The organism is Pseudomonas sp. GW822-FHT03F08 (assembly GCF_058801265.1).
In genome coordinates, this window is the sequence record NZ_JBXANC010000005.1 from 1 (window position 1) to 114770 (window position 114770).

Here is a 114770-nt window from a genome sequence, read left to right on the forward strand (position 1 = left end):
ATGAGTGGGCCGGCGATCAATATCAACTCCGGTGGTGGGCCGGGGAGCGGGACCGGTGCGGCGCCGTTGATGCCGGGCGTGCTGAAACAGGCCGATGCCGATAAGGCGGGTGCTGTGCTGACGCCGGCGCAGATCAACACGCTCAAGCGTAATGCGCCGTTTTGTGAAGAGTGTGAGAAGTGTAAGGCAGGGGCATGCGCGATCTGACTTGCGGGCGCCATACGCGAACAAATCTCATAGCGCTCAGAGGCCGAGTCAATCTGCGCGTTTTGTCATGCTGTTTATCAGGTGTCTTGCTGACTCAACCGCAGACCGCCTCCGCAGCCGAGCGTCGCAGCGCTGTACCCGACGACGTCTCCAGCTACGTAATCAAGAGAAACAACTGTGACTCGCTTCGCGGTGATATTCCCGAGTACGACCCGGCCGACCCTGACAACATCAATCGGTTCGTCAGCAATGCAAACACGTACTGCAAGGGAACAGATCAGCAGCTCAAGCAGTTGAAAGAAAAATACTCGGGAAGCGAAAGCGTTCTGCGCAAACTTTCGGGTTACGAAGAAAACATTGAAGCGGACATGAGTTTTTAGACTCACCCATCAAGGACGGTTGTTGTGGCATCTGAAAAAATCACTCCCCAGGCCTGGCTCTCCGCGCACCCGCTCAAGGCGAACGAACGCCTGTACCTGATCGTCAGCGCCGCCAGCGATGCCGAAGCGCTCAAGGCCTTGTATCAGAGCGAACCGTCCGTCCAGGCCATTCCCGCCTGGGGCGGAACGCCCTACTCCACCTGGCAACCGGTGATGCCTTACGTCGCCGAACTCAAGGCCAACTCGGCTTTCCTGCCCTGGATCACCGAAACCGACGCCCTCGACTGGGGCTGGCTGGCGGTTTCCCGCTCGGAACCCAACGAAGTCTTCGAACACCTGCGCAGCCTGACCCAAGTGAAGATGCCGGACGGGACCGAGGTGTTTTTCCGGTTCTGGGATGGGCGGCATATGTATCCGATTCTTGAAGGGCTAGGTGAGAGCGCTGGGGAGGTGCTGCCGGTGTTTGAGCGTTACCTGATCAATGGACAGAGCCTGGAAGTCGGGCCGAGGGTGGTGCCAAAGGCGAAGGATTGGCCGTGGTGGGAGGTGCCTGAAAAACTCTTGAATACACTTGCCGAAAAAGACCACACCACCGTCGTCGAAAACCTGATGCAGTGGCTATCAGAGGACTGTCCAGAGCTTTACTTCGAATTCCCTGAAGCCAACCTGCGTAGAAAGGTCGAGCGCTTCGTACGCCAAAACCCAAATACAGAAGAAATGGCAGAGCGCCTCGCCGCCCATCTGACAAAGGAAGTCAACGCATGATTAGCAGCCCACTGGGAACCTTGGTCCTTCGGGTACTGGACGCAAAAGCACCTGACGTGAACCTGATCCTCAAGGACTTCAATAATTGCCTGAGTGACTACAAGAATTGGGCGGACGGTTTCTGGACAGGCTGGGCCATGGACGTCGACCAGAAATTCAAGGTCGGCAATGAGGTCAGTGTTACGCAGCGTAGAACCAGGACAGGGGCCGTCGAGACCTTTGCCGTGTGTCCAAAAGATGGCAAGCTTACGCTAATCCATGCATTCGAGACTGCACGCTACGTGCCAATCGGCAATACCCCGGTGCGTATCGAACAGGTCGAAAAAGCAATGATTGGCTACTCCGTGGTGGGAGCCCCAATCAATAAAAAAATCGGTCCAAGCGGGATCGAAACCATCGATAATTGCATCCCGGGAAAACAATATCGCATCACCTTCTTTCCAGACGTTTCGGAAAACGATCTCAAAGCCCTTTATGGCTCTTACAAAGGTGTGATCAGCGACATCGACGGCTGGTTGAAAAGCGAGTGGGCGAGCAAGTTCCAACCGCAATGGAACACCTACTCCGCGGCAGATCGTTTGGGTCGCACGGGAATTCTGCTGCGAGAAGCACTCGATAGTTTCGAGCAAGCATTGCTTAATTTGTGGGATGACTTGAAGGACCTTGTAGGCCTTCTGGCCGATCCGATAGGAAATGCCAAAAAGCTTCGCGACTACTTATCAGACCTTGAACTCGATAAGCTCTACGCGACCTCCCAAGACGCAATTGCCTCCGCCTTGTTGATACTCAACGACGAACCGCTGATGTTCATCTACATCTCGGCAATTGTGGCCTGGGTCGGCATGCTGCCGCCGCAGGTGATCGTCAACGTGATCGCAAGCATCGGTGTAGAGTTCCTGATCAACGTAGTCATTGGTATCTGTCTCACCGGCGGAGCCGGTCTTGCTGTGCGGTTGGGCACCAAGGCCCTAAGTAAAATGAAGCCTGGGGGAGCCCTCAAATACCTTGAGGGTCTGGCTGAGCAACTGATGGTGGCCAGCACCAAGCATAGTCTTCCGGCTCATACACAGCTATCCAAACCTGTGATGCTAAAGGCTAAAGATGCTCCGCTGAACGCGAGCAAGAAGGCCCCCCTCACTATCAGCCCCCTTGATGCTGGCGGTGGCCCTGTGCCTCTGCCCAAGACTGTCGACACCCCCATACTGAAGGAGCCGAACGCCTCGGTGTTTGCCCGGAAGAAAACAGAACCTCAAAGCCTGCTGGTCAAAGAAGAGCCGATCAAGGATGTGCCCAAGCAGTCCGAGAATCCGGCAGGGCAAGCAACACAATGCACGAAGAACACCCGCTGTGAGGGCGACCCCATCTCGATGGTCACTGGCGAGGAGCTGCTGACCCTCACTGACGGTGAACTCGACGGCCTACTGCCCCTGGAATGGACGCGGCTGTATCGCACCAGTGCGGTGGAAATCGACAACCGCCTGGGTTTCGGCTGGAGCCATTCGCTGTCCCATCGGTTGCAAATCAACGATGAAGGGGTGCTGTGGACTGACAGCGAAAACCGCCAGACCCAGTTTCCACTGCCAAACGAACAACGTCCGGTCATTACCAACAGCTTGGCCGAAGCGGCGATTTTCCTAGGCGATTCGCCAGGTGAACTGATCCTGACCCAGACCGGGCAAGGTGCGCGCTTCTATCATTTCCGAACCGGGCGCCTGACCACAATCAGCGACGCCTACGATAACCAACTGCACATCAGCTATGACCTGGTCGATCGTATCCAGCGCATCGACAATGGCGCCGGGCGCAGCCTTTTCCTGCGCTATGACGACCGCCATATCGCAGCAGTGGACTATCAGCAGCGCCGCCCCGAGTACGACGAACGAGGTGAGCGTCAGGAGCCGTGGTTGACGGTACAGACCCTGGTCAGCTACCAGTACAACGAACGCAACCAGCTCATCAGTGCCACCAACGCCGCCGGGGAAGTCGAACACTATCGCTATGACGAGCGGCATGTCATTCAGCAACGTCAACTGGCCGGTGGTGCAAGTTTTTTCTGGGAGTGGGAGCGAGAAGGCAAGGCAGCCCGCTGTATCCGCCAGTGGTCCAACCTTTCGCAAATCGATTCCCGGTATGTGTGGGACGACCAAGGCACAGTCACTGTCATCAACGTCGATGGCAGCGAGCAGGTTTACGTACACGACGAAAATGCTCGACTGGTCAGCCAGACCGCCCCTGACGGCGCAGAAACGCAAAAAGCCTACGATGAAAAAGGCCGGCTGATTGCCGAGAAAGACCCGCTCGGCGCCGTTACCGAATATCAGTACAACGAAGCCGGGCGCTTGGTCGCAATCATCCCTCCCGATGACGAACCGACCACCTACCAGCACCACAACGGTTTCGTACGAGTGGTCCGTCGGGGTAAAGCCAGCTGGAAATACCAGCGCAACCTCCAGGGCGACATCACGCAACAGACCGACCCCGACGGCAACGAAACCCACTACCGCTACGACCGCCAGGGCCGCCTGCTGGAAATTAGCCACGCCGACGGCAGCCGCCACCAACTGGGCTGGAACGGCCTCGGCCAACTTCTGGAAGAGCGCCTGCCCGACGGCGGCCAACGCAAATACCGCTACGATGCCCTGGGCCGGCAGATCACCCGTCAGGACGAAAGTGGCGACATCACCCACTACCAGTGGGACGCCGCCAACCGCCTGGCACAGGTCACCCTGCCCGGCGGCGCGACCCGCGCCTTCAGCTACAACGCCTATGGCAAAGTCACCGCCGAACGCGATGAACTGGGGCGCGTCACTCGCTACGAATACGCCGACAACCTCCACCTGGTCAGCCGCCGCATCAACCCCGACGGCAGCCAGTTACGTTATCGCTACGACAACGCGCGCCTGCTGCTCACCGATATCGAAAACGAGCGCGGCGAGCAGTACCACTTGGACTACTACCCCAACGGCCTGATCCAGCAGGAAACCGGCTTCGACGGGCGCAGCACTGCCTACGCCTACGACCTCAACGGCAATCTGCTGAAGAAAACCGAGTTTGGCGACGACGGCTGCGAACTGGTCACGGAGTACCTGCGCGATGCTGCTGGCCGGCTGCTGGTGAAAGTCCTGGCCGATGGCGAAGAGACCCACTACCGCTACGACGCCTTGGGTCGCTTGGTGAATGTCGACGACGGCCACTGGCCGCTGACCTACGAATACGACCTGCAAGACCGACTGATCACCGAACACCAAGGCTGGGGCACCCTGCGCTACGAGTACGATAAGCTCGGCCAGCTCAGCCACTGCCGCCTGCCCGACGGCAGCAAGCTCGACTATCGCCATGCCCCTGGTGGCCAGCTCAGCAGCGTCGATCTCAACGGCTCGCGCCTGACCAGCCACCAGTTCAATGCCGGTCGCGAACAACAACGCCAGCAGGGCCTGCTGCTCAGCCAGTACCAATACGACGACCAGGGTCGCCTGCAGGCACACAGCGTCAGCCAGCAACAACACGACCAACAGCACAATCTCTACCGCCGTACCTATGCCTACGAGGCCAACGGCAACCTGGCCGGTATCGACGATAGTAGAAAGGGCAACCTGCGCTATTACTACGACCCGCTGGATCGCCTGATCAACGTCCGGGGTACGACACCAGAGAGCTTCGCCCACGACCCCGCCGGCAACCTGCTGGGCCAGGGTGACCAGCCCGCCGCCAACCTGGCCAACGTCAAAGGTAACCGCCTCCTGATGCAGGGCGACCGCCATTACGACTACGATGCCTTCGGCAACCTCAGCCGCGAACGCCGCGGCGCCGGTCAGAAGCTGGTCACTGAATATCAGTACGACTGCCAACACCGGCTGATCGGCGTCAGCCTGCCGGGTGGTAGCACCGCGACCTACAAGTACGACGCTTTTGGGCGCCGCATCAGCAAAACCGTCGATGGGCGTACTACCGAGTTCCTGTGGGAAGGCGAACGACTGATCGTCGAGAGCGGTGAAAATCGCTATCGCACTTACCTCTACGAACCCGGCACCTTCCGCCCCCTGGCCATGCTTGATGGCGAAGGCCCAGCCCAGGCCGCGCCGTTCTATTACCAACTCGACCACCTCGGCACCCCACAGGAACTGACCGCCTACAGTGGCGAGATCATGTGGTCGGCGAAGTATCGGGCGTATGGCAATCTAGCTGCGTTGGACGTTTCCGAAATCGACAACCCACTGCGTTTTCAGGGCCAGTACTTCGATGCGGAAACCGGGCTGCACTACAACCGCCATCGCTACTACAATCCGAACTCTGGACGGTTTTTGACCCCTGACCCGATCAAGCTTGCGGGGGGGTTGAATAACTACCAGTACGTGCCTAACCCTACTGGTTGGGTGGATCCGTTGGGGTTGAATACACAGTGCCTCGAAAGTAAAGACACCCCAATTCAGGGCAAATCAGATGAACCTGAAGCACCAACACTCTCTAGAAATGGAGCGTTTAAACAGGCAAAATCTGATGCCGGCATACCGCGTTCACAACAACCTGACCTTGTATATGATCCTCGGCGAGGCAAAGAGCATCAGTATAAATATGTGGCCATGACGGATAAAACTGGTGAGGCGATATTAGGAAAAGATGGAAAACCTATTATTACGCGAGAATATCAATACACTAGAGCAGACGGATCAAAAGTAGTTATTCAAGACCATAGCGCAGGGCATACCTACAACGATGTTAACGGAGTAGGAGATCAGGCGGCGCACCTAAATCTTCGACCCTTCGAGAATACCAGGAACGGAAAAGTCCCCGGCGCCCAAGAACACTACCCCTTCAAGGAAAAAAAATGAAAACCTGGAATGATCTTGATGGCAATACCTTATTTAATAGAGTATTCACCAAACCTATTAAAATAAGCACGATAAGGCTATTCCAAATAACAATCGACAATAACAGGCCCAACATAACCTTCGAGTTCGACATCCCAGAAACCCCCGATTCCGCACCTGAAAAGTGGATAAAGGCGGGATTCAATACTTGCCGCATTGGCTTAAGCTGCACCGACACCAAAGAACTAATCTTAAAAAACATCCCTACCCAAGAAGATCTCAATATAAAAATAGAGAAATTTGACGAGTATTTTTTAATCCACGCAGAAAACAAACACTCTCTATTAGAGTTCAAAACAAAATACCCATTGCTTTGCGGGCCATCTGTTTACATGAGCGCCATAGAGTAAACAACTTGAGCCACCAAGGGTGATTTCCGAGGAGTTCGATACACAACCAAATGACGACTAAAGGGGACAGATTTATTTTTCGCTAAAGAAAATAAGAAAATAAATCTGTCCCCTTTTCAGTGGAAACCTATCAAAGCGGGAAGATAGTCAAGCCTAACTCAACTCTCTATACAAGTCACAAAGCTCAATTAGCAGCAATTACACGCGCAATGCGAATTTTTAAGAACACGGGAAATAAAGCATTAGCCGAACGCCCTATGAGCATGGGCGGAATAATTGGCGAAGGTTATAAAAAAGGTGGAACAAAATACAAACAGCAAACAAAAGCCGTTACAATCCTTGACACAAACGGCCTACAAAAAATCTCTTACCCGAAGTACGAACAATGAAACCACAACCAACCTTGGATATTTTGCCGTCTCTACTTTTCGCCTTTGACGTGGATAGCGATCAAAATATTGAAGCAGAAGAACAGATAGCAAGTACAGACATAAACAACGAATTAGAGCTCACTAAGCTTTTCGACGCTTTTATAATGCCAGACTTCACAAGCCGAATAGCAAGCGAACAGCAATGGTATATAGACTCACTTACATTCTATCTAGAAAATAACGAAAGCTTCAATCGAATCTTTTCAGACATGACAACATACTTCCCTGCCCTCCCATCCAACAAACGCAACCTTATGAAAACATTACTAAACTGCCTTAAAAAGTACCAAACCATAAATAAATAAAGCAACCAAAGGGGACAGATTTATTTTTCGTTTGAAACGACCAACCAAAGACAAACGAATAGGCAAGTAAAAATGTTCACTACCGACAAACATAAAATCCAAGAACATTGGCTTGAAGAAGCATACCCTCGACAAAATTCAATTACGTTAAACAATGGCTTCTACTGCCTCTTTGATTGTTCAGAAAAAGAAGAAAAACTAACAAAAAAAATATGGATCCCGGCAAATGATTTCTTACTAGACCACACCGACATATGCGAAGGCCTCTCGACTACTTATACAGCAGAAGACTCTAACAACAATTTTTTTACTTGCGGCGAATGCTTAGCATCCGGAGATGACGGTTTCATTGCACTTTCCAAAAAAGACACCGACGAACTAGTTTGGCTGATCGTATTGAGCGGAACCAACCCATTTGAAAAAATCACTTTTCATAACAGCAACATCCATGTTCAATCTTCAAGCGGCACAGTGGCCATAGTACCCATTGATCGTCCAGACAATCTATCCATAGCATGGGCTTAACTCTAAAAACATAATAAAAAGGACAATCAAACTCAAAGGAAAGAATGCTCTTGAACAGTCAAGGGGTCAAAGGGGACCGATTTATTTTTCGTTAAAGAAAATAAGAAAATAAGAAAATAAATCCGTCCCCTTTTCAAGACTTTCCTTCCACACATGCTTCGCACAAGCCACACTTTAATGTTAGAGAATACAACCATGTCACAAAGACTCAAGCAGCGCAGAGTGGTTGGAAACCGGGAAAAGCACTAAATAATAGCGTTCCTGGTGGTCAGCTAGGTGGTGATGTTTTCCATAATGATACAAACGTACTCCCTTCAGCCCCTGGTCGAACTTGGTATGAAGCTGATGTAGGCCTTAACAATACAATGTCTCGTAGCAACCAACCAGGAACAAGACTACTTTATTCAGACGATGGACTTCTTTATATAACTAGCGACCACTACGACACCGTTAGCTCTATTGGAACCTGGAAGTGAGTTTTAAAAATGATAATTGTACTTGATGGCTTAACCATTTCATCAGAACAAGAGTTTCATAAAAAAATAGCCATTGCTTTTGCGGTGACAGATTTTTATGGAAACAACCTCAACGCCTTATGGGACCTACTCAGCACCGACGTGGAACGCCCAGTAGATTTAATATGGAAAAATTCTGAACACTCTCAAAATAACATGGGAGACTCGTACAACAAAATAATTAATATTTTTGAACGCACAAAGCAACAGGATGTGAATTTCGGATGGGAAGAAAAATTTAACTATTATCTAGAGTAACCACTAGAAAGCTAAAAGGCACTATCAAAACTACAAAATAAAGGGGATAGATTTATTTTTTACTGAAGAGAATAAATCTGTCCCCTTTCAGCTCTTCCTTTCAGCTCATGGCGAATCACGAGCCGAGCGACCCACATGGTGATCATCCACATTTGCAGCTTCACCCTGTGAAAGGGGAAGTTATAAGAATCTACTGGCCAAACCAATTTGAAGGACAAAAATGAGCACCCTGAAGACAATCCCTAGAAAAGTTTGGTGGGGCTTGGAGGCAAAATCATATACAGAGATTGCGCAGGAACTACCTTCGCAGAATGACTCACTTAGAAAGTGGATCGCAATCTACGCCGTTTATCATTTAAACTTTGAAAATAGATACCCTGGAGAGCGTTATTACAAGTTTTTAGAGGATGCAAAAAACTCTAAATACGTCATTATGGAATTCACTCTCCCAATCCACCTTCTCGAAACAAGAGACAGTATTGGCGCCAGCGACACAACAATCACAAAGTGCAAAAGCATGGAAACAGAGGAAGAAATAAACTCTTTTCTTTATGAAAACAACATAAACCCCGAGCTATTTACGCCCCCATGGACTTGCGAGTACCCGCTAGATTGAACTCAATAAAAATGGACAAATCTGTCACCTTTTCAAACCAAAGAAGGGGACAGATTTATCATTCGCGGAAGAAAATACCCCCTTCTCACGTTCGAGGGAAAAAATGGCAGCGCAAAAACATATCCCACGAAGTGTATGGTATGGGCTTGACGGGACAGGCTACGACAACATTGCGCAAGAGCTAAAATCCGATGAACCATCATTAAGAAAATGGATTTCAGTGTATGCCATTTACAAGTACTCCTTCACCAACGACCCAAACCAATATTACGATTTCATCCACCAATCAAAAAGCTCCCGATACGCGACTATAATATTTAAAATCCCTACCGAAACACTTGAAACAAGCGACGATATAGATGACCGCGATATTACTATCGAAAAAATAGAAACCATGAACTCAGAGGATGCGATCAACGCTCTACTTGAAAACCTCGATATCAATCCAGAGATTTTCACTACACCATGGCGCTGTGAATATCCGCTATAACCCCCCCCCTTTCACAACCACCAAGCCAACTAAAACACTCAACATGAACTGCCATAAAATCACCCTCCCGAATAACTGGATTGCAGAATTTAACAATACAGGTGAGTTCCATATGGGAGCAGAAGGTTGGGGTCTTCTGCTAACAGGCCCTAATCAAAATCGCATCAATTATTTCAACGACCAAGTTGTACTTGTAAACGATGACGAGGGCGTACACGCAAGATCGTGTATTCGCTTATCCGACAATGGTGTCTACGGTTACCTCACCACTGCCGTGGACAGTAGCTGGGTCATCGACTTTTCACGAGGAATGATTGCTCCGCACCGGATCAGTATCCAGCAGCGCCACGATGGTTATGATGAGACTGTATCAGTTCACGAGCAGCCCGCATTCAAACGGACCAGGCAGTATTTGAGCGTTAGCGGGAAACACATCTACCTGACCTTCCCCTTCACCCGCGACAAAGACTTTCCGACAGTCTGGGAAGAATATTTGTCGATTCGACGACGGCAGATCGACGAACTCTACTTTCGCAACTGAGTTTACCAAACAGGCCTATAACCAAAGGGGACATATAACCAAAGGCGACAGGTTCATTCTTCGTTGAAGAAAATAAATCTGTCTCCTTTTTACTAAAGTCGCAAAACTCACCTTACAAGAGACGAGAAGCTGTACATCCATACGGGCACAGCCAACATCCAAATGCGCCTGTAGATAGGGAACTATTCAAGAAAGAAGTCCCTCAACATTGGAAAGACCGAGCAGCAGAGGCCGCACAATGATCCCAAATGAGCTGATTCAACTAATTGAAAAACAACCCGGCGAGACCTACCGAAAAGACAAAAGCCCTGTTATCGACGCATTAAACACGCTCGGTATAGATTTAAATAGTGAACTTTCAGAGTTTTTCTTAAATTACACAATAACATTTTTCAGAAGTAGCTCTTCAGATGAAAAGCTGTGTGAAATCGCAGACCCCAGCAATGAAATAGAAATCGGCACCAGTTTTATTCATGAGGTATGGGAGCTTCCAGAAAACCTGATTTGCCTTACAAGTATTCAAGGTGAAGGATGCTACATATATGACAAACACAGTGGTGAAGTTTTAGATTTTAGCCTTGCTAACCGAGATGATTTTTTATCAGGTAATTCGCTAATGAAGTGGAGCGGATTTTTCGAGTTTTTGACCTGGTACCTGTCTTAAAAATGAATGGTTGAGTTCAAACTTTTAAAACCCTAATCATTATCAGACAGCATCACTGCACCTCTGCCATTTGCTGCCCTCCGCCAGGTCAGCTATCGGCCAACACCGGAAGGTTTCGCAGTGAGACAAAAAGCGCAAAAATTGCAGAAAGGTGCTGCAAAAAGGTGTAAAAAGGGGACAGATTTATTTTTCGTTGAGGTAAATAAATCTGTCCACTTTTCAGATATAAAAAACCAAGAGATAAAATGGAAGTAACAAAAACAGTCTCAATCTGGACTGCAAAAACTGACTGGGAGCCATCAACGCTCCAGGAAATAATGGTGCCGACATACTCTGAAGATGGAAACTCGCTTGGATGCGAGTTCACAAATACATTTTCACTTGGTTTTATAGATAATGATTTTATCGAAGCTGACACAGTCGATAGCACCAATTCTCTCGAGAGTGCAATTGAAGGCTTTTCTTACGACTCCGATATATCCTCAGACATAAAATCAAAAAATATTCAGCCTACCAATCAAACAATAGATACTCTTATTGCAATATACGACTTCACTTTTCAAGGCAATCCACCAGCCCGCGTAATCCGAGGCAAAGAAATCACTTCCAGAGGCACATTTACATACAAAGAGTAGAGAACCAAAGGGATTAAAGACCATCGAAGGCGAGCAAATCGAACCCAAATCACTTGATCGGTTCACTATCGAGAAAGCAAAAATGATTTTTTCAATTGATATCACAGAGTGTTTTGGCGCGATCGACTCCGACAATGCAGGCGGGATTATAAGCTATATCAGCATCCCCCCCATCGAAAACCCTCGGGAAAAATTTCGCCTTAAGCTATCAAACTTCTTACTTAACTTGATCGACGAGCCCGTCATTGCCTCAATCAACAGGCAGAATTCAACCTTTTTGGAGAACATGACCGAAGACGGCTTCCTTATAATAAGACAGGCCAGTATTTCCTTTGAGTCAATAAAAGGCTACGAAAAACTATTGCGACTATTAAACCAAGATAACGGATATTTAACCCACGAACGCTACGGCCAAAATTTAAATACCGGAGACAAAATTTACGACATCAGCGGAAGACTTTTTTCGACTCCGGAGCTCTTGATTAACTTCGCATTCATTTCACCCAGCACTATAACACTTGAATTTAACTCGTCAGAGTACACATACATAGAGAGCCACCTTGAGCTTCAAAAGGCCTTAGAAAAATTAAATTCAAGAGAGAAACCTACTCAACCACCTCTCACAGGTCTATTCGACCCCACATATAGCAACACTCACACCACTAGCAACTTCGACGTTGGCTATCGCACCTACAATGAACAACCTTCCCTTTCCCGCTACTAATTGAAGCCAATGTGAAATTGAAAACAACATCATTGAATTGATAAAATCACCGTCACCAAAAACCAGGCCCACACAATGACGAGCAACTTCGAAATCGCACTGAACAAAAATGAGTTCCCAGATTACTTCAGGGGCAAAGGAGAGTATTTCACGAGAGATCCAGACTGGGGAACTCAGTTGCATATCAGAAACTGGCAGGACTCGAGTGTATTTCTAAAACCATTGAACAACTCGACAGAAATACTGAAAAATGCATTCAGTTTGTATCTAATCACTGTAGAGCTCACGATAACCGATGCGCATGACCTTCTTGAAAACATTGGCTGCTATTACTATTTGAGAACCGAACAACCCTATCTGTCAAAAAACGGGTTCGATCTTATCCGAGATGCCAACAACGACGAAAAGCGAAGAATCTCGAAAACAATGTCATTTCTCAAAGAAACAGTTGCAACCAACAACATTCCTGAAAATCTCGAGCTCTTCAATCGTCGAGTAAACATGCTCATCAAAAATGGCGGACCAGACAATATAACCAACCTATAACATAGATCTAATATAGAAACATTGATTAAAAAACCAATACTACATACTTTCCTTTCTCAAGGTGTTAGATAAATCATGAAAAAATACCTAGCCCGACTCGGAGCCAAAATAACTTTCGATGATATATCGTACCTTGATCAAGCGATCGAGCCCTCTCTCCTAATAAACAATTTGAAGGAGGATATGTTTCAAGCAACCTTCCCATGCGGCCAGATACTCGATATCGGATGGTATCCAGAATTCAGCACTCGCGGTTCCTTTGTAATCTCTCTAATCCACAATCAAGACTGGCAAAATCCGATTCATTGTGAAAAAGCCAAAAACTGGGTAGAACTGAAAATCGCGTTAGAGAACGTATTAAAAAACCTGGAAAGCTAGAATCGAAAAACACTTCCGACACATGAAGCAAACCAGATGACTAAAGCAACATCACCACTACCCCCCTCAATCATCCCCTCCAACACCTAACCCAAAGGGGACAGATTTATTTTTACAGAAACTCCAGTAAGCTATAACAACGGTGAGCCTACCAACCAGGTAAGTATTAAACTAACAAAATCAGGACAACCTGTAATACACAGCTTCCCGGCTCCTCCAGATCAAGTTAAAAAATACATGAGAAAAACCAAACAATATGAGAACAAAACTTAAATACGAACTCCAACCCCTCCGAGTACCAAGTGGATGGACAATCACAATCAACAATCTTTACGAGGTTGATCTCACCCCAGAAACTGCAGAGTGGTTTAGTAGTTCAGTTTTACTAGGTGGTGCACGACAAACTACGGGACACTGCTTTGACTCCAGAGTTGAACCAGAAGGAGATCCAACGGGGGAGTTTGTAATTGAATTCCTAACGATCAAGTACGACAACAAAGGGAACCCTTTAAAAAATTCTGAGACATTCCTAGGGGGATTCAAAACAAAAAACAAGATGGAATTTATTAAAAAAATCGAAGATTTTATGCTTGAAGCATAACAAACCAATAGAACGTACCCAAAGGATAGAAATTTATTTTTTTGCTGAAGAAAATAAACCTGAGGAGAGATCAATGTTAGAAAAGAATCAAACAATAGAAATCAATGGAGAGGATGCCCTTGAGGTTCTAGCGGAAATTGAATTTATCTTGATTTCGCTGCACAAGATAGGAAGCTACTATTGCGACAAGCCTGTCAACGATTACCAAAAAGCAACTACCGACTTTATTGACAACGAGAACGTGACTCAAAGACTTGCGAAGGTAAGAAAGATCATCACTACAAAATTTGATTCAACCCTCGGAGAGGATGATAGGGACGATATTGAGCGTCATATGGAAGGAATCCAATTTTGGAAGCCTTAGAAAACCAAAGCGGACAGATTTATTTTCCGTTGAAGAAAATAAATCCATCCGCCTTTCACTTTTATCCGTAAAGCAGTAGGACCATCTAGATGAATTATTTGGCAAAAGAAATCACTTCAGCATTCGAAAAAAACCTTCTAAAAATCCGGCAACTAAAAAACGAGGAATTAGAAGAAATAATTTCAATTATCAAAACCTGCTTCTTTGGCTCCAGCACAAAAAACCTTGACCCACTCAATCTAAAATCCGCGACAAAACAACACGACCCAGATTATTGGAAAAAAGTCGATTTTCTATACCCTTATGAGAAGCTAACATTAATCGTCTTAGATAACCAAGTACATGCCTGGACGCTTCAGTCATCATCCGATTTGAGAATCTTACTTTCAGAGACGACTGGCTTTCCATTCTGGATAACTAATACAGCACTTAGCTTCTTAACTTATGTAGACGACCACGACTGCGTACATACAGCAACGCCTTTGCCCCCTCCAGCGATTAAACAATCATGATCTTCAAATCAGAAAACAAAACCATTGACCCAACCTCTGTCACCTACCGCAGCCTTGGCTTCGGTGAGTCTCTCTCCAACAATGCCAAAAAATATACTTTATCAATAAAAACCCAAGAACTCCCCGAGCACTTTCATGAGATAGCAAACGCATTCATTTCTGAATGCATACAAGACGACAAAAAACAAGGCTACGCCGACATCCCCGCATTACGAGATTGCGATTACCCGCCACTTTCAATTCTGATAAAAAGCCACCCGGACGTAGCAACTACTCTCATCAAGGACTACTTATTCTTTGAGCTGTTCTATTTGCTACTCCCATCAAAGGGAAAACTCGAACTGGTAATAAACTCGATTTCCGGGGTTTATTATTTGGACGATACGTTTCACTTATGCGGCGAAACATATCCCTACCGAAACCTGTAATTGCGTTATTTCCGTCACGCTCTGGAAACCCTAAGGCAAGAAACACAACCTACTGCTGCCTTTCAATGACTTGCTCCGCCACCTCATACTTAACCACCACCCGATTCCCATACAACCGCTCCCTCTCCACCAAAGCCCCCACCTGCCCCTTCTCCCTCACCTCCCGCCAAATCTCATTCTCCCGATACACCCGCTCCCCCTCCCGCACAAACCGATGCCCCAACTCAAACACGTGATACCGATACGCCCGTTCCCGATCACACAACAATTCCCCTTCCAGTTGCGTCTCCCCCACCTTCAGCTTCAACTGAAAGCTCCGATCCGTCGGGTTGTGCAGCACCAGGTCGATGTAGTTGTAGAAGATCGCCGCGCCAGAGCCGAACGGCAGGACGCGGCCGTCGTCCGGGAAGGGGTCGAAGCTGTGGTTGGCGCGTTCGATGACGACCAGGGGGGAGTGAATGGCCATCCAGTGGATGAGGTTGCTGAGTTGGCAGATGCCGCCGCCGATGCCGGTGCGGGCCTGACCGAAGGACAGTTCCATGCCTTCGACGTAGCCGCGTTGGCGGGTCGGGCGGCCGACGAGGCGGCAGAAGGAGAAATACTCGCCGGGGGCGATGGTGACGCCGTCGATGGCGGCGACGGCGAGTTTGAGGTTGATGACTTTGTTGTGTTGCAGCGCAAGGTCGGAGTCGCCGAGTTTGCGGATCAGTTTGGAGGTGTGTTTGAGGTAGCGATAAGGCAAGCGCTCGGACGTCGCGGCAGGTCGTGCGTAGCGTTTGCTCGAGCAGTGCCAGGCGATGTGGCGGAACAGTCTTTTTTGCCACACGCGCAGCCAGTAGAGGGCCGGGTGGTAGAGGGAAAGTGGTTTCATCCGTGGCGAACGGCGCGGGCCGTTGTCTTCCTTGATCTGAAAATGGCGGCGCATCTTACCGTGGAAAGTCGCCGTGTGCGCGGCCTGCGCTTGCGTCGCACGTCGTAACAAGTCGACTGACGCCGACCGTTCCAAAATTAAGCTTGAACTAAGGTTGCGTCCCTACCATCCGGGCCACGAAGCAGCGTGGTGCGAGCGTTGCTCACCGCACACAAAGCCATTCATTTCGATGTGAGCCTGGATCATGAGAGAGTTTGATTTCCCCTCGGCACAACAGCCCGCGTTCAGTCTTGTATTGGTCAATTACAAAACCCCGGAAATAACCCGGATGTGCCTGGAGTTTCTCCAGCAATACGTCAAGGATCATCAGATTCCGGTGTGGGTGGTGGACAACGATTCTGCGGACGAAAGTCTGGCTTACTTGCGTTCCCTTGACTGGATCAACTTGATCGAGCGCCCTTCGCCGGGTAAGGAACCCGGACATATTGCTCATGGCAAGGCACTTGATCTGGCACTTGCGAAAGTTGAAACCGATTACCTGTTTCTGCTGCACACCGACACTTTCGTGTTCGACAGCACTGTCTTTTCAATGATGATCAACGAGTGTATGCAATCTTTGGATACAGCAGCAGTCGGTTGTGTCGAACAGCTTGATCGGGGTGTTTTAAGAGACACCTGGCGCTTGTCTTCGCGTTATTTCAAACACTATTTTCGGCGGGCAAAACTGCAGTTGGGCCTGCGCTCCCGGGAGCCAAAACCCTACCGGGAAACCCACCTGAAAAGCTTCTGCACCTTGTGGAATGCACGGTTGATCAAGGCGCACGGGCTGCATTTTTCGATGGACGACCGGGTCCCGGGATACACGCTGCAGGATCGATTAAGCAGCCTCGGCTACGGCATCAAATGTCTTTCGCCGCGTACGATCTTCCGCTACCTGGATCACATCCAGGCAGGCACCGTGGCCGCCGCCGGTGGCTACGCCAAGAACCACCGCCGCACCACCATGTACCAGCAAACACTCAAGCGTATTCAGATGCAGCAAGGCATGCGACCTGCCAAATCCTGAGAACAATAAAAAAGGGCGACTTCACAGTCGCCCTTTTTTTATCTGAATTCTTTAGCCATCTCTCTGGAGGAGGTGTTCGCCCAGTGTAATGGCCTGGCAATCCATGCACCGGTAAAGAGCCCTGACACTGGGCGAACGGGAGGGATTTTAATGGAAGTTGGCGGATATGTCGTGCTAATTGATAATGAATTTTATGTACTAAAACGTTAACGAATATTGATCATCGATATTTCCCGACAAACTTTCAGAATTCTCCCACTCAAACATTTCATATGACTGTTCTCATACAACTATTTGTACAAGAACAGTCAATCTGTAGAGTTAATACTCAGCTTTCATGTGCACTGGTCACTTTTAATACATCGGTGTAAGTGACCACAACGCTCTGTCCGACTTTCAGATCTTTGAGCTTGGCTTGGATTTCAGGCTTTTCGACGTTGAGGGTTTTCGATTGGCCCGAAGGGTTTTCCAGAGTGACCTGCTTTTTCTTCAAATCAATTCTGGTGATTTTCAGTTGCACCTGAATCTGACGGAACGCCTCGCCACCGGGGTTGCTGCTGCCCACGGCGTTGCGCAGCTCACCGGTACGCTCGGTGGAGCCAGGCAGACCTTTATCCACGTCGGTGTCCAGGAAAGCGGCGATCGAATGTGTAACCTGGATGTCGACTTTGTCGCCAACCTTCAGGTTGCCGAGGTTTTTCGCCTTGTCGCTGAGCTGAATGTGCACCTGGCGACCTTCCGCGCCTTCAAGGACAACCTGATGATTGGCCGGGTCGACCGCCAATACTTTGGTGGTGACCTGGTCGGCCTCGACCGCTGCGGACAGTGGAATGTCGGCGGCCAATGCCGTGAGGCTGGTGGCGGACAGGACAGTGGCAAGTGCGATGGCGTGCGTCAGTGCTTGGAGCTTCATAAGCGGTACTTTCCCTGTGATGAATGGCAGCACACCGCGCCGAATCGGTTTCAGCGCAATGCGTGCGAAGGAGCATAGACGCTGATCGACCGTTGCTCCTCGCACAGGGCGAATCAGTACCCGGTCATCTCCAGATAACCCTGCCCGCCCTGACTGCCGCTCAACCGCACCGGCCCCTCCCAGTATGGGATGCGCAGGTTCATCCAGGCGTCCGGGTTGATTGCATCGAGGGTGATCTGCAGATTTTTTTCCGGAATCCCGATCGACCAACGCACCGGCATCGAACGGCCAGCAACCTTCGCGGTGTCCTGCGGGGTCAGTTTGATCTGCTCGGCGTGCAGCGTTTCGGTCTGGCCATCGGCGGCAATCCAGGTGCCGGTCAAGTACGGCGCGCCTTCCTTCTGGCGCATGCGGTAGAGCATGACGTGCGCGCCGTCGTCCAGATGCAGGGAGAACCAGTCCCAACCGGTCTGGTTGGCGGTCAGCGGTTGGCTGCTCCATTCGCGGTCGAGCCAGGCCGGGCCGTTGACGGCGTAGGTGTTGCCGTCGATTTGCAGGGTGCCGCTGGCCTGGAAAAACGGCTGGCTGTAGTAATACGACGCCTGGCCCTGTTCGGATTTCTGACTGAAGCCGTGATCGCCTTGCAGCACCAGCGGGCGGCTGGAGGTCAGGTGCAGTTGGTAGCTGAAGTTTTTGTCCTTTGCGCTGAGCTGCATGTCGCCCAACGGATCGCTCGCCTGACTGACGAAACGCCAGTCATCGATCCACGCCTCGAACGGCGCCGCACGCACCCCGGCCTGCCCGACGCCGCCACGGGCGTAACGTTCGGCGGCGTGGTGGACGCTGGCCGACGTCACCGCCGCATGGCCAAGCCAGATCGTTTGGTTGGCCCAGCCCGGTTGTTCCGGCGAGGCGTTCAATGCGCTACGAAACAACGTCCACTGCACGCCGAAATCATTGCCCTGGGCATCCTTGAGATTGGCCGTCACATACCACCACTCGATGCGAAAACCGTCATGGGCGCCGTGATCCGCCGGAAAGCTGAACACCCGCCCCGGCACCACCGGTGTGAAGGCCTGCGCCTGGGCGCCCATCCCGGCGAAGCCTTTCTGCTCCGGTGCCGGGTTGTCGCAACCACTGAGCAACAACGCCAGAAACACCACGACGAAGCTAATCCTCATGGGCAAACGTCCTCAACAAGTCCGCCGGTTGCGTGCGGTACAGCGAATACATCGGCCACGCCGAGGCCAGCAACGTCGCCAGCAAGGCCAGCCCGGTCAGTTGCAACAACTGCCACGGAAACACCCGCAACGGCAGACGCCAGCCAAAGGCCTGGACGTTGATCACCGCATCCAGACACCACGCCAACCCGATGCCCAACGGCAATGCCAGCACCAGCGTCAGCACCGCGAGCAACCAGGTCTGACCGAGATTGAGCAGCATCAATTGCCGTCGCGTCACCCCCAGGGCCCACAGCGGCGCCAGTTGGCCGAGGCGGCTCTGGCTCTGGGTCAGCAGGCTGATGAACAGCGCCACCCCGGCGACGGCGAGCGTCAGGCTGTTGAGCGCGGCCGTCGCGGCGAAGGTTCGCTCAAAAACCTGCACCGACCAGCCCTTGAGCCGCGCCTGATCGACGATGCGGCTGTCGTCGAGCTGGAAACGCGCCTGCAAGGCGCTCAGCAGTGCGGGCATTTTCGACGGATCGATACGCAGGTTGAAACGGTTTGGCGTCAGTTGCGGCCAACTGCGCAACAGGTGATTGCTGTTGACCAGCACATGCCCCTTGGGATTGCCGTAGTCGGCGTAGATCCCGACGATGCGCGGCGACCACGGCAGGCCCGGCGTGGGAATCGTCAGGTGATCGCCCGGCCGAACCTTGAGCCGGCGGGCGAGTTGTTCGCTGAGCATCACCGCATCGTCCGTGGCCAGCGCCGCCCACGGATCGTCGCCCCGGGCTTCGAGCAGCGGCCAGTGCTGGCGGTAGTGCGGATGATCAATGATGCCGAACACCTCCGTCGGCCAGCCTTGCAGCGTCACCGAAACCTGCCAGTTGGGCAGGACCGCCGCGACGCTCGGTTGCTGTTTCAGCCAGCTGTAGAGTTCGCGCGCCTGTGCCGGATTGTTCGGGTTCAGATAGAGCTCGGCAGTGAGGCGTTGTTCGAGCCAGTCGTTGAAGGTCTGGCGGAAACCGGCGGTCATGCTGCCGGCGCCGATGTTTGCCGCCATCGCCAACAGCAACGCCATCAGCGCCAGACTCAGCGCCGGCAATTGCTGTCGGCAATCGGCGAGAAACCACTGCCCCAGCACCGAACGACTGCGCACGAGCAAGCCGTTCAACAGCGCACTGAGCACCACCGGCAACGCCAGCGCCGCGCCGAGCAGCAACCCCGCCATCAACACAAAACCACTGGCCAGACTGTTGCCCAACAGCAGCGCGATCGACGCAATCGCGGCAAACACCCCGGCGACCCAGCCCTGCCGGCGCAACCAGCGCGCATGCTGTTCATGCCAGGCTTGCGGATCGGCCACCGCCAGCAACGGCAGACGCGCGGCCCGCAGCAGACTGTTGGCCCCGGCCAGCAACGCGCCGAGCAGGCTCAAGCCGATACCGCTGAACCACCACCACGAACTCAGGCGCAACTGCCCCGCCACTTCCGCGCCGTACAACCCGCGCAGGCTGGCGGCGACATCCGGCAACAGCACGCTCGCCAGCCAGTAACCGCTGACGACGCCGAACAGGCCGCCGATCAACGCCAGTGCACCGAGTTCGACGATCAGGCAAGCGATCAGCATCCGCGCGCTGACACCGCAGGCGCGCAACGTGCGCAACAGCCCACGGCGCTGTTCCAGTGCGAGGCCGATGGCGGCATGGACGATGAACAGGCCAACGACAAACGAGAGAAATCCCAGGGCATCGAGGTTGAGGTGAAAGCTTTCGGTCAGCCGCGCCAGATTGTTTTCTTCACCGCTGCTCTTGAGCTGCAACTGGCCTTTGAACGCCGCCGGCATGTCGGCGTGAAAGTCCTTCGGCAACAGCAGCCGCGACAATTGATCGGGTTGTTCAAGCACACGCTGAGCGACGCCAATGTCTACCAACAGCACACCGGGAGCCATGTCCGTTTGCGCCCGCAACGGCGGCAACGTCTGGCCGGTTTCGGTTTGCGCTGTTGCACCCTCGACCAGGTTCAACGCCTGCAAGGTCTCGGGAGAAATCCAGGTGCTGCCCGGCGGGCTGAAGAAATCGACGATGCGTTCGATCGGCATCGCCTGCCCCGCCACCGCGCTGTCGGCCGGCAGGGACACCGGCTCGATGCCCATCAATTGCAGGCGCTGGGATTCGTGCCCCTTGAGGATCAACCGGCCTTGCAGCACCGGCGATACCGGCCAGCCCTGACGGCGCAGATCGACAAACCATTGCTGGGAAAACGTCGCGCCATTCGGCGTGCTCAGGCTGGCCTGGGGTTCGCCGCCAATCATCTGGCTGGCGCGGGCGTAACTGTCCCGCGCCTGACTGTTGAGCGCTTCGACACCGGTCAACAGGCTGGTGGCCAGCCACAGTCCGGTCAGCACGCTGAAAAACTGCACCGGATGCCGCCGCCAGTGACTGAGCAACGCGATCAACGTTTGCCGAAAAACCCTCACGTCAGTCGACCGCTGGACAACACCACCCGCTCCGCCAGTCGCGCCGCCACGCGCTGACTGTGAGTGACCATCAGCAAGGTGGTCGGTGTGTCGTCGAGCAATTCCAGCAACAGACGCAGTACCTCGTCGCTGGTCGCCTCATCGAGGCTGCCGGTGGGTTCATCCGCCAGCAACAGCTTGGGCCGCGACGCCAATGCCCGGCCGAGCGCGACCCGTTGCTGCTGACCGCCGGAGAGTTGTTCGGGATAACGCTTGAGCAGATCGCCCAGCCCCAGACGCTGCACCAGATGGTTCTGCCAGCGCGGGTCATGCCGCCCGGCGAGCCGCGCCTGAAACGCCAGGTTGTCCTCGATCCGCAGGCTGCCAATCAGGTTGTACTGCTGGAACACCAGACCGATTTCCGTGCGCCGCCAGTTGGCCAGTTGCGCCTCGTTCATGACGTCGAGTCGATGTTCACCGCTATGGATGCTGCCGCTGTCGACTTTATCCAGACCGGCGATCAGATGCAGCAGCGTGCTTTTGCCGCTGCCAGACTCGCCCATCAGCGCCAGACTGCTGCCGGGTTTGAGCGTCAGGTCGATGCCTTGCAACACGGGCAACGGGCCTTGAGGGGTGAGATAGCTCTTGAAGACGTTTTGAACCTGCAGCATGCCGCCATCCGATCGATCCGTGTGGGGCAAGGATAGCGGATGGCGCAGGGTTACTGTCCGGCGGCAACGCTGGTCGGCGCCTCACCCGGCGTGACGATGCTGTTCAGGTCGATGTGTTTCCACTCGGGCTTGGCCCCCAACCGCGCATTGAAGCGGTAGTTGAAGGTGAAATCATCTGCCGTCGGCACGCTCAGCGGTTTGCCGTAGACCGACTCGATCCCCGCGAGGTCATAGCCCATCAACTGCAACAGGGTCGGGAAGATGTTGTAGTGACTGGAGCGATCCTTGTTCGCCGCCAGTTGGGTCGACCAGTCGAGCGTGTGCAATTGATCGCCCTGAATCACCACCAGCGGCACCAATCCCTCTTCCTCCACCGGGTCACCGCCGCAATGGGTGTTGAGCCCTGGGTTGCCGCGTTCGTGCAGGTCCTGGCCGTGGTCCGAGGTGTAGATCAGCAGCGCGTTGTTCAGGTTGGCCTGGGCAAACACTCGCGAGAAAAACTCGCCGACATTCCACAGCACCGTGTTCTTGTAGGCATTGCGGTACAGCACCCAGTCATCGGGCTGGCCGTTGAAACCGTCGCGCTTGCCGGTGTCGGCGACTTCGGTGAACTGGCCGCGCGGCAAGGTCGGGCGGTAGGCCATGAACGCATCGGGGTATTTGTCGTGCACTGGGAAATGCGCGCCGACCTTGTTGATCACCACCAGCTCCGGTTTGTCGTCGTTGAGCAATTCGATCAGTTTGGCAGCGGCGGACATGTCGCGGTCACGGACGCTGGTCTGGTCGAATTGCACGAATTCGTCGATGTCCTTTTTCTCGGTGTCGGTCATCAGGTTCTGCAGGTTGCCGCCGGTGCGCTGGGCGTCGATGTAGACGGTGCGCAGGCCGGCCTTTTTGGCGTACTGCCAGATCGACGGCAGCGTGGTGTTGATGCGCATGTAATCGGCGCGGGTGCCGCCGTAGCGCAGGGTGACGTTGGTGTCGGCACTGCAATTGGCGATGGACGCCGCATAGCCGTAGTTGAAAATGTCGACGCCCGCAGGCGCCTGCTTGAGGTTGCTGTGCACACCGAACGGCGCGTTGATGTCCAGGTAATTGCCGGAAATGCTTTCGTCGATGATCAGCACGATGTCGTGGCCCACCGCAGGCCCGTTGCGCGCCAGGGTCACCGGCTCACGCGGGCCGACGGTGTTGTGCAGCGCCTCATAGCCGAACAGGTTGAGGTAGGCCAGCGGCGTGTACATGATCGGCAATCCACGCGCGCCCTCCCCGGCCCGCATGAACAACACCGCGCTGAGCAGCAGTACGCCGCACAACGGCGCCGCGATCCGCCAGGCATTTGGCATGGGGATCGAATGCCGTGGCTTGAGACCGATGCCGACCAACAGCAGCAGGCCATTGAGCGCCCCGTGGACGATCGCGTCCCGGTACTGGTAGGCCGCTTCCTGGATGAAACCGCCGGAATACACCAGTGAGACGAAGCTGCTGTACGTCAGGTAATCGGCGGTGACCCGGGTGTACACATCAAAAAACACCGCCGAAATAAACATCGTTAATGCGAACAAGTGCCGAATGAACGACTGACGTATATAGGCCGTTAGTAATAATGCGAAAGTCAGCGCCAAAAACATCGCGCCAAAAAGAAGTACTGCCGGGCCGATACCCATGGCGTTTAAACGCTCAAGGTAATATTCGGAATAAAGCAGTAGATAAATAATTAAAAGCAGTTCTTTCAAATATCGAAACATGGCGATTCCGGGGCGCTTGCGACAGGGCTTGGTCAATCGCTTGTCGGCCATTTTCTGACACTAGCAGCGGGCCATCAAAGCGCAAGAACTGTCGGACTTTGGCCAAAAGCGTCAAAAAAACATTGACTCAAAACTGACACACCCAAGTCGTTACAGGCCTTGTATTTTGTGGCCTACGACCGTTTATCGTTTTCTTTGAAATGTGAAAAACATGTCAAGGACGGGACAAATCCAGATACAGCAAGTACTTGATGGCCAATCGCCCCCAAAAATGGGGGTGTTATACACATGCAACATGTCATTTTGCTGACATGGTTTGCCAACGCTGCGCTATACCCCTTTTGACAGTTCCAATTCGATCTTCCTCCACCGTCTTACGAGGCACGCCAATATGGACGTGAGCGTATTTGGTACGGGCTATGTTGGCCTGATTCAAGCTGCGGCACTCGCCGATGTCGGACATCGTGTGTTGTGCGTCGATATTGACCCGAACAAGATTAAACAACTGCAACAGGCAGTTCCGCCGATCAGTGAACCGGGTCTATCGGCAACTTTGGAAGAAAACATCAAGGCCGGGCGCCTGCTGTTCACCACCCAGGCCAGCGATGCCGTAGAACACGCCGAGTTGATCTTCATCGCGGTGGGCACCCCGGCCGACGAAGACGGTTCCGCCGACCTGAGTCACGTGCTCAACGTGGCGCGGCAGATCGCAAGCTTCATGGAGGCCGATCGCACGCTGATCATCAAATCCACGGTGCCGGTCGGCACGGCGGACCAGGTGCTGAAGACCGCCAGCGATGAATTGCACCGGCGCGGCAAAAGCGGCCTGAACGTGCGGATCGTCTCCAACCCCGAATTCCTCAAGGAGGGCAGCGCCCTCGCCGACTGCATGCGCCCCGACCGGATCATCGTCGGCACTCAGGACGATGAAGCACGCGCGCAGATGAGCGAGTTGTACGCGCCGTTCTGCCGCAACCACGAAAAACTGATGTTCATGGACAACCGCAGCGCCGAGCTGACCAAGTACGCGGCCAATGCGATGCTCGCCACCCGCATCAGCTTTATGAACGAGCTGGCCAATCTCACCGAGCTGCTGGGCGCCGACATCGAAGCGGTGCGCAAGGGCATCGGTTCCGACCCGCGCATCGGCTATCACTTCATCTACCCCGGCTGCGGCTTCGGTGGCTCGTGCTTTCCCAAGGATCTGCGCGCCCTGCTGCACACCGCCGAGCACAACGGCATGCCGCTGAAACTGCTGCGCAGTGTCACCGACGTCAACGACACGCAGCGGCACATCCTGTTCAGCAAACTCAAGGCGCAATTCCCGCAAGGTCTGGCCGGCAAATCCATTGCCGTCTGGGGCCTGGCGTTCAAGCCAAATACCGATGACATGCGCGAAGCCCCCAGCCGCTATCTGATGGATGCGCTGTGGGCCGAAGGCGCCAGCGTCCAGGCCTACGATCCGGAAGCGATGTCCGAGTGCCGGCGCATTTACGGCTACCGCGATGACCTGCACCTGTGCGCCACCCGCGACGACACCCTGGAAGACGCCGATGCGCTGGTGATCTGCACCGAGTGGAAGAATTTCCGCGTGGTGGATTTCGAGCTGCTGGCCGACAAGCTGCGCTCCAAAGTGATCATCGACGGACGCAACCTCTACAACCCGGAACAAGTGGCGGCCGCCGGCCTGCACTACAGCGGCATCGGTCTGCGACACATTTCGCCCGACGGGTTGCGCCCATGAAAATCCTCGTCACCGGTGCGGCCGGGTTCATTGGTGCCCATTGCGCGTTGCGACTGTTGCGCGACGGGCATCAGGTGGTTGGCCTCGACAACTTCAACGGCTACTACGACCCGCAGCTCAAACTGGATCGCGTGCAATGGGTGCGCGATCAGGTCGGTGATTTCCAGATCGCCCGGGTTGACCTGGCCGATGCCGCCGCCGTCGACGCCCTCTTCGTCCGTGAATGCCCGCAAGTGGTGATCCACCTCGCGGCGCAGGCCGGGGTGCGTTACTCGCTGGAAAATCCACGGGCCTACATGGACAGCAACCTCAGTGGCTTCCTGAACATTCTGGAGTGCTGCCGGCATCACCCGGTTGAACACTTGATCTATGCCTCGTCGAGCTCGGTGTACGGCGCCAACCAGCACATCCCGTACTCGGTGCACGACGGCGTCAATCACCCGCTGTCGCTGTACGCCGCGACCAAGAAAGCCAACGAGCTGATGGCTCACAGTTACAGCCACCTGTTCGGGATTCCTTGCACCGGGCTGCGCTTTTTCACGGTGTACGGGCCCTGGGGCCGGCCCGACATGTCGCCGATCCAGTTCGCCCGGGCCATCACCGAAGGCACGCCACTGAAGCTGTTCAACTACGGTCGGCACCAGCGTGATTTCACCTACATCGACGACATCGTCGAAAGCATCGCGCGCCTCACCGACCACCCGCCACACAACCATCCGGAGTGGGACCGCGAGCACCCCGACGCGGGCAGCAGCATGGCCCCGTGGTGCCTGTTCAACATTGGCGGCCACCACCCGGTGGAACTGAAAACCTACCTGGCGCTGATGGAAAAGCACCTCGGTCAGAAAGCCGTGGTCGAGCTCTTGCCCCTGCAACCGGGCGACGTGCTCAACACCTGTGCCGACACCGATGATCTGGCCCAGGCCACCGGGTTCCAGCCCCGGATCGAGCTGGATGAAGGACTGGGGCGTTTCATCGCCTGGTATCGCGACTACTACCCCACGGCCTATCGCCCACGCGCCGCTCGCGGCTGAACATCAGCGGAGGACTGCATGACTGGACATGAGAAAGGTGTACCGATCCAACAATTGGTTCGAGACAAACGCATGGATCCGGAACAGCGAATGCGCCTCGACGCGGCGATCCACCGCCAGGGCCAGGGCTGGGTGACCGGTCGCGAGGGCGGCCGGCCGTGGCAACTGTCCCGCACCAATCGCGTGGTGGCGTGCTTCGGCGCGTTGGTCATTCTGGTGATGATTTCCCCGTTGCTGATCGGTCTGGCACTTGCCATCAAGTTCACCAGCAAGGGCCCGGTGATGTTCGTGCAGAAACGCACCGGCTATCGCGGCCGCAAGTTCGGCATGTTCAAGTTCCGCACCATGGTCGCCAACGCCGAAGAGCTGAAAGAATCGCTGCGCCACCTCAACAAGCACGGTGCCGATGCCATCGATTTCAAGATCGACAAGGACCCGCGCATCACCCGGATCGGCGGTTTCCTGCGGCGCACCAGCCTCGACGAACTGCCCAACCTGATCAACGTGGTGACCGGCGACATGCGCCTGGTCGGCCCTCGCCCGACTTCGTTCAACGCCTACCGCTACAAGGACAGTCACCTCGCGCGCCTGGCGATCTACCCCGGCATGACCGGCCTGTGGCAGATCTCCGGACGCAGCAACATCGACTTCGACCAGCGCGTTGAGTTGGACCTCAGCTACATCGCCGAGCAGAGCCTTTTGCTTGATCTGAAGATTCTGTTGAAAACCCCTTTCAAAGTATTCAGCGGCCACGGAGCAAGCTAATGGACGGTTCAACCAACAAAAGCCTGAGCATTGCCAGCCCCAGCGAGTCAAACCTGACCTCGACCGTGCTGGATCTGGATCTGCGGATCCTGTTCCTGACCGCCGCCAACCCCGGCGCTGGCACGACCACCAGCGCACTGGCCCTGGCCAGTCAACTGGCACAAATGAGCAGCGGTCTGGTGCTCTACGTCGATGCCAGCCAGTCGGCCGGCAACCTCACCCAGCAACTGAGCCTGAGCAAGGAGCGCGGCCTGCGCGACTTGCTGTTCAACCCGGATAGCCCGCCGCTGTTGCAGGACTGCGTGGTGCAGGTGTCGAGCCTGCCGTTCCACGTGCTGCCCAACGGCCGGCCGATCCGCACCATGGAGCACCTGACCGCCGAGCGCCTGAGCCCGTTGCTCGATCAGTTGGGGAGCCAGTACCGCTTCGTGGTGATCGACGGCGATGCGGTGTATTCGGCCGCCGACACCCTGGTCATCAGCACGCAGGTCGACGGGGTGGTGTTCGTGGTGCGTGCCGAGGACACCCGCTGGGAAGTCGCCCAGGCCGCGGTGCAACGGCTGACCCAGGCCGGGGCGAAAGTGGTGGGCAGCGTGTTCAACCGGCGCAAGTACTACATGCCCAAATGGCTCTACAAAAACCTGTAAGCAAACGCGAGGGATGACGCCATGAACGCCAAGATACTGGTTCTGCTGATGCTGCCGCTTGCAGGTTGCTCCAGCAACTCGGAAACCCAGAGCATGCCGGTGAATATCCTCACCGCCCCGCCGGCCAACGCCCAGGCCACCGACATGCCCAAGGTCGAACAGACCTTGCGCCCGCAGGATGTGCTGGATGTGATCTTCCACATCAGCACCAGCGGTTCGGACGCCTACCGCGTGCAATCGGGTGACCAGATCGGTCTGAACTTCACCGCCGCCAGCCAGCTCAACGGCAATCAGCTGGTGCTGCCGGACGGCACCATCGAACTGCCGGGCGCCAACACCTCGGTGAAAATCGCCGGGCTGACCAGCGACGAAGCGCGCCAGGAAATCCAGCGTGCCTACCAACGCAAGCAGCTGTTCCAGCCCAATCGCAATCAGCTGACCGTGCAGATCATCAGCCCGCTGACCAATGAGCAGAACCTCAAGAGCGCCCTCAACCACCCGGCCACCGGCATGAGCCGCGAGATCACCGTGGGCACCGACGGCTATGCGAGCTTCCCGGAAATCGGCGCCGTGCCGCTGCAAGGCATGACCGTCAATCAACTGGAAACCTTCCTCAACAAACGCTACGCGCAACTGCCGGGACGGATGACCGTGGACGTGCTGCTCAAGTCCACCGCCGGCAACGAGATCTACGTGCTGGGTGAAGTCGGCCAGCCGGGCTCCTACCCGATCCGTCGGCCGGTCTCGGTGCTTGAAGCGCTGACCCTGGCCCGTGGCACCAACGTCAAGGCGCGCCTGGATTCCGTGGTGATCATGCGCCGCAATGGCAATCAGGTGCAGGCCGTGCGTTACGACGTCGAGAAGGCGCTGTCCGGCGATGCTTCGCAGATCGCCTACCTGCAACCGGACGACATGCTCTACGTGCCGAAAACCAAACTGGCCAGCGCCGGCGAACTCGCAAGGCAACTGGCCGATGTAGTGCTGTTCCAGGGCGTGGGTTTCAGCTTCGGCTATCGCGTCGACAACAAAGGCAGCAACAACAACTGACTCTCGGGTGACCTGACATGAATCCAAAGGAAAACTACCTGCATGAGTTCTTCAGGATCTTCTTCGCCAACAAGCAACTGGTGAAGCGTGTCTTCCTGATCTTTGCAGTGATCGCGCTGGTGCTGCCGCTGGTGCTCAAACAGAGCTTCGATATCACCGCCCAGGTGATCGTGCAGTCGAAAAAACTCTCCCAGGGCGACGCCACCACGTCACTGACCGTGGACAACGCCACGTTCATCCCGCCGTCGCTGGCGGACATGGAAACCGAGAGCAACATCCTGCGCTCGCCGGCGCTGATCCGTCAGACCATCAGCGAACTGCGGGACAAGGGTGAATACACCCCGTCGCCCGGCGTCTTCGCCCGGCTGATTGGCGAGCCGTTCAAGCGCTACATCACCTCGCCGCTGCGTCAGTACCTGATCAACCCGCTGCGCAACGTGCTGGGCCTTGAAACCGATCCGGTGCGCGACACCGCCCTCGATGCGCTGACGCAACAGGCCATCGACAGCCTGAAGATCGAGACCCTGCCCGGCTCCAACGTGATCTCGATCGTCTACAGCTTCCCCGATCCGCACCAAGGCACGACGTTCGTTTCAGCCCTGCTGCAAAACTATCTGGTGAGCCGTCAGGCGCTGCAATCGATCGACCTGCCGCAGTCGTTCTACGAATCGAAAAAACACCTGTACCAGGTGCGTCTCGATGGTCTGGAAGGCAACCGGCAAGCCTTGCTTGAAAGTGTCGGCGCGTCCGATCCGAAGGAAGAAATCACCTTCCGCCTGAACGCGATCAACACTGAAGAGCAGGCACTGAACCTGTATCAGGACCGCCTGCTGCAAAGCCAACGCTGGCTGGAGTACCTGAAAACCAGCCTGGCTGCCGCCAGCAACAACAAGCTCAACGACTACACCTTCCCCTACACCTTCACCACCACCGTCGACAACGTGGCGTTCGAGGACCGGGAGATCAAACAGCTGGGCGAGCAACTGACCACCCAGGTCAGTCGCTACATGAACGATCTGGCGGTGTTCCAGCCTGGCAGCGAGCCGATGTTGTTGACCCGGGAGCAGATCGCCCGCACCCGTCAGCAGTTCCTCAAAGTGGTGAGCAACCGCATTCAGGAGCGCACCAACGACCTGGCCGTGGTTCAGCAGGTGATCGATCAGAAAACCGCGCGCATCGCCGAGTTCAAGGCACGGATCCACGAGTTGCAGCAGACCCAGAGCAAGCTGCGGCAGATGGACACCGAAATCGACGCCCTGCACGCCGCGTTCTCGACCTACGCCCAGCGTTTTGCTGAAAGCAGCACCACTCGCTCGCTGAACGACGACCTGTCCAACGCCCGGGTCCTGAGCCCGCCGTTCGAACCGACCGAAGCGGCGTTCCCCAAACCGCTGCTGATCATTCCGTTCGGCCTGTTCACTGGTCTGTTGCTGGCGATTGCGTTGGTCTACGTGCGTGAGTTCTTCGATCACCGCTTCAAACACCCGGCGCAAATCAGCCACGAGCTGGGCCTGCCGGTGCTGCTGGTGATCAACGACCAGAGCACTCAGCCGGGTAATCCGCACAAGAACTGGACCGTGCCAAGCTTCGTGCACTGGGTGCGCAATTGAGCACCCCGTCCTCCCCGAACGCCGCCCTGCCGATCATTCATTTGCTCAGCAGTGGCGGCTTCTATGGGGCCGAGCGGATGTTGCTGGATCATTGCCTGGCGACACCGGGGCAGCATCAGGTGCTGTTTCTCGATGCGCCGCCGGAACTGATCGAGCGCTTTCGCGCGGCGGGCGTCGATGCCCAGGGTTGCGCCGGGCTCGGCGCATTGCTCGGGCATCTGCGTCAGCGCCGGGCGGAACGTCCGTTGATCAACACCCACAATTTCAAAGGCCTGCTGTTCGGCTGGGTTGGCGCCACGCTGTTACGGCTGCCGCTGGTGATCACTCAACACGGCTTCACCCCGCGCAGCCGCAAGCAGAAGTTCTACACCTGGCTGAGCATGCAACTTTGCCGTACCGCGTCGGTGGATAGGGTGGTGTGCGTGGCCGAAAGCATCGCGGTGCTGCACCGCCAGGCCAGCGTCCGTGCGGAAAAGCTGCAAGTGATCCCCAACGGTCTGCCGGCGGCGGTCGCTGAACGGATGCCGGAGATCGATCATCAGCGCTGGCTCGCCGGGTACGTCGGACGACTGAGCAGCGAAAAAGGTCCGGACCTGTTTCTCGATGCGCTGATCCCGCTGTGTCATCAACATCCGCAACTCGACGCGGTGATGCTCGGTGACGGCCCGGAGCGCGAGGCACTTCAGGCGCGAATCGACGCCGCCGGGCTGCAACAGCGCATTCGTCTGCCGGGTTATCAGACCGACATGCGCCACTGGTGGCAGCAACTCGACGCGCTGGTGATCAGCTCGCGCACCGAGGGCACGCCGATGATTTTGCTGGAGGCCATGCAGACCGGGGTGCCGGTGGTGGCGTTCGCGGTCGGCGGGATTCCCGATGTGCTGGAAGACCGGCACAACGGCCTGCTGGCCGCGCCGGCCGACAGCAGCGCCCTCGCCCGCCAGCTCGACACGCTGCTGAGCCAACCCGCGCTGGCGCGCAAACTGCGCGACAACGCCAAACGCACGCAACAGGACCGCTACGACCTCAAGGCCCTGGCCGAGCGCTGGTCGCAGTTGTACATCCGCACGGCACGGGAGGCACGCGCATGATTTTCCCGCTCTCGATCGTCAGTCTGCTGGGTCTGGTCTGCATCGCTTTGCTGGCCAGCCCATGGCCCTATCTGGCGCCGGGCGCGGTGCTCGGTCTGGTGGGGTTCGCGGTGTTGTACCGCAAACCGACCTGGGGGCTGCTCGGCATCGCTGCACTGGTGCCGTTCGAGGGTTTCTTCAAGGACAGTTCGCTGTCGGGCAGCAAGCTCATCGGCGCGTCGCTGGCGGTGATCCTGATGCTGCAACTGGCGATGCACCAGATTCCTTCGGAACGCTTGCGCAGCAACATCTGGCGTTACCTGATCTGGTTCATGGTCCTGTACTTCCTGAGCCTGCTCAACACCGATGACCTGGGCATGTCACTGGGTCATTTGCGCGAGCTCAGTGTCGGCCTGATTCTGTTCGTCATCACGTTGCTGATTGGTCGTGAACTGAACCTCGACCTGTTCGCCCGGCTGGTGACCCTGAGCGTCAGCGCCACCTGCGCCATGGCGATGTTTTCGACCAAATTCCAGGATCAGGGCCGCGCCGCCGGCCTGCTCGAAGACCCGAACGCCTTCGCCCTGCTGATCGCGTTCGCCGTGCCGCTGGGCCTGCTGCTGGTGATTCGCGGCCCGAACCTGCTGCACCGGCTGTTCTGGGGCGCGTGCTGCCTGCTGTTGCTCGGCGGCATGACCAAGACCGAATCCCGTTCCGGGCTGGTGGTACTGGCGTTGAGTCTGGTGATCGGTTGCTGGCACTACCGCGCGCAACTGTCGCGGATTCGTCCGCGTCACCTCGGCTTCGCGATGCTCGGCCTGGCGATCGTGATTCCACTGGCGATCTACGCAATGCCCGCCGGCTACATCGCGCGCATCCAGTCGTTGAGCGTATTGAGCGCCGGTGCCCGTGGCCACGATGACGAATCCCTCGGTCGCCGTGCCTCGTACATCGTGGTCGGCAGCCAGATGATCCGCGAGAATCCGCTGCTCGGTTCCGGCCCCGGCACCTTCCCGCTGCATTACGCCACCACCGGTTACGCCAAGGCATTCTCCGCCAACCGCAAGATCGGCGACCTGTACCGCCGCGCCCACAACACCTACCTGGAAGTCTTCAGCGAACTGGGGGTTCCCGCCGGCCTGTTGTTCGTCGGCATGCTCGGCCTGGGCCTGTACAACCTGATCCGCGCCCGTCGCGCCTGGATGCAACGACGGGACTGGGATCAAGCGGACCTGATGACCCACCTTGGCGTGAGCTTCCTGTCGCTGACGCTGTTCCTGATGTTTCTCAGTGCACCGAATCAGAAGTACGTGTGGATCATGCTCGCGCTGACCAGTGTCCTGCGCCTGAAAGCCGAGCAAACACCGTTGACGGAGGCCCGGGCATGAGCCGGATCAGTGTTGTCATCCCGATGTACAACGAGGGCCGTCACATCGGCCGTACCCTGCTGGCCGCGCAAAAAGCCGCGCACGCGGCCAATGTCGAGTGTGAACTGATCGTGGTCGATAACGGTTCCAGCGATGACGGCCCTCAGATCGCTCGCCAGTTCGGTGCGCAAGTGCTGGTCGTGCCAGGCGTGTTGATCGGCGCCTTGCGCAATCGCGGTACCGCCATCGCCACCGGCGAATGGCTGGCGTTCATCGACGCCGACATCGAAATGCCCGAAGACTGGCTGACCGGGCTGTTCGCCCTCGAAGCCGAAAACCACGCCGACGTGTTCGGGCTGGATCTGCACACCCCCGCCGCCGCGCCGTGGTACGCCGTGGCCTGGCAACGCCGTACCCAACGGCCGATCTCCCACGCCGCCCATGCCGTGGACTGGCTGCCCAGTGCCAACCTGCTGATGCGTCGGCGCTGGTTCGACAAGGTCGGCGGGTTCAACGAAACCCTGCGCACCGGCGAAGACAAAGAGTTCACCCTGCGCCAGCGCGAACAGGGGGCGCGGCTGCTGTCGGTCAACGAAAGCGTGGCCCTGCACTGGGGCTACGAGATGAACTGGCGCGAATGGATGGGCAAGGAAATGTGGCGCCAGGGCAGTCACCTGCAACTGCTGCGCACTCACGGGTTCAGCCTGCGATTGCTGCGTTTTCCATTGCTGTCGCTGGCCGCGTGGCTGCTGGATCTGCTGGCGATTTCCGCGCTGCTCAACGGTTTCCCCCATCACGCCGCCGTCATGGTGACACTGACCACGATACCGGCGCTGGTACTCAGCATCCGTCAGAGTCGCCAACAGCATGACCTCGGCCTGACCCTGCAACTGTGGGGGCTGCATTGGGTACGCCTGCACCTGGCGGGTGCGGCGTTCATTCTCAGTCTGTGTCATTGGAATGCCAGGAGGCCTGCCCGTGGCTGAGTTCATTTTCTGGATGTGCCTGCTGCTGCCGGTGTACGCCTATGTCGGCTACCCGTTGCTGCTGACGCTGCTGGCGCCGCTGTTCCCGGCGTGGCGCCACAGCCCGGCGCCGCCGCTGAACATCAGCATCGTGATCGCCGCGCACAACGAGGCGCGGCATATCGAACACAAGCTGCGCTCGCTGCTGTCCCAGGATTATCAGCCGGCCACCCTGCAAATCATTCTGGCCAGCGACGGCTCCACCGATGACACGGTGGCGTGCGCGCACAAGGTCGTCGACCCGCGAATCACCGTGCTCGACCTGCCGCGTCAGGGCAAAGCCGCGACGCTCAATGCCGGCGCGGCGCTGGCCACGGGGGACATTCTGGTGTTCACCGACGCCGACAACCAATGGTCGCGGGAAACCCTCGGCTACCTGCTCGCGCCCCTCAGCGATCCGCAGGTCGGCGCCTGCGCCGGGCACATGGTGATCCCGGTCACCGGCGGCGGCTTGAGTGTCGGCGACAGCCTGTACCGGCATTACGAAGGCTGGCTGCGGCGGGTCGAGAACCGCACCGGTTGCATGGTCTCCGCCGATGGCGCGTTGCTCGCCCTGCGCCGGGAACTGTTCGAGGACGTGCCGGCGGAGGTCAACGACGACTTCTTCATCAGCACCTGCGCCCCGGTGAAGTTCAAACGCATCGTTTACGTGCCTGAAGCGCAAGTGATCGACCACGGCGTCGATGAAGCGGACAAACAGTTCCGTCGGCGTCAGCGGGTCACCGTCGGCGGCCTGCAAAGCCTGGCCCAGCGCAGCGAACTGCTCAATCCGCTCAAGCACGGGCTGTATTCGATTGCGTTGATCAGCCACAAACTGATCCGGCGTCTGGCACCGATTCTTTTGCTGCCGTTGCTGCTGAGCAATTTCTGGCTGTGGGACGACCACGGTTTCTATCGCCTGAGCCTGATCGCGCAACTGCTTGGGTACGGCATCGCGATTGCCGGCCTGCTGGATTCGCAACACCGCTTACCCAAACCGTTCCGCCTTGCGGCATTCCTGCTGGTGACACTGGCCGGCATGAGCATCGGCCTGTGGCAGTTCCTGCGCGGCCAGCGTTACGCCCAGTGGAACCCTGACCAAAACCGTTGAGAGGGCTCAAGCCATGGCGATCAAACAACTGATAAAACGCACCAGTGGCTGGCTCTATCTCAACTCGTCCGTGGGGCGAAACCAGTTGCACGGCGCAGGCGTGATCCTGATGTTGCACCGGGTGTTGTCCAACGACCGCGCCGCCGACCTGCCGCATCGCAACGAACTGTGCGTCGGGCCGAAAGCCTTCGAGCATCTGCTGGTGTGGCTGCGCAAGCATTTCGATTGCGTGCCGCTGATGGAAATCCTCCAGCCCAACGCCCTGCGCAGCGAACGCCCGCAAGTGGCGCTGACCTTCGATGACGGCTGGCGCGACAACGCCGCCAACGCCTTCCCGCTGCTGCAGAAACATCAGGTGCCGGCGAGCATTTTCCTCTCCACCGACTTCATCGGCAGCCGCCAGCGCTTCTGGTGGGAAAGCATCGGTGAAACCCTGTGGGGCAGCCACGGTGAAAAACCGCGCATGCATCTGATCGACTGCTTGCAGGCGATTCACCACCCGCTGCCGGTGCTGATGGACGACATCGATGTGGATCGTCGCAGCCTGACGTTGCTGCACTACCTGCAAGGTTTGAAGAGCTCTGACCCTTTGATGCTCGAACGCCTGACCGACGAATGCCCGCCAGAGTCGCAACCCCAGGCGCTGGACTGGCATCAGGTGCGGGCGATGGAAGCTTCAGGGCTGGTGCGTTTCGGTCCTCACGGCGCCAGTCACACGATCCTGACCCAGCTCGACGACGTGCGTCTGAGCGAAGAAATCAGTCGCAGCCGCGACGCCTTGCACAACGGCTGCAACCGGCCACTGCCGGTGTACTGCTACCCCAACGGCGACAACGACGCACGGGTGCGCGAACAGATTGCCAACCACGATTATCCGTTCGCCCTCGGCACCGGCACCGGGATCTATCGCGGCGCGGGTGATCCGCTGAATCTGCCGCGCTTCGGGGTCAGCCAGCGCACTGCGCGCAATCCGGAACTGCTGTCGTGGCGGATCTTTCGCGGGGCGCGACCATGAGTCGAGGCAGTTACCTCAAGCACCTGGCGCTGAGCATGGGCACCAAGCTGGCGATGATCGCTCTGCGCCTGCTGAGGAATGTGTTGCTGGCGCGAATCCTCGGCCCCAGTGAACGCGGGCTGTTCGCCCTGCTCAGCACCTTGCCCGACCTGATCAGCGCGGCCACCAGTGGCGGCTTGAATTCCGCTGTCGGCTATCAGGCCGCCAAGCAGCGGCCGATGGGGTTGCTGCTGGCTCAAGTGTTGGTGTTCGGTTGTCTGCTGGCGGGGCTGTTGACCTTGCTGGTGGTCGCGCTGGTGCGCGAGTTCGGCAGTGAACTGGACGTGACCGTGCAACTCGGCCTGCTGGCGTGGCTGTTGCTGCTGGCCGTGCCGTTGACCGTGCTCAAGAGCGGCCTGCTGACGTTGCACAATGCATCCGGCGGCGTGGTCGCGTTCAATGCCTTGCGTCTGGTGGAATCCCTGGCACCGCTGTTGCTGTTTCTCGCATTGTTCTGGATGTGGAAGGAAGCGGCACTGGAAGCCGCGCTGATCAGTTGGCTGGCCGGAATCAGCCTGGTGGTGCTGGCCGGTTGGGTCTGGCTCAAGCGCGCACAACCGTTGCAGCTGCAATGGGACCGCGCCAGCCAGAACGAACTGCTGCGCTACAGCGCCCGCAGCCATCCGGACTTGCTGTTCCAACAAGTGATTCTGCGTTCCGACTATCTGTTCATCGGCGCCCTGCTCGGCAGTACTGCACTCGGTCATTACGCGATGGCCAGCGCCGCCGCCGAACTGCTGCTGATCGTCCCGGAAGCGGTGACCACCCCGCTGATGAAACGCCTGCTGCAACAGGACGAAGGCATGGACAAAGTCACCCCGCTGGCGCTGCGCCTGACGGCCACGGTGATGCTCGGCGCCTGCCTGACCATGGCCGTGATCGGCGAATGGCTGATCGTCACTCTGTTCGGCGTCGCCTACCAACCGGCGTATCCGGCACTGTTGGCGTTGCTGCCCGGTCTGTTGGGCCTGTGCTACGCGAGCATTCTGCGGCTCGACCTGCTGGGCAAGAATCGCCCCGGCACGGTGTCGCTACTGATGGGCCTTGGTGCCCTGCTCAACCTGGCCCTGAACCTGGTGATGATCCCGGCCTACGGCATCGTCGGCGCGGCAGCGGCCTCGTCGATTGCCTACCTGGCGGTGACCGTGGCGATGCTGGTGTTGTACTGCCGGTTGAGCGGCGTGCCGTTCTGGCAAACCTTGATCATCCTGCCCGCTGACATCACGCCGATGTGGCTGATGTTGCAGCGTCGGAAGGCCGCATGAAACGCCTGGCCCTGCTGCTTGGACTCGGTCTGTCGCTGGACGCCTTCGCGGCGTCGATGCGCTGGGGCGACATTCGCGACGGTAGCCTGTACCTGCAAGCGGATCGCCCCGACACCGTGACCGTGCGCTGGGCGCCGGCGTGGCAGGCGGACGCCAACGAAGAGCACCTGTACCTGCTCGACGGCCAGGGCCAATTGCAGGGCGACCGCTTCATCAAGGCCAGCGAAACCCGTGGCAGCCAGAGCTGGCCGTTGGCGCCGGGCGCGGCGAGTTATCAACTGGAAATCCCCGGCTACAGCTTCCGCAATTACCGGGTCGAACACGACGAAAACACAGTTGCACTGTTCGCCCCGGCCAAGGTGCATTTCAGCGCGGAAACCCGTGACGGCGATGAGCTGTTTTTCAAGATTGCACCGGGTGAACACGCGGTGCTCGCCGGCAAATTCCACGGCGGCGTCAGCGCCCTGCAAGCGCAGCGGGTCGGCGACGGCCAACAACTGTCGCTGGCGCTCAAACCGTATCGCGCCTATTGGCAGTTCGATCAGCTCGCGCTGCCGGTCAGCGATCGCGAACAAGTCTGGCGCCTGCGTCTGCAAGGCAGCGGCAAAGCGGCGTTCTGGCTCGATGGCACGGCCAATCTGTTCGCACAGAATCCGCAGCAGCTCAAACCGCTGCGCGAAGACGAAGGCCAGACCCGCCTGACCCTGCACGACAAAGTCCTCGGCCGCACGCCGGACCTGGGCATCGCCCTGCCCTACGTGATGCCGCCGCCCGCCAGTCATGCGGCGCTCGATGCACTGAAACCGACGGCCGCCAGTTACTACAGCTTCGTCGATGTGACGGCGAAAAAACCGCAGTTCGAAGATGCGTTTCGTCAGGTCTATCAGGACCGTTTCGGCATCCGCCAGGACATCACCTTGCTCGCCGGCAGCCAGCGTCAGGCCGACCTGCGCGCCGATGTGCAAAGCAACAACGGCCTCGACGCCTGGCTCGCGAGCACGCGACTGCTTGGCGGCAAAGGCACGCACTACATCGGCTTTGCCGATGAGCCCAATCTCAACTATTCAAGCTACGAGCAATACCGTTCGATCTTCACCAGCATGGCCCGCCAGGTACGCAGCGATCCGGCCAATGCCAGGGCCGGCGTGCGCATTGCGATGCCGGCCAGTTCGCGGCTGGTCAACGGCCCGTTCGCCGACAACGCGGCGAGCAAACGCGGCATCGACTGGGCCCGGCGCCTGCTGGGCGAATCCGCTGATCAGGTCGATGCACTGGCGTGGCACGAATGGATGATCCGCGACCTGCTCGCCACCCGCATCTATCGCGACGGCGTGCGCCGCGCCGCCGATCTGGTCGGCCTCGACGCCAAGGGTCAGCCGCGCAAGGCCTTGCTGCTGGATCAGACCAATCTCTCCAGCGGCTCAAGCCTGAGCCCCTACGATCAGGAAACCCATTACACCTCGCTGTGGTGGGCCTCGGTGGTGATCAACGCCTCCCAGGACGGCTTGCTGACGATGCTCAACTGGTTCCAGGCCGCCGATGAACCGGAATACCCCAAAGGCATGTTGCGCGTCTCGGCGGATGAACAACACTTCGAACTGAAACCGGTGGGCCTGGCCCAGCAGTTCATCCAGCAGCACTGGCTGCACAACGTGTTGTGGCTGGAAAACGATGCATTCGAAGTCGATGTGCTGGCGATGGCCGGCGACGATCAGCGCGGGTTGCTGGGCGTCAACAAGGGCACGCGGTTGCAGCGTGTCGATCTGGCGGGGGCCAAGTGCCCGTTGAACAACGGCGCCCTGCGCTACTTCGGCGCCGACAACCGCAGCCGCGACGCGCCCTTCCGCTGCCAGGACGGCCGTGTGCGATTCGAGCTACCGGGGCAAACCCTGTTTTCTCTGAGCTGGAACGCTTGATGAACCGTCCGTTGATGTTCCGCCGCGCAGGCCTGTGCCGCGCGATGACTCGTCATCAGGAGCAACGACCATGAGCATTCTGCAAAAAATCAGCGAGCAAATTAAACAGAAAGGCCTGCGTGCCACGTTGGCCAAGGTGTGGAAGCACTATTTCTTTTCCCATCAGGAACTGTTGTGGATGGAGCGCGACCTGGTCAGCCCGGTGCCGCCCCACAGCCTCAAGCCTTACCCGCCGCTGCGGGTGGTGAAGATCACGCCGGACAACGCCGGTGCCTTCGCCCGTTACTTCGGCGACCGCGTCGGGACCATGGCGGAGCTAGCCAACGAAGGTCACACCGGGCACATGCACCTCGACGATCACGGCGATGCGGTGGCCTTCATCTGGGGCAGCGCCCGGGACTATTTCGACCGCCATTACTACGGCTGCCTGTTCCCGGTGAACCCCGGTGAGTTCTTCGAATTCGGCGGCGAACTGACCCGTTCCTATTGGGGCACCGAACTGTCGGTGGACCTGCAACTGGAACTGTGGAAAGCCATGGCCGCCCAGGGCTGCGACAAGGTGGTGGACGTCTGCGAGTTCCACAACATCCCGGCGCTCAAGCTGCACCTGCGCATGGGCTACACCGAACAGGGCCGGATCATGAACGTGTATACCCTGTTCGCTCGCTGGCGTTTCTACCGCGAAACCCGCTACAGCGGTTCGCGGCTGGATGCGTTGCGCAAACCGTCCCGTCCATCCGTCACAGCAACGGCGACCTGAGCCTATGGCGCGATTCGAATGGCGCACCTCGCTGTGCGCCCCTGACTTCCCGGCAGCGGCCTATGAAGCGCTGCGCCTGCGGGTGACGGACCACACGCCGTTCAACAGCCTCGGCTGGTTGATCGCGGCAGAGCAGACACTCGACACGAACGAGCATCTGCACATTCTGCTGGGCTGGGAAGCGGACGAATTGCGCCTGTGCCTGCCGCTGGTGGGCGGTCGTGAACGCTTTGGCGGGCTACCGTTTGCCGTGGTGCATCACCTGGGTTATCCGCTGGCGGATCGCCTGGCGCTGCTGTCCGTGCTTGAGGCCGACAGCCTGCGTCAGGCGTTGTTGCTCATTCGCCAGCGCATCCCCCACGCGTTGCTGCAGCTCAACGAACTGTCTGAGCCGGCGGGTGAAGAAAGCGTCCTCACCGAATGGATGGCACGCAGTTCAACTGGCGAGCGGCGCTTGAGCTGTCGGGTGCCGGTGCACTTGATCAGTGACGCCGATCTTCAGGAAGTCTCCGGTGATCCGCGCTACAAACTGCGCCGCGCGCGCAAACGGATTGCTGCGTGCGGTGCTGTCGTGCGGCGAATCATTCCCGATGCCCTGACCATGGGCCCGCTGTTGCAAGCCATCAGCGAAGTCGAAGCCGTCAGTTGGAAAGGCGACGAAGGCGTCGGCATCTTCGCCAGCGAACGCAGCCGCCGCTGCATCGAAAGCGCCTTCACCGCCCTCGCCGCCCAAGGCCTGGTGCGCGTGGTCACGCTGGAGCTGGACGGGCGCTGCATCAGCTACCGACTCGGTTTGCTCGAACAGGGCCGGCTCTACGATTACAACCTCGCCTTCCTGCCGCAGTACGCCGATCTGGGTAGCGGTCGGGTATTGCTGGAGGAATGGATTCGCTGGGGGCTGGAGGACCACTGGCGCTGGATCGATGCCTCGCGGGTCAGCCTGGAAAACTCCAGTCACCAACTGCACGAACGCATGACCGGGCAACTGGAACACTGGCGCTGGAGCTTCTACTCCTGGCGCCCGAGCGGTCTGTTGCTGGGGCTTGGGCTGCGTGTCTGGCAGCGGCTCAAACCGAAACTGCAGCAGTGGCGAGCACGTCGGCAAACGGCGATCGCCCAACCCGTCGGCAAACCCGCCGCCATCACCACGGAGGGCGAACATGCCTCGCCAAGTCATAGTCAACGCTGACGATTTCGGCCTGACCCCGAACGAAAACGCGGTGATCTTCAGCGCCTTCCAGGCCGGGGTCATCAGTTCCGCCACGGCCATGGCCAACATGCCAGCGTTCGAAGCCGCCTGCGCGATGGCCCGGCATCATTTGCTGGAGGGGCGGATCGGCCTGCATTTCAACCTGACGTATGGCCGGCCGCTGAGCCAGGCGATTCTCGCTCGCCCCGCCTTCTGCGACAGCCAGGGTGTGTTCGACCTCAACCTGACGCGGTACAGCCTGTGGCTCGGTCGAGCGGATCGCGAGGCGGTGCAGGAGGAATTGCAGGCGCAGTGGCAACGTTGTGTCGATCATGGCTTGCGCCCGAGCCACATCGATTCCCATCAGCACGTGCACAACATCTGGCCGATCGGCGAGATCGTCGCGCGCTTCGCCGCCCACCAGGGCGTACCGGTGCGACTGGCGCGTAATCTGGGGCAAAACCTCAGCCTGCCCAAACGCCTATTCAAAGGCTTGCTCAACCGTCGTTTGCAAGGGCTGGCCGGTGCGACGGCGGACTACGTCTGCACCCCGGTCGACCTGCGCAACGAGCCCGCGCCGACCGACGGTGTGCTGGAAATCGTCGCGCATCCGAATCAGCTCGGGGCTGATTTCGGTGATGCGTATCTGCAACCTGGAGAGTCCCTGAGCCGCGTGTTAGAGCAGCGGCTGGCGGGCGTTCCACGGGTCTCCTATGCCGACCTGAACAAGGATTTTCTGCGCGGTGCCGCGGCACTCGATTGAGTTACACAACTTGCAATACTTTCGAAGATGGCACTTCGAAATGAACTTGCAGGCTTGATCTATACCCACCAGAGCGACATCCAAAAACACCCGGGCTGCGGCCACGGAGGGCATATGAGCGTCATTGAAAAGCTGCGCGAACGCATCAAGCAAAAAGGCCTGGGCCGCACCTTCGGCACCTTATGGAAACGCTACGTGTTCTTCCATTGGGAACTGCTATGGATGGAGCGCGACCTGATCAGCCCGGTGCCGCCGCACAAGCTGCGCCCTTACGAAGGTCTGCGCAAAGTCGACATCACGCCGCACAACACCGGTGCCTTCGCCAAACACTTCGGTGACCGCGTGCAGACCATGGCCGAACTCGCAGCCGAAGGTCACACCGGGCACATGTACCTCGACGCAGACGACCACGCAGTGGGCTTCATCTGGGGCAGTATCCGCAACTACCACGACCGCCATTACTACGGCTGCGAATTCCCGGTCAAACCCGGCGAGTTCTTCGAATTCGGCGGCGAAATGACCCGCGCCTACTTCGGCAGCAGCCTGTCGGTGGACGTGCAAGTCACCCTCTGGCAAGCCATGGCCGCCCAGGGTTGCCACAAAGTGGTGGACGTCTGCGAAACCCACAACATCCCGGCGCTGAAGCTGCACATCCGCATGGGCTATCACGAACAGGGCCGCGTCACCCACGTCTACGGCCTGTTTGGAAAATGGCGGTTCTTCCGCGAGACGCGGTACGAAGGTTCACGGCTGGAACCGCTGCGCAAACCGGGACGGCCAGTGGTGACGGCGGCTGCGCAGGCTTGAAATGACGAAGGCGGCCATTCGGCCGCCTTCATGACGCTCAATTCGGACTTCAGTTTTTCACCCCCACCCACGTAAAACACATCGGCATCTGCGCCTCGCGGTTCAGGTACTGGTCATACGCCTCTTCCCGGTTCGAGTGCGGGTATTCCTTGAAGTGCGCGATGTTCAGCCCCGCTTCGAGGGCGGCGGTGAAGATGGCGCCGAGGTTGTGCACGAACCAGTACGACGGCGCGGCCTGTTGTTCGACCTTGCCGACGTAGACAATCGGTTCCTCTTGCACGAACGGTTCTTCGCGGAAATACGAGGTCGCGAGGCGAAACGGATCCTCGGCGTCGGGATCGACCATTTCCAGGAACGGGTGGGTTTCGTAGATCACCAGTTGCCCGCCCGGTTTGAGGGTCGAGGCGACGTGGCGGAAGAATTCGCCGATGTCCGGCATCCAGTTGAGGACGCCGATGGTGATCAGTGCCACGTCGAAGCGACCGCGCAGTGATTCGGGCAGGTGATGAATATCGGTTTCGACGAATTCGGCCTTGTGCGGCGAGCGGCTGTTGAGCTCCCGGGCCTGTTCGAGAAACGCCGCCGACTGATCGACCCCGACGACGCTTCGCGCACCCAGCGCGAACAGCGAGAGGCTCTCGCGGCCATTGTTGCAACCCAGTTGCACGACATCCTTCCCATCGACACCGACCTGCTCCAGCAAACCGCGCAGGGTTGAGTCGAGGCAGGAGAAATCAGCCTGGGCGACCTCGGTCAACAAGGCCTGCCACTCGGGCGATTCCTGATGATGACGGGCTGAATCGTTCCACGCCTGACGATTGCTTTCGATGGCGTTCTTGTTGTTTGGCACTTCCATGGCGCACTCCGGACGATGCTCTTGATTGAGCGGCCCGAGTCTAGTTGAGCCTGCCGATCCAGGTTGTTGCGAACTTGTAAGCCAACGGGCGGCTATAGTTAATAGCCTTGGGGAAAACCGCTTCCACAGGTGCCGCCATGCAAACGTTCAACCGGCTGCTGCTATCCGCCTGTCTGCTCGCCGCCACACAGGCGCAAGCTCTCGACAGCAACTTCAACTACTACGGGCCGAACCAGCCGTTCGCCCATCCGGCGCCGCCGTCGCTGAATGCCCAGCCGCCACGGCCGTTCGATGACACCACGCCGCAGGATTTCGTGGTGATCCCCGATCGCCACGACTTCCACGACTCACAACTGCCGACTGTGGCCGATGCGACGGTGCGGGTGTTTATCCGCACGTACGATGCCGAGCGCGGCATCTACGTCAATGACGAGGTGCTGGACCCGACGTGCCTGCTGGAGTGCCTGAGCCCGCCGAATCCACGGAGTAACGCGGTCTACCACTGACGCTTGTCCGGGCGTGCCAGGCCGAGCTTCTCGATGCGGTAACGCAGCATGTCGCGGCTCAGGCCCAGCAAGCGGGCGGACTTGGTGACGTTCCAGTCGGTCTTGTCGAGCATCTTGCGCACCATGTCGCGCTCGACCTCCGGCAGGTTCATCGACTCGGTATTGCTCGCCGGGCGCGGTTCGAAATGCGGCACCTCGTGATGCTGATGCAGCGGCGGCTCGTCGACCAGGCTCATGCACACGTTCAACTGGTGCGCGGCGATGATGTCGTTCGGCGCCAGCAACACGGTCTGTTCGAGCATGTTGCGCAGTTCGCGCACGTTGCCCGGCCAGGTGTAATTGAGCAGCAACTCTTCGGCCTGCTGGCTGAAATGCAGATTCGGTTTGCCGTAGCGCTTGCCGTGGCTGGCAAGAAAATGTCGGGCCAACAGCAACGCGTCGTCGCCCCGGGCATACAGGCGCGGCACCTTGATCGAGATGATCCGCAGGCGGAAGAACAGGTCACGGCGGAACTTGCCCTGCTGCACCATCTGTTCAAGGTTGCAGTTGGTGGCGCTGATCACCCGCAGGTTGACCTTGCGCTCCTTCACCGAGCCGACCCGGCGGATGGTGCGATCTTCCAGCAACTTCAGCAGTTTGGCCTGCAGCACCAGATCCATTTCGCCGATTTCGTCGAGAAACAGCGTGCCGCCGTCAGCCGCTTCCACCAGCCCGACGCGACGATCCTTGGCATCGGTGAACGCGCCCTTCTCGTGACCGAACAGCTCCGATTCCACCAGGTTGGCGGGGATCGACGCGCAGTTGAATTCAATGAACGGGCCTTTGCTGCGCGCGCCGTCGAAATGCAGCGCACGCGCCACCAGTTCCTTGCCGGTCCCGGTCTCACCTTCCACCAGCACCGGCGGCAGATCGCCGTTGGTCATGCGGCGTTCGGCTTCGAGCAATTGGCCGATGGTGTTTTTCAGGTGCTGCATCGGCGCCGATTCACCGATCAGCGCCTGCACCCCGGATTTCTGCGCCTCGCGCTCCTGATAGAACGACAGCGTGCGCTCCATCCGCTCGGTGGCCAGAGCCTTGTCCAGCAGCAGTTTGAGCTCCGGCAACGCGACCGGTTTGGTGACGTAATGAAAGGCGCCCTCCTTCATCGCGACCACCGCATCTTCGACATTGCCGTAACCGGTCATCATGATCACTTTCAGATCCGGCGCGCTGATGCGCAGCTTCTGGATCAGGTCGTGACCGCTCATGCCCGGCAGCGAGTTGTCGGTCAGCACGATGTCCGGCATGAAGCTTTCCAGTTGCCCCAGCGCGTCTTCAGCCGAATGGCAAACCGTCACCTCGAAGTCTTTGCGCTCCAGGTAGGTCTGAATATTGTCGGCCAACAGTTCGTCATCCTCGACCAGCAGAATGCTGTGTTCCATATTCCCCTCCCGATGCCACTTTAAAGTTGAGACTGACGCGGGTTCCTTCCTGCTCGCGGCTGGTCAGCACGACCGACCCCTGAAAACGCTCCATGATTCTTTTGACCAGTGCCAGGCCAACCCCGAGGCCGCCCTGCTTGGTGGTGAAAAACGGTTTGAACACCAGCTGTTGCTGCTGCGCGCTCATGCCTTTGCCGGTGTCGCCCAGGGTCATGCACACCTGGCCGGCATGGGGTGTCTCAATGTCGACACTCAGCACGCCGCCCTTGGGCATCGCTTCCAGGGCGTTGGCAAACAGGCTATTGAGAATCTGCGTCAGCAGCACCCTTTGGCTGACGACCGGCGGGCAGTCCTGCGGGTTGAACCGCACGTCGACCCCGCTACGCCGAATCAGCGCATCAAACGCGCCCAGGGTGTCTTCGACCGCCGCCAGCAGGTCCACCGCTTCACCGTCATCGTTCATCGGCCGCAGCGACACCAGCAGCTCGCGCACCCAGCGCGACATGCGGTCGACCTGACTGATGATGTCGCCGATATTGCGCTGGGCGCTCTGGCTGGCCACTTCCTGGGCCAGTTCGGCGCTGGAACGGATGGTCGCCAACGGGTTGCGCAAGCTGTGAGCCACCGCCGAGGACATCTCGCCCAACGCGACAAAGGTTTCGTTGCTGATCAGTTGCTGTTGCTGGCTCTGCAGCAAGGTCGAGGCACGGCGCACGATCCAGAACAGCCCCAGATAAATCGCCGCGCCACCGAAGATCGTCGCCGCCCAGATCGAAGCAAAACCACGATCGATGCGGTCCACCAGATCCGCCGGTTCCTTGTAGATCTCGACCATGGCGATGACTTTGCTTTTGTCGGCGTTGAACATCGGGATGTAGTTCTCGATGAACAGGTATTTGGGTTCGCGGGACAGCTTCTGCTCGGGTTTCTCGTCGTCGATCTTGTGATAGCTGGAGGACACCGGCACTTTCATTTCGAACGATTCGTCCAGCTCGTCATCGTCCTCGAATTTCACGCCGATCAGCTCCGGGTTGGTCGACCAGATCACCGAGCGATCCAGGGCGTAGACCGTCGCCAGCAGGATGTCCGGCAAGTGTTCGACATGATCGAGAAATTCGGCCCGGGCCGCGCCATGGGCCACCGGATCGACGTCGGGGAAATTTTCGTCCTGACGCGGGTCAAGCATTTCGCCCATGGTGCGCAGGGGTGTGATGCCGGCATGGCGCATTTCCGCATCGCCGATGGCCTGGACGAATTGCGCCGTCAGCAGCGCATCGCGCTCCACGCTCTCGGTGACCACAAAACGAGTGGAGATATAGCCCAGCCCCAGCGCCACCGCCGCGATGATGAAAAAACTGGCCAGCGAGAACCAGCGCAACAGGTTGAACTGTCCGCCCCAACTCTTGATGGCTGCTGCCGCGACATTCGGCGCAGGTGTTTTTTGTTCTTCCAGTCGTTGCATGGGGGTGCCCTGGCGTTGTGTATCGAACCGGTTACAGCCACCTCACGACTGAGTGTAGGTGGCAATGACCGTGATACAGGACTCAATGATGCTATTTAGCCGCTAGCGCATGCGACTCACCGTTTCGCTGCTGGCGGCCGGTGTTATTGGCGTCAACGCCCCGTCAGCCAAGGGCTGCGTGGTGGGGTGCTGACGCTCGGTTTCATCGCGCAGAAAGTCGATGATCGACTGCGCCGACATCTCGTCCAGTCGCAGATTGGGCATCGGAATCCGCTCGTATTGTTCGAACAGTTGCAGTGCGATCGGGTCCTTTTCCGCCAGTACCCGATCAGGTTCGCGGATCCACCGGTTGAGCCAGGCCGGGTCACGCTGACGGGTCACGCCGATCAGGTCCGGGCCGATGTTGCGCATGCCGATGCCTTCGCCGTCCTGCGGGCCGAGGCTGTGGCAGGAGGCGCACCGGGTGCGGAACAGTTCTTCGCCGTTGCTTGGCGGACGAATGTCCGGCGCATTGGCGTAGCTTTCCTCGATGCTTGGCTGCTTCCAGTTCTGCAGGGTGTTGGCCAGTTGATCGGCAAGGATCCACGGGTTCTCAAACGGCGACGCCTTCATCCAGCGCCCGGTGCTCTGGTTGCCGACGATCAGGCTCAGGTTGTGATCCTTGGTGCGGCCGTTGTCGACGCCTTCGATGAACAACCCGAGCTTCTTGCGCAGGTCGGTGACATCTTCGAATTCGCCGGTGAGGAATTTCCAGCCAGGGCCGACCTTGAACCGTTGCGAATAGGCTTTGAGCACTTCGGGGGTGTCGCTTAAAGGGTCAATGCTGATCGAGTAGAAAAAGATGTCCTGGCCGACCCGGTCCCCCAGCAGTTTCTGCACCTGGCGCAGGCGTGCGGTTTCCAGTGGGCAGGAGTCGCTGCATGAAGTGAAGATGAAGTTGATCACCACCACTTTGTCTTTGATCAGGTCATCGAAAAAGCGCACCTGCTTGCCGTCCTGATCGGTCAGCAGGGTGTTGGGGAAATAGTCGCCACCCCACGGGGTGGCGGATTCGCTGGCGCCTTCGGGCAGCGCTTGATGGGCGATGAGCACCTGACTGCCGAACAGGCAGGTGACCAGCACCAGGATCAAGTGCATGCCGAGGGCGCGGGAGCGCGGCGTTGGCTGGGTCATGTCGGCTCCCTCCCTTTTCATTTCTTCACGGTCACTTGCGGGCCGAAGCCATCGCCAGTGCGGAAGGTTGGCAGCGCGGCAGAGTTGACGTAGCGCACGCCATCCCAGCTCGGCAATGGTGTCGGCATCAACTGCAGTTGGCCGGGTTTCTCGAGGTCCCAACGCAGCAGCATCGAGTTGTCTTCATGCTGGGTGTTGTGACAGTGCTCCATGTAAGTCCCGGCAAACTCGCGGAAGTTGATCGCCATTTCCACGCTGTCCAGCCCGTCGGCTTCCGAGCCGATGCGATAGACGTCCTTGCGCGCCCATTTTTCCCACTCAGGCGGGGCCTTGCCGCCACGGCTGAGGATGATCCCTTCCTCGAAGTGCACGTGCACCGGATGGCTCCAACCCTTGCCGCCAAGCTTGATGTTCCACACTTCCAGGGTGCCGAATCCGGCGGTGCCGGCATCGGTCGGGCCGCTGGCCAATCTGGTCGAGGCGTTCAACCGGCGTGGGTCCATGTGGAAGCCGAAGCCGCCATCGGTCTTGACTGTCCACGGTGCTTCATCGGTGCCGTCGCTACGGCCGAAGGTGAAGGTCCGGTGACGGGCGTTGGCCAGCAGCGCCTTGTCGGCGGCGTTGTCGCGGTGGATCTTCAGCGGGATCATCACCATGCCTTCAGCCTTGCCCGGTTTGGCCGGTTCGTAGGCTGCCGGGTCCATGGCCAGGTCCTGACCGGTGAAAGGCTTGACGTTGAGCTGCAAGACCTTGCCCACTGCCGGATCACCCCTGTCCCATTGCGGGCCTTTGCTGGTCTGCTTGATCACCGCCAGGTACTTCTCGGAGAGCACATCGGACAGCGAGATCGTCTCTTTCGGGCCTTTGCCGTCGTCCTGGGCCTGGAGGTTGACGAAGAACAGCTTGTCGCCCGGTTTGATGCCGTTTTTCGAGAAGTTGACGATGATGTCGAACCGTTCGGCGATGCCCTGGGTCGGCAGGATCGCGTTGTGGTTCTGTTTGTCGCCATCGGCATCCAGATCCATCGAGCCGTCGAACGGCACGCTGTGCTCCATGATGTTGCCGTCGTTGGCGATCATGTGGAACGGCACGCGGCTGTAGGAAACGCCGGAGTTCTTCGGCCCCTGGAATTCGCCGCCGGTGCCTTTGATTTCACGTACCAGCGCGAGTTTGAAGTAGCGCGAGACCGAACCGTTGAGGATGCGGAACCGATAACTGCGGGCACGTACGTCGAGGGTCGGTTTCCACTGCCAGTTGACCAGCACCTGATCGCCGATGAAGCCATCGGTGTTGAACGGGTTGAACCACAACTGGCCTTCCTGATCCCAGGCCTTGTCGGCGAACACCAGGTTGACGTCGTAGTCGCGGTTGCCCCACGGCAAGGCGCTGCCGCTGGGGAAACGCAGGTTGACCCCGTCGTTCACCGATTCGTTGCCGCGATCCAGGGCGCTGTAGTAGTTCATCATCGCCGCGTTGCCCTTGTAGACGTTCTGCGCGGTGAAATCGAGCATGTGGTCGTGGAACCAGTGGGTGCTCATGGTTTCGCGCCAGTCGCCACGGATCTTGATGGTGCCGTGGTCGCAGGTCTTCTTCGCAGGTGCAAGGTCGTTGACCCACAGGGTTTCCCCCGGTGCACACGGGAACGCCGCACGCGGGTCTTCAGCCTTGGTGTTGATGCTGTCGTAACCGGCGAGCTGGATCGGCCAGCGATAGTCGTAATACTGGCCTGGGAAGAAAAATGCGTTGGCATAGCCGTCGCTTTCCGCCGGTGCGTGGCCGTTGTGCTCGTGGGTGGTGATGGTGTGCAGGCCGAAACCGCGGTTGGCCGACGGATCGATCGGCAAGCCGTTGTAGTGACGCATCATCACCGGTTGGCCGTAGCGCACCATCAGCAGTTTCGGCGGCAGCGTGCCGTCGAAGGTCCACACCGAATTGTGGTTCTGCACTGGCATCGCCGGGTGGAAACGCGCATCGACGCCCTTGGCCGTGCCATCGGTCGCCGGCACGCCAGCGACGTTGTGGTACAGACCACCGGGGCCGAATTCGCCGACGGCATAACCGTGCATCTGCCGACTGTCACGCAGACCGCCATTCAGGCGCGCGCCGGTCTGCACGGTCTTGTAGGCGACTTGCGGGTAGAACTCGTTCCAGCGCTGGTGAGCCCAGCCTTTTCCCGGTGGCCGGCCTTCGGCGGACGAGCCGATGTGACGGTTGAGGAACAACTCGATTTGCGACTGCCACGGGTTACGGTCGACGACGTTGGAGAACTGGCTCGGGAACGGTGTCAGCCCCGGTTGACGCAAAAACGCGTCCAGCGCCGTGCCGGGTGGCGCGCTGCGGGCAACGCTGTTCGGGTCCTGGGCCGGCGCCGGGCCGATGGCAGCGGGCGGAAAGCCCAACGGCGCGGCCGGGGTGGTCGGGTCGAGTTTTTCCGGGCCGAATTCTTCGAACAATACGATTTGCTGAGTGAACGGCTGGGCGCCGTACAACGGGCTCGGCTTGCCATTCGTGGGGTAATTGAAACTGGTCTGCACGGTGGGCGGCAGGATGTTTTCCGAACGCGTGGTGTTGCGCGTGCCTTTCACCCCGTCAGGCAGATCGAAGGAATCTTCGTTGGCCTCGGGCATGGTCAGGATGGCGTTGAGGGCCGCCGGTTCATCGGCCGGCTCGTCGTAGTACGCCGACGGGTCGGAGGCTTCCGGCTGGTTCTCGTCATCGATCGGGCTCGCTCGAACCCCCGCCATGGTGCCGAGGGTCAATGCCAGAAAGACGCTTAACGGCGTCAGCAGGAATAACTTGTTGGGGTAACGCGTTGCTCTGTCCATCACCAGCCGCCTCATCTAAGGAAGGGGTGATGGTGTTTTGCAATTACCTCGCCAAAGTATTAATCCCCGTTGAAACAAGCCGTTACAGACGCTGTTGCATTCCCCACTCCCCGGTGACCGGGGCCTGACACCCGCTCCTGGGGGAAGTTCACCCCAATTTACTGGATGAGCTGAAACGCCAGACGAACGGTGGTGCCCTCGCCTTCGCGGCTGTCCAGAGTCACGCCGCCGCCGAAGCGCTCCATGATCCGTTTGACCAGCACCAGCCCTACGCCGAGCCCGCCCTGCTTGGTGGTGAAGAACGGCCGGAACGCCATGCTGCGCTGTTCTTCGTTCATGCCTTTGCCGGTGTCACTGAGCATGACGCTGACACCTCGGCTGTCCGTTGGCTCAAGCGTAATGGTCAGCGTGCCGCCCTTGTCCATCGCCTCCAGTGCGTTGGCCAACAGGCTGTTGAGGATTTGCGTGAGTTGCACCGGTTGGCTCAGCACCATCGGCGTTTGTTGCGGATGAAACACCACGTTTACCGCGTTTTTGGCGATCTGCTGCTCGAACGCGACCAGACTCTCGTGCAGCGCCGCCACCAGGTTCACCGGTTCCGGTTCGTCGTTGAGCGGTCGCAGCGACTGCAGCAGTTCGCGCACCCACTTCGACATGCGATCGACCTGGCCGATGATGTCCTTGATGTTCTTCTGCGCCGGCCCCGCGTCGAATTCCAGGGCCAGTTCGGCGCTGGAGCGGATGGTCGCCAACGGATTGCGCAAACTGTGCGCCACCGCCGAGGACATCTCGCCCAGCGCAACGAAGGTTTCGTTGGCGATCAGTTGCTTTTGTTGGACCGCCAACAGGATCGCCGCTCGACGCACGATCCAGTACAGCCCCAGATAAATCAGCCCGCCGCCCAGCGCCGTGGCCAGCCAGATCAGGGTCAGACCGCGCTCCATGCGGGCGATCAGGTCTTTGGGTTCCTTGTAGATCTCGACCATCGCCGTGACGTTCTTGCCATCGGCGTCGAACAACGGGATGTAGTTCTCGATGAAGATGTATTCCGGCGGCACCACGAACTTCTGCTCTTCACGGCCCTTGTCGACGTCGTGGTAACTGGCCGAGACCGGAATCTTTTCATTGAACGCCCGGTCGAGGTCTTCATCGGCGTGAATCCGCGTACCGGTCAGTGCCGGGTTGGTCGACCAGATCACCAGACGATCCGGCGCATAAATGTTGGCGAGAATCACGTCCGGCAAGTGGGCAATGTGATCGAGAAACTCGCCTCGGGCATTGGCCCGGGCCGCTGGGTCTACGTCGGGAAAATCGTTGTCCTGGCGCGGGTCGAGCAACTCGCCCATGGTGCGGATATTGGGGATCGAGACGTGACGCACTTCCGCCGACGCGATGGCCTGAATGAACTGCGCGGTCAGCAAGGCATCGCGCTGCACGCTTTCTTCGATCACGAATCGCGTCGACACCGTCCCGAGCGCCACGGCCACCGTGCCGATCACCGCCATGCTGATCAATGAAAACCAGCGCAGCAGATTGAACGGCTGCTTGCGCGAGCCCAGCCGCAGGCTGCTCTCCTCGACCGGTAGCGATTTTGACTGCATGTTCATGGCGGCGACTTCCCGATACGTCCCTATAGGGTTATAGCCCACCGTTGGGTGATTGCCCGGATGCGGGGGGTGAACGGCCCCACGATCATCGATCTGTAAATCCGCTCTGCCGATGGAGCCCCACAATCCCCAATCCTGGGGACTGTCGCCCGATGCCCGCGCTGTAAAAAATCCCCACCCTCACTTGCCAACCCTTACGCCACGGGCCTTTGCCGCCCGTTGCCCGGCCGTTGGTATGGAAGTTGTAAAGCCCCTCTGCAACTGACCCACCCCCAAGGGGCAGGCACTTCGATAGAGGGATTAACTCATGCACCCTTTACTGTCCAAAACCGCGACCGTCCTGGTCGTGAGCGCCTTGGCCCAGGGCATTGCCCAGGCCGCTCTGTTCGCCGTCGATCCCGGCCCCTATGCCCCGGCGACCGGCGGATTTGCCAGTTGGTATCAGGACACCCACGGTCGTACGCTGGATCTGTGCCTGTCCAAAGCGCTCAGCTCGCGCGTGCCAAGCACGCCTGGCGCCCCTTCGTACATGTGCTCGCTGATTCCGACACCCGGTGTGTTCGACGACGCCCAGCCGATCGTCTTCCCGAGCAACTTTCCCGACGAAGCGTTCTGGTTCACCGCCGACGGCACCGTTGTCGATGCGGCCCGGGGCATCAACCTGTCCTACGGCTCGGCCGTCGAAGCGGCATTCAGTGGCGGTGATCCGGTGGAAGGCGACCAGATCAGCTTCGCCCGCATCCGCATCCGGGTCGATGTACCCACCGCCGGGACCTACGTGATCACTCACCCGTACGGCGTCGAAGTGTTCACCGTCGATACCCCCGGTCGCCGCGCGATCAACATGACCCGCGACATCGGCATCGGCAGTCCGAAAACCTACGACGGCGCGCTCAAGGGTGACGTCGGGCCGTTCCTGCGCAGCGTCAACGGGCCATACACCGAGACCAATCCGGCGGGCGGTGCCGAACAATTCATCGGCGACCCGAACCTTGAAGAAGCGGTGACCGGAAGTCCTTTCAACACCAACTTCATCCGCATCGAAGGCCCCGGCGGGATCGATCTGCGCACCACGGTGTTTGCCGTCTCCGGCAAGTTGTCGACGGTGGTTCGGCCAACACCGCTGATCACCGAACGCAGCACCTACTCGCGCAAACCCGGCGACAGTGCCCCGGTCGCCCAACAAGACGTATTCGTCAAAGCCCCGCCTGCTCCGGCCACCGTCGCGGTCACCAGCAGCACGCCGGTGCTCAACCTCAAAGAGGCCGACAGCACCGGCAGCTGGTACGCGCAATCGCAGGTCAACCCGACCTTGCCGACCACGCTGCAAGTGACCGCCGACAACCACCTGGCCATCGCGACCAGCTCGCCGACCACCCTGCCCATGACCCTGACCGACCTGGTGGTGATCCAGCGCGCCGAGTACAGCCTGAGCTCCGGGCAACTGACGTTGGTGGCCTCGACCAGTGACGAAACCTCGCCGCCGGTACTCACCGCCACCTCCGGCAGCGGCGCCGCCATCGGTGCGCTGGGCGGTGACGGCGCAGTGAAAACCCTGACCACCGGGATCACCCCGATCCCACCGGCCAAGGTTCGGGTGACGTCGTCCAACGGCGGCAGCGATACCGAAGAAGTGGTCATCGTGCAATGAACGCTCACATGCCCAGATCCGTATCAGGAGGCATCATGAACAAGTGGCCACGCTTCGCGCTCAACGCGCTCGGGCTGACAATCTCGCTGACCGGCAGTGCGTTCGCGCAACTGGCCGCCGTCGATCCCGGCCCCTACACCTTCGCCACCGGGAAATTCCCGATGTGGTACCAGGACAACAACCTGCTGTCGATGGAACTCTGCCAGTCGCGCGCCGCCAGTTCGCGAGTGCCGGCCGCCACCCCGCCGGCGTACATGTGCACCCTGCTGCCGGAACCGGGGATTTTCGACGACACGCTGCCGATGGTGTTCCCCGACAACTGGCCGCCGGAAGCGTTCTGGTTCCTGGCGGAAACCAATATCCCCAACAATGGCGCCGGTTTTGGTATGGACGCCTATGTCGCCGGGATCGAAGCAGCGTTCGCCTCGGGAAACCCGGTGGACGGTGATCAGCAAAGCTTCGCGCGGATCCGCATCCGGGTGAACGTGCCTGTTGCCGGCACTTACACCATCACCCACCCGTACGGTGTGGAAACGGTCACCGTCACCACGCCAGGCCGGCGGGCGATCAACATCACCAAGGACGTCGGCATCGGCGCTCCGGGCAACTTCAGCGGTGCGCTCAACGGCGCCATCGGACCGTTCCTGCGCAGCATCAACGGCCCGTACACCGAAGTGAACCCGGACACCGGCAGCATCGAAACCTTCGTCGGTGACCCGAACCTCACCGAAGCAGTGACCGGCAGCCCGTTCAACACCAACTTCGTACGGATCGACGGTCCCTCGGGCGCCGGCTCGATTCAGACCACCCTGTTCACCGTCGCCGGCAAGGTCCTCGATAACCGTCAACAGACCCACGTCGCCCTCGATCGCGCCACCTATCGCCGGACGTCGGCCGGTGTGCGTACCGAAGTGTTCGCCAAGGCTGACAGCAGCTCGACCCTGTGTTTCCGCGAAACCCTGGCGCTGCTGCCCGGTCCACCGAAAACGCCGTGCCAGACCAGTCTGTTGGGTGACAACAACGGTCTGTTCTTCGGCCAGCGTCTGGGCAACGGAACCCTGCCATCGGTGATCGTCGTGACTGCAACCAACCCGGCCGGGACAACGCGCCCGACTTCGGTATCGGCCAAGCTCACCGACGTGGTGAAAATCCAGACCGCCCGCTACAGCTGGGCCAACCACAGCCTGCTGATCGAAGCCACGTCGACTGATGAAGTCGCCGTGCCGGACATGGTCGCCCAAGGCTACGGACGCCTGTCGAAAACCGGCACCCTGCAAAAAATCACCGTCGCCGACCTGACCCAGCCGCCGGCCACCGTCACGGTCAAATCCGCCGCTGGCGGCAGCGACACCGAGCCGGTCGTGGTCGTCGGCAACGCACCGGACACCGGTGAAAACCAGGCGCCACTGTCCGTCGCCGACACCGGCAGCACCAGCTTCGGCGTGCCGATCACCCTCAACGTGCTGACCAACGACAACGACCCGGACGGCAACGTACCGCTGACCATCACCGCGCTGACCCAACCGGCGGCCGGCCAGGGCACCGTTGCCCTGAACGGCACCACCTCGGTGGTTTACACCCCGCCAGCCGTGGTCAACGCACCGCTGACCACGACCTTCACCTACAAGGCCCAGGACAGCAAAGGCCTGGCCTCGGTGAACCCGGCCACGGTGACCATCAGCGTCGCGCCGAACCGGCCACCGACCGCCGTCGCCGACAGCGTCGCAACGCTGGGCGTGGCGATCCCGATCAACGTCCTGGCCAACGACACCGATCCGGAAGGCAACACGCCGCTGGGCGTCGCCAGCCTGACCCAACCGCCGGCAGGACGCGGCACCGTCAGCACTGACGGCACGGTGATCACCTACACCCCACCGGCCACCGTGACCACCGCTTTCACCACGACCTTCACCTACATCGCCCGGGACAGCTTCGGCGCCCAGTCGACGCCGGCCACGGTCACTGTGCAAGTGTCGCCACGGCCAGCGGCGGAAACCTTCACGATCACCACCTCGACCGTGCAGGCCCGTTCCGGCAACCGCTTCAACTGGGACTTCGCCGGCACCTCGTCGGTGACCACCGGCAACACCATCACCGTGCAGGTCACCACCCCGACCGGGCTGGTCACCCTGGGCACGACGACGGTACCGGTCACCGGACGCTGGCGGCTGACGTTGAACAACACGACGGTGGTGCCATCGGCCAACCCGACCGCCACCATCCGTTCGTCCCAGGGCACCGTACGCACCATCTCGGTGACCACCCTCTGAGCCCACGCCCCACCCGCCCCACACCGCTAGGCGCGGAGTGGGTGGGGTCGGTCTCAGCCACGATTTCAGGTTTGCGCAACACGACACACCACAGGACAACGCCATGAACACGCCGACCGCCGCCCTGCTTTGCCTGCTAGCCCTGTGTGGCAGTGCGGGCGTGCGCGCCGACGACCTGATGGAAAACGACGACCTGGCGCCCTCCGCCGACCTCGGCGAACTGCCGCCCCCGGTGGGCCAGCAAGCCCTGATCGACCAGAACGGCCAGGCCAACCTCGCGCTGCTCTCGCAGAACGGTCAGTCGCTGCTTGGAAAGATCGTGCAGTCGGGCAGCAATCAAGAGGCGTACATCCTTCAGCAAGGCAGCGACCTGATGGCGTTGATCACGCAAAACGGTTCCGGCAACGCCGCGTCCATCACACAAAACGGCAGCCACAACCGCGCGCAGATTTCGCAAAACGGCAACAACAACGACGCCAGCATCGAGCAGGCCGGCACGGGGCTGCAAAGCGCCGTGACCCAGTCGGGCAACGGCATGAGCGTTTCGGTCAAGCAATATCGCTAAGCACTGCAATCATCGGAGAGTTCATCATGTTCAAACTGACGCCCCTCACCGCCGCCATCCTGGTCATGATCAGTGCCCAGGCCATGGCCGACGACAGCCTGTCCACCCAGAGCCAGGTCGGTACTGCCAACATCGCCAATGTGAAGCAGACCCAGGCCCCGTTCAGCAGCGCCACCCAGACCCAACTCGGCCAAGGCAACGACGCCGCCGCCGTGCAAGACACCGCCAGCAGCGTCATCACCCAGGACGCGGTCGGCGACTACAACGCCGCCTATGCCGAACAACTTTACGAAGACAATGGCACCATCACCCAACAACAGGTCGGCGCCTTCAACACCACCCACGCCAGCCAGTCGCTGGGCTTCGGCTCACCCAACACCGCCCTGCAACAGCAGCAAGGCACCGGCAACTTCTCGTTCGTCTACCAGGACTCGCAGAACGGCAGCGAAGGCAAGACCTTCCAGTTCGGTGACAGCAACGAAGCCAACATCGAACAACTCTATGAAGGCAGCGGCAACAGCTCGGTGATCACCCAATACGGCACCGCCAACTACGGCACCGCCGAACAGGTCACCCACAACGGTGGGCAGATCGGCATCAACCAGGCCGGCGAAAACAACTACGGCTACGCCGACCAACGCAACGGCACCGGCGGCAACATCACCATCAACCAGTTCGGCAACCTCAACGGCAGCGAAATCTGGCAAGACACCCAACTGGCCAGCCAGGCCACCGTCAACCAATACGGCGACAGCAACGAAACCGTGGTCGACCAGAGCTTCGGCGAAAACAACACCGCCGCCGTCACCCAGGTCGGCAACACCAACGCCATCTACGCCGACCAGTTCGAGTCGGTCAACTCGACGCTGTCGCTCTATCAAGTCGGCAACGGCAACGTGCACTACACCTACCAGAGCGGCGACGGTCACACGCTCAACGCCACCTCAGTGGGCAACGACAACAAGGTCTACGCCAGCAACTGGAAAGGCCCGCAACACGGCGGCCAGTTCGGCAGCAACCAGCGTGCGACGATCAATCAGGCGGGTAACGGCAACATCGCCAGCTTCACCCAGGACGGCGTCGGCCACATCATGACGACCCACCAGACTGGCACCGGCAACAAAACCACAGTCAGCCAGGCTGATTCCTACAACGAGCTGTACTTCGATCAGAACGGCAGCGACAACATCCTGATCTCCGATCAACGCGGCACCACCAACCTGGCCCAAGGCAGCTCGAACGGCACGGGCAACAGCACCGAATTCGACCAGTCGGGCACCGGCAACCAGGCGTACACCGCGCAGCTGTATGGCAGCGACAACATGATCACCGTGAAACAGGCTGACACCATGAACGTGGCGTACGTGACCCAGGGCGGGACCGGGAACATTGCCAATGTGGACCAGAGCGGGATGACACAGACCGCGAATATTCAGCAGTTCGGGTCGGCTAACCAGGCGACGGTTTTGCAACAGTAAGGCTTGGGTGTTGGAAAACCGCGATCTCTTGGGGTCGCGGTTTTTTTGCGCTGACGCTTGAGTGGCGTCCTACGGAAAACGGAACCTCTTCAGAAATTCGGGGAGTTTTCTGACGAATTCTGGCGGTTGGCCGTCGGAAGTGCAGGCTCTAGGATTTGCCGGGACAACTTGATCCTCATGGAGCTTGGCCTACATGCAACTCATCCAGACAGCGACGACAGCGATACCCGGAGGTTCCATGATCGACCCACTGTGCCCGGTTGTTTCGGATCTTGATCCTGAGGAACAGTCTGCTAGTTATGATCGTTGGTTTAGGGCCGAAGTACAGGCCTCTCTCGATGATCCGCGTCCGAACATCCCGCATGACCAGGTGATGGCCGAGATACATGCCTTAATGGAATCAATGCGCAAAAGGGCTGATGCTAATTGAGATTAAATATGCGACTTATAGCGGCTCGAGCCTTCTTGCCGTCTGCCTCGTAAAGCCCATGCAACAAAGCCTGATCGGTTAACCGATGGAGACGGAAATGGTTGTAGAAGGCTTGTCCCAATCGCTGATTATCAAAGGAACCCATTTCCCACAGGCCCAAGAATTCTGCATAGGTAGCGCTGTCGATTTCCAGTGGTGGTGAAAGGTCCATGCGCTCCTCAAAAATAGTTAGTCGTCAGGAAGCAGTAGAGTAGCCGCAATCGGCATTGCGCTTTTCTACTTTTCACATTGCCAACGCAAAGCACTCACCCCGCCTCATGCTTTCTTCGTTTGTCCTCCATCAGGGCCGACATTTCAGCCATCACCTGCGCATTCGGAATGCTGGGTCGTGGGTCATCGATTGAAGCCTGTACTTTGGCACGCAACCAACGGTCATAGCTGGCGGCCTGCTCTTCGCTTTCGAAGTCTGAAACGATTGGGGAGATCAGGGGATCCATGGTGACTCCAATTTGAATATGAAAAACGCGGCCCTGTTCTTGGGTCGCGTTTTTTATTGGGGATGGATCAGTCCTTCAGCTCGACATGATCCAAGGCCTGATTTACGGCCAGCTCACTCAACATGAGGATCTGTGCGATACCCAGCGCGGTCTTGCGGTGGGCGGGGTCGAGGGTGGCGGCGAAGTTGTTGAGCATTTCGCTGGCGGAGCCGAGGGATTCGCAGGCGTTAGCGAGCAGGGATTCGGTGTTGTAGACCGGGTTGGCGAGGTACATCGGGGCGGGTTCGTTGACGCTGCCCATGATGTGGGCGCCGGGGCAGAGGTAATGGTCCAGGGCGCGTTCGGCGGCTTCGTGGAGTTTTTTTGAGTTGATGGAGGTGTATGGGGAGGTTGGGTCGGTTTCGAGACTGGCCTGGTTTTCGGGTGGGTTGGGTGTTGGTTTCTTCATGGTCATTTCGTCCTCATTGATGGTTGCAGCCGGCCCAATCGACTTCCAGGAAGAATGGGTGGCAGCAGTACGCGGGCTGGAAATCCGGGGAGAACGCGACCCGGCAGACATAAATGTCTCCCGCGCACAGCCGCCATAACAGCGTGCACACAATGAAGGTGCGCAAGCATACGTTATGAAAAGCGATTTCGCTTTCTCGCACATCCGGGTTTCCAGACCCGATCGCTGAATTGGCAGCGACCGAAACAGGCTAGAGCCCGCGCTTCCGACGGACAACCTGAAAACCTTGTGGGAAGGATCGTTAAAACAGACACAACTTTTAAACATTCAAGAATGGAACGCGGAGCGTCCCGGGCGGCATTCCCACGCGGAGCGTGGGAACGATCAAAGCAAAAGCAGTCCGCTTTCTGCTTTATGCTTTTCGCTTCTAACCACTCAACACAATGAGCGTTAGCTCGAGTACCGCTTTTGACGTGCCGGCCCCTTCGGCAGGCTGAGTGGAGGGATTTATCCGGGGGTGGGAGCGCAGCGACCGTTCGACGAAGTCGAACACATCGAGAGGAGGTGCAGCGAAGCAAACCGGAGGCGATGCCCCCGGATGAATCCCGGAACGAAGGAACCCCGAGCCCCAGCGAGGGGCCGAACGCCGGGGCCCAGACCTTTGCTTCCTTTGGGGCGTTTGCCAAAGGGAGTCGCTGTAAGAGCGAAACCGCCAGTGGCAACACCCAAAAAAACGGATATACACACAACCTCAAAAGAACCTGGTCGGCCCTAAGGCCGCCACGTTCACTCTGCCTCAGGATCAACTTTGTTCTGGGTGAGATACCGATTCAAAGTCTCATCCCCCGCAGGCGAAGAATTATCCCCCGCCACCTGCCACAACCGCCGCTCAATCCCCTGCGCCAGCAAATGCCCCACCGCCGCCTCGATCGCCGACAACACACACAACTGAGCCGGCTCATTGGTCGTATACCCCGCCTCAGCCTCAAGCAACTTCTTGAACTCGATAAACTTGAACACCCCGGCACTGCGCGCCACCGAATAAATCGTCTTGCTGGTCATCACATTCGCCAACACCTGCCCGCTGCGCACATCCACCGCGCGCAAATTCACGGTCACCTGATCCACCCGGTACTCACGGAACAGATCAATCCCCAGATACCGCGCCCCTTCCCCGCCGCTGCGCACGTTGGTGTCATAAGCAATGATCCCGCCCTCAAGCATCATGTTCGCCGCCTGCAACGGCGGCAGTTCAGCCTGGATGTTCACCGGCGTATTGGGCTTTTTCTGCGACGCACGAATGATCTTGCGTTCGGTCAGCAGGTTCTGCAGCCCTTCACGCTCAAGCACCACAAACCAGCCACTGGCCTGCAAGGCATCCATCAACATCGACGCCGCGCCCTGGGTGACGCTGGTGGAAAACGAACTGGCCGGGGTCGGTTTGTACTGTCCGGTCTGGTCACGGAAGCCGTACACCACCGCCATCAAACGGCCCTTGGGTCGGGGCATTTTCAGCAAGTCGTAGTAGGTCGAGGCCCTGGGGGTCAGGGTCGGGGTATCGGTGTCCTGCTCGGCCGACATCGGCTCGCGCAGACCACACCCTTGTAATGCTGCCAACATCAGCCCTAGCGCTATTATTTTTTTCATGTCCATCACTCCCCGGAACCGTCATCCCGTCATGGGTTGAGGCCGTTCACCTGAATTTCGGAAACTTGCCCGGTCGCTCGATCGGTCACTTCAATCGTCAGTGCCCCCGAGTCGTCGACCACGTTGACGATAAAAGCGTCGGTGGACAGGCTCCCCGTGTTGCCGGTGGAGATGTTGTCCAGCAGTTGCCCTAGCAACCGCGACTGCAATTGACTGGTGAAGCGTTCGAGCGCCGAAGTCCCGGCCACAGTCGTGCGCTTTTTCAGATCCGGGTCATCGAAATCGTTTTGCGCCTGGGCGTTGTTGAGCAGCCAGGTGCCGTTGAGCGGGTTGCCGCCGAACGACGGGTTGACCGGCGTGTAGACCAGTTCGGTGGCCTGGACGGCGGCGGCGCTGGCGAGCCCGATCAACAACCCCGAGATCCAGAATCCGCGGCGCCGTGAGAACGTTGTCGTGTTCATAGTTCGTCCTTCTCAAGGTCGGTGGTGTCCTGCAACAAGGCTTCCAGCTTGCGCCGGACGACCTCCAGTCGAACCGAGTCGGCGGCCTCGTAGGCCTCGTCCTTCAGTTCTACGGTGTTCGGCGGCAGGAAGCGCCGATACACCAGGCGTTGCTGATATTCCACGGTCACAAGGCTCCCCCAGCGCGCGTCGGGGCGCTCGCGCACCACCAGGTTGAAATCCATCGGGCTGGTGTCGCGCAGGCGTTCGCTGAACGAGTAGTAAAAGTCGTGGCCGATGTGCGAGATCGTGTCGTCGACGATGAAGCCCATCATTTCGTCTTCCTCGGCGGCGCTGGCGCAGCACGCCACAGCAGCGAGGATCAACGCGCACCACCACGGACGGCTCATGGCTGCAATGCCTGCGGCAGGGCCGACTGGCCTTTGACCGGAGACCCGTTGCCAGGGCCGGTGCCATCGAGAAAGGCTTTTTCAGCCACGAACTGCCAGTCCGAATAACGCTGCATCCCTTCAAAATCCGACCACTGCGACGGGAAGTCCGCCTGTTTCAACGGCACCTCGGTAGACGGACTGTTGATCCCGGTGATGCGCCCGTCGAAGCCCCGTTGCAGCGCCCATTCACCGCCGCCAATCGGATCCGGGTAGAGCTGGCGCAGGTGATGCCGTGGCTCAGGAAAACGTTCGTCCTGCAGCAGGTCGGCCAGGTCTTTCGGGTACTGCGCCAGCCCTGGTGAACTGCGGTAGTAGCTGCGCAGCGCCTGGGCGTATTGAGTGCCGACCCACAGCAGTTGCTTCTCGCGATCGCGCCGCGAAACCGTCGACCACAACTCGCCGGCACTGGCCAGGCCCATGCCCATGATCACGATCAGGAACAGCACGCCCAGGTAGGTGAACCCGCCCTGCTCAGCGCGCTTACCACTCGGAATACTGGCTGCCATCACGCGCCCTCCCGGTAGCACCGCTCTTGATATCCGCCACGCCGCCCGCCACACCTTCCGGCGGTGCGACGAGCACCCACTGGTCATTGCGTTCAGTGATCGGGTCCAGTGGCGCATTGCGCAGGTAACGCTGTTCGACCAGTTGCTCAATGGAATCGGGATAACGCCCGGTGTCGCCGTAGTAGTGATCCAGCGCCTCGCGCATCGCCGACAGGCTCTGGTGCAACGTGGTTTCTTTCGAAGCTTCGAGACTGTTGAAGTAGCGTGGCAAGGCGATGGTCATCAGGGTCGCGATGATCGCCATCACCACCATCAGTTCGAGCAAGGTAAAACCCTTTTCCCGGCGCATGAGAGTCACCACTCGCGGTAAGCGATGCCGTTGAGGCCACGGCCCTTGGCGTGGGAGTAGACGTCGAACACGTCTTCGCCATCGCGCGGGTTCTGGGCCGAACTGTCGTAGGCCCGCAGGCCCCAACCGCCGTTGTCGTCACGTTTGGCCGGCACCAGCGGATCGCGGGGTATCCGGCGCAGAAAGTAGAACTTGGCACCCTTGGCGCTACGCACGTCACGCACGCCTTCGACCAGCACCTTCAGGTTCGGCGGGTAACCGCTGCTGTTCAGCGATTTCTCGATGTAGCCGGCATCGAAGGCACGCTTGTAGGCGTCGATGCCATCGCGAATCTGATACAGCGCGGTGCGCAGTTCCTGCTCCTTGCCACGCCGTACCAGGGTCTCGGTCAGCGGCGCAGCCATGCCGGCCAGCAGGCCGATCAGGGCCAGCGTCACCACGACTTCGATCAAGGTAAAACCGCGCTGGGAAGCGTTCATGATCAAGGCTTCTCGACAGTGACACGAGTGGTTGCCACGGCGGCATCGCCGATGGCGCGAGGCTGCGCGGCAGGCGTCGGCATCACGAAATTCTGCGAGCGATCCGGTGCCTGGATGTGCATGCTGGTTTCGGTGCCGGTCGGGAATTCCATGTCCGACGGGCTCTGGTACGGCAGGTTGCGCACGATCCGTGGGGTGATCGACAGCACCAGTTCCGATTTGCCGATGGTGTCCTTGTTGCTACCGAACAGCCGGCCCAGACCGGGAATGTCGCCGAGGCCCGGAATCTTGTTGCCGGTGGCGCCATGGTCGTTGCGCACCAGGCCGGCAAGGATCTGGGTTTCGCCGTCGTGCAGGCGCAGCGAGGTCTGCGCGTTGCGGGTGTCGACCTGCACAGGGATCGTCCCTTGGCGGGTCGGTTCCAGCGGCGTGGCGTTACTCACTTCCAGGGCAATCTTGATCGCCACTTCGTTGTTCAGGTGCACCGTTGGAGTCACTTCGAGCTTCAGACCGACATCCAGATACGTGACGCTTTCGGTGATCACCGGCCCTTGCGTGGACGGCACCGAGGTGGCGCTGATGATCGGCACGCGCTGACCGATGTGAATGCGCGCCTGCTCACGGTTGCTGACTCGGATCACCGGGCTGGCGAGGGTGTTGATGTCGTTGTCCTGCGCGTTGATCTTGGCCTGCGGCGATGGCCCGATCGAGATGCGGTCGGAGTTGATGCCCTTGAGCTGGCCCAGCAGCGTGACGGGCGAACCATCACTGTTGAGCACGCCGAAGGTACTCGGCCATTGCAGACCCAGATCGAGAATGCGCTGGGTGGCAACCTCCATCACCTCCACTTCCAGCACCACTTCGGGGTTGGACTGGTCTTGCGATTGCAGGAGTTTCTCGGCCATGCGGATCGCGTCTTCGGTGTCGCGCATGGTCAGGGTGTTCAGGCGTTCATCGACGAACACGTCGCGGGTCTTGAGCATGGTCTTGATCATGTTCAGTGCGGTGTTGGCGTCGATGCTGGTCAGGTAGAAGGTGCGCATCACCAGCTCTTGATAGTCCTTGAGCTTCTGCGGCGAGTCCGGGTAGATCAGCAAGGTGTTTTCGTTCACCACTTTCTGGTGCAACTGGTTCTGTTGCAGCAGCAAGGCCACCGCGTCTTCGATGCGCACATCACGCACGAAGATCGTGGCTTTCATGTCCGGGCGCAGGTCCTTGTCGAAGATGAAATTCAGGCCGGCGACCTGCGACAGTACTTCGAAAATGGTCTTGAGGTTGGCGTCGCGAAATTCCAGGGTCACCGGGCGATCGAGCCGGGTGCGCAGTTGCGGGTACTGGATGACGTTGCGGCTCTGCACCAGACGGATGTTGCCTTGCAGTTCCAACGCACCGTCGTTCTTCGGATCGAGTTCGAGGATCTGTTTGACCTGGCGGTCGGCGCCGTAGATGTCGCCCCGGCGCAGGTCGCCACGGGCCAGCTCAAGTTTCTCGTCCATGCTGCGCAGGTAGTCGAGCTGACGCAGGGCATCCTGGGCGCGGCGGTTGTTCGGTTCGATGGTCAGCACCCGGCTGTAGGCCAGGCGTGCGTTGGCGAAGTCGCGGCGAGCGCGGTCGGTGTCGCCGGAAGTCAGCAACGCGGTGATCGCCTTGGCCCGGCCGCTGTTGAGCAGCAGGTGCAGCTCGGTGTCGCGAGGGTTTTCCCGCAAGCCTTCCTGGATCCGGGCCAGGCCCGCCTCGTACTGGCCCTGATCGATCAGGTCGGAAGCCTCCTTGTTGGCGACCTGCGCGGTGCTGCACGCGGCCAGCCCGGCGCACAGGCCAAGGCTCATCAGCAAACGGGATCTGTTCATTGCGTACTCCCCACAGACAAGGTCTGCGACAAATGCAGAGGCAGGTAGACCAGGCTCAATTCCAGATCGGAAATGCCGGTGATCTTCCAGGTGTCGTCGATCACATCCCCGTTGCGCACGACGTAGATTTTTTCGCCGTCCTGCAAAAACACCTGCAGGTCGCTGCGGTCATGCAGGCGGCCGACGAACTGAAACGGCACCGGTGGCAGGCTCGGGGCTTGCACCACCGGGGTCAGGTTGACGGGTTGTTCGGTGACGGTGGCCAGAGTCGGCGCGGCCTTCCAGGATTTGGCGGCGAACAGGTCGCCGGCCGGGCTCAAGTCCTTGATCGGGGCTGCGCCAGCCTTGGCGCTGCTGGCCGGCAAGGCGCCACGGGCGGTGGCTTTGGCCGGGGTCGAGACGGCGACATCAGTGGCGTCCGCGTCGTCGCTCGGCGAAAAATATTCGGGCAACCAGGCCAGCGCCGCCGCCACGCCGAAGAACGCCACCCACCCTGTTACACGCTTGGTGTTCATCACGACCTCGACAGGTAAAGGGTCATACGGATCCGCCCGGAGAGGTCGGTGTCGGCGATCTTCTTGCGTTGAAACTCGACGTCTTCCACCACCACCGCCGGCAACTGGCCGAGCAAGGCATGCAGGAAGCGGCGCAGTTGCGGATAGCTGCCACGCACCGGCAACAGGATCTGGTAGCGCGCCAGATGGGTCTTGGGATCGACGCCAAGGGCGTATTCGCCACGTGCCAGGGTGATGTGCTCCTGCGCGGCCAAGGCGTAGATGCGGTCGATGGCGACGGTGGCTTGCGGCTGGGCCGGCAGCTTGTTGCGAAAATCATCGAGCTGACGCTGCGGCACCACCGGCGGGGCAATGCTGCCGTCCTCGACCTTGGCCAGGTATTCGGTGGCTTCCTGGGTTTGCTGGCTGAGCTGTTGCAGCGATTGCCAGCCCGGCAGCAAACCGCCGAGTGCCCAGGCAAGTGTGACAAGCAGCAACGCCAGCCCGGCCAGACCCGGAACGCCGAGGCCTTGCAGGTATTCGTGGACGATCAGTCTAGGGATTCGCATCGCCCATCTCCCAGGTTGCCGACAGGTTGAACTGCACCGGTTGCTCCGGCGATTTGACGACGATTTCGTGGCTCAGCAGCGACACGTCGGACAGCTCGTCGCTGGCCTCCAGCCGTTTGTGGAAATCCAGCATCGCTTGCAGATCCCGCGCCTCGGCGCTGATCCGTACCTGCCCCTTGCGCGCATCCGGGGTCAGGGTCAGCAACGCGATGTCGTCGCGCGGCATGGCTTCGAGCATGGCGAACAGGCGTTCCCAGGGGCGGCGCAGTTGCTGCGAGACCTTGCGCATTTCGGCAAGGTTCTGCGCCTGCTCGCGGGTCTCGGCCGGGCTCAGGCTGGTCTTGGCATCGCTGTCCCCAGTGAGCTGACGCTGGGTGTGCTGCAAGTGACCTTGCTGCTGTTCGGCCTGATCGCCGAGGTGCTGCTGCACGCCGAAGCACACCAGCGCAAGGAACACACCGCCGCCGAGCAGGCTCCAGCCCAATGGGCCGGAACGTGGACGGGGCTGGAAGTCGAGGTTCAGGGCGCGCATCTCAGGCCACCGCCCGGGACATGACGTACAAGGCGTCACGCACGGTCATCGAGTCATCTTCGAGGGTCCGCAAGTGCACCCCCGCTACATCCGGTTGCGCATCGAGGCGCGCCGGGGCGTGCAAATAAACGTTGAACGCGCGTTCGCTGGTGGAGGCTTGCAGTTGCCGTTCGCGACCGATCAAAGCGCTCAGCGCCGCGTCACTGTCGCTGCCGCCCACCGAGCGCACCGATACCCAGCGCCCTTCCCTTGCCAGCAGCAACACGCTGCGTTGCGGCTCGGCGACCACGAACAGGAAGTCGCCAGCGTCGAGGCTTTTGTCGAAGCGGTTGAAGGCGCTCATCAGGTACGGCTGCACCGAACGCAGACGCAGGTTGCGACCGCTGACCAGGGTGCGCAGGCGTTCCAGCAGATCCTGCGGCAAGGCGCTGGCGATCCGGTCGTGACCGGCCGGCTCGGCTGACAGCACCAGACTCCAGGGTTGCGTCGGTACACCAAACAGGTCTTCGAAACACAGTTGGGCGAAGCCGCGCAGTTCTTCGGGGCTGCTGATCTGCTCGCTCCACGGCACCAGGCAGAAACGGCTGAAGTGCCCGGAGATCACCACGTTCAGCTCGGAACCTGCGCGAGCGTGTTCGCCGAGCAGACGGTCGAGGGTGTCCAGCGCCACGGTGTAGCTGTGGAAGCCTTCGTCGATGTAGCCGACGCTGCCCAGCCACAGGGTGTCGCTGCCCCGGCGCTGGCCGAGGCCGACACCGCTGGCGCCGAGCACGGCGATAAATTGATCACGCGATAAAAGTGACACGATTGATCTCCTCCAGCGTGGTCCTACCGTGCTCCACCAGCTCCAGCGCCGATTCGCGCAACAGGCGCAAACCACGGGCGCAGGCCAGGGCTTTGATCTGAGTGATGGGTTGGCGCTCGACGATCATCTGCCGCAGTTCGTCGTCCAGGTGCAGCAGTTCGGCAATCGCCGTGCGTCCGCGATAGCCGCTGCCCCGGCAGTGGCCGCAGCCCTTGCCGTGGACGAAGTGGTAGTGGCCGACCTTGTGCGGGTCGAGGCCTGAAGCGCGCAGTTCTTCATCGCTCGGGGTGGCCGGTGCGCTGCAACTGCTGCACACCAGACGGATCAGGCGTTGCGCGAGAATCGCGTTGAGCGCCGAGACCAGGCTGTAGGGGTCGATTTCCATTTGAGTGAAACGACCGATTACGTCGAACACGTTGTTGGCGTGGATGGTGGTGAACACCAGGTGCCCGGTGAGTGCCGATTGCACGGCGATCTGCGCGGTGTCCGGGTCGCGGATCTCGCCGACCATGATCTTGTCCGGGTCGTGGCGCAGGATCGAGCGCAGGCCACGGGCGAAGGTCAGGCCTTTTTTCTCGTTGACCGGGATTTGCAGCACGCCCGGCAACTGATATTCCACCGGGTCTTCGATGGTGATGATCTTGTCCACACCGTGGTTGATCTCGGTGATCATCGCGTACAGCGTGGTGGTCTTGCCGCTGCCGGTGGGGCCAGTCACCAGCACCATGCCGTAGGGTTCGGCGGCCAGACGCCGCAGCTGGCGCAGGGTTTCGTCTTCAAAGCCCAGCGCCTGCAACTGCACGCCGCAGACCTTGTCGGCCAGGTCCTGTTTGTCGAGTACCCGCAGCACCGCGTCTTCGCCGAAGATGCTCGGCATGATCGACACCCGGAAGTCGATCTGCCGGCCGCTGATGCCGATCTTGAAGCGACCGTCCTGGGGCACGCGTTTTTCGCCGATGTCCAGTTCGGCCATGACTTTGACCCGGGAAATCACCTGCTCGGCGAATTCGCTGCCCTGGATCTTGCTGATGTTGTTGAGCACGCCGTCGATCCGGTACTTGATCACCAGACCGTTGCCGGTGGTGCCGAGGTGGATGTCGCTGGCGTGCATTTTCAGCGCGTCGTAGAGGGTCGAGTTGACCAGTTTCACCACCACGCTCGAGTCTTCGCTGATGCTGGTCAGCGACAGGCTTTGCAGGGTGTCGACCTCGCTGCCGGCATCGGCCTGGGCGTTGAGCGATTCGACGGCGTGGAAGCTTTCTTCGTGGCGGGCCAGATAGGCCTTGAGGTCGTCGGCGTGCACCAGATACAGCGGCGCGCCGTGCAGGCATTCGTCGATCCAGGCCAGGCGCGCAGTGTCGAAGGGGTCAGCGAACACACCGATGACTTCATCGTTGTGCCGCAGCAGGATGAATTCACGTTTGAGGCATTGCGCGAGGGTGACCCGGTCGAACACCGGGGTCGCCAGAAACAGGGTGTCGGTGTCGAGCACCGGGTAATGCAGGGTGGCGCCGAGGCTGGCAATGAACGGCATCGGCGCCAGTTCGCAAAGGACATTGAGTGCGTCGAGCACCCGTTCCCCGGAGGTGCCGGCCCGCGCCCGGGCCTGGGCCAGTTGTTCACTGGAGAAGCGTGTCGGGGCACACGCAGGCTGCAACGCTTCGACGACAACGGACAGACGTTCCATGGCTTGCTCTCCAACACCCGGGGCTTGAGGCCCTGACGGCGCGGGAGGCGAGTTCGGCGAGTGCCGGAACGTCTATCGCGCCATTACTCCCCGGTGAGCATTTGATCGTCGTCCGGTGCCATGACCTCCGACCGGTTTCGTCGGCGGTCCGCCAGCACCCAACTGCCATCGTACAACTGCAACGGGAAGCTCTCGGTCCTGCTCTGGCGTCGTTCGACGAACCCTTCGGACGGGCTCGCACCGGGTTTCGCTTCGCGCTGGATCCCCAGAAGGTCGCAGACAGCTCGGGCCAGTTCCGCCAGTGGAAACGGTTTGAACAGGATGTGACTGACCCCCAGTTGCCGCGCCCGCTCACAGACTTCAGCGGTCGGGTGACCCGTTATCAGCACGAAATGACACGTCCTGTTCTGGCGGACCGCGTCGAGCACCTCGAACCCTTCCATATCGGGCAAGCGGTAATCGAACACCAGCACGTCGGGAGCGAAGGTCTCGGCCTGGCCGATTCCGTCTGCGCCGTCATGTGCAATCCGGACATCCAGCCCTTGCGCCGACAGATAATCCTGAAGGTTCTGTGCAAGCAGCTGTTCGTCTTCGACAACCAGTACTTTGTTAACCAAGGTCTACTCCTTGCAGCGACAGATCCGGCCTTTTCAAATCAACTGCCCGATCCTGCTGGAGTGCGCCTCACAAGAGGTAACGCACACTTCATGCCAGGCCGAGTGCCGGTAAATTGATGTCTTCATGTCCTTGAATTTGATGACAATGCCCGCTCGTCCCGGTACCCCGTTCCCCAGAAACGGGGAAGCACCTGAATGGGCATCGAAGCCATTCCCCACTATTGGGGGGGAACCTTCAATCGTCGTCAATTCGTTCGATCCTGTTCTGCGCCCGCAATTGCGCGAGCACCTGGCGACGAGCCTGGACCTGTTGCTGTCGGGCACGCTGTACCCGGACTGTTGCAAGCCCCTGCATCTGTGGGACATCGGCTGCCTCCAAGTGGTTCTGCAAATAGATCAAATGCCAGCCGAATGGCGAGCGAACGGCATCGCTGGCGAACGTTGCTCCCTCAATCACAGAGGCGCGCATCTGCATCAAGCGTAGACGCGCCGCCGCGTCTGTGGCGGCATCGGCGTCCGGCGCCACCCGAACCAGCAGATGCCGAGCCTGCAAGGTGTTGGCGCGGATCAACGCGGCGAACATCTGCTGCGCCGCCAGTTCACGTCGGGTGTATTCGGTGAACGAAGCTTCGTCGAACCCCGCATCCTGCAAACGCCGCAGGAAGTTGTCTCTGCCGCCGATGGCCACGCGAATCTGTTCGACCTGTTGCTGCACTGCTTGATCATCCACCTTCAGGCCACGTTTTTGCGCCTCCTGCCACAGCAGTTCCTTGTCGATCAGCGTGTCCAGCGCGGCCTGGCGCAGCTGTTTATAGGCCTTGGGACTGCGGATGCTCGCGACGGCGCGGCCCCGGTCTTCCAGGTACTCGGCGAAAAACCGTTCCAGACGAAACTCGGAAATCACCTCGCCATTGACCCGCGCCGCCACCGGCTCCGTACTGGCGAACGCCATCGGCAGCCAGCACGCCAGCAACCACAACACGCTTTTGAGCATCATGATCCAGGCCTCCGTTCAGGGGCTCGCGAGAATCGGTTTGTAGGGCGCGACCAGATAGAAGCGCTGATCGGGCAAGTCCACGGTGACCACATGCGCCCCGCTCAAGCCCGATCGTCGTCCGGGGCCGAAGCTGAGGCGCTGGGTCAGGCCGGTGTCGAAGTCGTGCAGGCCTTCGAGGGCCGCCACCATTTTTTCGCGGCTGGCGTCGCGCCCGGCCTGCTTCATGGCTTCGCTGAACAGCAGCATCGAGGCATAGGCGCCGACTTGCAGCACCGCATGCTGCGCGCCGAGGCCCTGATGTTCGCGCAGCAGGGTCAGGGCCATGCGCCCGGCCTGAGTCCAGTCGCTAGGCACAAAGGGATAGGCCAGGAATACGCGCCGGGAAAAGCCCTCGGGCACTTGCAGCAGGTCGCCCGCCACCTGGCCCGACGTGGCGAACAGGTACGGCACCTGCCCGGCATGCTGCAACCCCGCCGCCAGCCGACTGAAACCACTGCCGCTGCCCAGGTAGAACACCGAGCGTGAGCCCAGCGGCAAGGCATCCGCTGCCGGGTCGTAGGCCTGCATTCGGACATTTTTCCAGCCGTGATCCTGCAAGTATTGCCCCAGCGCCTGCGCGGCCTGCACCTGGGTCGGGTCGTCGGGATAGGCGATCAGCGTCGGCCCTTGCAGCACTTTCAGGCTGGCGGTGGCGTAGTCGGCCAGGGCGATCAACTGCTCGCGCAATCCCGGCAGCGGTTCGAAAATCTGCGCACTGGCCTGCACCGAGCCCATCAAGGACAGCGTCCCGATCAGGGGCAGACCGGCCTGCTCCAGACGCGGTGCCAGTTCGCTATCCAGCGCCGGGGCCAGCGGGGCGATCAGCGCAAAGACCTTTTCGTCGACGATCAGTCGTTGCAGGGCCTGCTCGGCGCTGGCGCGATCCGGGCCGGGATCGACCACGGTCAGGCGCAGTTGCCGGCCATGAATGCCGCCCGCCTGATTGATCCGCGCCACGCTGCCGTTGAGCACCGCCGCCACCGTGGCGCCCTCCTCGGCCAGCGGCCCCTGGCTCGGCAGCAAAGTGCCCAAGTGCAAAGTCAGGTCATCGAGCCCCGGATCGCGATCATCGGCCAGGCGTTTGAGATAGGCAGTGAGGTTGCGCTGATCCTTCATCGACAGCAGAAAGCGCGGCATGCTCGGATCGAGCCGATTGTTGCCGGGGTCACGCCCCTCCTGAATCACCCGCGCCAGACTGCTGTCGGTGTAGGCCGGGTAGTTGCGGCCATTGATCTGTTGCTGACCGTGGAGGCTGGTCAGCCGCGACCAGTTCAGCTCCGGTGGACGCACGCCGCCTTCGGGTCGGCCGAGACCATCGGCACCGTGGCAGTTGGCGCACGGCAGGCTAGTGGCCGGCAGCAACACGTCCGCCGCACCGACCCGCGCCATGATCGCCTCGCCGCTGGCCGACAGGCCTTCGCGGTACAGGCGCTTGCCGGCGCTTTCCTCAGCGGTCAGCGGCAACGCGGCCGCGCCGAGGCTGGCGCCAGCGAGCAGGATCAAGGCGAGAACGCGGCGCAGGTTCATGGCGCGGACTCAGCGGCCGGCCACGGGCATTGTCAGCAGTTGCAAGCGCTGGGCAATGGCGGCGGCCGGGGCGTCGGGACGGATCTTGCTCCAGCGTTTGTTGGCGACATCGCCGACGATCAACTGGGTCGAGTGCTGCTCCGGCGTCGGCACGATCTGGCCGATGCGACCGAGCACCAGATCCATCTGCGCCTTGTCGCCGGTAAGGAAAAGCCAGTGAGGGTCATCGGCACCCTGCTTCAAGGTGTAAGCCTTGAGCACCGCCGGCGTGTCGCGCAGCGGATCACTGGTAAGGGAAATGAAAGTGATGCCGTCGGCCTTGTCGCCCAGCAGCTCGCGGACTTCCTTGAGCTTGCGGGTGATCAGCGGACAGGCATCGTTGCAACTGGTGAAGATCACGTTGAGCAGCACCACGCGATTCTGCAGCGCATCACTGTAAAAACGCTGGGTGACGCCGTGCTGATCCAGCAACGGCGTGTCGGTGAACCAGGTCTTTGCGTCGTGAGTGCCTCTGGCCGGCGCGGCGGCAACCGTCGCCGGGGCCTCGGGCGCGTGGCCTTCGTGGGCAAAGGCCACGTTGCCGAGAATCCAGAAGCACACAGTCAGGCTGATCCAGTCGAGCATTCTCATGGCTGTTGCTCCATGGCAATCGCGGTGTGTTTGGCGTGGGTGCGCAGGCCGCTGAGTTTTTCCACTTCCTTGGCCAGCAACGCCGGGTCGGTGAAACCGTAGTAGCGCATCCAGTGGCGGCTGTTGCCGTCACCGACGAGGATCAGCGGCTGATGGTTCTTGAAGTCACCGCTGAAACTGCCGAGGCCCTTGAGCGTGGCGCTGATCGACTGCGGCGAACCGGTCAGCCAGCTCCAGCCCGGCCCACGCTGGAAAGAGCGGGCGTAATCCAGCAGGCGTTTCGGGTCGTCGCGCTGCGGGTCGATGCTGATCGACACCAGTTGCACTTCGCCGCCGACCCGCGAACCCAGCTGTTTCTGCACCTTGCCCATGATCGACGAGACCACCGGACAAACCGTGGTGCAACTGGTGTAGATGAAACTCATGACGACGATTTTGTTGTGCACCAGATCCTGTTCCAGGCGCACGGTCTTGCCGTTCTGGTCGAGCAGCGGCACGTCGACGAATTTGACCTGGGTGTGTTCCTGGGTGCTGGCGGCCGGTGCCTTGTGCCCCGCGTGTTCGTCCGCCGAATGGGCTCGGGCCTGATGAATGCCAGCGGCCAACAGACACAAGGTCAGCAGGCCGGATGATGCGAATCGGTTCATGGCGTTGTCCTCGTCACTGAGTCTGACCGGGCAGCACCCGGACACTGGCAAATGTCTTGTCGTCGAAACCGGCGCCCAGCGATGCTGCGCGCACATGCAGGTACCAGGCGCCGCTACGGTCGAGGGTCACCGGGGCTTCGTACACACCGTCGGCGACTTCCAGCGCCGCGACTTCACGGGGCCGCGATGTCGGCGCGAGGAAGTAGCGCAACTGCACGTCTTTCACGCCGCTGCGCTGCACCTTTTGCTTGCCTTCAACGATGCGGAACCGCACCACGTACGGGTCGTTCAGCGCCACGGCGGTCTTGCCCGGCAGGAACTCGACTTTCGGCGGGCCGACGTGTTTTTCAGCCGCGCCGTCGGGCTCCACCTGCGCGCTGAAGCAATGAATGATGTTCGGTTGATTGAGCAGGAACGCCACGTCGAAACGCCCCGCCGCCGGCAGTTTCACCCGGGCGCTGTACAGGCCCGGCGACACCTCGCGCAGGCTGCGGTCGACAACCATCGCCGCACGCGCCACCTGCCCGCGATTGGGGTAACCGGACATCGGCGCGTTCATGCCTTCGGCGTAGAAATAGGTGGTGTTGTCCACCGGGTTGACCACGAACACCGCGTTGTCATCCCGCGACACGGCAAGGCTCGACGCCAGCGGCAAATCCCCGGCCAGCCGTGGCGGCTGCGGCCCGGCCTCGAAACCCTGGCTGATCGGCTGCCGTCCTTCGCCGAGCGACGCCAGATTGATCATGGTGACTTTCGGCGAGGCCAGGCCGCGCACGTAGGCGTAGGCCTTGGTGAACACCACTTGATAGGGTTCGGCCGAGACTTCCAGATCATGGATCGCTGAATCATTGGCCGCATCGATGACGGTGGCGCGATTCTCTACCGTGTTCAACACCACACCGAAGCGACCATCGGCGCTGAACCCCATCGGGCCAAGGCCCTGTTGCAGCTTGATCACCCGCCGCACGGCGCGGCTGTTGCTGTCGATCACCGTGACGGTGCCGTCCTTGCCATCGGCCACATATACCGCCCCGGACAGCGGCGAATACGCCACCGACAACGGGCTGGAGCCGGTTTTGATCTGTTGCAGGAGGCTCAGGCTGGCGATGTCGATGACGCTCAACGTGCCGTCGTCGCGGTTGCTGACGAAGGCAAAGCGGCTGTCCTTGCTGAAAGTGATTTCGTGGTGGCCACGACCAGTCGCCAAGTGTTTGAGCGGTTTCAAGCTTTGCGCGTCGATCACGGTGATACCGGACTCTTCGGCCTTCGCCGCGTTGTTGCCGACCCACAGCAGGCGCTCGTCCGGTTGCAATACCACCCGCACCGGTTGGCTGCCGGCGGCCACCGAGTCGAGGACTTTGAATTGCTCGCTGTCGATCACCGCCACCTCCCCTGCTGTCGGCATCGACACGAACACCCGTTTGTTGTCCCTGGGCGTGACCCAATCCATCGGCGGCTGCTTGAGTTCGATCCGCGCCAACGTACTGGTGATGCCGCCGACCGAGACCGACGGATCAATCACCGAAACGCTGGCATCGCGGTTCATCACCAGCAGGAAGTAGCTGTTGAGATCGAGTAGCGGCCGCGCGCCGATGTTGGATTTGAGGAACGTCCCGACCCGGGATTTGCAGCTCTTGTCGCGGCCCTGGGCCTGGTCGGCGGCAACGGTTTCGGGATCGATCCACGCTCCCGGCGCCACACCGGACAGCGGCTGGCCGGAGGCGCCATCGCTGACGCGAAACTGCACGTCGGCGAACTCGCCTTCACGCAATTTGCCGTCGCGAGCCAGCGGTTGCAGGTTGAATGCAATCGACACGCCGTCGCGGGTCAGCACCTGCCCGGGCCCGGTTTGCGCCAGGGCAATCTCGCTCAGCGTGAGCAACGCCCCGGCCATCGCCAGCAGGCAGACACCGATGATGTTGATGATCCTGTTCATGTCGCTCTCCCCTCGACTGCATTTCCGCTATTGGCCCTGAGGTGCCGGCTCGGGCTCATTGGTCACCCGCAACAACCCCCACAACCCCGCCGTGTTGCCGAACGAGGCGTTGTCGCGGAACAGGTAATCCCCCGCTATCGCGTTGGCACCGCCGGCGCTCGGCAACATGAAGCTGAAGTGCGCCGCCGGCAGCACGCTCTCGCGGGCGCCGATGTACATCGACATCGGGTTGTAGCCGAACTTCACCGAACCCACGCCGGGGGTGTTCATCGGGTAGCCGCCGACATCGCTCTTCTCCGACTGGAACGGATTGACCGACCACAGATGCCCGTCGAGCTGGAAGGTCGAGCCACGGCTGCCACCGGTCGGCATCAGGATGTGGGTGCGGAACGGCTGCCCCGGTCTGGCGTAGAACACCGGGGTCTGTGGATCGCCGCCGACCAGCGCGTTGCTGTACGCCATGTGTGCGTTCGGCACGTCGCCGTAACCGTGGCCGTCGGCACGGCCGAACGGTGCATCCGGCGCCAGGCCGAAGCGGTACCACATCGGTTCGGCCTTGTAGTTGATGGCCATGCCGGCGTTGTCCTTCGGATCGTTCGGCACGCCCATGCCTTCGGAGGCAATGCCCTCCACCGGCCGACCATTGGCCCAGCGCAGGTTCAGGGCACGCTGCCAGACCATCGCAAAATCGCGATAAGCCGTTTGCCCCGCCGCCGTCACCGTGGCGCTGACCTTGCGTGCATCGTCGACCCAGGTGGCGCCCGCCGGCAGGATGCTCATCGCCCCGCCCAGGCCTTTTTGCGGTTGTTTGATCACGTCCGCCGGGGTGAAGTTGAGGCCGCCGAACTCCACGGCTGTGGCGTTGATGTTGTCGACGCTGCGCCCCAGTTGGGTGATCGGTTTGCCTTCGCGCTCCAGGTGCCCGGCGTAGTACTGATAGGTACGGGTCGGGTACGCACCGGTGCTTCCGGCACGCGGTGGCACGGTCTGGATCGGGTTGGCGCCGACGTTCACACCGTCCGACTTGGTGATGTCGTAGGCCAGCAATTGTGCGTGCAGTCCGACGTGGCTGGACGGCCGCAGCAGGTTGTTGTTGAAGGTGGTCGAGCCATCACCACCGTTGCGATCACGCTTGACCAGGCCTTGCAGGATGGCGGTCTGCGCCAGATCGGGCATCACGCTTGGCAGGCGGTTTTCCAGGGTGATGTTGATGCAGTCCCCGGCAGCAGCGCGCAGCACCAGCGGCTCGACCGGAATGCCGGGTTTGAGCTTGCCGGTGGCTGGATCGAGATCCGCCTTGCGCACATAAAGGATCGCGGTCGGGTCATGGATCGGCCCGCTCTGACCGCCGATGGTGATGGTTTCGCCATCCTCTGGATCGCTCACCGTCACCTGCGGAATGCTCACCGGCCGCGAATTGAACACCAGCGTGCCGCCCGCCGGATTCAACGGCCCGCCAACATGCTGGCCGAGCCCGGCCGAGTCGCCGATGGTCAGCCCCAGCGGGTTGCGCAGGATGTCGTTGGCCAGCGCCGCGACCACTTCATAATTGCGCTGCACGGTGGGTCGGGTGCCGATGCCGTTGGGGTTGGCGCTGATCCGTGGGCAACTGCCTTCGAACGCCACGGTGTTGCGCATGCCGGTGGGTTTCGGGTTGTTCGGCAGCGCGAACAGGTCGTTGCGTTGCGCGGTGTAGTTGCGCATCACGCCCCAGATGCCGTTCCAGTAGCCTTCGATCGAGGCGTCCATTGAGTACAGATAATCCCCGGTGGTCGCCGCCGAACTCGACAGCATCGACACCGGCGCGATGAAGCCCATCTGCTCGGAGATCCCGACCATCTGCGAAGCGCGCCACCCGGAGTTGGAACTGTTGCCGAACCCGGAGCCGCTCTGCAGCCACTTCACGCCGTGCAGGGTGACGTTGTGCTCTTCCTCGTGGCCGCCGGCATGCACCCGCAACCGCACGTTATCGCCGGTGTAGGTGCGCAGCATCGGCGTGAACGGATCGCCCGGTTCGGCGCCACCCTTGTTGATGTGCGGCGGAAACTGCGTGGTGCCGCCAGTAGGCCCGGTGGCCGAACTGATCTGGTTCGGTGCCAGGTTCAGCGCCTGGATCGCCCGATCGGTGCGGCTCTGCATGGCGTACGCCAGGTCACCGCCGAGGCCGTCGGCCTGCATGCCGCGCTTGCCGTCCGGGCCGACCTTGTTCGGGTCGAACACCCGCAGGCCCAGCGGTTCGTTACGGTAGTTGACGACGAACATGCCGGGGTCATCCACGGAAATCGCCTGTGGGCACGGCCGGCTCGGGCAGCCCGGTTTGATCCCACCGCGCGCCTCGACCACCGCTTCGAGCAGGTTGCCGGCGTTGTTGCGCACCGGCGGGTTGATCGCAAAGCGGAAGCTGTCGGCCGTGGCCGGGAACGCTTGCGCATTCGGGATGCCGTTCGGGCCGGCGCCCACATACACCCCGGCTTCATAGGCGTGCTGGAAGTCGCTGTACTCCAGGAAGAACTCGCGGAAGCTGTCGTTCAAACCGTCGCCGTCGAGGTCGCCGGTGTTGATCACCGCTTGCCACGACGTCGGCCCGCCGTCCTGCCGCGCGCCGCTGTACAGAGGCTCGCCGGTTTCGGCGTGGAACCAGGTGGAACCGGCCGGTTCAGCCAATACGGTGGCGTAGAGGCCGATCTGTTGGTGCGTCGATGGGCCGAGATGGTCGTGAGTGAAAATCGTGCCGAGGCCGCGATCCACGCCTTTGCTGTTGATCACCGGATCGACGAACCAGCGCTGCATCGCCGTGCGCGCGCCCATCCAGTCGCTGCGCCCGTACTGGCCGAAAAACGGATGCGCCTTGGCTTTCGGGCAGGCCGGGGTGCCATCACGCGGGTCGGTGCCGGCGCACTGGTTGAACTCGCGGATCGCGTGCACACGCTCTTGCACAGCGCCTGGGGAAAGTACGCCGTCTTCATAGTTCCAGCCGTTGGAGGAACCGTCCGCCGCCGTCAGGTCCCACTTCGGCAGGTGAATGTGCTGGCCGATCACGTCGGTCGGGGTGCGCACCTGATAGTCGTCCATCTCGTAGACGGCCGGCACCAGGTTGGTTTGCTGGTATTGCACGCAGTCGAAGGTGTTCATGCGCATCACCAGCGGCTCTGGCGGACGCTGCTTGGTGATCACCGGCCAGGCGTCTTCCCACAGCGCCAGAATCCGGGCCTGCGGGAAGTGATAACCGACCTTGTTGTACACCGCGTCGAACTGAATGTTGGCGGCTTTGTAGACCCGTGGCCGGTCGGCGGTGAAAGCCGAGGCGCCGACGAAGGACATGCCATCGAGACGCTCGCCGCTGTTGAATTCGCCTGTACCGGCGCTGCTGGTCAGGCGTTTTTGCCGATCGTCCATGCACGGTTCGTAGTACGGCGCGCCGGCAATCGGCAAGGCGCCATTGGTGCGGAAGGCCTTGGCCACCACTTGATTGCCGGGCAGCAAGGCGAAGCTTGGGTGATCCTTTTTCGCGTGGAAAGCCATCGCCGCCTGTTCGACTTCGGTGCCCTCTTCGGGCAGATAAATCGGTTTGGCGCGGGTGACTTCCTTGGAGAAATCCAGCGACGTGGTCACGGTGAGCGCTTCGCCGCCAGCAGACTTTCCGTCCAGTGCATGACGCGGCAAACCACCGTCCCAGCCGCCGGATTGCGTCGGGTCGAGGTTGGCCCACAGCGCCTTGCCGCTGGCTTTGAGCGATTGCGCGGTGGCGGCGTCGAGCATGTCCAGCGGTGGAGTCGGCGGACGTTGCCCGACCGAACTTTCCATGCCGCCGATCCAGAACGGATAGCCAGGGTTTTTCAGGCTGCCGTCGGCGTTGCGGTTGGCTTCGCTGCGATCCACCAGGGCCAGAGAACCAACAGCCTGAGCGCCAGCGTTGCCGCCGTGGTGTTCATCGTCGCCCTCTTCTTCCTCATCGTCGTCATCGCTGGCGGCAACCATCGTTTCGCCGATTTTCGGCACAACCACAACCTTGCCCGGCATCGGCGCCATGGCTTTGCCCGGCAGCGGCACGATGGCGGGGATTGGCGTGCCGGCAATGATTTCGCCATCGGGCAAGGCGCGAGCACCCGCGGCCGGTTTACCGCTGCGCAGTGCATAGGGTTCGCTGTGGTAACTGTCGGCACCCTGCTGGGAAACCTCCAGTCGGGTGCCCTCTTCAAACACATCGTGCACCCGCCACATGGCCCACATGCCCTGGGCAAAGTGCGGATAGAAGTGGCAATGGTAGATCGCATCGCCCGCCACCCGGTTGCGATTGCCCGAGCCGCCATTGGCGATTTCATAGGTGTAGCCAGCCCCCGGCCCGATGCCCTGAGCGTCGACGTAATCGGAGTTGTCATCGTTGGGATTGAACAGCCACTGGTGACCGTGCAAGTGGAAGATGTGGTGCTCGTAACCGTTATGGGTGTTGCGGAATTTGACGAAGTCACCGATGTAGCTGTGGGCGACGTTCGATGGCTCAGACGGATACAGGGCCATGGTGGCTTTCACGCCGACCTGATCGGCACGTGGCGTCTGGCCGGGGGCGATGTTCTCAAGCCCGGTGTTGGCCGGCACGTCCACCAGCATCGCCACGTCGCCGACGGTGTGCGAGCTGAGGAAGAATTCTTCGTAGGCGCAGGACAGGCAATCGTGCATCGGCCCCACGCCCAAACGGTTGGCGATTACTTCGGCACCCATGCCGCCGGCACCGTAGTTGATCATGAACGAGTCGCGGGTCGGCTCCAGCACATGGCCCATCACCGGGTCGGCAAAGTACGCCGGGAACGCCTGGGTGACGGCGGTTTCGTCCTGGAACTGCGCGGCGAAATCGCGGAACGGCTCCAGCCGGTTGGGCAACGCCGGGTTGCGTTTGCCCACCGATTCCAGTGGATAGGTGATCGGCGGAAAGCTGCCGTCGGGGTTGCTGCCCATGACGATGGCGTCGCTTTCGCTGGAGATGATTTCGCTGCCGTCGACCATGCTGATGATTGGCATGCCGGCCTTGCCTTCGCGCAGCCACGGCTCGCGCTGCGGGTAACGAGCCTGGTAATCGACGATGGGATGTCCGGCGGGGGTGCGGCCAGTGCTGGCCAGGCGCATGTCTTCTTCAGTGAGGGTATTGCGGTAAGTGCGGCCGCCCTTGGGCACGACCACCACTTGGGCAAACAGACCATTGGCATTGTTGCCGGCCGCGCCCTCCCCGCCGAACGTCGCGCCACGGCTGCTGACATCGAACGCCCCTTCGCGCTCCGCGTATAACAGATAGGAACGGCTGGCACCGGGGGCGACCAGACTGTTGGCGTTGCGCCCGGTGAACGAGGCGATGTCATCGATGCTGTTCACCGCTTGCAGGCCGTTGACCTGGAAACCGACATGCCGGTCGGCGACTTGCTCGTCGGCCTTGAAGGCTTCGCCGACGTTGGCGTTTTCCTCTTCACCCTCAGGCTCGGAGTGATGGTTCGGGTTGGCCTGATACGCCAGCAGGTTTTGCAGGTTGATCGTCAGGCAGTCCCCCGCCGCCACGCGCAGCACCAGCGGCCGTGGACGCTTGTCCGGGCGCAGCGACACTTTGCCCGGCACCGCCGAACCGCCCTGTGCCAGTGACCGGTCATGGTCATCGACCACGTCGCGGCGCAAGGCGAACATCATGCCGTTGACGTTCTGCGCACCGAGGCGGTTGAACATCAGCGGCTGATCGAAGGCCACGACGTTGGCCACCAGATTGCGTTCGCAGCGCACGGCGGCGCTGGCCAGTTCGACGCTGAGCATCGAGGCCAGCAACAGCAGCCAGTTCAACAGGGACGGTGCGTGGTGAATGCCAACCATGATCGGAAACCTCGTAGTGGGTGCTCACAGGGAATGATTCTCGACAAAGCCCTCGGAGCAATCCGCATGCCACAAAAAATCGTGTTGCTGTTCAATCAGTTACAGAAATCATTTGAGAATCCGGGGGATTTTCCCCACCCGTTTCCCCGTTTTTCCGACCCGGCGGATTTACCCCGAAAGTGGGGAAAACCGGGTTGAAGCTTTACAACGGCGCGTCCGCCGCCAGCCCCTGCAAACGCCGGTACTGGCGCAGGACGCTGGGGACATAACGCTGTGTTTCGGCAAACGGCGGGATCACCCGTCCACGGCTGAGCACCGCGTCGGGGCCGGCGTTGTAGGCCGCCACGGCGAGCGCGATATCGTTGTCGAACAGGGTCATCAGGCGCTTGAGATACCGGGCCCCACCCTGGATGTTGGCCTTGGGGTCGTAGACGTCGGTCACCCCCAATTCCCGGGCGGTGTCGGGCATCAGTTGCATCAGCCCGCCGGCGCCTTTGGGCGAGGTGGCGCCGGGGTTGTAGTTCGACTCGGCGTTGATCACCGCGTGCAGCAAGGCTTCGGGCAAGTGATTGGCCGTGGCCGCCGCCGACACCAGTTCCGCGTAGGGCTGGTTGGCGATCAGTTGCGGTTGCCGGTCAAGGCTGACCACGGGCATTTGTGCCTCGTGAATCACCCGTTCGTAGGTGCGTCCGGGGCGGTGGACGTTGGACAGCACATAGCTGCCCTTGGCGTCCACGGAGACAAACACATCGGCCTCGGCGATGCCGGTCAACAGCATGCAGCCAAGCAGTCCTGCGCAGATTGGATTGAGCATTGGGCCTCCCCTGACAGGCCCCGAAAAATTGGGGGAAATGCCCCACTGACCTGTCGTGAATCAGCCGTACGCAAGCACTGTGCCGACTCTCGAGAAGCCCGTATTTCAAGGGCTTCAGCCCGCACGCAGGATTTATCGGGGGCTGAGCATGGCAATTGCATAAGCCCTCAGGCGACTCGGCTGCCACTCACCGGAGGTCATCATGAAGCTGCATGTTCGTCCGCGCACCCAACAGGGTTTCACCCTGCTTGAATTGCTCGTGGTGCTGGTGGTGCTCGGCCTGTTGGCCGGGATCGTCGCGCCCAAATATTTCGCCCAGCTGGGGCGCTCCGAAGTGAAAGTCGCCAAGGCGCAGATCGAAGGCCTGGGCAAGGCACTGGACTTGTATCGGCTGGAAGTCGGCCACTACCCGTCCACCGAACAAGGCTTGCAGGCGCTGGTCACCGCGCCGAGCGACGAGGCGAAATGGACCGGCCCGTACTTGCAGAAAAAACTGCCGCAGGACCCATGGGGCCGTAACTACACCTACCGCTACCCCGGTGAAAACGCCGAGTACGACTTGCTGTCGATGGGCAAGGACGGCCAGCCCGGTGGTGAAGGCGAAAACGCCGAAGTCACCAACTGGCAATGAGCGGAGCACACGGCATGCGTTTTCATCTGAAGGCAGTGGGCAAGGCCGGCGTGGTGTCGCTGAACATCGAGGCGCCCGGTCACAGCGAAGCACGGCGCATCGCCGAGGATCAGGGCTTGCGCGTGGTCAGCCTGCACGCCGAGCGTCACTGGCGTTCGTTGCGCCTGAGCCAACGCGAAACCTTCAACCTGGTGCTGTTCAGCCAGGAGCTGACCACGCTGCTCAACGCCGGCCTGCCGTTGATCGATGCACTGGAAAGCCTGGCGGAAAAAGAAACCGCGCCCGCCGCCCGAAAAACCCTGACTGAGCTGGTGCGGCTGCTGTACGAAGGCAAATCGTTCTCCCAGGCGTTGGCCCAGTTGTCGGCGGTTTTCCCGCCGCTGTACGTGGCGCTGGTGCAGTCCAGCGAGAAGACCGGCGCGGTCGGCGATGCGCTGGGTCGTTATGTCAGCTATCGCCAGCGCATGGACGAGGTGCGTCAGAAGATCGTCAGCGCCTCGATCTACCCCTTGCTGTTGCTGGTGGTCGGCGGTGGCGTGGTGCTGTTTTTGATGGGCTACGTGGTGCCGCGCTTCAGCCTGGTGTTCGAAGGACTGGGCTCGAACCTGCCGTGGCTGTCGCAGATTCTGATGAGCAGCGGGATGTTTTTGCACGCACATCAGGGTGAGTTTTTCGGGATTCTGGCGGCGATCATCACCACCCTCGCCGTGTTGCAGAAACAACCGGCGTTTCGCCGTGGGCTGGATCGACTGGTGGAAAAACTCCCCGCCGTGCACCAGCGGATCTTCATGTATGAGCTGGCGCGGTTTTACCGATCACTGGGGATTCTGCTGCAAGGCGGGATTCCGCTGGTGACCGCCATGGGCATGGTCCGCGGCCTGCTCACCGTGGCCTCACAGGCGCGTTTGGACCAGGCCTGCGAACGAGTGCGCGAAGGACAGTCATTGTCCACCGCGCTGGAGCTCAATCGGCTGGTGACGCCCGTGTCCCTGCGCCTGCTGCGCGCCGGCGAGCAGTCCGGCAACCTCGGGCAAATGATGGAACGCAGCGCCGACTTCTACGACGAGGAAATCAGCCGCTGGATCGAGTGGTTCGTGCGGCTGTTCGAACCGCTGCTCATGACCTTCATCGGCCTGCTGATCGGGGTGATCGTGATCCTGATGTACATCCCGATCTTCGAACTCGCTTCAAGCATTCACTGACCCCGGGAACGGGTCGACTCAAGCGCAACACCGCACATCCAGGTTCCCAATCAAGACAACAAAGACGGAGAACGATATGCACATTCAAAAGCTCATGCTCGCAATGGCCATCGGCGCAGTCCTGTCGGCGTCTACCGTATTGATCCCGGACAACCTGTCCGGGGTGTCCAGCGTTCAGGCCAAGGAAGGTGGCAGTGGGGGTGGAGGAAGCGGTGGTGGGGGGGGCGGTGGTGGCAACGGAGGGGGCGGTAGCGGCGGAGGGGGCGGCGGCAACGGTGGCAGTGGCGGTGGCGGCAATGGCGGCAATGGCGGTAGCCACGGTGGCAGCGGCAGTGGAGGCAACAGTGGCAGCGGCGGCGGTGGAAACAGTGGCCACAGCGGCAGCGACCATGGTTCGGGCCATTCCGGCGACAGCGCCTCTTCAGGACGCAACGGCACCCACGCCGAGGCTGGGGACGATCACGGCGTTCATCGGGCCGGAGAAATCGGCGATGACCATGGGGTTCATCGTGCAGGCGAAATCGGTGATGACCACGGCGTACACCGCGCGGGCGAAATCGGTGACGACCATGGCGTACATGCCGCAGGCGAACCCGGCGATGATCGCGGGGTTCACGTTGGCGGCGAGCCAGGCGATGACAAGCGCGCCAACTGAGCAACGCTGAAGATTGTGCGAGCGGCTGGGGCTACAACACCCCCTGACGCTGATCCAGCCGCTCGCGCAAAAACTCGATCAACGCCTGCACCGGCCGCGATGCCTGACGATGCTGCGGATACACCGCCGACAGGATCAACGGCTCCGGACGCAAATCATCCAGCACCGGCACCAGGCGCCCATCCTTCAGCGCGGCCCCGACAATGAACGTCGGCAAGTAGGTAATCCCCATCCCCGCCACCGCTGCATCCCGCAGCAACTCGCCGTTGTTGACCCGCATCCGCCCGGTGACATTCACCAGCTGCGGCTTGCCCTGCCCCGCATTGAACCGCCACTGCACCGAACGCCCGTGGCCGTAAGGCAGGCAATCGTGGTTGAGCAGATCCTCTGGTTTGACCGGTGTGCCGCGCTCGGCCAGATACGCAGGGCTGGCGCAGTACACCCGCTCGATGGCGGCGATGCGTCGCGCGATCAGGGTCGAGTCTTCCAGCACGCCGATGCGCAACGCCAGGTCGTAACCCTCGCCGAGCAAGTCCACCGGGCGGTCACTCAGATCAACCTCCACCGTGACTTCGCGATAACGCTGCAAGAACAGCGGCAGCAGACACCCCAGATGCGCCACCGCAAACGACAGCGGCGCGCTGACGCGAATCGTCCCGCGCGGTTCGGCGGTCTGCCCGGCGATGCCCTGCTCCACTTGTTCAACTTCGCTTAACAGCCGCAGCGCCGACTCGTAATAGCTCTGGCCCAGTGGCGTCACGTCCAGGCGCCGGGTCGAACGGTTGAGCAGACGCACGCCGAGGCGTTCCTCCAGCTGCATCAACCGACGGCTGACGAACTGCTTGGACAGGCCCAACTGATCGGCCGCCGCCGTGAAGCTGCCGGAGTCCATCACCTGGCAAAAAATACGCATGTCTTCGAACGGGTTCATTGTCACTCTCTGGTTGACAGTTAAACGCTTTATAGCCGCTTTTTCACTTTCCGGCACCTCATTAATCTGTGCTCACGGTGTTGCTGAGGCCTGAAGCCCAGCGCCACAGCAGCCCGATCCCAAGGCATACAAAAACTCGAACGACTTAAAAAGGAATTGCACATGAACATCAAGAAAACCCTCGCCGCTTCCCTCCTCGCCCTGTCCATCGGCAACGCGTTCGCCGCCGAAGGCACTGGCGTCGAACACACCACCCAGGCCTTCCTCGACGCCCTCGCCGCAGGCGGTGGCAAACCGCTGGAGCAACTGAGCCCGAAAGACGCCCGTGCGGTGCTGACCGGCGCCCAGGCTTCGGTGAAGGTTGACCTGTCGGGCGTTGAAGTCAGCGACAAGGCAATCAAGGTCGATGGCCAGACGATCAACCTGAAAGTGGTGCGCCCGGCCAAGGTCAAGGGCGAACTGCCGGTGTTCATGTTCTTCCACGGTGGCGGCTGGGTGCTGGGCGACTTCCCGACGCACCAACGGCTGATTCGTGATCTGGTGGTGGGCTCTGGCGCGGTTGCGGTGTACGTCGATTACACGCCGTCGCCGGAAGCGCAGTACCCGACCGCGATCAATCAGGCCTACGCCGCAACGAAATGGGTGGCCGAGCACGGCAAGGACATCGGTGTCGACGGCAAGCGTCTGGCGGTGGCCGGCAACAGCGTCGGCGGCAACATGGCGGCGGTCGTGGCGTTGATGGCCAAGGAACAGAAAACCCCGGCCCTGCGCTTCCAGTTGCTGATGTGGCCTGTGACCAACGCCGGGTTCGATAACGGCTCGTACCAGCAGTTCGCCGAGGGCCACTTCCTGACCAAGGGCATGATGCAGTGGTTCTGGGACAACTACACCACCAACCCGGCCGAGCGTGCGCAGATCCATGCCTCGCCGCTCAATGCCAGCAGCGAACAGCTCAAGGGCCTGCCCGCCGCGCTGGTGCAGACCGCCGAGTTCGACGTGCTGCGTGACGAAGGCGAAGGCTACGCCCGCCACCTCGACGCGGCCGGTGTGCCGGTGACCTCGGTGCGCTACAACGGGATGATTCATGACTTCGGCCTGCTCAATCCGCTGAATCAGATTCCGGAAGTAAAAGCCGCCGTGCGCCAGGCCGCGGCGGAACTCAAGACCCATCTGAACTGAGTCCAGCCACTCGCCACACCTTCGGGTGTGGCGTTTTCTTTTGTGCCCGCCGGAGTTCACCTCATGAGCGTTTTTTCTGCCCACCTGCTGTCCTGGAGTGCCCTGCTGCTGGTGCTCGACGCCCTGCTCTGGCACCTCGCGCCGTTCAAGCATCGCGCGCAACGGGTCGGTATGCGGCTGGTGCTGTTTCTGGCCTTCAGCGCGCTGATCATCAATGCCGGCGTCAGCCCGTTGCAGGCGCCAGTCTTTGCCGATGATCAGGTAGCGCAACTGGGCGCGACGGCGCTGGGAATTTTCTGGTGGCTGTATGCCGCGCGGGCACTGACCGAAGTGATCGGCCTGATTCTGATGCGCCGCATCGGTCACAGCGGCCGGTTGTTGCAGGACGTGATCGGTGCGCTGGTGTTTCTGGTGGCCATCGTCGCGGCCGCCGGTTATGTGCTGGAGCTGCCGGTGAAAGGCCTGCTCGCCACTTCCGGGGTGTTCGCCATCGTGGTCGGTCTGGCGCTGCAAAGCACCTTGAGCGACGTGTTCTCGGGCATCGTGCTCAACACCACCAAGCCGTATCAGGTCGACGATTTCGTGGTGATCGACGGCGTCGAAGGCAAAGTGCTCGACATCGACTGGCGCGCCACGCACCTGCTGACCAGCGCCGGCACCCTGGCCGTGGTGCCGAACTCGATGGCGGCCAAGGCCAAGATCGTCAACCTCAGCCGCCCGAACAACCTGCACGGCGTGTCGATCAGCATCAAGGTGCCGAACCACATTCGCCCACGCCGGGTACTCGACGCCCTCGACCGCACGCTGCAAGGCAGCAGCAGTCTGTTGCTGACGCCTGCGCCGAAAGCGGTGCTCAAAGAGGCCGGCGAAGAGATGTCGGAATACGTGGCCAGCGGTTTTATCGCCGAGCTGGGCAAAAAGGCTGAAGTGCGCAATCAACTGTTCGACCTCGCCCATCGTCATCTCGAAGCGGCCGGTATTTCGCGGCACCCGGACGGCGTGATCGAACCTTCGACCCGCGCCCGCGCCTTGCTCGATGAAGTGAAAATCTTCCGCTCGCTCAGCCATGAAGAACGCGATCGCCTCGCCGAATCGATGGTCGCGCAGCAGTACAGCGCCGGGCAGGTTGTGCTGGATCTGAATGAAGTGCCGGACAAGCTGTTCGTGATTGCCACCGGCGTGGTCAGCGCCAGCGTGCCGGACGGCAATGGTTTCACCGAAGCCGGGCGCATGGGGCCGAGTGAGGTCATGGGTGAACAGAGCATTCTGGCCGATACGCCTTCGCAGGCAACGTTTACGGCGTTGACGTCTTCGATCATTTATCGGCTCGACAAGAACCTGACCCGCCAGTGCATGGAACAGCGCGGCGAAGTCGGCCAAGCGTTGAACAAGTTGCAGGCAGTGCGGCAGCAGAACAGTCGGCTGGAGTTGATGGCCCAGCCTTTGCCGGTTCGCAAGGGTGGGTTTCTGGGGTGGCTGCAAAAGCGCTGAGCCCTTTGCGACAGACAAAAAAATGCCCGCTCTTCAGCGGGCATTTTTCTTCAACCCATTACTTGGCAGTGAACTTGGTGTAGCTGTTGATCAGGTTGCGGTAGTTCGGCAGGCGATTCGACAGCAGATTCGCCAAACCTTCCATGTCGTTGCGCCAGTCGCCCTGCAGCTCGCAAGCCACGGAGAACCAGTTCAACAGCTGAGCACCGGCCGCCGACATGCGCGCCCACGCTGCTTGCTGCACGGTTTCGTTGAAGGTGCCGGACGAGTCGGTCACCACAAACACTTCAAAACCTTCAGCCAGCGCCGACAGGGTCGGGAACGCCACGCAGACGTCAGTCACCACACCGGCGATGATCAGTTGCTTGCGGCCGGTGGCCTTGATGGCCTTGACGAAGTCTTCGTTGTCCCAGGCGTTGATCTGGCCTGGACGCTGAATGAACGGCGCGTCCGGGAATTGTTCGCGCAGTTCAGGCACGATCGGGCCGTTCGGACCGGCGTCGAAACTGGTGGTGAGGATGGTTGGCAGTTTGAAGAACTTGGCGATGTCGCCCAGCGCCAGCACGTTGTTCTTGAACTCGTTCGGCGAGAAATCCTGCACCAGCGAGATCAGGCCGGTCTGGTGGTCGACCAGCAGGACCACGGCATCGTCTTTGTTCAGGCGCTTGTAAGGAACGTTGCTCATTTGAAACTCCTCGGGTGGTGGTGAGGTGAAGCGCCGACCCCGGTGGCCGACGCTTTATTGCAAGACTCAGAAAGCGAAGCAGGAGCAACCGAACGCGCCCCAGAAACCGGCGAAATCGCTGACCGGCGCATTCGACATCCGGGCTTTTTCATGGCTGTGGGTATGCACGGCGCACGGGCCGCTGCACTGGTGCACCTGCGCCTGCAACGGCGAATTCGGGCGCCAGTGGCCCGGGACTTTCACCACTGGCGACCAGTCCGGCAGCACCGGCAATGCACGTGGGCCTAGGTCTTCGAAGTCGCCGGCGGAATAAACGATCTTGCCGCCGACCACGGTCAGTACCGACTCGATCCACTTGATCGCCTCTTCCTCGACATGGAAGAAGTCCGCGCTCAGCGCTGCCAGATCCGCCAGTTGACCGACCTTGATCTGGCCCTTGTTGCCCTGCTCGGACGAGAACCAGGCGCTGCCGTGGGTAAACAGTTCCAGCGCGGTGGCGCGCGGCAAACCCTCTTCATACAGCGCCAGACCGCCCACGGTGCGACCGCTGACCATCCAGTACAGCGAAGTCCACGGGTTGTAACTGGACACCCGCGTGGCATCGGTACCCGCGCCGACCGGTACGCCTTCGGCGAGCATGCGTTTGATCGGTGGCGTGGCTTCGGCGGCCTGTTTGCCGTAACGGTCGACGAAGTACTCACCCTGGAACGCCATGCGATCCTGGATCGCAATACCGCCGCCCAGCGCTTTCACTCGCTCGATGTTCTGCGGGGTGATGGTTTCCGCGTGGTCGAAGAACCACGGCAAACCGTTGAACGGAATGTCGCGGTTGACCTTCTCGAACACGTCGAGCATGCGGCTGATGGATTCGTTATAGGTGGCGTGCAGACGGAACGGCCAGCGTTGCTCGACCAAGTGGCGCACCACCGGCTCCAGCTCCTGTTCCATGGTCTGCGGCAGGTCCGGGCGCGGTTCGAGGAAGTCTTCGAAGTCCGCTGCCGAGAACACCAGCATTTCTCCGGCGCCGTTGTGGCGCAGGAAGTCATCGCCCTGATGCAACTTGACGCTGCCGGTCCAGTTCTGGAAATCGGTCAGCTCTTCTTTCGGTTTCTGGGTGAACAGGTTGTAGGCGATGCGCACCGTCAGTTGCTCATCCTTGGCCAACTGCTCGATCACCTGATAATCGTCCGGGTAGTTCTGGAAACCACCGCCGGCATCGATGGCGCTGGTCAGGCCGAGGCGATTGAGCTCGCGCATGAACTGGCGGGTCGAGTTGACCTGATATTCCAGCGGCAGCTTCGGCCCCTTGGCCAGCGTCGAGTACAGAATCATCGCGTTCGGCCGCGCCACCAGCATGCCGGTCGGGTTGCCGTTGGCATCGCGCACGATCTCGCCGCCCGGCGGGTTCGGTGTGTCGCGGGTGTAGCCGGCAACGCGCAACGCAGCGCGGTTGAGCAACGCACGGTCATACAGGTGCAGGATGAACACCGGGGTGTCCGGCGCCGCCTGGTTGATTTCTTCGAGGGTCGGCATGCGTTTTTCGGCGAACTGGAATTCGTTCCAGCCACCAACCACGCGCACCCATTGCGGGGTCGGTGTGCGGTCGGCCTGATCCTTGAGCATGCGCAGCGCATCGGCCAGCGACGGTACACCTTCCCAGCGCAGTTCAAGGTTGTAGTTCAAACCGCCACGGATCAGGTGCAAGTGCGAGTCGTTGAGGCCGGGGATCACGCAGCGGCCCTTGAGATCGACGACCTGGGTGCCGGCGCCGCGCAGGGCCATGGCTTGCGCATCATTGCCGACGACGGCGAAGCGGCCGTCCTTGATCGCCACGGCACTGGCGAGGGGTTTTGTGCGGTCTACGGTATGAAATTGGCCATTGAACAGAATCAGATCAGCATTGGCGTTCATCGCAGTTCCTTCGATATTAGTGAAACGAAGCCCAGACCTGCCGACTCAGCGCGGCGGGTTGGTGTTGGAATCCAGGTGTTCATGGGGCTGACTGGCTGTCAGCCACGGTGCGAACAGGCGGGTCGCGGCCGGCATGCAGACGTACACCACCGACAGCACGATGGTCAGGGTGATCAGGAACGTGGCGACCACGTAGTTGGACAGGAAGGCATTGAGTTGCAGCAGCGGCCCCCAGATCAGCGGCACCAGCAGGGTGTGCGGCAGAATCACGAACAACGTCACCACAGCCTGCTTCCAGCGCGGTGGCGGCGAGGCGGCATCGGCCAGCGGCGTGAACCAGAACTCGTTGGCCGCATTGACCTCGGTCTGGTCACCGTCGGCGAGCATCGGCGCCGCTTCATCGATCAGCTTCTGGCGTTGCGGTGAATCGAGCCAGCGCTGCATCGCCTCGGTCGAGCAATAACGCAGCACGCAAGTGAACAGCGCGAGACCGCCCTGCTTGCTGCGCATTACGTCCACGCCCAGGTGCCCTTCTTCGCGCCCCGCCACGCTGACGATATTGCGCAGCCAGGCTTCGTACGGTTGTTCGAAACCGGCCTTGACCCGATGCTTGACGATCAACGTCACGGTTTCTTCGGGTCCCGGCTTTTTCAGGGTCTGGGAATCAGGCATAACGGAGCACTCCGGGCAAACGAACATTGAGCGCCAGCCGTCCCGGCCCGGCGATCAGAACAGTGGTGAAGAGGATCAACAGCAACCAGCCGAACTGCCCTTCGGCCACACTCCATTGCGGATGCACGAGCAGCAGCGCCACCAGCAGCACAAACAGAATAGGCAAGCACGCCAATCGCGCCAGCACCCCGGCGACGATCATTAGCGGACAGAGGACTTCAGCGAAGATCGCCAGGATCAGCGTGAGGTGGGCGCCGAGGTGGAACGGGTCTTCGATCAGTTGCAGCTGCGCGGTGAAGTCCAGCAGCTTGGGCAAGCCATGGACGAACAGCAGAAACAACCCGCCGGAGACCCGCAGGAACAGCAGGCCGAGGTGTTGCGCCTGGTCATTGCGTTGTGCAGCGTTCATGGGCCCACCCTTGATCAATCATTGCAGGGAATAGTGCAATGATTGATCGGGGGGAAATTGGATGGGTGTGCTCTTTTTGGGAGAACACGCAGAACCTTGATCATTCCACGCGGGTGCGTGGGAACGATCAATTACCTTAACCGACGTCAGGGGTACGCAGGCATTGGCCAGCTGTTCTTCGCACTCGATGCCGGGCGCGATTTTGCACATGGTGTTGGGTTTGAATACGGGAGCCGCCGCCATTCGCTGCGATACGAAGAGGTGGCAGCTATACGCGAGTCGCAGACCGGGACTCTAGAATCGGCAGACCCGAAGGTCTCCCACGTACAGCGGCCATAAGGCTGGAGGGTCTTATGCGTCCATAGATCACAGGCTGCGAAATCTAATCGTTGATTTGTCAGTGGCCCGGAAACGATAAAGCCTACCCCAAATACGCACAAGCCAGCGGATTCCGGCAGCCCTATAGGCAAAGGCGCAAGGTTGCGTGGCTTTGCGGACATAGTGCTAAAAACTAATCAATTTAGGGTTGCACCAAAACGAAAAAAAGCACTCCATTTTGTATAGAAGCCACTTTAAAATCCGGCGTATCTGAGTGCATCAGACAATAAAAAATTTAGCCAGCGATCACCGCATCATGACGTGAACTTCGTATCCTTTCCCCGTTGGCCAGTCTTCGCGCACTACCTCTACAACGCCTTTTCCAACTTTCACAGAACCATGTTCTCCCCGCTTTATCAGCGCCAAGACAGATTCGGGCAGGCTAGCCCCAAGTGCTCGCTGAGATAATTTGTTGGCAGCCGCGAGCAGGGCTTTCGTTGCGACACCAGATTGGGATGGCTGGTTATAGTTGAGCACTAACTTCACCTCCATCACGTACTGGCTAACCCCAGTAACATAAAAGGCCAGATTATTCGCCAAGCCTGCTGCTGAGCCGATGTCCTTATAGTCACTGGCACAGCCTGATGACCCATCTCCGTAATCGTCGACCCATTTGCGCCCATTCAAACCGGAGTCCGAAAGCAACGAACACGCCTTTGAGGGGATCGGTTCAATGATCTCAGCAGAGGCTGAGGTTGCGAACAGCGCAACAGCAACAAACAAAAACAGCTTCTTCAAAATTCGTCTCCCTATGCGACTCAATACCGGACCGAACACAAATACTCCACTTCTACAAATCACGCTAGCAACGAGTGGAACGGTACTACCAAGGCCTGGACGTTGAACGACCATACTTTGTCATCCATATCAAAAATTCATTACCGAATGGGGCGATTTTGAATGCATCGTCCGCTCTGATCATTAAGCCACGCCCGATCAAAAACTCAAGAAACGGACCGGCTTGCCATTCATCAAGATGTGGTTTGAAGCGTTCTTTGTATGACTCCCACTCTCGTTCTGCCTCGTGAAATGGTAGGCCAACAACACCCCTCTCATTCAAGATCTGAAGCAGCTGAATCTGACCACCAAATATATTTGAATACGTATTTTCGAAAAAACAAAGAACCCTCCAACCCGCACTATCCATGAGAAGAAACTGATCAATTTCAGGCTGCTCTTTATCAACCAACTGGAGCTTTATATCCTCAACAGCCTGATTAAATACGTGAGGAAAATCGCCGGTGTGAGAGTTTTGGATTTCAATTTTCTTTGTTGTAGGTTGAACCGGCGGAAGCGACGACTCGACTTCAAAACCGTCAGCCCCAACTTTTTTAATTCTTGAAATAATGTTTCTGATTTCATTTTTGAAGCAATACACCATGATGCAGAAAATTATAAGCACAGCATGAGGCATCTCTAACCCACCCCAAGTTGCCGCTATCACATGCTCAACCCACCCCCAAATAGATACGACAACACACAGAAAAACAGACCAACTCGATTCGCTTGCACTGTTCAATTTTCCGTTCCTCTTATAGCTTCGTGCTGGGTCCTGAACCAATAGACTACAAACGCGATCAGCGCCAACACCCAGTTATCTCCTGACATAGAACGCCCTATCCCCCCAAAAAAGCCGGTTGAGCGCTCGACTGTTACGAAGCTGGTGACCTCCGATGTACAACGGTTTTACCCGATCACCGTATTCGTTGAAGACTTGTGCCGCCGGCCACACCGTCACTAACTCCGCCGAGCTAAATCTAGAAGGAGAGTCCTTGAGCGAGATGTACCAAGATCGTTCCCACTCCGTATGGGAACGATCAAATTGCGTGGGTTTACGCGCTCGCTTCAGCCGCTAGTTCGAGAGTATCCAGCACTCTGTTCACCGCCAGCTCCCCCAACATGATCAACTGCGCAATCCCCAACAACACATGTCGCTGCGGGCCGTCGAGCATTCCGGCGAAGTCGTTGGCCATGACTTTGGCCGAGGTCAGGGTTTCACAGGCGTTGGCCAGCAGTTCTTCGCGCTCGATGCCGGGGGCGATCTTGTACATGGTGTTGGGTTTGAGCACGGGTTTTCGCGGGAGGAGCGGATTGAGGTAATGATCGAGAGCGCGTTCGGCGGCTTCGTGGAATTTCCTGGAGTCGAGGGTTTCGTAGGGCGAGGTTGTATCGGTTTCAGGTGGGTTTGGCGTGGGTTTGATCATGGTTGCATCTCCAGAGTCATTGAGCTGCCACGATTCGCTGCGATACGAAGGGGTGGCAGCCATACGCGGGTCGCAGACCGGGACTCTAGAACCGGCAGACCCAAGGGTCTCCCACGTACAGCCGCCATAAAACCGGAGGATGTTGTGCGTCTAGAGATCGCGGGCTGCGAGACCCGATCACTGATTCGTCAGCGACCCGGAAACGATAAGACCCAGCCCCAAGGCGCACAAGCCGGCGGATTCTGGCGTACACGTAGGCAAAGGCGCAAGGCGTTGTGGCTTACCGGAAGTAACGCTAAACACCTTTCAACAACACACTAAGCCGCCGGTATATCCAGCGTCACCGACATGAACTGACTGATCCGCGACCGCAGCCATTTCTCCGCCGGATCGTTGTCATGCACCCCGCTCCACGCCATCGACAGTTGCGCGGCATCAATCGGGAACGGTGGATCCTCAGCCCGCAACGCACAGCCTTCGACCAATGCACACGCCGCGTAATCCGGCACGGTCGCGATCATCTCGGTACCCGCCAGCAGCGCGCGCAAACCGCTGAATTGCGGCACGCCAAGCACCACGCGGCGGCTGCGGCCAACCTTGGCCAGATCCACGTCGATGTTGCCACTCAGGTCACCCGAGAACGACACCATCGCATGAGGCCGCTCGCAGTATTCGTCGAGGGTCAGCGGGCCCGGGCGGTTATCGCCGCGCAGAACCTTGCAGGGAATGTCGCGCAGTTTCTTGCGCTTGGCGTTGGCCGGCAGATCGGTGGTGTAGCTCACGCCGACGGAGATTTCCCCAGACGCCAACAGCGTCGGCATCAGCAGGTAGTTGGCGCGGCGCACCACGACCACGATCCCCGGCGCCTCTTCCTGCAACTGGCGCAATAGCGGTGGAAACAGACCGAACTCGGCGTCATCCGACAGGCCGATGCGGAACACGTCACAACTGGTGGCAGGATCGAATTCCTTGGCCCGACTGACCGCGCCGGAAATCACGTCCATCGCCGGTTGCAGTTCCTGAAGAATCGCCAACGCCCGCGCCGTCGGCTCCATGCCGCGACCGTTGCGCAGCAGCAGCGGGTCGTCGAACAGATCGCGCAAGCGGCCCAGTGCCGCGCTCACCGCCGGTTGGCCCATGAACAGTTTTTCGGCGACGCGGGTCAGGTTCTTTTCGAACATCAGTGCTTCGAAAATCACCAGCAGGTTCATGTCGACGCGGCGCAGATCGTTTCGGTTCATGGGCGTGTTTTCCTTTTGGCCAGGCGCAAGTGCTACGCACTTTACTTGATCGGCGGCCATTCGAAATCAGCTTTGGTAGCGGAATTAACAACGTTTAACTCGTCAGCCTTCGCCCCTCGCCAAACAATGAATCCCTCTGCGCAGCGTTGTTTTATTGACCTGAGGGAAAGCGCTGACCGTGCCTTCCCCCCCCCGACACGGACATTGGCCATGGCTCATTCACAGCAAACCGTCGCCCTCGCCCCTGCCAGCGAACCCCGCAAGATCAACACCGGTGGCCTCAGCCCGCAGCGCGAACGCTTGGTGAAACAACTGATCCTCGAACGCCTCGGCGACAGCCTTGAAGTCACCGAACTGGCCAACGCCTGTGCACTGTCGCGCAGTCACTTTTCCCGGGCGTTCAAGTGCAGCACCGGGTACTCGCCGCAAGACTGGATCCGCGCCCAGCGCATTGCCCGGGCCAAACTGTTGATCCAGCACACCAACCACAGCCTCACGCAGATCAGCCTGGAATGCGGCTTCTGTGACCAGGCGCACTTCTGCCACATCTTCACCCGCAGCGAAGGGATCAATCCGTTTGCGTGGCGTTGTCAGGTCATGAAAAACCGCTGAGGCGGTGTCATTCCCGCGCCATCCGCTGAGCCAGCCGCGCCACCCGCTCGCCCAGGTGCGCGGCGGTTTGTTGGTCTTCCAGCGGCGGTGCCTGTTCGGGCGGTTGCTCGACCGAGGATTGGGACATGGCGCCGAGGGAGCTGCCGAGGCGATTCAATTGGCCATCGAAGGCACCAGCATGTGCACGTGCCGGCAACAGATCGAGCCCGACCCAGATCATCGAATGCTGGGCGGCGAACACCGCCAGTTGCAGCAGGGTATTGAGTTTGTCGCCACACAGGCTGCCGGAGTTGGTGAAGCCCGCCGCGAGTTTGTTGCGCCACGGCCGGGCAAGATAGAACGAGGCCGTGGCCTCCATGAACTGCTTGAACGCCGCCGAAGCGCTGCCCATGTAGGTCGGCGCGCCGAAGATGATGGCGTCGGCGCGGTGCAGGTCATCCCAGTGGGCTTCCACGTCTTCCACCGCCAGCAACAGGCAAGTGCTGCCCAGGTGGCGTTCCACACCCTGCGCCACAGCCTGGGCCATGACGCGGGTGTGCCCGTAGCCACTGTGATAGACCACCACTACCTTGCTCATCGCAGCGTCCTCCGGACGTATGCACTCCATTGCCTTGGAGTTTTGGCTCTAGAACGGGCGCGGACGAGTTAATCGTTGTTAATTTTTCCCGGCTGTCGGGCGAGCCGGCACAGGTTCCAGCCTTTAAATACAGTGATGTCAGCACCCGACACGGACAGACGCTCAAATGTCAGGTCTTCAAGCAAGTTGCGTTGACGCCCATTCCTGAAGAATATGCTCGGATACTGCGGATTAGACGGCTTGCATGCCCATCGAGTCGCTGTCCGACCACCCCGTCACGGTTTTTTCACCCTGTTCGGGTCAGGATCATAAAAAACATCGAAGGAGTGGGCGGTTGAGTCTTTCCCCGAATCAGGCCATCGGATTTGGCCCCTATCGGATCCACCCCGGCCAGCGACTGGTGCTTGAAGGCGACCAGCCTTTGCGCCTGGGCCGCCGCGCCATGGACATTCTGCTGATCCTGCTGGCCAACGCCGGCGAGGTCGTGAGCAAGCAGCAATTGATCGCCGAAATCTGGCCGGACAGCGTGGTGGAAGACATCAACCTGCGAGTGCACATGGCCGCCCTGCGCAAGGCTCTCGGCGACGGTCAGGCCGGGCAGCGCTACATCGTCACGGTGGCGCAGCGCGGTTACAGTTTCGTCGCGCCGATCCTGCTGCAATCCATCGAACAACGCCCCGCAACCGACCCCATCGGTCGGCACAACCTGCCATTGCGTCGTACACGGATGATCGGTCGTCAGCCGGTGGTCGACAGCTTGATGACGCAACTGCCGCGCCAACGCTGCATCACCCTCGTTGGCCCCGGCGGCATCGGCAAGACCACCGTGGCCTTGCGCGTCGCCGAACAGTTGATCGGCCGTTATCGCGACGGTATTCGTCTGCTGGATCTGGCACCGCTCAACGATTCCGGCTCGATCTGCTCGCACCTCGCCGCCCTGCTGGACCTTTCGCTGCATGACAGTGAACCGATGGCGTGCCTGATCAACAGCCTGCGCGAGCGCCAGATGCTGCTGGTGATCGATAACTGCGAGCACTTGATCGACGCCGTGGCACTGCTCAGCGAAAGCATTCTGCGTGGCGCGCCGCAGGTGCACATCCTGGCCACCAGCCGCGAAAGCCTGCGCGCCGAGGGCGAATACGTGCAGCGTCTGGAATCACTCGACTGCCCGCCACCGATTGCGGTGCTGGACCGCGATCAGGCGATGGGATTTTCCGCGCTGCAGCTGTTCGTCGAACGGGCAATGGCCGCCCACGAACACTTTGAGCCGGGCAATGCCGACCTGCCCTTGATCGTCGAAATCTGCCGTCGGCTGGATGGCATCCCGCTGGCGCTGGAGCTGGCGGCCGCACAGGTGGCGAGCCTTGGGCTGGACGGTGTGCTGAGTCAGCTTCAGGGAAGCTTGCCGGCGGGTAACCAGACTCACCTCGGCCGACATGAAACCTTGCGTGCCACGCTGGACTGGAGCTTCAACCTGCTCAACGGCTGCGAGCAGACCAGCCTGCGCCGACTGGGCGTGTTCAGTGGCGCGTTCACGCTGGAATCTGCGGCAGCGGTCATCGTCGGCCAGCACATCGAGCCAGGCGAAGTGTTCGCCTCGATCACGCAACTGGTCGCCAAGTCGTTGCTCAACGTCGAGGTCGGCGATGAAGAAGTGTTCTATCGCCTGCTCGACACCACCCGCCGCTATGCGCTGGAAAAACTCGACCAGGCCGCCGAACTCGGCGAAACCCGCGAGCGTCATGCCGAACGCTGCCTGGCGTTGATGCATCAGGCCCAGGCCGATTGGGAGAACACGCCGACCGAAGTGTGGATCGAGCGCTACGCCCGTGGCCTGGAAGACCTGCGGGCGGCGCTGGAGTGGACGCTGAATGATGAAGGCTCGCGCCCGCTCGGCGTGCGCCTGACGGCGACTTCGGCGCCGTTGTGGCAAGAGTTGTCCCTGCTCAAGGAGTACGGCGTTCATGTGCGCCGGGCACTCGCGTTGCTGGCGTCATCCGACGAGCCCTGCCCGCGACTGGAAATCGCCTTGAAACTGGCCCTCGGCAGCGCCTGCTATCACACCTGGGGCGGCACACCGGAAACCATCGAAGCCTTCGTCAGCGCCCGCCTGTTGGCGCAACGGCACGACGACAAGGCCGGGCAATTGCGTGCGGTGTCGGGGCACATGGCGGTCAACCTCAGTTGCGGGCATTACCGGATGGCGCTGGAACAGAGCGAGCAATTCGAAAGCCTCGGCCTGCACGGCGATGCACAACTGTCCCTGAGTACCCACCGTTTGCGGGTGCTCGCGCTGCATTACGCCGGCGATCAGCATCAGGCGCGAATCCACGCCGAGCAAGTCATTCAGCGCATGGCCCACAGCGGCCACCTCAACCGCTTCACCCACGGTTTCGGCGTGCAATACGATCAGAGCGTCGCCTCGCTGACCGTTCTCGCCCGGGTGTTATGGCTGCAAGGTTTTCCCGAGCAGGCCTGGCGCACGGCGCGGCAGGCGCTGGACATCGCGGTACAGATCAACCACGGCACCTCGATCTGCTACACCCTGGCACTCGCTTCGTGCCTGATCGCCCATTACAACGGCGACGGGCAAAACGCCCGCGCGTTGCTGCAACTGCTGCTCGAACAGGCGCAGAAGCATTCGGTGCTGCTGTTCTACACGTGGGCGCGGCACTATGCGCAGGTGATCGACGCCGACAAGGCTCCCGCGATACCGCCCGCCGATAGCGGCCTGGTCAGGGAAATCATGGTCACACTGGACACCGGTTTCGTTGATGATGCATTGCTCGAACGAGCACAAAGCGGCGCGGCTGGCTGGAGCACCGCGGAAATCCTGCGAGCTCGGGCCGAGCGATTGCTGGCCGCTGAATCGCCCTGCCATCACACCGTCGAAAGCGCCTTGCAGCAATCGCTTGTGATTGCGAAGACGCAAGGCGCCCTGGCGTGGGAACTGCGCAGTGCGACATCGCTGGCTCAGTTGTGGCAGCGCCAGTCGCGCTACCGCGAAGCACTGGAGTTACTGACACCGGTCTACCAGCGCTTCACCGAAGGTTACGCCACCCCGGATTTGCGCAAGGTGCGCTTACTGCTCGACGAATTGCGCAGTCAGTTGCGGGCGTGAGTTCGATCGCGTGCGTCCCAGGTAACGCGCATGCCGACGCTCGACATCACCCAACTCGCCGCCCTGCTCTAGTTGCTCACGGGCATAACGGCGCGTGGTGTTGAGCATTCGATAGCGCAGCGTTCCGCTGGATCGATCCACCGTCAGCAACGACTTGGCCGCCAACTGTTCAACGACAGCCACCAGCGTAGAGGGTGGCAGTTGCACGCAACTGATCACGCCGATGGCGGCATCCAGCGTGAACGCCATTTTGAACACCGATAACCGCTGCAGCACGCGTTGTTCGTGCTCGCTCAAGCGTTGATAACTCCAGTCCAGCGCGGCCATCATCGACTGATGACGTGGCACGGCGGTCCGGCGGCCGTGACTCAAGACTTGCAGGCCGTTATCCAGCTGCGCCTGCAACCCGACCAGCGCCAGCGCGTCGATCTGCGCCGCCGCGAGTTCAATCGCCAGCGGAAGGCCGTCGAGTCGTCGACAGATATCGCGCACCGTTTCCAGATCCTGCTCACGCAGACAGAAGCCGTGTTGACGGGTACGGGCGCGACTGACAAACAGTTGCACCGCCGAATAATCCATGACCTCGTCGACGCTGTTGAGCGCCGAGGTTTTAGGAGTGGTGAGAGGCGGCAATGGCTGGAGGACTTCCAGGGCGAGACGCAACGGCTCGCGGCTGGTGGCCAGGATCGACAGACGGGGCGCAGCGTCGAGCAAGGTCTCCAGCAGGCCCCGGCAGGCTTCGTGCAGAGGGTCGCAGTTATCCAGCACCAGCAACGCGTGGCGCGTAGCCAGGGTGGGGAAATCGATATCGAGGGTATGCAAAAGATGATCGACGAGTGAGGTTTGCTCGTCGATCAGGGATAAATCCACCCGCCAGACGCCATCGCGAAAATGCTGCAGCAACAGCTCCGCCGCTCTCAGCGCCACGGTGCTCTTGCCGACGCCGGCAGGTCCCGTCACCGTTATCAGTCGGGACAGCGGCAATTGCCGCACCAGACCACCGACCAATGAATCGCGGCCGGTGACAGGCGTCAGCCGTGCGGGCAGATTGTGCTGCGGAGCTTGCAGGCTTTCGAACACCACCTGGGCGACGCTGTCGCCGTGCACCGGTGCAACGAAGCTGTACCCGCATTGCGGCACATTGACGATGTAGCGCTGTCCGTTCTCGCCATCGCCCAGGGCCCGGCGCAACGCCGCGATGTGCACCCGCAGATTGATCTCCTCGACCACCGACGTTGGCCATACCAGCGCGATCAATTGCTCTTTGCTGACCACCCGGCCGGCACGCTCGACCAACACTTGCAGAATGTCCAGCGCACGACCGCCCATGCGCAGTTGCCGATCCCCTTCGAGGATCAGCCGTTGGCGCAAATGGAACGCGTACGGACCGAAATGCAGGACCGACGCCGAGTTCAATTCGTTGAGGCTGTTCATGTCCGTTATCTTGGCAGGCCACGATGACGGTACAACCGTCACACGGGGCGCAGCACGGACATCCGGGTGCGTGTAACGGACAGAATCGCTCTAGCTGAACTGTTCGCGATACTGGGCCGGGGTCAGCCCAAGCTTTTCGCCGAACAGAAAACGCATGTGGCGCACGCTGCCGAAACCACTTTTGTAGGCCACCGTCTTCAACGGCAGATCGCTGGTTTCCAGCAGATTGCGAGCGCAATCGATGCGCGCACTTTGCAGGAACTCCATGGGCGTCATGTTGACTTCGCGAGCGAACACCCGGGCGAAATGACGAGCGCTCATGTTCGCAAGGCTTGCCATGCGTTCGATGGTGAAGCTTTCTTCAAGGTGTTCCAGAACGTGATTCTGTACCCGGGTGATGGGCGTTTCCTGGGGCGAAACCGCCGCCATCAGCGGACTGAATTGCGCCTGACCGCCCTGACGCTTCATCACCACCAACAGCACTTTGGCCACGTCCTGGGCGAGTTTCTTGCCGTGATCGCGGGCCACCACTGCCAGTGCCAGATCGATGCCGGCCGTGACGCCGCCGGACGTGATCAGGTTTCGGTCCTCGACAAAGATCTGGTCGGTGGCGACATCCGCGTTCGGAAAACCCTTGATCAAGCGTTCGGTGTAATTCCAGTGGGTGGTCACGCGATAACCGTCGAGCAACCCGGCGTAACCCAACACAAAGGCCCCCGTGCAAATCGAACCGTAGCGCTCGGCACGGCCGACCGCACCTTGGAGCCAAGCCAGCAACGGCGGGCATTTTTCGTTGTAGGCCCCGGGACCGCCCGGCACCAACAGCAGGTCATAGCGATCACTGGCTTCGTCGATGTGCCGGTCTGTGTGCACCAGCACGCCGTTGGAGGCGCGCAGCGGCCCACGCTCAGTGCCCAGAAGCGTCAGTTGATAATGAGCGTCCGGCTTCAGGTATCGGTTGGCAACCGAAAACACTTCCAGCGGCCCGGCCATATCGAGCAGAAGAAACTCGGGAAACAACACCATTGCCACGGTTTTCATGAGCAGACATCACTGAAATCAATGAACGGTTATAAGTTGCCGCATTATGGCCAAGTACAGCGCAAACGTTGAAAAAGAATGCGTGAACTGACTCACACAACTGTCAACCCTGAGGGGACAGTATTTCAATTTTCATCTACTTATTGCGCCCAAGAGTAACCAGTAACCTTCTCCTCACTCGGACGAATCAACGTCCTGAAAGGAGATTTCATCATGCTGACCCTTCGCAAAGCTTCCGACCGTGGTCTGGCCAATCATGGCTGGTTGAAGTCCTTCCACACCTTTTCTTTCGCCAGTTATCGCGACCCGCGTGAGCAGGGTTTCTCCGACCTGCTGGTGATCAACGATGACCGCGTCGCCGCTGGCAAAGGCTTCGGCCAGCACCCGCACCGTGACATGGAGATTTTCTCCTATGTGCTCGAAGGTGCACTGGAACACAAGGACACCCTGGGCACCGGCTCAGTCATCCGCCCGGGCGATGTGCAACTGATGAGCGCTGGCAGCGGCGTGGCCCACAGCGAGTTCAACCACTCGGCGACCAAGCCTGTGCACTTCCTGCAGATCTGGATCGTGCCGGACGTCAGTGGTGCCAAACCGCGCTATCAACAGGAGCACTTCAGCGAACAGAAAAAACGCGGTCGCCTGCAACTGATCATCTCGCCCGAAGGCACCCACGGCTCGCTCAAAGTGCGCCAGGATGCACGCGTGTATGCCGGGCTGTTCGATGGCCAGGAAAGCGCCACACTCGAGCTGCCAGCAAACCGCTACGCCTATGTGCATGTTGCTCGCGGCAGCGTTGAACTGAACGGCGTGCAGTTGAAGGAAGGCGACGGTGTGCGGGTTCGTGAAGAACAGGCGCTGACCCTGAGCAATGGCCAGGATGCCGAAGTGCTGGTGTTTGATCTGCGGCCGCAGGAGTTGCCGGAAATGCCATGAGTCGCTGGTGTTCATCGCTCACAAAAAACGGCCTTCGTTGAAGGCCGTTTTTCATTCCGTGGGCAGGGTGATCAGCGTTGCCGGTACGGAACTCCCAGCCTCTTTCACCGACTGGATCATGGCCAGGGTGGTCTGCATCGTTACCAGCACGTTTGCCTGATTCGCGTAGTAAGAACCCGCGAGTATGGCAACCATCCCGAGAAAATGTACGGCCGTTGCCGCCCAGTAATTCGCCTTGATCGTCGAGATCTGCCTGATTGCTTCGTCAATTCGCTCCAGAGACCTGTCCATGCGAGCCGAGATGACCGCGTAACGCTGGTCGCGCTCCAGGTGAGCCTTTTCTTGCTCCAGTCTGACTTTTTCGTAGGCTTTCTCTCGCTCGACCCTAGCGGTTTCCCGCTCCTGTCGGGCCGTCTCCAAGACCTTTACATGCCCCAGTCGAGCCTTCAAGCGCTCCTGCCGAAGGTTTTCCAGATTCTGCTCATGCGCCAGCTGAATTTTTTCCAGAGCCTGCTCCCGCTCCTGACGCAGCTTCTCCTGAGCCAGCTCCCGCTCCTTACGCACCTTCTCCTGAGCCTGCTCGCGCTCAAGGCACACGTTCTTCTGAGCCTCCTCCCGCTCAAGACGCGACTTCTCCTGAGACTGCTCCCACTCCTGCCGTGCAGTTTCCTGCTCTCGTTTCTGCTCCAGCCGCGCTACCGCCTGAGCCTTCTCCCATCCCTGCCGTGCAGCCTCCTGCTCTCGCTTCTGCTCCAGCCGCGCCACCTCTTGAGACCGCTCCCGCTCCAGCCGCGCCGCCTCCCGAGCCTGCTCCCGCTCCACCCGCGCCGCCTCCTGAGATCGCTCCCACTCGAACCGGGCCTCCTCCATGGAGCGCTTTTGCTCCAGCCGTGCCTGCTCCTGACTTTTTTCGACCTCCAGCCGTGCCTGGTCCCGCTCGGCCTGCTGGGTCAGAAAGCCATCGATCTTGGCGGACATGGACTCGATCCGTGCATCGATTCTTGTCTCGATGACTTCGATCCTGGCGCTGAATTCGTCTCGCGTTATGTAGGTCATAGACTCAGTTCTATCCGTTTGCCCGGCCATGTCGCTTGCTTGAAATTGGCTGACTTCCCTTGCAATCAATTCCGCACCTCTGACGTTTATCAATACTTCCCTGGATTGATCACCTCGGAGGGTTTCACCTGCTCACTCCGGGTGTGAGAAACGATAGGACCCGGCCAAAAAACTCACAAGCCAGCGGATTCTGGCGCTGTTGTAGGCAAGATCGTCAGCTGATGTAGCCGTCCTACACAGCATCAAGGACTACTCATTCTCCAGCGCAAACGCCTCGACAATGTGCTCGATCACCGCCCTGACCCGCGCGGTATGGCGCAAATCCGCGTGGGTCACCAGCCACACTTCATAAGGCAACGGACGCGTGCGCTCCGGCCACAGCCTGACCAGACCGTCGCGTTCGCCCATGTAGACCGGGATTTCTCCTACACCCAGTCCGGCGGCAATCGAGCGTCGTACCAGCAGACTGGAGCTCAGACCGGCGACGATACGCCCGCGAGTCACGGGTTCGGTCACCAGGGTCAAGTCTTTGTTGCCTTGCAGATACGGCTGGTACACCACCAGATCATGGCCCTCGAACGCACTGCCTGGCGCCGGCACGCCATGGCTGTCGACATAGCTCTGCGAGGCAAACAGCCCCACCGGCCAGCGCGCGATGCGCCGGGCGATCAGGTCCGGGTTGTCCGGGCGGGTATTGCGCACCGCGATGTCCGCTTCACGTTTGGCCAGGCTGAGGATCTGCGTGGAGGCGTCCAGGTGCACGCGCACGTCCGGATGCTGTTCGTGCAACTGCGCAATGGCCGGAATCAGGAAATCGATGGCCAGCGAATCGGTGGTGCTGATTCGCACACTGCCGGTCAGGCGGTCGTCCAGGCCTTGGATACGCCTCTCCAGCTCCAGCGCCGAATGCTCCATTTTTTCCACCGACTTGAGCGCGGCTTCACCGACTGCCGTCAGTGCATAGCCCTCGGAGGTGCGCAGAAACAAGGTCGCGCCCAGCGACTTTTCCAGTGCTGTGATGCGTCGCCCGACCGTCGCCTGATCCACGCCCAGTACACGCGCGGCGCCACGCAATGTCGACTCGCGGCAGACCGCAAGAAACACCCGCGCATCATCCCAGTTCACATCGTTCTCCATTGATGCATAAACGCATCATAATCACGCAAACTCGCTGCATTAACGCAGCAAAGATAGCCGATATGCTGGGCGCCATAAACCTTTCACAGGATTGCCGTCATGCACACTTCAACTGCTTTGCCCGAGCGTCCGGACACGAGTGTCTGGCTGGCGATCTTCGCCGGACTCTGCGCCAGCCTGGTCAGCATCGGTCTGGCGCGTTTCGCCTACACGCCGCTGATCCCTTCGCTGATTCAGGCGCAGTGGTTTTCCGCCCATGATGTGGTCTATCTCGGCGCGGCCAACCTGGTCGGTTACCTGATCGGCGCCCTCCTCGGCCGCCCGCTGGCACGCAGGTTTACCCAGAGAAACGCTCTGCGTCTGATGATGCTGGCGGTGACCGTGGCGTTTTTCGCCTGTGCGTACCCCGTGTCGGTGAGCTGGTATTTCGGCTGGCGCCTGCTGTCCGGGATCGCGGGCGGTGCGATCATGGTGCTGGTTGCCTCGACCGTATTGCCCCATGTACCGGCCGCGCGCAAAGGCCTGGCCAGTGGGGCGATTTTCCTCGGCATCGGTCTGGGCATCGCCGGCTCGGGCACGATCGTTCCGCTGCTGTTGAGTCTGGGCCTGCAAGCGACCTGGCTTGGATTGGGCGCGCTGTCGCTGGCGCTGACGGCATTGAGCTGGTTCGGCTGGCCCTCAGAGCTGCCCCATGCAACCACCGCAACGGCTCAGGTGGATCCGGTCGAGTCGACACCGCCTGCTGTTTATCTGTTGTTTGCCCAGTACGCGTTCATGGCCGCCGGGCTGGTACCGGCCATGGTTTTCCTGGTGGATTACGTCGCCCGTGGACTGGGCGCCGGGGCGCACGTCGGCGCGCTGGTCTGGATCATGTACGGTCTGGGCGCCATCGTCGGTCCGGTGAGTTATGGCTTTCTCGCCGATCATCTCGGCGCACGAACCGGCATTCGTCTGGTGCTGGTGGTGCAGGCGATCACCCTTGGTTTGCTGGCCATTTCTCATTCGTTCCTGGCGTTGGCGCTGCTGGCGGTGGTGCTCGGCTCGTTTCCACCGGGCATCGTTCCGCTGGCGTTGGCCCGGGTGCATGAGCTGGTGCCGGATCATCATCGCCAACAGGTGGCGTGGAGCCGCGCCACGGTGTCGTTCGCCACGTTTCAGGCGCTGGCTGGATTCGCCTATTCGGCGCTGTTCAACGCCATGGGCGGACAGCACGTGCTGCTCTTCGTGATTGCCGGCGGTGCCATTGTGATCGCTCTGATACTTGAGCACGCCATAAAACTGCTGCCCTCCTCCGTCGCGCAACGCTGCTGCGCCCAATGACGGGAATCATTGCGCCCTGAGTGCGCTCCCATCTACTGATCACTTGTTTAAAGAGGAATCGACAATGACGTTGCCCACTGAAATGACCCGCATCGAAATCACTGAACCGGGCGGGCCCGAGGTTCTGCAATCCAGACGAGTCCCGCTGCCGGTCGTCGCGCAGGGCGAACTGCTGATCCGCGTGCACGCCTCCGGCATCAATCGGCCGGACGCCTTGCAACGTGCGGGCAAGTACCCGATGAGACCCGGGATGAACCCGATCCCCGGTCTGGAGGTGGCCGGTGAAGTCGTGGCGCTGGGTGCAGGTGTCAGCACTTTTGCCGTGGGCGACAGGGTTTGCGCACTGACCAATGGCGGCGGTTATGCCGAATACTGCACGGTTCCCGCGGGCCAGGCCCTGCCGATCCCCGACGGGATGGACTGGATTCAGGCCGCGGCAATCCCCGAAACCTTTTTCACGGTATGGGCCAATCTGTTCGGTCTCGGTGGTGCGATTCGAGGGCAGCGTGTGTTGATTCACGGTGGCACCAGTGGCATCGGCACTACCGCGTTGATGCTGTGCCGCGAGTTTGGCATCGAAGCCTTCGCCACCGCCGGCAGTACCGATAAATGTGAGGCCATCCGTGAATTGGGCGGTGAGCCGATCAACTATCGTGAGCAGGATTTCGCTGCCGTCATCGCCGAGAAAACCAACGGCCAGGGCGTCAATGTGATTCTCGACATCATGGGCGGCTCGTATCTGAACGCCAACCTCAGCGCACTGGCAATGGATGGCCGCGTGGTGATGCTCGGTTTTCTCGGCGGCGCCCGCGCCAACGATGTCGATCTGCTGACCATTCTCGGCAAGCGTGCCGTGGTCACTGGTTCCTTGTTGCGCGCACGCACTTCTGCGGAAAAGGCTGCCATCGCCGATCAATTGCGCGAGCACGTCTGGCCGGTACTGGCCGCCGGGCGCTGCCTGCCGATCATCGACAAGGTCTACCCGCTCACCGACGCGGCCCAGGCCCATGCGCACATGGAAGCCGGTGATCACATCGGCAAGATCGTGCTGAACGTGGCGTGAGCCACAGCATCGTTTTGTAATGATTGCAGGCGGACGACGATCGAAAATGTCACGCGCGGACCAAGGCATCTGGTAAAAAGCCTTCTTTGTCCGCGCACTGGTGAAACGTTCAATGTTCCTTGCCTTCATGACCCGACTTCGCCGCCGGCGCCTGGCGTTTGCGTGCATGGCCGCCCTGATCATCGGTCTGCCGGCGAGTTGCGCCGTACTGGAACACACCGAACGCAAGCTGCTGTTTCGCATCGAACCGGGCACGGCCGGCTGGTATCACGGCTTGCCCGGCAGCGTTCAGGAACTTGACCTGCAACCCAAAAGCTTCAAGGCCGGGCAGAACATTCATGCGTGGTGGTGGCCGGCGGAACGGGCCAATGCCCCGGCCATTCTTTATCTGCATGGCGTGCGCTGGAACCTGACCGGGCAGTTGTTTCGCATCGAACAGCTGCGCGCAGCGGGGTATTCGGTATTGGCCATCGATTACCGAGGCTTTGGTCAGAGTCATGGTGACTTGCCGTCAGAAAGCACCGTTTATGAGGATGCACGGGTGGCCTGGGAACGCTTCCAGCAACTGCAACCGGACCCGAGCAAACGTCTGATCTACGGGCACTCTCTCGGTGGTGCGGTCGCCATCGACCTGGCTGCCGAACTGGGCCGGGACGCCGCCAGAAACCATACGCCGCTGCCGGTCCGGGGTCTGGTGATTGAGTCCACCTTTACCTCACTGGCCGACGTCGCCGCGGCGGTGGCCAACACGTCCCTGCCCGTTCGCTGGTTGTTGTCGCAGAAGTTCGACTCCATCGACAAGATTGCCGACATCCATATGCCGCTGCTGGTCGTGCACGGCCTGGCCGATGCGTTTGTGCCGTCACGCTTCAGCGAGCAACTGTTCGCGGCCGCCAGCCAACCCAAACGATTGCTGCTGGTACCCGGCGGGACGCACAACAACAGCATGGCACTTGGCGGACAAAACTATCGCAAGGCGATCGATGCATTGATGCAAACCAAGCCCGCCGCACGCGTCGCAGGCGCAACGTTGTTGCAAGGCGCGCGCGATTCCTGAAAACAGAGACCATCGGTCATCCCGGCGTAAATAATTGCAGCACTGACTGGCAATCCGTCGATCTAACGCTTTGCTGGATGGAGTCAATCCATGACGCAGCTTCGGCACACCCGGCCGCGCTGCGTTTCACTGCCTGTTCGGGAGCACCACCATGAAAATCAACCCGTACCTGATCTTCAACGGCGATTGCCGTGCGGCCTTCACGTTTTACGAGCAATGCCTGCAAGGCAAGCTTGAAGCGATGATGACTTTCGGCGAAACGCCCGCCGCAGAGCATGTTCCGAAAGAGCATCACAATCTGATCATTCATACCTGCCTGAAGGTCGGTGATCAGATGCTGATGGCATCGGACACCACGCCCGACCGTCCGACCCAGGGCATGAGCGGTTGCTCGGTGTCCTTGAACGTCGACACCGTCGCCGAGGCTGAAAGAGTCTTCAATGCCCTGGCCAGGGACGGTCGAGTGGACATGCCACTGGAAGCGACCTTCTGGGCCGCGCGTTTCGGCATGCTGGTGGATCGTTTTGGCGTGTCGTGGATGGTCAATTGCGAAAGCGACAAGTGATGCAGCCATTGCGCCGGACATGAAAAAGCCCGACCTCTTCAGGTCGGGCTTTGTGTTTATCGCTGAGCCAGTTCATGTCTCACGCATTGTTCGTAATAGGTCTGCTTGACGGCTGCAGGCTTGAGGCGCGAGGTACTGTTGTAGGTCTGCTCTGTGATGCCCATTGCGGTCATGCGCATCCACGGTTGCTGAAACCTGCGCACCTGCAAGCGCTTGCGGGCGCCATAAAGGGAAATCCCCGACAGCTTCGATTGCTGCGCGCCGGCTGCGATGTCCGAACCCCAGGTACAAGCAAAACGATGGCTCTTGCTCAGTTCCCTCGCCTGGGCGCCCAGCGCGAAGAGAGCCAGGGAAAGCGTTGCAACGGTGATGACAGTCGTCCGCATAGGGCCAGCCTAACCTTTTGAAAAAAGGCGAGTTTGCCGGTGCCGGAAACATTCGGGGGCCAGCAGTTTGCCGCCTATTGGTCTCGGGTGCTGACTTCGATCCTCAACCGATCGGTGCTTTCTTCACGGCACTCAATGGTGACTGGTAAAAAGCGCTCGATCACGGCGACGTTACTCTGCAGATGCTCGGTCATCCCGGGCGTCGTAAACGAGCCTGATCCGGCCAGCGCCATCGGCAACAACAGTTGATCGGCCAGGTGCTCAGCCACCGCTGCTCCACTGCGCAGCCAAGCGTCTGCCTGATTGACCGCAACGTCCGCAACGGCCTCTGCGCGCAGTGAAGCCTGGCCAAACGCACTGAATACTTCCGTGACGTGTTCAAACGCATATTCCAGCAACAGCACGTTACCCGGCCCGCACTCCGGATCAAGGCTGATCGTATTCATCGTCGCTGGCAGCATATTCAAACGCCGGGCCACACGGTCAAGCTCACGTCTGGCGATGTCCGAAGCGAGACCTGCCGACAGCGCAAACGCCTTTTGCGAAAGCGGCAAGCCGCGATCACACACGTGCAACGCCGACAGTTTCGACGGCTGCACCGTGGCCTCTATTTCGCCACCACCCGCAGGAACGAATCCATGACGAAGCAGCTTCAGATCAACCTCGGCACCCATGCGTCGCAACAACGGCAACCAGCTGCGGGTGAGGAAATCGGTCGGTGGCGCCAACGGATTATGGGTACCACCACTGATCCATACACGACTGGCTTGCGGCGCCCGCAACAACGCGGGCAGCAAGGTCTGCAACACCAGTGTGCAACTGCCGGCGGTACCAATGGCAAAGCGGTATTCGCCGCCGCGAATCGGTCCGGGCTCGAAGCTCAACGCTTGCGACCCCAACTCTGCGCCTTGAGTCCGTGCACCGCAGACCTGTGCCGCCGCCATCACGGCGGTCAGGTGCTGGCGCAACAAACCCGGACGGCTACGTTTGGCACGAATCCGTTCGATGCGAAATGCCCGTCCCGTCACCATCGACAGGCTCAAGGCACTGCGCAACACCTGGCCGCCACCAATAGCGCCGTCCAGTTCAATCACGTCCTGTTTCATTTTCTTCCTTATGCGTACAACCCGACGGTTTCTCTGAGGTATCGATCGAGCTGACCGGAGTCTTCCCGGGTTCTGGCCAATGTCGGTACTTCGCGCTCCAGTTCAGCGGCGATGAATCGATGCAGCGCCGGGCGACGAGGACCATAGGCGCTCTCATCGGCATTGCGCTTGAGTGCGAGCAGCTCATCGACTTCGTCGAGCAACGCTTGGTCATCGACGGTGCTCAGTAGATCGGCAAATGTCATCGGCGGCCGGCCACGGCCCTGGTCGATCCAGCGCACGGCCAGCAGCGGCCGCAATACGTAGAAGTACTTTTTGAACCTCACGCTGTCGCCCTGCAAATAACCACGGAAGTTCTTCTTCGCCATCGACAGGTAGTGATTGCGCGCGGCCGGCGGGCTGTAAAACGCCTCGGCAAGCGCCCGCAGTTGAGAGACCGCCGCGGTTTCGCTGCGGTACACCAGCGGTGAGTCGAGCCACTCCAGCAAGGTCGGATTGGACTTTCGCAACAGCCCGAGGGTTTTGCGCAGCTCCCAGCCACTCACGTCGAGTTCATCATCCAGCGGCCGTTCGATCACGTCCCGAGGCGCGTCGACCTGGACGAACCACTCGGGTTTCTCCACATAAACAAAGCGCACATCGTAATCGCTGTCGGTCGAGGCGAATCCCCAGGCCCGGCTACCCGACTCGCAGGCATACAGCACCGTGACATTACGCTCGCGCTCTATGCGCGCCAGCTCTTCCAGCACCCGGGCGCGCATGGCGCTGCACAGCGGGTGACGTTCTTCGAATTTCATGTCCTTCAATCCTTGTTCCAGCGTGCCGTGGCACGCGCTATCCCTTGACGCACACCACCTGACGCAAGGTGTGCAGCACTTCCACCAGCTCGCGCTGGGCGTGCATGACTTTGTCGATGTCCTTGTAGGCCATCGGAATTTCATCGATCACCGCAGCATCCTTGCGGCATTCAACGTGCGCGGTGGCACGAATCTGATCTTCAACGGTGAAGGTGTTTTTTGCCTTTGTACGGCTCATGGTCCGACCGGCACCGTGGCTGCAGGAGCAAAACGATTCTTCGTTGCCCAGACCGCGCACAATGAAGCTCTTGGCACCCATCGAACCGGGAATGATCCCCAACTCGCCCTTCTTCGCCGATACCGCGCCTTTGCGGGTGACCAGAATGTCTTCGCCGAAATGCCGTTCTTTCTGCACGTAGTTGTGATGGCAATTCACCGCCTCCAGCGCCACTTCGAACGGCTTGCGGATAATCTGCCGCGTGGCCTGAATCACGGCCTGCATCATCAACGCGCGATTCTGCTTGGCGAAGTCCTGGGCCCAGCCCACCGCTTCCACGTAATCATCAAAGTGCTGGCTGCCTTCTTCGAAGTACGCCAGGTCACGGTCCGGCAGGTTGGCGATGTGCTGACGCATATCCGCCTGTGCCATCTGGATAAACAGGTTGCCGATGGCGTTGCCGACACCCCGCGAGCCGCTGTGCAACATGAACCAGACCCGGTTGGCCTCATCCAGACACACTTCGATGAAGTGGTTGCCGCTGCCCAATGTTCCGAGATGCCCGCGGTTGTTGGTGTTGGCCAGTTTCGGATACTTGTCGGTGATTGCCTTGAACCGTGGATGCAGCGCCGCCCACGCCTGATCGGCCTGCACCGGAATCTCGTCCCAGGCGCCCTTGTCCCGCCGTGATCGGGTCGAACTGCGGCCATGGGGCACCGCCTGTTCGATCGCACTGCGCAGGCCATGCAGGTTGTCCGGCAAATCAGCAGCTGTCAGAGAAGTTCGCGCAGCAATCATGCCGCATCCGATATCGACTCCGACCGCCGCCGGGATGATCGCGCCTACGGTAGGAATCACGCTGCCGATGGTCGATCCCTTGCCCAGGTGGACATCCGGCATCACGGCGAGGTGCTTGAAAATGAATGGCATCTTCGCCGTATTCATCAGTTGCTCGCGGGCTTCGTTTTCCACCGGAACGCCTTCCGTCCAAAGCTTGATCGGCTTGCCGTTGGCAACTTCCAGCAGTTGGTAAGTGTGTTGTTTCATCATCTCGATTCTTTATTGTCTGGCCGATGATTCGGCGCGGTTACACAGCCTTCGGCGACAAGGTTGGGTGAAACATGCAGCGCGCTCTACCGCTGAGCTACGACCTTTCGGTCGACGGGATTCGAACCCGTGCCCACGCTGTCCTGTAGTTCCACCGGCATTCGCCGGGCAAATTCGAAAAAGGTGGCACGACAAAGGTTGATGACTGTTGCGCGTCGCCGCGCACCGGGGTTAGCCGGCCTCAGATGTACAGCCATCGGCATTCGTGCCGTCACGCGCACTGACAAGGGTTTGATGAGACGTCTTGGATGTAGTCCCACCGGCATTCAGTGCCCGTGACAAATCAATTATTCAGCTTCATTCCATACGTTCGATCGCTTCGACCCAGTGCTGCGCACCGTACCGGCCGGCGGTGAATTGCTCGATCACATCAAACACCGCGTCACTGAAACCGCCGACATTCAGGATGTCGTCGCGATCCGCCGCCGGCGTCGCCCAACCCGGTTGCAG

110 protein-coding genes and 1 pseudogene (1 of these 111 running past the window's edge) are annotated in these 114770 nt (G+C 60.0%); 57 read left to right on the plus strand and 54 right to left on the minus strand.

The window, feature by feature from the left end; translation table 11 throughout:
* The 21 genes and pseudogenes from AC1RME_RS13435 to AC1RME_RS13535 all read left to right on the plus strand — a co-directional run.
* A pseudogene (locus AC1RME_RS13435) lies at window positions 1–207 on the plus strand (type VI secretion system tip protein VgrG); the annotation flags it as partial.
* Window positions 195–587, plus strand: a complete 393-nt coding sequence (locus tag AC1RME_RS13440) for a hypothetical protein (protein ID WP_244142456.1) — start codon at window positions 195–197, stop codon at window positions 585–587. The pseudogene AC1RME_RS13435 and the gene AC1RME_RS13440, both read left to right, overlap by 13 nt.
* 24 nt (window positions 588–611) lie before the next feature.
* Complete coding sequence (locus tag AC1RME_RS13445; protein ID WP_096823080.1) at window positions 612–1352, plus strand: DUF4123 domain-containing protein; 741 nt, start codon at window positions 612–614, stop codon at window positions 1350–1352.
* Complete coding sequence (locus tag AC1RME_RS13450; RefSeq protein WP_255261980.1) at window positions 1349–6181, plus strand: RHS repeat-associated core domain-containing protein; 4833 nt, start codon at window positions 1349–1351, stop codon at window positions 6179–6181. Before AC1RME_RS13445 ends, AC1RME_RS13450 begins: the two co-directional genes overlap by 4 nt.
* Complete coding sequence (locus AC1RME_RS13455) at window positions 6178–6570, plus strand: Imm50 family immunity protein (protein ID WP_096823081.1); 393 nt, start codon at window positions 6178–6180, stop codon at window positions 6568–6570. The genes AC1RME_RS13450 and AC1RME_RS13455 overlap by 4 nt, the downstream gene beginning before the upstream one ends.
* Window positions 6571–6689: 119 nt before the next feature.
* Window positions 6690–6959 (plus strand): hypothetical protein, encoded by a 270-nt coding sequence (locus AC1RME_RS13460; protein ID WP_141401813.1) that lies wholly within the window; start codon window positions 6690–6692, stop codon window positions 6957–6959.
* Window positions 6956–7306: a hypothetical protein gene (locus AC1RME_RS13465; RefSeq protein ID WP_096823082.1), complete on the plus strand. Its 351-nt coding sequence runs from the start codon at window positions 6956–6958 to the stop codon at window positions 7304–7306. The genes AC1RME_RS13460 and AC1RME_RS13465 overlap by 4 nt, the downstream gene beginning before the upstream one ends.
* A 72-nt stretch (window positions 7307–7378) precedes the next feature.
* Window positions 7379–7831: a hypothetical protein gene (locus AC1RME_RS13470; RefSeq protein WP_493072750.1), complete on the plus strand. Its 453-nt coding sequence runs from the start codon at window positions 7379–7381 to the stop codon at window positions 7829–7831.
* A gap of 116 nt (window positions 7832–7947) precedes the next feature.
* The gene (locus AC1RME_RS13475; protein ID WP_493091549.1) at window positions 7948–8307 is read left to right on the plus strand and encodes a ribonuclease domain-containing protein; all 360 of its coding nucleotides are present in this window, start codon (window positions 7948–7950) and stop codon (window positions 8305–8307) included.
* 9 nt (window positions 8308–8316) lie between these two features.
* Window positions 8317–8604 (plus strand): barstar family protein, encoded by a 288-nt coding sequence (locus tag AC1RME_RS13480; RefSeq protein ID WP_493072751.1) that lies wholly within the window; start codon window positions 8317–8319, stop codon window positions 8602–8604.
* Between the two features lie 220 nt (window positions 8605–8824).
* Window positions 8825–9220 carry a hypothetical protein gene (locus AC1RME_RS13485; RefSeq protein WP_493072752.1) on the plus strand — a complete coding sequence of 132 codons (396 nt, stop codon included), beginning with the start codon at window positions 8825–8827 and terminating at the stop codon, window positions 9218–9220.
* A gap of 103 nt (window positions 9221–9323) precedes the next feature.
* Window positions 9324–9710, plus strand: a complete 387-nt coding sequence (locus AC1RME_RS13490) for a hypothetical protein (RefSeq protein WP_493091397.1) — start codon at window positions 9324–9326, stop codon at window positions 9708–9710.
* On the plus strand, window positions 9694–10251 hold the full coding sequence (locus AC1RME_RS13495; protein ID WP_493091399.1) for a hypothetical protein: 558 nt from the start codon (window positions 9694–9696) through the stop codon (window positions 10249–10251). Before AC1RME_RS13490 ends, AC1RME_RS13495 begins: the two co-directional genes overlap by 17 nt.
* A 238-nt stretch (window positions 10252–10489) precedes the next feature.
* On the plus strand, window positions 10490–10915 hold the full coding sequence (locus AC1RME_RS13500; RefSeq protein ID WP_493072755.1) for an SMI1/KNR4 family protein: 426 nt from the start codon (window positions 10490–10492) through the stop codon (window positions 10913–10915).
* A 245-nt stretch (window positions 10916–11160) separates the two neighbouring features.
* Entirely contained in the window at window positions 11161–11550 is a 390-nt protein-coding gene (locus tag AC1RME_RS13505) for an immunity 22 family protein (protein WP_493091401.1), read from the plus strand.
* Between the two features lie 82 nt (window positions 11551–11632).
* The gene (locus tag AC1RME_RS13510; RefSeq protein ID WP_493091403.1) at window positions 11633–12274 is read left to right on the plus strand and encodes a hypothetical protein; all 642 of its coding nucleotides are present in this window, start codon (window positions 11633–11635) and stop codon (window positions 12272–12274) included.
* Window positions 12275–12349: 75 nt separating this feature from the next.
* Complete coding sequence (locus AC1RME_RS13515; protein WP_493072758.1) at window positions 12350–12820, plus strand: hypothetical protein; 471 nt, start codon at window positions 12350–12352, stop codon at window positions 12818–12820.
* 634 nt (window positions 12821–13454) lie between these two features.
* A complete protein-coding gene (locus tag AC1RME_RS13520; protein WP_493091405.1) occupies window positions 13455–13799 on the plus strand; it encodes a hypothetical protein in 345 nt (114 codons plus the stop codon).
* Window positions 13789–14163, plus strand: a complete 375-nt coding sequence (locus AC1RME_RS13525; protein WP_493091407.1) for a hypothetical protein — start codon at window positions 13789–13791, stop codon at window positions 14161–14163. Before AC1RME_RS13520 ends, AC1RME_RS13525 begins: the two co-directional genes overlap by 11 nt.
* 89 nt (window positions 14164–14252) lie before the next feature.
* Complete coding sequence (locus AC1RME_RS13530) at window positions 14253–14675, plus strand: hypothetical protein (protein ID WP_493091409.1); 423 nt, start codon at window positions 14253–14255, stop codon at window positions 14673–14675.
* Window positions 14672–15103 carry a hypothetical protein gene (locus tag AC1RME_RS13535; protein ID WP_096821362.1) on the plus strand — a complete coding sequence of 144 codons (432 nt, stop codon included), beginning with the start codon at window positions 14672–14674 and terminating at the stop codon, window positions 15101–15103. Before AC1RME_RS13530 ends, AC1RME_RS13535 begins: the two co-directional genes overlap by 4 nt.
* Before the next feature lie 49 nt (window positions 15104–15152).
* Here AC1RME_RS13535 and AC1RME_RS13540 read toward each other — a convergent pair whose 3' ends face one another.
* A complete protein-coding gene (locus AC1RME_RS13540) occupies window positions 15153–15974 on the minus strand; it encodes a VanW family protein (protein WP_096821374.1) in 822 nt (273 codons plus the stop codon).
* Window positions 15975–16218: 244 nt separating this feature from the next.
* On the opposite strand from AC1RME_RS13540, the gene AC1RME_RS13545 reads away from it, so the two are divergent.
* Window positions 16219–17040, plus strand: a complete 822-nt coding sequence (locus tag AC1RME_RS13545; RefSeq protein ID WP_096821361.1) for a glycosyltransferase family 2 protein — start codon at window positions 16219–16221, stop codon at window positions 17038–17040.
* 328 nt (window positions 17041–17368) lie between these two features.
* On the opposite strand, the gene AC1RME_RS13550 is transcribed toward AC1RME_RS13545, so the two are convergent.
* From AC1RME_RS13550 to AC1RME_RS13570, 5 genes are all read right to left on the minus strand, one after another.
* Window positions 17369–17953 (minus strand): hypothetical protein, encoded by a 585-nt coding sequence (locus tag AC1RME_RS13550; RefSeq protein ID WP_096821360.1) that lies wholly within the window; start codon window positions 17951–17953, stop codon window positions 17369–17371.
* Window positions 17954–18066: 113 nt separating this feature from the next.
* Window positions 18067–19134, minus strand: a complete 1068-nt coding sequence (locus AC1RME_RS13555) for a lipocalin-like domain-containing protein (RefSeq protein WP_096821359.1) — start codon at window positions 19132–19134, stop codon at window positions 18067–18069.
* The gene (locus tag AC1RME_RS13560) at window positions 19124–21595 is read right to left on the minus strand and encodes an ABC transporter permease (protein WP_096821358.1); all 2472 of its coding nucleotides are present in this window, start codon (window positions 21593–21595) and stop codon (window positions 19124–19126) included. The genes AC1RME_RS13555 and AC1RME_RS13560 overlap by 11 nt, the downstream gene beginning before the upstream one ends.
* Complete coding sequence (locus tag AC1RME_RS13565) at window positions 21592–22245, minus strand: ABC transporter ATP-binding protein (protein WP_096821357.1); 654 nt, start codon at window positions 22243–22245, stop codon at window positions 21592–21594. The genes AC1RME_RS13560 and AC1RME_RS13565 overlap by 4 nt, the downstream gene beginning before the upstream one ends.
* Window positions 22246–22295: 50 nt before the next feature.
* On the minus strand, window positions 22296–23993 hold the full coding sequence (locus AC1RME_RS13570; RefSeq protein ID WP_096821356.1) for a sulfatase-like hydrolase/transferase: 1698 nt from the start codon (window positions 23991–23993) through the stop codon (window positions 22296–22298).
* A gap of 391 nt (window positions 23994–24384) precedes the next feature.
* Here AC1RME_RS13570 and AC1RME_RS13575 point away from each other — a divergent pair, with 391 nt between their 5' ends.
* From AC1RME_RS13575 to AC1RME_RS13655, 17 genes are all read left to right on the plus strand, one after another.
* On the plus strand, window positions 24385–25737 hold the full coding sequence (locus AC1RME_RS13575; protein WP_096821355.1) for a UDP-glucose dehydrogenase family protein: 1353 nt from the start codon (window positions 24385–24387) through the stop codon (window positions 25735–25737).
* Window positions 25734–26771 (plus strand): NAD-dependent epimerase, encoded by a 1038-nt coding sequence (locus AC1RME_RS13580; RefSeq protein WP_096821354.1) that lies wholly within the window; start codon window positions 25734–25736, stop codon window positions 26769–26771. The genes AC1RME_RS13575 and AC1RME_RS13580 overlap by 4 nt, the downstream gene beginning before the upstream one ends.
* An 18-nt stretch (window positions 26772–26789) precedes the next feature.
* Window positions 26790–27536: a sugar transferase gene (locus tag AC1RME_RS13585; protein ID WP_096821353.1), complete on the plus strand. Its 747-nt coding sequence runs from the start codon at window positions 26790–26792 to the stop codon at window positions 27534–27536.
* Window positions 27536–28183: a CpsD/CapB family tyrosine-protein kinase gene (locus tag AC1RME_RS13590; RefSeq protein WP_096821352.1), complete on the plus strand. Its 648-nt coding sequence runs from the start codon at window positions 27536–27538 to the stop codon at window positions 28181–28183. Before AC1RME_RS13585 ends, AC1RME_RS13590 begins: the two co-directional genes overlap by 1 nt.
* A 21-nt stretch (window positions 28184–28204) precedes the next feature.
* Complete coding sequence (locus AC1RME_RS13595; protein WP_096821351.1) at window positions 28205–29230, plus strand: polysaccharide biosynthesis/export family protein; 1026 nt, start codon at window positions 28205–28207, stop codon at window positions 29228–29230.
* A gap of 17 nt (window positions 29231–29247) precedes the next feature.
* Window positions 29248–30840: a GumC family protein gene (locus AC1RME_RS13600; RefSeq protein ID WP_096821350.1), complete on the plus strand. Its 1593-nt coding sequence runs from the start codon at window positions 29248–29250 to the stop codon at window positions 30838–30840.
* On the plus strand, window positions 30837–31931 hold the full coding sequence (locus tag AC1RME_RS13605) for a glycosyltransferase family 4 protein (protein ID WP_096821349.1): 1095 nt from the start codon (window positions 30837–30839) through the stop codon (window positions 31929–31931). Before AC1RME_RS13600 ends, AC1RME_RS13605 begins: the two co-directional genes overlap by 4 nt.
* Window positions 31928–33298 carry an O-antigen ligase family protein gene (locus AC1RME_RS13610; RefSeq protein WP_096821348.1) on the plus strand — a complete coding sequence of 457 codons (1371 nt, stop codon included), beginning with the start codon at window positions 31928–31930 and terminating at the stop codon, window positions 33296–33298. The genes AC1RME_RS13605 and AC1RME_RS13610 overlap by 4 nt, the downstream gene beginning before the upstream one ends.
* Window positions 33295–34263, plus strand: a complete 969-nt coding sequence (locus tag AC1RME_RS13615; protein WP_096821347.1) for a glycosyltransferase — start codon at window positions 33295–33297, stop codon at window positions 34261–34263. Before AC1RME_RS13610 ends, AC1RME_RS13615 begins: the two co-directional genes overlap by 4 nt.
* Complete coding sequence (locus AC1RME_RS13620) at window positions 34256–35392, plus strand: glycosyltransferase (RefSeq protein WP_096821346.1); 1137 nt, start codon at window positions 34256–34258, stop codon at window positions 35390–35392. Before AC1RME_RS13615 ends, AC1RME_RS13620 begins: the two co-directional genes overlap by 8 nt.
* Before the next feature lie 13 nt (window positions 35393–35405).
* Window positions 35406–36407: a polysaccharide deacetylase family protein gene (locus AC1RME_RS13625; protein ID WP_096821345.1), complete on the plus strand. Its 1002-nt coding sequence runs from the start codon at window positions 35406–35408 to the stop codon at window positions 36405–36407.
* Entirely contained in the window at window positions 36404–37711 is a 1308-nt protein-coding gene (locus tag AC1RME_RS13630) for a lipopolysaccharide biosynthesis protein (protein ID WP_096821373.1), read from the plus strand. Before AC1RME_RS13625 ends, AC1RME_RS13630 begins: the two co-directional genes overlap by 4 nt.
* Window positions 37708–39627: a hypothetical protein gene (locus tag AC1RME_RS13635; protein WP_096821344.1), complete on the plus strand. Its 1920-nt coding sequence runs from the start codon at window positions 37708–37710 to the stop codon at window positions 39625–39627. Before AC1RME_RS13630 ends, AC1RME_RS13635 begins: the two co-directional genes overlap by 4 nt.
* Before the next feature lie 70 nt (window positions 39628–39697).
* The gene (locus tag AC1RME_RS13640) at window positions 39698–40387 is read left to right on the plus strand and encodes a GNAT family N-acetyltransferase (RefSeq protein WP_096821343.1); all 690 of its coding nucleotides are present in this window, start codon (window positions 39698–39700) and stop codon (window positions 40385–40387) included.
* 4 nt (window positions 40388–40391) lie between these two features.
* Window positions 40392–41576: a GNAT family N-acetyltransferase gene (locus AC1RME_RS13645; RefSeq protein WP_096821342.1), complete on the plus strand. Its 1185-nt coding sequence runs from the start codon at window positions 40392–40394 to the stop codon at window positions 41574–41576.
* Window positions 41548–42339, plus strand: a complete 792-nt coding sequence (locus AC1RME_RS13650; RefSeq protein WP_096821341.1) for a ChbG/HpnK family deacetylase — start codon at window positions 41548–41550, stop codon at window positions 42337–42339. Before AC1RME_RS13645 ends, AC1RME_RS13650 begins: the two co-directional genes overlap by 29 nt.
* 114 nt (window positions 42340–42453) lie before the next feature.
* Window positions 42454–43146: a GNAT family N-acetyltransferase gene (locus AC1RME_RS13655; RefSeq protein ID WP_096821340.1), complete on the plus strand. Its 693-nt coding sequence runs from the start codon at window positions 42454–42456 to the stop codon at window positions 43144–43146.
* Window positions 43147–43195: 49 nt separating this feature from the next.
* Here AC1RME_RS13655 and AC1RME_RS13660 read toward each other — a convergent pair whose 3' ends face one another.
* The gene (locus AC1RME_RS13660; protein WP_096821339.1) at window positions 43196–44002 is read right to left on the minus strand and encodes a class I SAM-dependent methyltransferase; all 807 of its coding nucleotides are present in this window, start codon (window positions 44000–44002) and stop codon (window positions 43196–43198) included.
* A 137-nt stretch (window positions 44003–44139) separates the two neighbouring features.
* On the opposite strand from AC1RME_RS13660, the gene AC1RME_RS13665 reads away from it, so the two are divergent.
* Window positions 44140–44508 (plus strand): hypothetical protein, encoded by a 369-nt coding sequence (locus tag AC1RME_RS13665; RefSeq protein WP_096821338.1) that lies wholly within the window; start codon window positions 44140–44142, stop codon window positions 44506–44508.
* On the opposite strand, the gene AC1RME_RS13670 is transcribed toward AC1RME_RS13665, so the two are convergent.
* From AC1RME_RS13670 to AC1RME_RS13690, 5 genes are all read right to left on the minus strand, one after another.
* Entirely contained in the window at window positions 44499–45929 is a 1431-nt protein-coding gene (locus AC1RME_RS13670; protein ID WP_096821337.1) for a sigma-54-dependent transcriptional regulator, read from the minus strand. The genes AC1RME_RS13665 and AC1RME_RS13670 overlap by 10 nt on opposite strands.
* Window positions 45898–47391 carry a sensor histidine kinase gene (locus AC1RME_RS13675; protein ID WP_096821336.1) on the minus strand — a complete coding sequence of 498 codons (1494 nt, stop codon included), beginning with the start codon at window positions 47389–47391 and terminating at the stop codon, window positions 45898–45900. The genes AC1RME_RS13670 and AC1RME_RS13675 overlap by 32 nt, the downstream gene beginning before the upstream one ends.
* A 102-nt stretch (window positions 47392–47493) precedes the next feature.
* The gene (locus AC1RME_RS13680) at window positions 47494–48564 is read right to left on the minus strand and encodes an SCO family protein (protein ID WP_096821335.1); all 1071 of its coding nucleotides are present in this window, start codon (window positions 48562–48564) and stop codon (window positions 47494–47496) included.
* 17 nt (window positions 48565–48581) lie between these two features.
* Window positions 48582–51389, minus strand: a complete 2808-nt coding sequence (locus tag AC1RME_RS13685; protein ID WP_096821334.1) for a multicopper oxidase domain-containing protein — start codon at window positions 51387–51389, stop codon at window positions 48582–48584.
* Between the two features lie 158 nt (window positions 51390–51547).
* Window positions 51548–52996, minus strand: a complete 1449-nt coding sequence (locus AC1RME_RS13690) for a sensor histidine kinase (protein ID WP_096821333.1) — start codon at window positions 52994–52996, stop codon at window positions 51548–51550.
* A gap of 307 nt (window positions 52997–53303) precedes the next feature.
* Here AC1RME_RS13690 and AC1RME_RS13695 point away from each other — a divergent pair, with 307 nt between their 5' ends.
* From AC1RME_RS13695 to relB (AC1RME_RS13715), 5 genes are all read left to right on the plus strand, one after another.
* Window positions 53304–54647 (plus strand): hypothetical protein, encoded by a 1344-nt coding sequence (locus AC1RME_RS13695; protein ID WP_096821332.1) that lies wholly within the window; start codon window positions 53304–53306, stop codon window positions 54645–54647.
* A gap of 35 nt (window positions 54648–54682) precedes the next feature.
* Entirely contained in the window at window positions 54683–56917 is a 2235-nt protein-coding gene (locus tag AC1RME_RS13700; protein ID WP_096821331.1) for an Ig-like domain-containing protein, read from the plus strand.
* A 103-nt stretch (window positions 56918–57020) separates the two neighbouring features.
* The gene (locus tag AC1RME_RS13705; protein ID WP_096821330.1) at window positions 57021–57482 is read left to right on the plus strand and encodes a curlin; all 462 of its coding nucleotides are present in this window, start codon (window positions 57021–57023) and stop codon (window positions 57480–57482) included.
* A gap of 26 nt (window positions 57483–57508) precedes the next feature.
* Window positions 57509–58960, plus strand: a complete 1452-nt coding sequence (locus tag AC1RME_RS13710) for a curlin (protein ID WP_096821329.1) — start codon at window positions 57509–57511, stop codon at window positions 58958–58960.
* Between the two features lie 238 nt (window positions 58961–59198).
* Window positions 59199–59390, plus strand: a complete 192-nt coding sequence (gene relB, locus AC1RME_RS13715; protein ID WP_096821372.1) for a type II toxin-antitoxin system RelB family antitoxin — start codon at window positions 59199–59201, stop codon at window positions 59388–59390.
* Here the strand turns inward: relB (AC1RME_RS13715) and AC1RME_RS13720 are convergent.
* The 23 genes from AC1RME_RS13720 to AC1RME_RS13830 all read right to left on the minus strand — a co-directional run bounded on the left by AC1RME_RS13720 (window position 59383) and on the right by AC1RME_RS13830 (window position 83199).
* Window positions 59383–59601, minus strand: coding sequence for a hypothetical protein (locus tag AC1RME_RS13720; RefSeq protein ID WP_096821328.1), 219 nt, complete (start codon window positions 59599–59601; stop codon window positions 59383–59385). The two genes, relB (AC1RME_RS13715) and AC1RME_RS13720, sit on opposite strands and share 8 nt — an antisense overlap.
* Window positions 59602–59695: 94 nt before the next feature.
* On the minus strand, window positions 59696–59887 hold the full coding sequence (gene relB / locus AC1RME_RS13725) for a type II toxin-antitoxin system RelB family antitoxin (RefSeq protein WP_096821327.1): 192 nt from the start codon (window positions 59885–59887) through the stop codon (window positions 59696–59698).
* A gap of 67 nt (window positions 59888–59954) precedes the next feature.
* Window positions 59955–60335 (minus strand): DUF6124 family protein, encoded by a 381-nt coding sequence (locus AC1RME_RS13730; RefSeq protein ID WP_096821371.1) that lies wholly within the window; start codon window positions 60333–60335, stop codon window positions 59955–59957.
* 786 nt (window positions 60336–61121) lie between these two features.
* On the minus strand, window positions 61122–61982 hold the full coding sequence (locus AC1RME_RS13735; RefSeq protein WP_493091416.1) for a CsgG/HfaB family protein: 861 nt from the start codon (window positions 61980–61982) through the stop codon (window positions 61122–61124).
* Window positions 61983–62011: 29 nt separating this feature from the next.
* A complete protein-coding gene (locus tag AC1RME_RS13740; RefSeq protein WP_096821325.1) occupies window positions 62012–62443 on the minus strand; it encodes a curli assembly protein CsgF in 432 nt (143 codons plus the stop codon).
* Window positions 62440–62832: a curli production assembly/transport protein CsgE gene (csgE, locus tag AC1RME_RS13745; RefSeq protein WP_096821324.1), complete on the minus strand. Its 393-nt coding sequence runs from the start codon at window positions 62830–62832 to the stop codon at window positions 62440–62442. The genes AC1RME_RS13740 and csgE overlap by 4 nt, the downstream gene beginning before the upstream one ends.
* Window positions 62829–63380: a type II secretion system protein gene (locus AC1RME_RS13750; RefSeq protein ID WP_096821323.1), complete on the minus strand. Its 552-nt coding sequence runs from the start codon at window positions 63378–63380 to the stop codon at window positions 62829–62831. The genes csgE and AC1RME_RS13750 overlap by 4 nt, the downstream gene beginning before the upstream one ends.
* Window positions 63355–63729, minus strand: a complete 375-nt coding sequence (locus AC1RME_RS13755; protein WP_096821322.1) for a type II secretion system protein — start codon at window positions 63727–63729, stop codon at window positions 63355–63357. Before AC1RME_RS13755 ends, AC1RME_RS13750 begins: the two co-directional genes overlap by 26 nt.
* 5 nt (window positions 63730–63734) lie before the next feature.
* Window positions 63735–64208 carry a type II secretion system protein gene (locus tag AC1RME_RS13760; RefSeq protein WP_085733232.1) on the minus strand — a complete coding sequence of 158 codons (474 nt, stop codon included), beginning with the start codon at window positions 64206–64208 and terminating at the stop codon, window positions 63735–63737.
* A 2-nt stretch (window positions 64209–64210) separates the two neighbouring features.
* On the minus strand, window positions 64211–66058 hold the full coding sequence (locus tag AC1RME_RS13765) for a secretin GspD/PilQ domain-containing protein (protein ID WP_096821321.1): 1848 nt from the start codon (window positions 66056–66058) through the stop codon (window positions 64211–64213).
* The gene (locus AC1RME_RS13770) at window positions 66055–66573 is read right to left on the minus strand and encodes a hypothetical protein (RefSeq protein WP_096821320.1); all 519 of its coding nucleotides are present in this window, start codon (window positions 66571–66573) and stop codon (window positions 66055–66057) included. Before AC1RME_RS13770 ends, AC1RME_RS13765 begins: the two co-directional genes overlap by 4 nt.
* Window positions 66573–67121, minus strand: a complete 549-nt coding sequence (locus tag AC1RME_RS13775; RefSeq protein ID WP_011333432.1) for a GspMb/PilO family protein — start codon at window positions 67119–67121, stop codon at window positions 66573–66575. The genes AC1RME_RS13770 and AC1RME_RS13775 overlap by 1 nt, the downstream gene beginning before the upstream one ends.
* A complete protein-coding gene (locus tag AC1RME_RS13780) occupies window positions 67108–67653 on the minus strand; it encodes a PilN domain-containing protein (RefSeq protein ID WP_096821319.1) in 546 nt (181 codons plus the stop codon). Before AC1RME_RS13780 ends, AC1RME_RS13775 begins: the two co-directional genes overlap by 14 nt.
* A 1-nt stretch (window position 67654) precedes the next feature.
* On the minus strand, window positions 67655–68458 hold the full coding sequence (locus AC1RME_RS13785) for a hypothetical protein (protein WP_096821318.1): 804 nt from the start codon (window positions 68456–68458) through the stop codon (window positions 67655–67657).
* A complete protein-coding gene (locus AC1RME_RS13790) occupies window positions 68439–70145 on the minus strand; it encodes a GspE/PulE family protein (protein ID WP_493072788.1) in 1707 nt (568 codons plus the stop codon). Before AC1RME_RS13790 ends, AC1RME_RS13785 begins: the two co-directional genes overlap by 20 nt.
* Window positions 70146–70228: 83 nt before the next feature.
* A complete protein-coding gene (locus AC1RME_RS13795) occupies window positions 70229–70762 on the minus strand; it encodes a response regulator (protein WP_096821316.1) in 534 nt (177 codons plus the stop codon).
* Between the two features lie 235 nt (window positions 70763–70997).
* Window positions 70998–71759 carry a SurA N-terminal domain-containing protein gene (locus AC1RME_RS13800; protein WP_096821315.1) on the minus strand — a complete coding sequence of 254 codons (762 nt, stop codon included), beginning with the start codon at window positions 71757–71759 and terminating at the stop codon, window positions 70998–71000.
* A gap of 15 nt (window positions 71760–71774) precedes the next feature.
* Entirely contained in the window at window positions 71775–73325 is a 1551-nt protein-coding gene (locus AC1RME_RS13805; protein ID WP_096821314.1) for an ABC transporter substrate-binding protein, read from the minus strand.
* 9 nt (window positions 73326–73334) lie between these two features.
* Window positions 73335–73955 carry an SCO family protein gene (locus AC1RME_RS13810; RefSeq protein WP_096821313.1) on the minus strand — a complete coding sequence of 207 codons (621 nt, stop codon included), beginning with the start codon at window positions 73953–73955 and terminating at the stop codon, window positions 73335–73337.
* Window positions 73952–74602: an SCO family protein gene (locus AC1RME_RS13815; RefSeq protein WP_096821312.1), complete on the minus strand. Its 651-nt coding sequence runs from the start codon at window positions 74600–74602 to the stop codon at window positions 73952–73954. Before AC1RME_RS13815 ends, AC1RME_RS13810 begins: the two co-directional genes overlap by 4 nt.
* A 13-nt stretch (window positions 74603–74615) precedes the next feature.
* A complete protein-coding gene (locus AC1RME_RS13820) occupies window positions 74616–76538 on the minus strand; it encodes a YncE family protein (RefSeq protein WP_096821311.1) in 1923 nt (640 codons plus the stop codon).
* 27 nt (window positions 76539–76565) lie between these two features.
* Window positions 76566–82385 (minus strand): manganese-oxidizing multicopper oxidase MnxG, encoded by a 5820-nt coding sequence (gene mnxG, locus AC1RME_RS13825; RefSeq protein WP_493091417.1) that lies wholly within the window; start codon window positions 82383–82385, stop codon window positions 76566–76568.
* Window positions 82386–82587: 202 nt separating this feature from the next.
* The gene (locus tag AC1RME_RS13830) at window positions 82588–83199 is read right to left on the minus strand and encodes a lytic transglycosylase domain-containing protein (protein WP_085733246.1); all 612 of its coding nucleotides are present in this window, start codon (window positions 83197–83199) and stop codon (window positions 82588–82590) included.
* A gap of 202 nt (window positions 83200–83401) precedes the next feature.
* Between AC1RME_RS13830 and gspG the strand changes: the two genes are divergently transcribed.
* The 3 genes from gspG (at window position 83402) to AC1RME_RS13845 (ending at window position 85687) form a co-directional block, all read left to right on the plus strand.
* Window positions 83402–83830, plus strand: a complete 429-nt coding sequence (gene gspG, locus AC1RME_RS13835; RefSeq protein ID WP_096821309.1) for a type II secretion system major pseudopilin GspG — start codon at window positions 83402–83404, stop codon at window positions 83828–83830.
* A gap of 14 nt (window positions 83831–83844) precedes the next feature.
* The gene (locus tag AC1RME_RS13840) at window positions 83845–85032 is read left to right on the plus strand and encodes a type II secretion system F family protein (RefSeq protein ID WP_493091418.1); all 1188 of its coding nucleotides are present in this window, start codon (window positions 83845–83847) and stop codon (window positions 85030–85032) included.
* A 76-nt stretch (window positions 85033–85108) separates the two neighbouring features.
* Window positions 85109–85687 (plus strand): hypothetical protein, encoded by a 579-nt coding sequence (locus AC1RME_RS13845; RefSeq protein WP_493091419.1) that lies wholly within the window; start codon window positions 85109–85111, stop codon window positions 85685–85687.
* Between the two features lie 31 nt (window positions 85688–85718).
* Here the strand turns inward: AC1RME_RS13845 and AC1RME_RS13850 are convergent, their stop codons facing one another.
* The gene (locus AC1RME_RS13850; RefSeq protein WP_096821305.1) at window positions 85719–86618 is read right to left on the minus strand and encodes a LysR family transcriptional regulator; all 900 of its coding nucleotides are present in this window, start codon (window positions 86616–86618) and stop codon (window positions 85719–85721) included.
* A gap of 162 nt (window positions 86619–86780) precedes the next feature.
* On the opposite strand from AC1RME_RS13850, the gene AC1RME_RS13855 reads away from it, so the two are divergent.
* Window positions 86781–87797, plus strand: coding sequence for an alpha/beta hydrolase (locus AC1RME_RS13855; protein ID WP_096821304.1), 1017 nt, complete (start codon window positions 86781–86783; stop codon window positions 87795–87797).
* 63 nt (window positions 87798–87860) lie between these two features.
* Entirely contained in the window at window positions 87861–89288 is a 1428-nt protein-coding gene (locus AC1RME_RS13860) for a mechanosensitive ion channel domain-containing protein (protein WP_493091420.1), read from the plus strand.
* A 58-nt stretch (window positions 89289–89346) separates the two neighbouring features.
* Here the strand turns inward: AC1RME_RS13860 and ycaC are convergent, their stop codons facing one another.
* The 8 genes from ycaC to AC1RME_RS13900 all read right to left on the minus strand — a co-directional run bounded on the left by ycaC (window position 89347) and on the right by AC1RME_RS13900 (window position 96788).
* Window positions 89347–89973, minus strand: a complete 627-nt coding sequence (ycaC, locus tag AC1RME_RS13865) for an isochorismate family cysteine hydrolase YcaC (RefSeq protein ID WP_096821302.1) — start codon at window positions 89971–89973, stop codon at window positions 89347–89349.
* Between the two features lie 66 nt (window positions 89974–90039).
* Window positions 90040–91884, minus strand: coding sequence for an amidohydrolase (locus AC1RME_RS13870; RefSeq protein WP_102621580.1), 1845 nt, complete (start codon window positions 91882–91884; stop codon window positions 90040–90042).
* Between the two features lie 45 nt (window positions 91885–91929).
* On the minus strand, window positions 91930–92556 hold the full coding sequence (locus AC1RME_RS13875; RefSeq protein WP_493091421.1) for an antibiotic biosynthesis monooxygenase: 627 nt from the start codon (window positions 92554–92556) through the stop codon (window positions 91930–91932).
* Entirely contained in the window at window positions 92549–92965 is a 417-nt protein-coding gene (locus tag AC1RME_RS13880) for a DoxX family protein (RefSeq protein WP_493091422.1), read from the minus strand. Before AC1RME_RS13880 ends, AC1RME_RS13875 begins: the two co-directional genes overlap by 8 nt.
* A gap of 624 nt (window positions 92966–93589) precedes the next feature.
* A complete protein-coding gene (locus tag AC1RME_RS13885; RefSeq protein ID WP_493091423.1) occupies window positions 93590–94081 on the minus strand; it encodes a hypothetical protein in 492 nt (163 codons plus the stop codon).
* Between the two features lie 85 nt (window positions 94082–94166).
* The gene (locus AC1RME_RS13890) at window positions 94167–94862 is read right to left on the minus strand and encodes a hypothetical protein (RefSeq protein ID WP_493091424.1); all 696 of its coding nucleotides are present in this window, start codon (window positions 94860–94862) and stop codon (window positions 94167–94169) included.
* Window positions 94863–95175: 313 nt separating this feature from the next.
* A complete protein-coding gene (locus tag AC1RME_RS13895; RefSeq protein WP_493091425.1) occupies window positions 95176–95547 on the minus strand; it encodes a DUF6124 family protein in 372 nt (123 codons plus the stop codon).
* Window positions 95548–95864: 317 nt separating this feature from the next.
* Window positions 95865–96788: a LysR family transcriptional regulator gene (locus AC1RME_RS13900; protein ID WP_493091426.1), complete on the minus strand. Its 924-nt coding sequence runs from the start codon at window positions 96786–96788 to the stop codon at window positions 95865–95867.
* 210 nt (window positions 96789–96998) lie between these two features.
* Between AC1RME_RS13900 and AC1RME_RS13905 the strand changes: the two genes are divergently transcribed.
* A complete protein-coding gene (locus AC1RME_RS13905) occupies window positions 96999–97400 on the plus strand; it encodes a helix-turn-helix domain-containing protein (RefSeq protein ID WP_096821297.1) in 402 nt (133 codons plus the stop codon).
* Between the two features lie 7 nt (window positions 97401–97407).
* Here the strand turns inward: AC1RME_RS13905 and AC1RME_RS13910 are convergent, their stop codons facing one another.
* Complete coding sequence (locus AC1RME_RS13910) at window positions 97408–97977, minus strand: flavodoxin family protein (protein ID WP_096821296.1); 570 nt, start codon at window positions 97975–97977, stop codon at window positions 97408–97410.
* 334 nt (window positions 97978–98311) lie between these two features.
* On the opposite strand from AC1RME_RS13910, the gene AC1RME_RS13915 reads away from it, so the two are divergent.
* Complete coding sequence (locus AC1RME_RS13915; protein ID WP_096821295.1) at window positions 98312–101098, plus strand: ATP-binding protein; 2787 nt, start codon at window positions 98312–98314, stop codon at window positions 101096–101098.
* Here the strand turns inward: AC1RME_RS13915 and AC1RME_RS13920 are convergent.
* On the minus strand, window positions 101060–102532 hold the full coding sequence (locus AC1RME_RS13920; protein WP_493091427.1) for an ATP-binding protein: 1473 nt from the start codon (window positions 102530–102532) through the stop codon (window positions 101060–101062). The genes AC1RME_RS13915 and AC1RME_RS13920 overlap by 39 nt on opposite strands.
* Window positions 102533–102622: 90 nt before the next feature.
* The gene (locus AC1RME_RS13925; protein WP_192560326.1) at window positions 102623–103573 is read right to left on the minus strand and encodes a GlxA family transcriptional regulator; all 951 of its coding nucleotides are present in this window, start codon (window positions 103571–103573) and stop codon (window positions 102623–102625) included.
* 213 nt (window positions 103574–103786) lie between these two features.
* On the opposite strand from AC1RME_RS13925, the gene AC1RME_RS13930 reads away from it, so the two are divergent.
* Window positions 103787–104509 carry a pirin family protein gene (locus tag AC1RME_RS13930; RefSeq protein ID WP_102621571.1) on the plus strand — a complete coding sequence of 241 codons (723 nt, stop codon included), beginning with the start codon at window positions 103787–103789 and terminating at the stop codon, window positions 104507–104509.
* A 51-nt stretch (window positions 104510–104560) separates the two neighbouring features.
* Here the strand turns inward: AC1RME_RS13930 and AC1RME_RS13935 are convergent, their stop codons facing one another.
* Both AC1RME_RS13935 and AC1RME_RS13940 read right to left on the minus strand, forming a co-directional pair.
* Window positions 104561–105487, minus strand: a complete 927-nt coding sequence (locus tag AC1RME_RS13935; protein ID WP_493091428.1) for a hypothetical protein — start codon at window positions 105485–105487, stop codon at window positions 104561–104563.
* A gap of 327 nt (window positions 105488–105814) precedes the next feature.
* Window positions 105815–106690 carry a LysR family transcriptional regulator gene (locus AC1RME_RS13940; RefSeq protein ID WP_493091429.1) on the minus strand — a complete coding sequence of 292 codons (876 nt, stop codon included), beginning with the start codon at window positions 106688–106690 and terminating at the stop codon, window positions 105815–105817.
* A gap of 111 nt (window positions 106691–106801) precedes the next feature.
* Here AC1RME_RS13940 and AC1RME_RS13945 point away from each other — a divergent pair, with 111 nt between their 5' ends.
* From AC1RME_RS13945 to AC1RME_RS13960, 4 genes are all read left to right on the plus strand, one after another.
* Window positions 106802–108022 (plus strand): YbfB/YjiJ family MFS transporter, encoded by a 1221-nt coding sequence (locus tag AC1RME_RS13945; protein WP_493091430.1) that lies wholly within the window; start codon window positions 106802–106804, stop codon window positions 108020–108022.
* Between the two features lie 64 nt (window positions 108023–108086).
* Entirely contained in the window at window positions 108087–109085 is a 999-nt protein-coding gene (locus tag AC1RME_RS13950; protein ID WP_493091431.1) for an NAD(P)H-quinone oxidoreductase, read from the plus strand.
* A gap of 112 nt (window positions 109086–109197) precedes the next feature.
* Complete coding sequence (locus AC1RME_RS13955) at window positions 109198–110142, plus strand: alpha/beta hydrolase (protein WP_096821288.1); 945 nt, start codon at window positions 109198–109200, stop codon at window positions 110140–110142.
* A gap of 151 nt (window positions 110143–110293) precedes the next feature.
* A complete protein-coding gene (locus AC1RME_RS13960) occupies window positions 110294–110707 on the plus strand; it encodes a VOC family protein (protein WP_096821287.1) in 414 nt (137 codons plus the stop codon).
* 56 nt (window positions 110708–110763) lie between these two features.
* On the opposite strand, the gene AC1RME_RS13965 is transcribed toward AC1RME_RS13960, so the two are convergent.
* From AC1RME_RS13965 to AC1RME_RS13985, 5 genes are all read right to left on the minus strand, one after another.
* Window positions 110764–111093: a hypothetical protein gene (locus tag AC1RME_RS13965; RefSeq protein ID WP_096821286.1), complete on the minus strand. Its 330-nt coding sequence runs from the start codon at window positions 111091–111093 to the stop codon at window positions 110764–110766.
* A gap of 74 nt (window positions 111094–111167) precedes the next feature.
* On the minus strand, window positions 111168–112199 hold the full coding sequence (rtcA, locus tag AC1RME_RS13970) for an RNA 3'-terminal phosphate cyclase (RefSeq protein WP_096821285.1): 1032 nt from the start codon (window positions 112197–112199) through the stop codon (window positions 111168–111170).
* 8 nt (window positions 112200–112207) lie between these two features.
* Complete coding sequence (locus tag AC1RME_RS13975) at window positions 112208–112996, minus strand: nucleotidyltransferase domain-containing protein (protein ID WP_096821284.1); 789 nt, start codon at window positions 112994–112996, stop codon at window positions 112208–112210.
* 37 nt (window positions 112997–113033) lie between these two features.
* A complete protein-coding gene (locus AC1RME_RS13980) occupies window positions 113034–114260 on the minus strand; it encodes an RtcB family protein (protein WP_102621585.1) in 1227 nt (408 codons plus the stop codon).
* 357 nt (window positions 114261–114617) lie between these two features.
* A protein-coding gene (locus tag AC1RME_RS13985; RefSeq protein ID WP_493091432.1) for a vWA domain-containing protein crosses the window boundary here: on the minus strand, window positions 114618–114770 show its 3' end. 1395 nt of this gene lie beyond the right edge of the window; only the last 153 of its 1548 coding nucleotides appear in the window; the start codon falls outside the window, past its right edge; its stop codon occupies window positions 114618–114620.

What these genes read in the sequence shown, in the direction of transcription:
- AC1RME_RS13440 (WP_244142456.1), top strand. Translation starts at nt 195, where the DNA reads ATGCGCGATCTGACTTGCGGGCGCCATACGCGAACAAATCTCATAGCG.
- AC1RME_RS13450 (WP_255261980.1), top strand. Translation starts at nt 1,349, where the DNA reads ATGATTAGCAGCCCACTGGGAACCTTGGTCCTTCGGGTACTGGACGCA.
- AC1RME_RS13455 (WP_096823081.1), top strand. Translation starts at nt 6,178, where the DNA reads ATGAAAACCTGGAATGATCTTGATGGCAATACCTTATTTAATAGAGTA.
- AC1RME_RS13465 (WP_096823082.1), top strand. Translation starts at nt 6,956, where the DNA reads ATGAAACCACAACCAACCTTGGATATTTTGCCGTCTCTACTTTTCGCC.
- AC1RME_RS13470 (WP_493072750.1), top strand. Translation starts at nt 7,379, where the DNA reads ATGTTCACTACCGACAAACATAAAATCCAAGAACATTGGCTTGAAGAA.
- AC1RME_RS13480 (WP_493072751.1), top strand. Translation starts at nt 8,317, where the DNA reads ATGATAATTGTACTTGATGGCTTAACCATTTCATCAGAACAAGAGTTT.
- AC1RME_RS13485 (WP_493072752.1), top strand. Translation starts at nt 8,825, where the DNA reads ATGAGCACCCTGAAGACAATCCCTAGAAAAGTTTGGTGGGGCTTGGAG.
- AC1RME_RS13490 (WP_493091397.1), top strand. Translation starts at nt 9,324, where the DNA reads ATGGCAGCGCAAAAACATATCCCACGAAGTGTATGGTATGGGCTTGAC.
- AC1RME_RS13500 (WP_493072755.1), top strand. Translation starts at nt 10,490, where the DNA reads ATGATCCCAAATGAGCTGATTCAACTAATTGAAAAACAACCCGGCGAG.
- AC1RME_RS13505 (WP_493091401.1), top strand. Translation starts at nt 11,161, where the DNA reads ATGGAAGTAACAAAAACAGTCTCAATCTGGACTGCAAAAACTGACTGG.
- AC1RME_RS13510 (WP_493091403.1), top strand. Translation starts at nt 11,633, where the DNA reads ATGATTTTTTCAATTGATATCACAGAGTGTTTTGGCGCGATCGACTCC.
- AC1RME_RS13515 (WP_493072758.1), top strand. Translation starts at nt 12,350, where the DNA reads ATGACGAGCAACTTCGAAATCGCACTGAACAAAAATGAGTTCCCAGAT.
- AC1RME_RS13520 (WP_493091405.1), top strand. Translation starts at nt 13,455, where the DNA reads ATGAGAACAAAACTTAAATACGAACTCCAACCCCTCCGAGTACCAAGT.
- AC1RME_RS13530 (WP_493091409.1), top strand. Translation starts at nt 14,253, where the DNA reads ATGAATTATTTGGCAAAAGAAATCACTTCAGCATTCGAAAAAAACCTT.
- AC1RME_RS13535 (WP_096821362.1), top strand. Translation starts at nt 14,672, where the DNA reads ATGATCTTCAAATCAGAAAACAAAACCATTGACCCAACCTCTGTCACC.
- AC1RME_RS13540 (WP_096821374.1), bottom strand. Translation starts at nt 15,974, where the DNA reads ATGAAACCACTTTCCCTCTACCACCCGGCCCTCTACTGGCTGCGCGTG.
- AC1RME_RS13545 (WP_096821361.1), top strand. Translation starts at nt 16,219, where the DNA reads ATGAGAGAGTTTGATTTCCCCTCGGCACAACAGCCCGCGTTCAGTCTT.
- AC1RME_RS13550 (WP_096821360.1), bottom strand. Translation starts at nt 17,953, where the DNA reads ATGAAGCTCCAAGCACTGACGCACGCCATCGCACTTGCCACTGTCCTG.
- AC1RME_RS13555 (WP_096821359.1), bottom strand. Translation starts at nt 19,134, where the DNA reads ATGAGGATTAGCTTCGTCGTGGTGTTTCTGGCGTTGTTGCTCAGTGGT.
- AC1RME_RS13565 (WP_096821357.1), bottom strand. Translation starts at nt 22,245, where the DNA reads ATGCTGCAGGTTCAAAACGTCTTCAAGAGCTATCTCACCCCTCAAGGC.
- AC1RME_RS13570 (WP_096821356.1), bottom strand. Translation starts at nt 23,993, where the DNA reads ATGTTTCGATATTTGAAAGAACTGCTTTTAATTATTTATCTACTGCTT.
- AC1RME_RS13575 (WP_096821355.1), top strand. Translation starts at nt 24,385, where the DNA reads ATGGACGTGAGCGTATTTGGTACGGGCTATGTTGGCCTGATTCAAGCT.
- AC1RME_RS13580 (WP_096821354.1), top strand. Translation starts at nt 25,734, where the DNA reads ATGAAAATCCTCGTCACCGGTGCGGCCGGGTTCATTGGTGCCCATTGC.
- AC1RME_RS13585 (WP_096821353.1), top strand. Translation starts at nt 26,790, where the DNA reads ATGACTGGACATGAGAAAGGTGTACCGATCCAACAATTGGTTCGAGAC.
- AC1RME_RS13590 (WP_096821352.1), top strand. Translation starts at nt 27,536, where the DNA reads ATGGACGGTTCAACCAACAAAAGCCTGAGCATTGCCAGCCCCAGCGAG.
- AC1RME_RS13595 (WP_096821351.1), top strand. Translation starts at nt 28,205, where the DNA reads ATGAACGCCAAGATACTGGTTCTGCTGATGCTGCCGCTTGCAGGTTGC.
- AC1RME_RS13600 (WP_096821350.1), top strand. Translation starts at nt 29,248, where the DNA reads ATGAATCCAAAGGAAAACTACCTGCATGAGTTCTTCAGGATCTTCTTC.
- AC1RME_RS13610 (WP_096821348.1), top strand. Translation starts at nt 31,928, where the DNA reads ATGATTTTCCCGCTCTCGATCGTCAGTCTGCTGGGTCTGGTCTGCATC.
- AC1RME_RS13615 (WP_096821347.1), top strand. Translation starts at nt 33,295, where the DNA reads ATGAGCCGGATCAGTGTTGTCATCCCGATGTACAACGAGGGCCGTCAC.
- AC1RME_RS13625 (WP_096821345.1), top strand. Translation starts at nt 35,406, where the DNA reads ATGGCGATCAAACAACTGATAAAACGCACCAGTGGCTGGCTCTATCTC.
- AC1RME_RS13630 (WP_096821373.1), top strand. Translation starts at nt 36,404, where the DNA reads ATGAGTCGAGGCAGTTACCTCAAGCACCTGGCGCTGAGCATGGGCACC.
- AC1RME_RS13635 (WP_096821344.1), top strand. Translation starts at nt 37,708, where the DNA reads ATGAAACGCCTGGCCCTGCTGCTTGGACTCGGTCTGTCGCTGGACGCC.
- AC1RME_RS13640 (WP_096821343.1), top strand. Translation starts at nt 39,698, where the DNA reads ATGAGCATTCTGCAAAAAATCAGCGAGCAAATTAAACAGAAAGGCCTG.
- AC1RME_RS13645 (WP_096821342.1), top strand. Translation starts at nt 40,392, where the DNA reads ATGGCGCGATTCGAATGGCGCACCTCGCTGTGCGCCCCTGACTTCCCG.
- AC1RME_RS13650 (WP_096821341.1), top strand. Translation starts at nt 41,548, where the DNA reads ATGCCTCGCCAAGTCATAGTCAACGCTGACGATTTCGGCCTGACCCCG.
- AC1RME_RS13655 (WP_096821340.1), top strand. Translation starts at nt 42,454, where the DNA reads ATGAGCGTCATTGAAAAGCTGCGCGAACGCATCAAGCAAAAAGGCCTG.
- AC1RME_RS13660 (WP_096821339.1), bottom strand. Translation starts at nt 44,002, where the DNA reads ATGGAAGTGCCAAACAACAAGAACGCCATCGAAAGCAATCGTCAGGCG.
- AC1RME_RS13665 (WP_096821338.1), top strand. Translation starts at nt 44,140, where the DNA reads ATGCAAACGTTCAACCGGCTGCTGCTATCCGCCTGTCTGCTCGCCGCC.
- AC1RME_RS13670 (WP_096821337.1), bottom strand. Translation starts at nt 45,929, where the DNA reads ATGGAACACAGCATTCTGCTGGTCGAGGATGACGAACTGTTGGCCGAC.
- AC1RME_RS13675 (WP_096821336.1), bottom strand. Translation starts at nt 47,391, where the DNA reads ATGCAACGACTGGAAGAACAAAAAACACCTGCGCCGAATGTCGCGGCA.
- AC1RME_RS13680 (WP_096821335.1), bottom strand. Translation starts at nt 48,564, where the DNA reads ATGACCCAGCCAACGCCGCGCTCCCGCGCCCTCGGCATGCACTTGATC.
- AC1RME_RS13685 (WP_096821334.1), bottom strand. Translation starts at nt 51,389, where the DNA reads ATGGACAGAGCAACGCGTTACCCCAACAAGTTATTCCTGCTGACGCCG.
- AC1RME_RS13690 (WP_096821333.1), bottom strand. Translation starts at nt 52,996, where the DNA reads ATGAACATGCAGTCAAAATCGCTACCGGTCGAGGAGAGCAGCCTGCGG.
- AC1RME_RS13695 (WP_096821332.1), top strand. Translation starts at nt 53,304, where the DNA reads ATGCACCCTTTACTGTCCAAAACCGCGACCGTCCTGGTCGTGAGCGCC.
- AC1RME_RS13700 (WP_096821331.1), top strand. Translation starts at nt 54,683, where the DNA reads ATGAACAAGTGGCCACGCTTCGCGCTCAACGCGCTCGGGCTGACAATC.
- AC1RME_RS13705 (WP_096821330.1), top strand. Translation starts at nt 57,021, where the DNA reads ATGAACACGCCGACCGCCGCCCTGCTTTGCCTGCTAGCCCTGTGTGGC.
- AC1RME_RS13710 (WP_096821329.1), top strand. Translation starts at nt 57,509, where the DNA reads ATGTTCAAACTGACGCCCCTCACCGCCGCCATCCTGGTCATGATCAGT.
- relB (WP_096821372.1), top strand. Translation starts at nt 59,199, where the DNA reads ATGATCGACCCACTGTGCCCGGTTGTTTCGGATCTTGATCCTGAGGAA.
- AC1RME_RS13720 (WP_096821328.1), bottom strand. Translation starts at nt 59,601, where the DNA reads ATGGACCTTTCACCACCACTGGAAATCGACAGCGCTACCTATGCAGAA.
- relB (WP_096821327.1), bottom strand. Translation starts at nt 59,887, where the DNA reads ATGGATCCCCTGATCTCCCCAATCGTTTCAGACTTCGAAAGCGAAGAG.
- AC1RME_RS13730 (WP_096821371.1), bottom strand. Translation starts at nt 60,335, where the DNA reads ATGAAGAAACCAACACCCAACCCACCCGAAAACCAGGCCAGTCTCGAA.
- AC1RME_RS13735 (WP_493091416.1), bottom strand. Translation starts at nt 61,982, where the DNA reads ATGAAAAAAATAATAGCGCTAGGGCTGATGTTGGCAGCATTACAAGGG.
- AC1RME_RS13740 (WP_096821325.1), bottom strand. Translation starts at nt 62,443, where the DNA reads ATGAACACGACAACGTTCTCACGGCGCCGCGGATTCTGGATCTCGGGG.
- csgE (WP_096821324.1), bottom strand. Translation starts at nt 62,832, where the DNA reads ATGAGCCGTCCGTGGTGGTGCGCGTTGATCCTCGCTGCTGTGGCGTGC.
- AC1RME_RS13750 (WP_096821323.1), bottom strand. Translation starts at nt 63,380, where the DNA reads ATGGCAGCCAGTATTCCGAGTGGTAAGCGCGCTGAGCAGGGCGGGTTC.
- AC1RME_RS13755 (WP_096821322.1), bottom strand. Translation starts at nt 63,729, where the DNA reads ATGCGCCGGGAAAAGGGTTTTACCTTGCTCGAACTGATGGTGGTGATG.
- AC1RME_RS13760 (WP_085733232.1), bottom strand. Translation starts at nt 64,208, where the DNA reads ATGAACGCTTCCCAGCGCGGTTTTACCTTGATCGAAGTCGTGGTGACG.
- AC1RME_RS13765 (WP_096821321.1), bottom strand. Translation starts at nt 66,058, where the DNA reads ATGAACAGATCCCGTTTGCTGATGAGCCTTGGCCTGTGCGCCGGGCTG.
- AC1RME_RS13770 (WP_096821320.1), bottom strand. Translation starts at nt 66,573, where the DNA reads ATGAACACCAAGCGTGTAACAGGGTGGGTGGCGTTCTTCGGCGTGGCG.
- AC1RME_RS13775 (WP_011333432.1), bottom strand. Translation starts at nt 67,121, where the DNA reads ATGCGAATCCCTAGACTGATCGTCCACGAATACCTGCAAGGCCTCGGC.
- AC1RME_RS13780 (WP_096821319.1), bottom strand. Translation starts at nt 67,653, where the DNA reads ATGCGCGCCCTGAACCTCGACTTCCAGCCCCGTCCACGTTCCGGCCCA.
- AC1RME_RS13790 (WP_493072788.1), bottom strand. Translation starts at nt 70,145, where the DNA reads ATGGAACGTCTGTCCGTTGTCGTCGAAGCGTTGCAGCCTGCGTGTGCC.
- AC1RME_RS13800 (WP_096821315.1), bottom strand. Translation starts at nt 71,759, where the DNA reads ATGATGCTCAAAAGCGTGTTGTGGTTGCTGGCGTGCTGGCTGCCGATG.
- AC1RME_RS13805 (WP_096821314.1), bottom strand. Translation starts at nt 73,325, where the DNA reads ATGAACCTGCGCCGCGTTCTCGCCTTGATCCTGCTCGCTGGCGCCAGC.
- AC1RME_RS13810 (WP_096821313.1), bottom strand. Translation starts at nt 73,955, where the DNA reads ATGAGAATGCTCGACTGGATCAGCCTGACTGTGTGCTTCTGGATTCTC.
- AC1RME_RS13815 (WP_096821312.1), bottom strand. Translation starts at nt 74,602, where the DNA reads ATGAACCGATTCGCATCATCCGGCCTGCTGACCTTGTGTCTGTTGGCC.
- AC1RME_RS13820 (WP_096821311.1), bottom strand. Translation starts at nt 76,538, where the DNA reads ATGAACAGGATCATCAACATCATCGGTGTCTGCCTGCTGGCGATGGCC.
- mnxG (WP_493091417.1), bottom strand. Translation starts at nt 82,385, where the DNA reads ATGGTTGGCATTCACCACGCACCGTCCCTGTTGAACTGGCTGCTGTTG.
- AC1RME_RS13830 (WP_085733246.1), bottom strand. Translation starts at nt 83,199, where the DNA reads ATGCTCAATCCAATCTGCGCAGGACTGCTTGGCTGCATGCTGTTGACC.
- gspG (WP_096821309.1), top strand. Translation starts at nt 83,402, where the DNA reads ATGAAGCTGCATGTTCGTCCGCGCACCCAACAGGGTTTCACCCTGCTT.
- AC1RME_RS13840 (WP_493091418.1), top strand. Translation starts at nt 83,845, where the DNA reads ATGCGTTTTCATCTGAAGGCAGTGGGCAAGGCCGGCGTGGTGTCGCTG.
- AC1RME_RS13845 (WP_493091419.1), top strand. Translation starts at nt 85,109, where the DNA reads ATGCACATTCAAAAGCTCATGCTCGCAATGGCCATCGGCGCAGTCCTG.
- AC1RME_RS13850 (WP_096821305.1), bottom strand. Translation starts at nt 86,618, where the DNA reads ATGAACCCGTTCGAAGACATGCGTATTTTTTGCCAGGTGATGGACTCC.
- AC1RME_RS13855 (WP_096821304.1), top strand. Translation starts at nt 86,781, where the DNA reads ATGAACATCAAGAAAACCCTCGCCGCTTCCCTCCTCGCCCTGTCCATC.
- AC1RME_RS13860 (WP_493091420.1), top strand. Translation starts at nt 87,861, where the DNA reads ATGAGCGTTTTTTCTGCCCACCTGCTGTCCTGGAGTGCCCTGCTGCTG.
- ycaC (WP_096821302.1), bottom strand. Translation starts at nt 89,973, where the DNA reads ATGAGCAACGTTCCTTACAAGCGCCTGAACAAAGACGATGCCGTGGTC.
- AC1RME_RS13870 (WP_102621580.1), bottom strand. Translation starts at nt 91,884, where the DNA reads ATGAACGCCAATGCTGATCTGATTCTGTTCAATGGCCAATTTCATACC.
- AC1RME_RS13875 (WP_493091421.1), bottom strand. Translation starts at nt 92,556, where the DNA reads ATGCCTGATTCCCAGACCCTGAAAAAGCCGGGACCCGAAGAAACCGTG.
- AC1RME_RS13880 (WP_493091422.1), bottom strand. Translation starts at nt 92,965, where the DNA reads ATGAACGCTGCACAACGCAATGACCAGGCGCAACACCTCGGCCTGCTG.
- AC1RME_RS13895 (WP_493091425.1), bottom strand. Translation starts at nt 95,547, where the DNA reads ATGATCAAACCCACGCCAAACCCACCTGAAACCGATACAACCTCGCCC.
- AC1RME_RS13900 (WP_493091426.1), bottom strand. Translation starts at nt 96,788, where the DNA reads ATGAACCGAAACGATCTGCGCCGCGTCGACATGAACCTGCTGGTGATT.
- AC1RME_RS13905 (WP_096821297.1), top strand. Translation starts at nt 96,999, where the DNA reads ATGGCTCATTCACAGCAAACCGTCGCCCTCGCCCCTGCCAGCGAACCC.
- AC1RME_RS13910 (WP_096821296.1), bottom strand. Translation starts at nt 97,977, where the DNA reads ATGAGCAAGGTAGTGGTGGTCTATCACAGTGGCTACGGGCACACCCGC.
- AC1RME_RS13920 (WP_493091427.1), bottom strand. Translation starts at nt 102,532, where the DNA reads ATGAACAGCCTCAACGAATTGAACTCGGCGTCGGTCCTGCATTTCGGT.
- AC1RME_RS13925 (WP_192560326.1), bottom strand. Translation starts at nt 103,573, where the DNA reads ATGAAAACCGTGGCAATGGTGTTGTTTCCCGAGTTTCTTCTGCTCGAT.
- AC1RME_RS13930 (WP_102621571.1), top strand. Translation starts at nt 103,787, where the DNA reads ATGCTGACCCTTCGCAAAGCTTCCGACCGTGGTCTGGCCAATCATGGC.
- AC1RME_RS13935 (WP_493091428.1), bottom strand. Translation starts at nt 105,487, where the DNA reads ATGTCCGCCAAGATCGATGGCTTTCTGACCCAGCAGGCCGAGCGGGAC.
- AC1RME_RS13945 (WP_493091430.1), top strand. Translation starts at nt 106,802, where the DNA reads ATGCACACTTCAACTGCTTTGCCCGAGCGTCCGGACACGAGTGTCTGG.
- AC1RME_RS13950 (WP_493091431.1), top strand. Translation starts at nt 108,087, where the DNA reads ATGACGTTGCCCACTGAAATGACCCGCATCGAAATCACTGAACCGGGC.
- AC1RME_RS13955 (WP_096821288.1), top strand. Translation starts at nt 109,198, where the DNA reads ATGTTCCTTGCCTTCATGACCCGACTTCGCCGCCGGCGCCTGGCGTTT.
- AC1RME_RS13960 (WP_096821287.1), top strand. Translation starts at nt 110,294, where the DNA reads ATGAAAATCAACCCGTACCTGATCTTCAACGGCGATTGCCGTGCGGCC.
- AC1RME_RS13965 (WP_096821286.1), bottom strand. Translation starts at nt 111,093, where the DNA reads ATGCGGACGACTGTCATCACCGTTGCAACGCTTTCCCTGGCTCTCTTC.
- rtcA (WP_096821285.1), bottom strand. Translation starts at nt 112,199, where the DNA reads ATGAAACAGGACGTGATTGAACTGGACGGCGCTATTGGTGGCGGCCAG.
- AC1RME_RS13975 (WP_096821284.1), bottom strand. Translation starts at nt 112,996, where the DNA reads ATGAAATTCGAAGAACGTCACCCGCTGTGCAGCGCCATGCGCGCCCGG.
- AC1RME_RS13980 (WP_102621585.1), bottom strand. Translation starts at nt 114,260, where the DNA reads ATGAAACAACACACTTACCAACTGCTGGAAGTTGCCAACGGCAAGCCG.